Origin of the sequence: Streptomyces sp. NPDC047525, from assembly GCF_040643025.1 — a bacterium.
GTDB lineage: Bacteria > Actinomycetota > Actinomycetes > Streptomycetales > Streptomycetaceae > Streptomyces > Streptomyces durmitorensis.
Window position 1 is genome coordinate 1 of the sequence record NZ_JBEYTL010000023.1, and the last position, 105,633, is coordinate 105,633.

66 protein-coding genes and 4 pseudogenes are annotated in these 105,633 nt (G+C 67.9%); 53 read left to right on the plus strand and 17 right to left on the minus strand.

Going from position 1 to position 105,633, the window contains the following annotated elements; translation table 11 throughout:
- Window positions 1-189 (plus strand): annotated as a pseudogene (locus ABZ833_RS40340) (dTDP-glucose 4,6-dehydratase); the annotation flags it as partial.
- A 72-nt stretch (window positions 190-261) separates the two neighbouring features.
- On the opposite strand, the gene ABZ833_RS40345 reads toward ABZ833_RS40340, so the two are convergent.
- Window positions 262-381, minus strand: coding sequence for a tRNA-dependent cyclodipeptide synthase (locus ABZ833_RS40345; protein ID WP_361058045.1), 120 nt, complete (start codon window positions 379-381; stop codon window positions 262-264).
- A 78-nt stretch (window positions 382-459) separates the two neighbouring features.
- Between ABZ833_RS40345 and ABZ833_RS40350 the strand changes: the two are divergent.
- From ABZ833_RS40350 to ABZ833_RS40365, 4 genes and pseudogenes are all read left to right on the plus strand, one after another.
- Window positions 460-846 (plus strand): annotated as a pseudogene (locus tag ABZ833_RS40350) (chitinase); the annotation flags it as partial.
- Between the two features lie 263 nt (window positions 847-1,109).
- Window positions 1,110-1,292, plus strand: coding sequence for a DUF6002 family protein (locus ABZ833_RS40355; RefSeq protein WP_361058047.1), 183 nt, complete (start codon window positions 1,110-1,112; stop codon window positions 1,290-1,292).
- A 57-nt stretch (window positions 1,293-1,349) separates the two neighbouring features.
- Entirely contained in the window at window positions 1,350-2,690 is a 1,341-nt protein-coding gene (locus ABZ833_RS40360; protein WP_361058172.1) for a cation:proton antiporter, read from the plus strand.
- Between the two features lie 47 nt (window positions 2,691-2,737).
- Window positions 2,738-2,866, plus strand: a pseudogene (locus ABZ833_RS40365) (IS5/IS1182 family transposase); the annotation flags it as partial.
- On the opposite strand, the gene ABZ833_RS40370 reads toward ABZ833_RS40365, so the two are convergent.
- Complete coding sequence (locus ABZ833_RS40370; protein WP_361058049.1) at window positions 2,864-3,526, minus strand: DUF1707 domain-containing protein; 663 nt, start codon at window positions 3,524-3,526, stop codon at window positions 2,864-2,866. The pseudogene ABZ833_RS40365 and the gene ABZ833_RS40370 sit on opposite strands and share 3 nt — an antisense overlap.
- Before the next feature lie 147 nt (window positions 3,527-3,673).
- On the opposite strand from ABZ833_RS40370, the gene ABZ833_RS40375 reads away from it, so the two are divergent.
- From ABZ833_RS40375 to ABZ833_RS40420, 10 genes are all read left to right on the plus strand, one after another.
- The gene (locus ABZ833_RS40375) at window positions 3,674-3,934 is read left to right on the plus strand and encodes a transposase family protein (RefSeq protein WP_361058174.1); all 261 of its coding nucleotides are present in this window, start codon (window positions 3,674-3,676) and stop codon (window positions 3,932-3,934) included.
- Window positions 3,935-4,174: 240 nt separating this feature from the next.
- On the plus strand, window positions 4,175-4,423 hold the full coding sequence (locus ABZ833_RS40380) for a transposase (RefSeq protein WP_361058051.1): 249 nt from the start codon (window positions 4,175-4,177) through the stop codon (window positions 4,421-4,423).
- Window positions 4,424-4,728: 305 nt separating this feature from the next.
- On the plus strand, window positions 4,729-5,040 hold the full coding sequence (locus ABZ833_RS40385) for a metallophosphoesterase (protein ID WP_361058053.1): 312 nt from the start codon (window positions 4,729-4,731) through the stop codon (window positions 5,038-5,040).
- 26 nt (window positions 5,041-5,066) lie between these two features.
- Entirely contained in the window at window positions 5,067-5,984 is a 918-nt protein-coding gene (locus tag ABZ833_RS40390) for an NAD(P)-dependent oxidoreductase (RefSeq protein ID WP_361058055.1), read from the plus strand.
- 298 nt (window positions 5,985-6,282) lie between these two features.
- Window positions 6,283-7,032, plus strand: coding sequence for an LmbU family transcriptional regulator (locus tag ABZ833_RS40395; RefSeq protein ID WP_361058057.1), 750 nt, complete (start codon window positions 6,283-6,285; stop codon window positions 7,030-7,032).
- A gap of 341 nt (window positions 7,033-7,373) precedes the next feature.
- Complete coding sequence (locus ABZ833_RS40400) at window positions 7,374-8,720, plus strand: SidA/IucD/PvdA family monooxygenase (RefSeq protein ID WP_361058059.1); 1,347 nt, start codon at window positions 7,374-7,376, stop codon at window positions 8,718-8,720.
- 217 nt (window positions 8,721-8,937) lie between these two features.
- The gene (locus ABZ833_RS40405; RefSeq protein WP_361058062.1) at window positions 8,938-10,188 is read left to right on the plus strand and encodes a cytochrome P450; all 1,251 of its coding nucleotides are present in this window, start codon (window positions 8,938-8,940) and stop codon (window positions 10,186-10,188) included.
- Window positions 10,185-10,961: a thioesterase domain-containing protein gene (locus ABZ833_RS40410; protein ID WP_361058063.1), complete on the plus strand. Its 777-nt coding sequence runs from the start codon at window positions 10,185-10,187 to the stop codon at window positions 10,959-10,961. The genes ABZ833_RS40405 and ABZ833_RS40410 overlap by 4 nt, the downstream gene beginning before the upstream one ends.
- Window positions 10,962-11,614: 653 nt before the next feature.
- Window positions 11,615-12,421, plus strand: coding sequence for an LmbU family transcriptional regulator (locus tag ABZ833_RS40415; RefSeq protein WP_361058065.1), 807 nt, complete (start codon window positions 11,615-11,617; stop codon window positions 12,419-12,421).
- A gap of 88 nt (window positions 12,422-12,509) precedes the next feature.
- Window positions 12,510-13,289: an AfsR/SARP family transcriptional regulator gene (locus tag ABZ833_RS40420; RefSeq protein ID WP_361058067.1), complete on the plus strand. Its 780-nt coding sequence runs from the start codon at window positions 12,510-12,512 to the stop codon at window positions 13,287-13,289.
- 60 nt (window positions 13,290-13,349) lie between these two features.
- Here ABZ833_RS40420 and rfbB read toward each other — a convergent pair whose 3' ends face one another.
- Both rfbB and rfbA read right to left on the minus strand, forming a co-directional pair.
- On the minus strand, window positions 13,350-14,330 hold the full coding sequence (gene rfbB / locus ABZ833_RS40425; protein ID WP_361058069.1) for a dTDP-glucose 4,6-dehydratase: 981 nt from the start codon (window positions 14,328-14,330) through the stop codon (window positions 13,350-13,352).
- Window positions 14,327-15,235: a glucose-1-phosphate thymidylyltransferase RfbA gene (rfbA, locus tag ABZ833_RS40430; protein ID WP_361058071.1), complete on the minus strand. Its 909-nt coding sequence runs from the start codon at window positions 15,233-15,235 to the stop codon at window positions 14,327-14,329. Before rfbA ends, rfbB begins: the two co-directional genes overlap by 4 nt.
- Before the next feature lie 397 nt (window positions 15,236-15,632).
- On the opposite strand from rfbA, the gene rfbC reads away from it, so the two are divergent.
- A complete protein-coding gene (gene rfbC / locus ABZ833_RS40435) occupies window positions 15,633-16,196 on the plus strand; it encodes a dTDP-4-dehydrorhamnose 3,5-epimerase (protein ID WP_361058073.1) in 564 nt (187 codons plus the stop codon).
- Window positions 16,197-16,199: 3 nt separating this feature from the next.
- Here rfbC and ABZ833_RS40440 read toward each other — a convergent pair whose 3' ends face one another.
- The 4 genes from ABZ833_RS40440 to ABZ833_RS40455 form a co-directional block, all read right to left on the minus strand.
- Window positions 16,200-16,979 carry a TylF/MycF/NovP-related O-methyltransferase gene (locus ABZ833_RS40440; protein WP_361058076.1) on the minus strand — a complete coding sequence of 260 codons (780 nt, stop codon included), beginning with the start codon at window positions 16,977-16,979 and terminating at the stop codon, window positions 16,200-16,202.
- Between the two features lie 42 nt (window positions 16,980-17,021).
- Window positions 17,022-18,023 (minus strand): aldo/keto reductase, encoded by a 1,002-nt coding sequence (locus ABZ833_RS40445; RefSeq protein WP_361058176.1) that lies wholly within the window; start codon window positions 18,021-18,023, stop codon window positions 17,022-17,024.
- Window positions 18,024-18,028: 5 nt separating this feature from the next.
- Complete coding sequence (locus ABZ833_RS40450; protein ID WP_361058078.1) at window positions 18,029-19,339, minus strand: NDP-hexose 2,3-dehydratase family protein; 1,311 nt, start codon at window positions 19,337-19,339, stop codon at window positions 18,029-18,031.
- 184 nt (window positions 19,340-19,523) lie between these two features.
- Window positions 19,524-19,760: a phosphopantetheine-binding protein gene (locus tag ABZ833_RS40455; protein WP_361058080.1), complete on the minus strand. Its 237-nt coding sequence runs from the start codon at window positions 19,758-19,760 to the stop codon at window positions 19,524-19,526.
- Between the two features lie 317 nt (window positions 19,761-20,077).
- Between ABZ833_RS40455 and ABZ833_RS40460 the strand changes: the two genes are divergently transcribed.
- The 35 genes and pseudogenes from ABZ833_RS40460 to ABZ833_RS40630 form a co-directional block, all read left to right on the plus strand.
- Window positions 20,078-20,914 carry a putative nonproteinogenic amino acid hydroxylase gene (locus tag ABZ833_RS40460; RefSeq protein WP_361058082.1) on the plus strand — a complete coding sequence of 279 codons (837 nt, stop codon included), beginning with the start codon at window positions 20,078-20,080 and terminating at the stop codon, window positions 20,912-20,914.
- Between the two features lie 44 nt (window positions 20,915-20,958).
- Complete coding sequence (locus ABZ833_RS40465) at window positions 20,959-21,885, plus strand: phytanoyl-CoA dioxygenase family protein (protein ID WP_361058084.1); 927 nt, start codon at window positions 20,959-20,961, stop codon at window positions 21,883-21,885.
- A 313-nt stretch (window positions 21,886-22,198) separates the two neighbouring features.
- Window positions 22,199-23,719: an FAD-dependent monooxygenase gene (locus ABZ833_RS40470; protein ID WP_361058086.1), complete on the plus strand. Its 1,521-nt coding sequence runs from the start codon at window positions 22,199-22,201 to the stop codon at window positions 23,717-23,719.
- A 75-nt stretch (window positions 23,720-23,794) separates the two neighbouring features.
- Window positions 23,795-24,433: an FMN-binding negative transcriptional regulator gene (locus tag ABZ833_RS40475; RefSeq protein ID WP_361058088.1), complete on the plus strand. Its 639-nt coding sequence runs from the start codon at window positions 23,795-23,797 to the stop codon at window positions 24,431-24,433.
- Between the two features lie 193 nt (window positions 24,434-24,626).
- Entirely contained in the window at window positions 24,627-26,141 is a 1,515-nt protein-coding gene (locus ABZ833_RS40480; RefSeq protein ID WP_361058090.1) for a tryptophan 7-halogenase, read from the plus strand.
- A gap of 568 nt (window positions 26,142-26,709) precedes the next feature.
- Complete coding sequence (locus tag ABZ833_RS40485; RefSeq protein ID WP_361058093.1) at window positions 26,710-26,925, plus strand: MbtH family protein; 216 nt, start codon at window positions 26,710-26,712, stop codon at window positions 26,923-26,925.
- A gap of 88 nt (window positions 26,926-27,013) precedes the next feature.
- A complete protein-coding gene (locus ABZ833_RS40490; protein ID WP_361058095.1) occupies window positions 27,014-28,600 on the plus strand; it encodes an amino acid adenylation domain-containing protein in 1,587 nt (528 codons plus the stop codon).
- A gap of 20 nt (window positions 28,601-28,620) precedes the next feature.
- The gene (locus tag ABZ833_RS40495; protein ID WP_361058097.1) at window positions 28,621-28,854 is read left to right on the plus strand and encodes a phosphopantetheine-binding protein; all 234 of its coding nucleotides are present in this window, start codon (window positions 28,621-28,623) and stop codon (window positions 28,852-28,854) included.
- Window positions 28,855-28,863: 9 nt separating this feature from the next.
- Entirely contained in the window at window positions 28,864-30,051 is a 1,188-nt protein-coding gene (locus tag ABZ833_RS40500) for an NAD(P)/FAD-dependent oxidoreductase (RefSeq protein WP_361058099.1), read from the plus strand.
- A 62-nt stretch (window positions 30,052-30,113) separates the two neighbouring features.
- Window positions 30,114-37,892, plus strand: a complete 7,779-nt coding sequence (locus tag ABZ833_RS40505; RefSeq protein WP_361058101.1) for an amino acid adenylation domain-containing protein — start codon at window positions 30,114-30,116, stop codon at window positions 37,890-37,892.
- A complete protein-coding gene (locus tag ABZ833_RS40510) occupies window positions 37,889-45,670 on the plus strand; it encodes an amino acid adenylation domain-containing protein (protein ID WP_361058103.1) in 7,782 nt (2,593 codons plus the stop codon). Before ABZ833_RS40505 ends, ABZ833_RS40510 begins: the two co-directional genes overlap by 4 nt.
- A gap of 4 nt (window positions 45,671-45,674) precedes the next feature.
- Complete coding sequence (locus ABZ833_RS40515) at window positions 45,675-50,654, plus strand: amino acid adenylation domain-containing protein (protein WP_361058104.1); 4,980 nt, start codon at window positions 45,675-45,677, stop codon at window positions 50,652-50,654.
- A 61-nt stretch (window positions 50,655-50,715) separates the two neighbouring features.
- Window positions 50,716-51,534 (plus strand): alpha/beta fold hydrolase, encoded by an 819-nt coding sequence (locus ABZ833_RS40520; protein WP_361058106.1) that lies wholly within the window; start codon window positions 50,716-50,718, stop codon window positions 51,532-51,534.
- Complete coding sequence (locus tag ABZ833_RS40525; protein ID WP_361058108.1) at window positions 51,527-52,759, plus strand: cytochrome P450; 1,233 nt, start codon at window positions 51,527-51,529, stop codon at window positions 52,757-52,759. Before ABZ833_RS40520 ends, ABZ833_RS40525 begins: the two co-directional genes overlap by 8 nt.
- Window positions 52,760-53,025: 266 nt before the next feature.
- Window positions 53,026-54,288, plus strand: a complete 1,263-nt coding sequence (locus ABZ833_RS40530; RefSeq protein WP_361058110.1) for a nucleotide disphospho-sugar-binding domain-containing protein — start codon at window positions 53,026-53,028, stop codon at window positions 54,286-54,288.
- Window positions 54,289-54,376: 88 nt separating this feature from the next.
- Window positions 54,377-55,684, plus strand: coding sequence for an activator-dependent family glycosyltransferase (locus ABZ833_RS40535; protein WP_361058112.1), 1,308 nt, complete (start codon window positions 54,377-54,379; stop codon window positions 55,682-55,684).
- 58 nt (window positions 55,685-55,742) lie between these two features.
- Entirely contained in the window at window positions 55,743-57,122 is a 1,380-nt protein-coding gene (locus ABZ833_RS40540) for a PLP-dependent aminotransferase family protein (RefSeq protein WP_361058114.1), read from the plus strand.
- A 32-nt stretch (window positions 57,123-57,154) separates the two neighbouring features.
- Window positions 57,155-58,228 carry a 4-hydroxyphenylpyruvate dioxygenase gene (gene hppD / locus ABZ833_RS40545; protein ID WP_361058116.1) on the plus strand — a complete coding sequence of 358 codons (1,074 nt, stop codon included), beginning with the start codon at window positions 57,155-57,157 and terminating at the stop codon, window positions 58,226-58,228.
- Window positions 58,229-58,282: 54 nt separating this feature from the next.
- Window positions 58,283-59,359: an alpha-hydroxy acid oxidase gene (locus ABZ833_RS40550; protein ID WP_361058118.1), complete on the plus strand. Its 1,077-nt coding sequence runs from the start codon at window positions 58,283-58,285 to the stop codon at window positions 59,357-59,359.
- A 601-nt stretch (window positions 59,360-59,960) separates the two neighbouring features.
- Window positions 59,961-63,062 (plus strand): beta-ketoacyl synthase N-terminal-like domain-containing protein, encoded by a 3,102-nt coding sequence (locus ABZ833_RS40555; RefSeq protein WP_361058120.1) that lies wholly within the window; start codon window positions 59,961-59,963, stop codon window positions 63,060-63,062.
- Window positions 63,063-63,122: 60 nt separating this feature from the next.
- Entirely contained in the window at window positions 63,123-68,738 is a 5,616-nt protein-coding gene (locus ABZ833_RS40560; RefSeq protein ID WP_361058122.1) for an SDR family NAD(P)-dependent oxidoreductase, read from the plus strand.
- Window positions 68,735-75,301 (plus strand): type I polyketide synthase, encoded by a 6,567-nt coding sequence (locus tag ABZ833_RS40565; protein ID WP_361058124.1) that lies wholly within the window; start codon window positions 68,735-68,737, stop codon window positions 75,299-75,301. The genes ABZ833_RS40560 and ABZ833_RS40565 overlap by 4 nt, the downstream gene beginning before the upstream one ends.
- A gap of 1 nt (window position 75,302) precedes the next feature.
- Window positions 75,303-78,425, plus strand: a complete 3,123-nt coding sequence (locus ABZ833_RS40570) for an acyltransferase domain-containing protein (protein ID WP_361058126.1) — start codon at window positions 75,303-75,305, stop codon at window positions 78,423-78,425.
- 95 nt (window positions 78,426-78,520) lie between these two features.
- Window positions 78,521-79,873 (plus strand): crotonyl-CoA carboxylase/reductase, encoded by a 1,353-nt coding sequence (ccrA, locus tag ABZ833_RS40575; RefSeq protein WP_361058128.1) that lies wholly within the window; start codon window positions 78,521-78,523, stop codon window positions 79,871-79,873.
- A 96-nt stretch (window positions 79,874-79,969) separates the two neighbouring features.
- Window positions 79,970-83,197: an amino acid adenylation domain-containing protein gene (locus tag ABZ833_RS40580; protein WP_361058130.1), complete on the plus strand. Its 3,228-nt coding sequence runs from the start codon at window positions 79,970-79,972 to the stop codon at window positions 83,195-83,197.
- Window positions 83,198-83,535: 338 nt separating this feature from the next.
- Window positions 83,536-84,306 carry an alpha/beta fold hydrolase gene (locus ABZ833_RS40585; protein WP_361058132.1) on the plus strand — a complete coding sequence of 257 codons (771 nt, stop codon included), beginning with the start codon at window positions 83,536-83,538 and terminating at the stop codon, window positions 84,304-84,306.
- 56 nt (window positions 84,307-84,362) lie between these two features.
- Window positions 84,363-86,012: an AMP-binding protein gene (locus tag ABZ833_RS40590; RefSeq protein WP_361058134.1), complete on the plus strand. Its 1,650-nt coding sequence runs from the start codon at window positions 84,363-84,365 to the stop codon at window positions 86,010-86,012.
- A gap of 13 nt (window positions 86,013-86,025) precedes the next feature.
- A complete protein-coding gene (locus tag ABZ833_RS40595; protein WP_361058136.1) occupies window positions 86,026-86,304 on the plus strand; it encodes a phosphopantetheine-binding protein in 279 nt (92 codons plus the stop codon).
- Between the two features lie 105 nt (window positions 86,305-86,409).
- Complete coding sequence (locus tag ABZ833_RS40600) at window positions 86,410-88,410, plus strand: cobalamin-dependent protein (RefSeq protein ID WP_361058138.1); 2,001 nt, start codon at window positions 86,410-86,412, stop codon at window positions 88,408-88,410.
- A gap of 164 nt (window positions 88,411-88,574) precedes the next feature.
- Window positions 88,575-88,880, plus strand: a complete 306-nt coding sequence (locus ABZ833_RS40605; protein ID WP_361058140.1) for a hypothetical protein — start codon at window positions 88,575-88,577, stop codon at window positions 88,878-88,880.
- Window positions 88,881-88,935: 55 nt separating this feature from the next.
- Complete coding sequence (locus ABZ833_RS40610) at window positions 88,936-89,301, plus strand: DUF2089 domain-containing protein (RefSeq protein ID WP_361058142.1); 366 nt, start codon at window positions 88,936-88,938, stop codon at window positions 89,299-89,301.
- 200 nt (window positions 89,302-89,501) lie between these two features.
- The gene (locus ABZ833_RS40615; protein ID WP_361058144.1) at window positions 89,502-89,933 is read left to right on the plus strand and encodes a hypothetical protein; all 432 of its coding nucleotides are present in this window, start codon (window positions 89,502-89,504) and stop codon (window positions 89,931-89,933) included.
- A 306-nt stretch (window positions 89,934-90,239) separates the two neighbouring features.
- The gene (locus ABZ833_RS40620) at window positions 90,240-91,064 is read left to right on the plus strand and encodes an ATP-binding cassette domain-containing protein (RefSeq protein ID WP_361058146.1); all 825 of its coding nucleotides are present in this window, start codon (window positions 90,240-90,242) and stop codon (window positions 91,062-91,064) included.
- Window positions 91,061-91,828, plus strand: coding sequence for an ABC transporter permease (locus ABZ833_RS40625; protein WP_361058148.1), 768 nt, complete (start codon window positions 91,061-91,063; stop codon window positions 91,826-91,828). Before ABZ833_RS40620 ends, ABZ833_RS40625 begins: the two co-directional genes overlap by 4 nt.
- A 139-nt stretch (window positions 91,829-91,967) precedes the next feature.
- Window positions 91,968-92,656 (plus strand): annotated as a pseudogene (locus ABZ833_RS40630) (integrase); the annotation flags it as partial.
- A 268-nt stretch (window positions 92,657-92,924) separates the two neighbouring features.
- On the opposite strand, the gene ABZ833_RS40635 reads toward ABZ833_RS40630, so the two are convergent.
- From ABZ833_RS40635 to ABZ833_RS40660, 6 genes are all read right to left on the minus strand, one after another.
- Window positions 92,925-93,146, minus strand: coding sequence for a hypothetical protein (locus ABZ833_RS40635; protein WP_361058150.1), 222 nt, complete (start codon window positions 93,144-93,146; stop codon window positions 92,925-92,927).
- A complete protein-coding gene (locus tag ABZ833_RS40640; protein WP_361058152.1) occupies window positions 93,143-94,885 on the minus strand; it encodes an FHIPEP family type III secretion protein in 1,743 nt (580 codons plus the stop codon). Before ABZ833_RS40640 ends, ABZ833_RS40635 begins: the two co-directional genes overlap by 4 nt.
- On the minus strand, window positions 94,882-97,938 hold the full coding sequence (locus ABZ833_RS40645) for a tetratricopeptide repeat protein (protein WP_361058154.1): 3,057 nt from the start codon (window positions 97,936-97,938) through the stop codon (window positions 94,882-94,884). Before ABZ833_RS40645 ends, ABZ833_RS40640 begins: the two co-directional genes overlap by 4 nt.
- A 2-nt stretch (window positions 97,939-97,940) precedes the next feature.
- Window positions 97,941-99,533, minus strand: a complete 1,593-nt coding sequence (locus ABZ833_RS40650) for a CHAT domain-containing protein (RefSeq protein ID WP_361058156.1) — start codon at window positions 99,531-99,533, stop codon at window positions 97,941-97,943.
- Between the two features lie 12 nt (window positions 99,534-99,545).
- Window positions 99,546-100,460, minus strand: a complete 915-nt coding sequence (locus tag ABZ833_RS40655; RefSeq protein WP_361058158.1) for a hypothetical protein — start codon at window positions 100,458-100,460, stop codon at window positions 99,546-99,548.
- Between the two features lie 331 nt (window positions 100,461-100,791).
- Window positions 100,792-101,016, minus strand: coding sequence for a hypothetical protein (locus ABZ833_RS40660; protein WP_361058160.1), 225 nt, complete (start codon window positions 101,014-101,016; stop codon window positions 100,792-100,794).
- A 971-nt stretch (window positions 101,017-101,987) separates the two neighbouring features.
- Here ABZ833_RS40660 and ABZ833_RS40665 point away from each other — a divergent pair.
- Together ABZ833_RS40665 and ABZ833_RS40670 are read left to right on the plus strand one after the other, a co-directional pair.
- Entirely contained in the window at window positions 101,988-102,434 is a 447-nt protein-coding gene (locus ABZ833_RS40665) for a hypothetical protein (protein ID WP_361058162.1), read from the plus strand.
- A gap of 11 nt (window positions 102,435-102,445) precedes the next feature.
- Entirely contained in the window at window positions 102,446-102,583 is a 138-nt protein-coding gene (locus tag ABZ833_RS40670) for a hypothetical protein (protein ID WP_361058164.1), read from the plus strand.
- Here ABZ833_RS40670 and ABZ833_RS40675 read toward each other — a convergent pair.
- The 3 genes from ABZ833_RS40675 to ABZ833_RS40685 all read right to left on the minus strand — a co-directional run.
- Window positions 102,550-103,575 carry a VOC family protein gene (locus tag ABZ833_RS40675; protein WP_361058166.1) on the minus strand — a complete coding sequence of 342 codons (1,026 nt, stop codon included), beginning with the start codon at window positions 103,573-103,575 and terminating at the stop codon, window positions 102,550-102,552. The genes ABZ833_RS40670 and ABZ833_RS40675 overlap by 34 nt on opposite strands.
- A 135-nt stretch (window positions 103,576-103,710) precedes the next feature.
- On the minus strand, window positions 103,711-105,291 hold the full coding sequence (locus ABZ833_RS40680; protein ID WP_361058168.1) for a methylmalonyl-CoA mutase family protein: 1,581 nt from the start codon (window positions 105,289-105,291) through the stop codon (window positions 103,711-103,713).
- Between the two features lie 11 nt (window positions 105,292-105,302).
- The coding region (locus ABZ833_RS40685; RefSeq protein ID WP_361058170.1) for a hypothetical protein at window positions 105,303-105,633 on the minus strand (331 nt) is incomplete at its 5' end.

Here is a 105,633-nt window from a genome sequence, read left to right on the forward strand (position 1 = left end):
AACGGATCACCTACGTGCCCGACCGGCCGGGCCACGACCGCCGCTACTCCGTCGACGACCGCAAGATCCGGGAGCTCGGGTACGCCCCGCGCGTCCCCTTCCGGGAAGGCCTGGCCCGGACCGTCGACTGGTACCGCGACAACCCAGTGGTGGAAGCCGCTGCGCCAGGAGCTGTCGGCCGCGGCCTGAGGAGACGACGAAGCGGAAACGGCCCGGGCAACCTGCCCGGGCCGTTTCCTCGTGGGCTCGACGGACGGTGTGTCAGCGGCCGTCGAGGGTGAAGCGGTAGAGCATCACCTCCACCCGGTCGAACCGGGCACTGGCCCAGGCCACCAGCAGCCGGATGGTCTGCGGGGTGAAGAAGGAATTGAACGGGGACATCCCCAGCACCGCACAGTGGCCCTGCTCCAGCACCCGGCGGCACCGCTCCCGGTGCACCCGGACACACACAGCCGACTAATCTGGGGCGCGTACCTCCCCATCGTGAAGAAGTACGCGGACAACGGCCGTCTCTGGTGGCTGAACATGCAGTACTACAACGGCAGCATGTACGGCTGCTCCGGCGATTCCTACTCCGCCGGCACCGTCCAGGGATTCGTCGCGCAGACGGACTGCCTGAACAAGGGGCTCGTCATCCAGGGGGCCACCATCAAGGTCCCTTACGACAAACAGGTCCCGGGTCTGCCCGCACAGCCGGGCGCGGGCGGCGGCTACATGTCCCCGAACCTGGTGGCACAGGCGTGGAACCACTACAACGGCGCGCTGAAAGGCCTGATGACCTGGTCCATCAACTGGGACGGCTCAAAGGGGTGGACGTTCGGCGACAGCGCCCGCCACCTCCTCTAGGGAAGGTCAGCTGGACGCGGCCGCCGGCAGGACGTCGACTGGTGCTGGGTGAAAGCGACCGCACGAAGAATCTCCGCTGCCCGGCTGGTGTATGAGGCAAGGGGTCGCGGTGTTCGCCCCCTTGAGTCAATACTCTTGGTGCACACGTCATCCAGAGGTTGAACGCGGTAGCGAGACACGGTGCAGGTCGGCGGGCGTATCGGCTGAAGTGCGTCTGCCCACGCGAGTCCCCTTGGCGGGATGCGAGTGGTGGGAGGCCGCAGGTGTACGAGATCGTCGCACGGCATGGCGGCGGTGGCGTCGTGGTCTCCCCGCGCGAACGGCTGGACCGCTTCGGCGAGGTGCGCTCCCTGGCCGCGCCCGCCGGAATCACGATCGCCGCCGACCCCGGCGCGATCCGGGAGTGGAAGCTGCTGAAGGTCGTACTCACGGCCGCCCTGGCATGATCACCGCGGTTGGGGACTGAGCCCGCCGCACGACAAGTCCTTCAAGGGGTGACGATTGTGGAAGCGGCGGCCGGCTCGACCGAGGCAGTCACCGGAAGCGTCCTGCTCGGTCTCGCCGTCATCACGGTCGCGGCGTTCACCTTCGGCAGGCTCGCTCTGAAGCTCCGCCAACCTGCCGTCATGGGCGAGATCGTGGCGGGCATCCTGCTCGGCCCCACTCTGCTTGGCCTGTTGCCGGGCGACCTCACCGAGCGGCTGTTTCCCGAGGACGCCCGCCCGCACCTCCAGGTGCTGGCTCAACTGGGCCTGGTGCTCTTCATGTTCGGCGTGGGCTACCGGCTCGACCTGACCCACTTGCGCGGTACCGGACCACTGGTCGTGTCAGTGTCGTTGAGCTCTGTTGTCCTCCCCTTCGCCCTTGGTTCCGGCCTCGCGGTGCTGTTTTACCCGTGGATGGACCGATCGGAGCTGGCGGGCAGTGGCGCGATGGGACCCGCGCTCTTCCTGGGCACCGCGATGTCGATCACCGCGTTCCCAGTGCTTGCCCGGATCATCTACGACCGAGGTATGACACAAGAGCCCATGGGGGCCTTGTCTCTCGCCTGTGCTGCCATCCAGGACGTCCTCGCCTGGTGCGTCCTGGCGGGCGTGGTCCTCGCCGTAAATGCCGGTGGTTCGATGGCTCTCGCGCGCATGGTCATCGGCTCCGTATTGCTGGTGGTCGCGCTCCTCTACCTGGTGCGTCCGGCCCTCACCCGGCTGACCGGCCCCGGACGGCGTCAGCTGAAGGGGACGCCCGCGCTCCTGGCGGTGCTGGTGCCGGGCACGCTGATCTGTGCCTGGCTCACGAACACGCTCGGTCTGCACCCGATCTTCGGAGCGTTCGCGTTCGGAGCGGCAGTGCCTCGCAAGAGCGTGGAGGAGGCGGCTTCTGACGCTCCGCTGCGCATCGAGCAGATGAGCCTGCTCCTGCTGCCGGCCTTCTTCACCATGACCGGCCTCTCCGTCGGCTTCAGCGAGCTGGGGGCGCAGGGTGCCGTCATGGTGGTGTGCGTGTTCTTCGCCGCCTGTGCAGGCAAGTTCATCGGTGCGACCGGTGTGGCCTGGCTGCACGGCCTGTGCAGACGGGACTCCCTGCTCCTCGGCGTGCTCCTGAACACACGCGGCCTCACCGAACTGATCATTCTCAATGTCGGCCTCGAGCTCGGTCTCATTGACACCCGCATGTTCACCGTGATGGTCATCATGGCTCTGGCCACCACGTTCATGACCGGCCCGCTCCTTGAGCGACTCATGCCGCGCAGCTCCTCCAGCGATATCGTGACTGCTCAGCTCCCCCCGGGGCTGATGTCCCCCGGGCGGCGCCGCTCGAGGAGTGGCCACGGGCAGGCGGGGTGACGACGACTTCGTACGCACAGGGCGACGAGCGTCACGCCCAACCTGCCGGCCTGCTGGGAGAGTTGGTGCGAAAGCAGGAGGGGCGGACGGCGGCAGGGTCATCGGCCTGCTTGATCGACGCGCAGAGCGTCAAGACTTCCACCAGTGTCCCCTGCTCCAGCCAGGGTATGGAGTCAGTCGCCTGCGGGCCGGGAGGCGGGCCTGCGCAGCAGCCACTGTCCGAACGTCCGACGCGGGGGCCGCACCACGACGCGGCTGTGCATGGTCGTGCCGACCAGCTCCACGCGCAGCGTGATCGGCGTCCCGTGGTCTGGAGCCTGACGAATCTTGATCTTGCTGTGTACGAGGCCCAGGGCACCGGCATCGACCACAATGCCTGGCTTGGTGATCAGCGTCAGCTTCTTGCCTGCCGTGCCCATGTCGATCCGCAAGGTGTCCTGCGTGATCACTGCCTCAGTGAAGTCGAGCGTCACATCACACCACGCAGTGACCAGCTCCAGCCTCCGCGGCACCACCCAGCGCCCCTCGCGTTTGACCGCACCACTGTGAACCGCGTTGATCTGGAGTACGTCCTTGACCTCCGCCACGGCCGTGCCGTTCGAAGCGGACACGGCCGGCAGGTCAGTGGTCAGCGCGGTCAGCTCACTGACAGTCCGCGCCGACAGGGCAGCTTCCAGGCGCTCGTCCAACTCGTCCGCGGTCAGCAGGCCGTCCCCCGCCGCGATGCGCAGCACGTCCACCACCCGGTCCCGGTCCGCATGAGAGGCCCTCAGCTCGGGCGACGAGCCGGAGCTGGAGCCGGAGTGCTTCCGGGTGGGTGAAATCTCTCCCGACATGCTTCCGTCCTGGTTCTGTCGAAATCTCTCCGCCCGGCGCAGGCAGCGGCGCGAGTAGAAGACTAACGCTATATCGCGACATCCTGGCTGGGCCCCAACAACGGAGAGGCGATGGCCAGCGTCGATTCACGGCACATGGCATCCATCATGCCGAGGCCCGGCAGCGACGACAACCGCATCCCAGGGGCCAGTGCACGCCGTTCCCCTAAGCCACTTCCGGGCTCTGTCTGCGATCACGAGGGCTTCTGTCCTAGCTGCGGAACCGCGTCGGTTCGGGTGCACGATCGCTACCGGAGGCGGATGCAGATTGTTCCGCTGGCTGCCCGGCGCGTGCGCATCGAGTTGGAGGTCCACCGTTTCGTCTGCGCGAACCGGCAGTGCGCGCAGAAGACTTTCCCCGAACAGTAACCGGGCTTCGCCTGCCCTTCGCCTGCTGGACCGATTGGCTGGGGGCACTGCTGAACGTGATCGCGCTGGCCTTGGCCGGACGGGCGGGAGCCCGGATGACGACGGCACTGGGCATCGCAGCGGGGCGGACGGGGCTGCTGAACCGGGTGCGGGCGATGTCCTCCCCGTCGTACGCCACGCCACGCCGCGCGTTCTCGGCGTCGAGACTTCGCAATCAAACGCGGTCACACCTACGCCACCGTGCTGACCTGCGCGGAGACTTACCGGGTCGTCGACGTACTGCCCACCCGGGAGGCCGGGCCGTTGACCAGGTGGCTGCTCGCACATCCCGGGGTGGACGTCATCTGCCGCGACCGAGCCGGCGCCTTACGCCGAGGGCGCCACCGTCCCGCACCCAACGCCCGCCAGGTCGCGGATCGCTACCACCTCTGGGTCAAAGTCGTCGACCCGCATTCGTCCCAGGCTCCACAACTGCCGCGTCACTCGTAGTCGCACGGCGGGTCGACTCGCCTCCGTCTTGCGGCGCATCTCGCCCTGGTCCACGGCCTGTTGGAGCAAGGCGTGGGCCTCGGGGCCATGGCCCGTCACCTGCGGGGCAGCAGTCTGGACGTCCATCACGCCTACCTGAGTCGACTCATCGCCGAGACGCGAGGCCGTATCTCGCTCGTGGCCCTGCACGGTGAACTGGTGCTGACCCACCAGGGTTCCGTCTTCGAAGTCGAGCACCGGGTCAGCTTTCGGAGTTTGCCGACCACGACTGAACAATTACGGCGGAGCCGTTCTACTGTGGCCGGGTGGGGATATCCAATCCGTCCGGTGAAGTGAGTCTCTTCACGGTGAGCGACCTGCATCCCTCGGTCCGCGGCGACGGCCCTCTTCTCAACGGCATCCGGCCGCGGACCCCCGATGGCTGGCTCATCGTCGGCGGAGACGTAGCCGCGTACCCGGCCGAGGGCGAGCGCGCTCTGCGTGGCTTCGCGCATCGTCTCGCCAAGGCCGTCTGGGCGTCCGGCAACCACGAGCTGTGGGCCCACTGCGAAGATCCCGTCCGGCACGGGCCGGGCGGCCCGCCGAGCGAGCCCGTGCTGTCCGGGGGCGGCCGGTGACCGGCACTGCGGGACGTTCGGCTGTCGTGATCGGTGGCACCGGCGCTCTGGGTCGGCACATTTGCGCGGCCCTGCTGCGCGGGGGCGCGTACAGCGTGACCGCCGTGGCCCGGCACGAGGCTCCAGTGGCCTCGGGCGCCCGGCTGGTCAGAGCGGATCTCCTCGCCGACGACGACAACCGGGCCCTGTGCCGCCTCGTGGCCGGCAGCGACGTCGTCGTCAACGCGGCAGGCGCCGGCTGGCGCGGTACACCCGATCAAATGGACTCCGCGCACACGGTCCTGGTGGAGCGGTTGCTCCGGTCGCTTTCTCCGGGCATCCGGCTGGTGCACATCGGTTCCGTGCACGAGTACGGCGAGATCCGTCCGCACGACGCCGCGGACGAACGCCATCCCGAACGACCGTCGAGTATCTACGGACGGACCAAACTGACCGGCACCAGGCGCGTCATGGAAGCTGCCGCCGAGGGCCGGAGCGACGGCGTGGTCCTCCGCGTCACCAACGCGTGCGGGCCGGGTGCCCCGACCGCCAGCTTCATCGGCTTTCTGATCGAGCGGCTCCACCAGCTGCCTCCCGGGCTCCCGCTGGATCTGGAACTCGCTCCGGACACACGTGACTTCGTCGATATCCGGGATGTCGCCGATGCTGTCGTACGGGCCGCCACGGCGCCGGTCACCGGTTTCGTGATCAATATCGGCCGAGGGGCGGTGCACGATGTGCCCACCGTGGCCAGGGAGTTGATCAAAGCCGCCGGCTTTCCTCTGGAACGGGTCCGGATGCGGGCGGCGGCCGTGCCGGGAGACAAGGGAAGATGCAGTGCCTGGACCAGGGTAGATGTGCGCCGTGCCCGCGCTCTGCTCGGTTGGTCGCACACGAGGTGCCTCGAGGACTCACTCCGCGATCAGTGGGAGGCAGCTTCGGCCCTGGTGCGGAGCACGGGCTGAGGCTCCCAGGGGGCCAGAGAGAGGTGACCTCCCTCCTCCGACGAGCCCTCATCGACAACGGCGACGTCGTGGACAATTGAGTCTCACGCATGCGACGCGAGTCCCACGTGCGTTCTCGCCGCGGTAGCGGCCAACTGGGCCTCACAGCACGGTCGTACGCGGCCGCGGCACTCGGAAAACAAGGCCCTGTTTCGATTGTGGTGAGGTCTGTTGTCCTTTGGGTGTGACATGTTAGCTTCTTGTGACGTTCGATTCCGCAGGTGCCCCCCAAGTGCGTGCACTCACCGAAGGAGACGACATGAGCGGGGATTCGTCAGTCCGCACCCACACGTATGAAACGTCAAAGTCGGCGAATTGGGGAAATCATCCTCGCCCAACTTTCGACCCCTCGACCTTAGTTACCCGGCGGGGCCTGATTTTTCCAGAGCGGATGGCATTCGACAAATGGGTCGGAGTGGGTAGCTATCTGTCACATGTAATTTCCGCATCGGCGTGGTGCCTGGGGGATTGGCTGGTCTATGGCGAGGCCAGGTTCCACGGCAGGTATCGTGACGCGATCGAGTTCACTTCCCTGGATTACCAGACGTTACGCAATCACGCATGGGTCGCGCGCCACTTTCCCATGTCTCGTCGGCGGGACAGGGTCAGTTTCACCCACCATGCCGAAGTGGCGGCCCTCGTGGAGCCCGAGCAGGATGCCTGGCTGCGAAAAGCGGAAGAGCAGGGCTGGTCCGTGAAGCGGCTGCGTCGTGAGGTCAAGGCAAGTCTGCAGGAACGCTCCGCCGGCGACGAAACGCCTGGCAGGAGCCGGAACGACCGTGGGCTGGCCAAGGGCCGGGGTCAAGAGGAAGAGGCGGTTGGGCCTCAGTCCGAGGGAACCGTGTTGCTCCGCGTGTCCGTATCGGCGGATTGTCTCGAATTCTGCCAGGCAACGGCGAGGAGGTTCGGTCTCAACGTAGAGACATGGGCAGCGAGGATCCTTGTTGAGGCAACATCGGCGACAGACGAGGGTGGCTGTCCAGCTGCAGCAGCTGTCCAGCTGGAGTGACGGTGTGACAGGTCGGTCAGGTTGCTGCTGCGGCGGCTTCCGATGCGAGGGCAGGGGGCCAATGCCCTGTCAGGTCCAGCAGTGACCTCCGCCGGTTGTCTGCGCCCCCTGCAAGAACTCGCCGATTTCGCGGTCGCCGTCACGCCGTTGCCCCGGCCGAACGGTTGTCCGTCCCCTCGGCAGGACACCAACGCCGTTGAACGGTCTATTGAATCGGTTTATGTTGAGGGGGTGTGGGCAATGGAAGTTCAAGTCCGCCAGGACCTGAGCCTTTTGGAGTGGAAGATTACCGGTCGGCGACGCGAATGCCTGGCGGCTCCGAGCCAGCGGAAGAGCTCTCTATGACTGATCGTGAACACGAGACCCGTGATGTGGTAGGTGTCGGATTCGGTCCGTCAAATCTGTCGCTGGCCATCGCCTTGGAAGAGTACCGGGCGAATAGTGTAGAAGATGAAATCAGTAGCCTCTTTCTGGAGCGTCAGGCCTCCTTCGGTTGGCATCGCAACATGTTGCTGCCGTCGACGACCATGCAGATATCCTTCCTCAAGGATCTGGTCACCTTCCGCAATCCGACGTCGAGCTACAGTTTCATCGCGTATCTGCACGCGGCGGGCCGGCTCTCGCAGTTCGTGAACACCCAGGACTTCTTCCCCACGCGCCAGGAGTTCCACCAGTACCTTGAATGGGCGCAGGCACGACTGGCCAACCGCATCGCATACGGATCGGAGGTGCTGTCGATCGGGCTGCCGCCAAGCGCCGCTCCGGAGCGGTCGGACCACCTGCGGCTCGAGGTGGCGGATGCTGCCCGAGGGAGCCGCTGGATGGTCGGGGCGCGCAATGTGGTGATCTCGACGGGCCTGGTCCCGAGCATGCCCGCGGGCGCCGAGAGCGATGAACGGGTATGGCACAGCTCCGAGTTCCTGGAGAAGTTCCGTCGGATGAACCCCCGGGAGCTGCGGCGGGTGATGGTGGCCGGAGCCGGACAGAGCGCCGCCGAGATCGCCAGGTTCTTGTATGACGAGCTTCCGCACGCCGAGGTCTGCGCGGTCGTCCCGTCCTACGGATACTCGATTGCGGACGACTCCCCCTTCGCCAACCAGGTCTTCGACCTGGGGGCCGTGGACGACTACTTCTTCGGTACCGACCAGACGCGTGATGCCTTCTGGCGGTACCACCGCAACACGAACTACGCGGTCGTCGACGACGAGGTGATCAGGGACCTGTACCGCAGGTCGTACGACGACGAAGTGCGGGGCGTCAGGCGCCTGGAGTTCCTCAACCTGACCCGGGTCACCGGTGTGAAGCGAGTCGGCGCCGAGACCCGCGTCTCGCTGCAGAGGGGCCCCGACGCCGAAGTGCGCGAACTCAGCGTCGACGCACTCGTCTGTGCAAGCGGCTACGACGCGATGGAGCCCACGGACCTGCTCGGTGATCTCGACGCATTCTGCTTGCGCGACGAGGCGGGCCGACTGCGGGTGGAACGGGACTATCGCATCGTCACCACCCCCGAAATCCGGTGCGGCATCTATCTGCAGGGCGGCACCGAGCACACCCATGGTCTGACCTCTTCGTTGCTGTCGAACATCGCGCTGCGCAGCGGCGAGATCGTCGACTCGATCAGCGCCCGCCGTGCGGCGCCGTGCACCAGGGAGACAGTCCTCGACACTGGCCCGAGCCATCCGTCGTGACGGTCACCGACACCACGAACTACGGCAAGGCCCGTCCGTGGGAGAAACTCACCCCGCGCGCCCGCCCGACCAACTCAACCCGGCCCGGTTGAGGCGGGGTTCAGGAACTTCCGTGCCCGCATCCTGCAGTGGCGTGGATGAGCAATCCGCTTCGGCGAAGTGATGACTTCTTCGCGTTCGGCGGCAATTCGCTGATTGAGCAGGGGAGGGCAAGGACGTGAGGCTGACGCCAGGGGCCGGTCGCGATATCGATCTGGGCCGCGTCGACCTGTTCGACCTGGACCTCTACACCTCAGGCGATCCCCATCCGATCTGGGATGTGATGCGGGCGAAGGCGCCCCTGCACCACCAGGCCCTGCCGGACGGCCGGGAGTTCTGGTCGGTGACCCGCTACGACGACGTCTGCCGCGTGCTCGGCGACTACCAGACGTTCACCTCGGAGCGCGGCACGGTGGTCACCCACCTCGGGGTGGACGATGTCGCGGCGGGCAAGCTGATGACATCCACCGACCCGCCGCGCCATACGCAGGTCCGCAGGGCGATCGGCGCCAAGCTCACCGCTCGGGTGGTGGCGTCCTGGCAGGACCGGATCCGGCAGGCGATCGTGCACTTCCTGGAACCGGCGCTCGGCGGTGGCACCTTCGACCTGGCTGAGCAGGCACTGCGCCTCCCGGCCATGGTCACGGGCCCGCTGCTCGGGATACCGGAGCAGGACTGGGACGAACTCGTGCGCCTGACCGCGATGGTGACGGCCCCCTCGGACCCGCACTTCCAGCACGGCAGCGAAGCAGCGACGCTGGCCATCGCCCACCACGAACTCGTCACCTACGTCACCGAGTGGGTCAAACGGCGGCGGTCCGCCGGAGGCGAGGACGGGAGCCTGCTCGACCACCTCATGAGTGTCCGCGCGGGGGGCGAGCCGCTGACCGACGAGGAGATCGCCCTCGACGGGTACAGCCTGCTCCTGGGCGCCAACGTGACGACGCCGCACACCGTCTCCGGCACGGTGCTCGCGCTCATCGAGCGGCCCGAGCAATTCGCGAAGGCTCGGGCCGATCCGTCTCTGGTCCCGAACCTGGTCGAGGAAGGGCTGCGCTGGACGTCGCCCGCCTGCAACTTCATGCGTTACGCCGTGAGCGACACCCGGATCAGCGGGGGCACGGTCCCGGCCGGTGGAGCGGTCGTCGCGTGGATCGCGTCGGCCAACCGGGACGAGTCCCAGTTCACCGATCCGCACGAGTTCGACATCGCGCGGAGCGGCGCGAACCGCCATGTCGCGTTCGGGTTCGGGCCGCACTACTGCATCGGGAGACCGCTGGCCTGGATGACCCTGCGCATCTTCTTCGAGGAGCTGCTGCTGCGGTTCCCTTCGATCGAACTGGACGGCGAACCACAGCACCTGCGGTCGTACTTCATCGCGGGAATGACCCACCTGCCCATCGTCATCCATAAACGAGGGACGCCATGACATCCGGCTCAGGCACCGTCACCTCGCCGTGGTTCGTCCGGCCACAGTCGGCTGACCAGGCAGCCCGGATATTCTGCTTCCCCTACTCCGGGTCCGGGGCTTCGGCCTTCAGCGCATGGCCGGCCACGATCGACGATGTCGAGGTGTGCCCGGTGCAGTTCCCCGGCCGTGAGAACCGGTTGGCCGACCCCCACTACGGCACCTACGAGCGTCTCGTCGCCGGTCTGGTCGAGCACCTGCGCCCGCTGCTCGCCTCGCCGTTCGCGTTCTTCGGGCACTGCGCGGGTGCCCTGCCCGCGTACGAGACCACGATCAGACTCGCCGAACTGGGACTGCCCGGGCCGGAATGTCTCTTCGTGTCAGGTCAGCCCGCACCGCAGGACGCCGCGCGCGACCGGATGCTCACCATGACCGAGTCCGAGCTGCGCGCCGAGTTGGAGTCGGTCATCCGCGGCCGGGGGATCGAGCCGCGGCCGGACATGATCGATATGGGCATGGCCGTGCTGCTCCGCGATCTCGCCGCCGCGGGTGAGTACCGGCGGACGGAGCCGGTCGCGGTGCGCTGCCCCATCGTCGTGCTGCATTGGCGGGACGACCCCGATGTGAGCCTCGACCAGCTCGATGGGTGGCGTCAGTACGCGAATTCCGTCGACATCCAGGTTGTCGACGGCGGCCACCACGACTTCATGAGCGCGCGGGACGGGCTGCTGAAGCGCTTGACGTCTTGGCGGCGAGCGGGGCGTAGCCCGTACGAGCCGACCGGGGAGCCATAACCGTCCTGTCCGACATGTGTAATTACCTCGTGCGGTCCAGCCCCGGCTGTCAGGTGGCGCACTCCAATGTGCCCACGCGGAATGCTGTTGGGGTTGTCGTTGAGAACTCCCGCACCGGGCAAGCGCCCTATTGTCGAAATCTTAACGGTCCCTGGTCTTGATCTGGTCCCGCCTTCGATAAATCCTGCAGTCCTGCGACGTGTATACGATTGCCGGGCTGCTCGCATTCGACGCGATTTCGACGGGTAATGGCTTCGGTCTCGACTGGTCTCGTGCGTGTGTGGACGGCTTTCACATGCGCGCGAAGGGGGGCGCCGCGACCGACCCGTCGCCGATCGCCGGACGTCCGGGCCACCGCGACGGCGTCCCGAACTCCACGAAGCCTTCGCCTCATTGGCCTGCGGACTGATCTGCCGGCGACGCCTCATGAGCATCGACCATGATCCTTTTATGGGCTCTGAGTAGCCCATTGCTTTGCGGATCCCTGCCGGGCGGTTCCCGTATCCATGGTCGTCCGGGTGAATGGATCCAGGAAATCAGGAGTCTGTCCCCCCACTGAAGGAGATGTTATTTTCAACTTGTTTGGGTCTCCAGGGATACGTGAGCGTTCGTCAGGGGACACGTGGCGCTCCCAATATGCTTGAGGGGTTGGCATGGACGGGGATTTACCAGTGCGGAATCGGAAAGCTGAGGCGGCGGGCTTGGCGCAGCATGAAGATCTTTCGCGCGCCAACTTCAACACCTCTGCCTTTGTCACAGGGAGAGGCCTTCTACTCCCGAGAGAGCTCCCATTCGATACATGGGTGGGCGTCGGTAGCTACCTGTCCAGCATTTTTTCTTCCTCGGCGTGGTGCCTGGGGGACTGGCTGGTGTACGGCGAGGCCAGCTTCAACGGCCGGTACCACGACGCGATCCAGATGACGTCGCTGGACTACCAGACGCTGAGGAACCACGCGTGGGTCGCGCGGCGCTTTCAGCTGTCCCGTCGGCGGGACAGGCTCAGTTTCACCCATCACGCTGAGGTGGCAGCTCTCGCCGAACCCGAGCAGGACTTCTGGCTGGGCAAGGCGGAGGACCAAGGATGGTCGGCGAAGCGCCTGCGCCGCGAGGTGAAGGCGAGCTTGCACGAGCGTTCCACTGACACCGACGGAGAGCCGCGCGAGAATCAATCCGGTGGAGGTACGTTCGTGCTTCCGGCCGAGGACACCGTCCAGCTCAGGCTGCCGGTCCCGTCGGATGTTCTCGAATCCTGCCACGAGGCGGCGAGCAAACTGGGGCTCGACGTGGGGGCATGGGTGAGTCAGGTTCTGCTGGCGGCAGCTCAGACGCCCGGCAGCGAACAGCTTGAGCGTGACCCCGCCCGCCCGGGCGGTGAGGGCGAGGAGTCTCAGACGTGGCAAGGAGACGAAGCCGTCCGCAGACCAGGTCGAGCCGGACACGTCTCGACGTCGCGGCCTTGACCGTGTCCGGGTGACTCCGAGGGCTGAGCCTGCAGACAGCGGATCGACGTCGGATGAGCTGTGGAGCCAAGTGACCGGGGGTTCTTCCATGCGATACGAGATCATGGGGCCACTTCGCGTCATGGACGGAGAAGACGAGTCGACCATCAAGGCGCAGAAGGTCGAGACCCTGCTCGCCGTTCTTCTCGTGCGATCGAACGAGGTCGTCAGCGTGGACCAATTGATCCGAGAGGTCTGGGGGGAAGCACCCCCGCGTAGCGCGACTGCCGCTCTGTACGTCTATATCTCCCATGTGCGCAAGTTCCTCAGGCGCCCCGGCAGGGAAAACGGCCCGGTGCTCACGAAACCGCCCGGATACATGGTGTGCCTCGGATCGGACGGCCTCGATCTCCGCAGTTTCGACCAGCTCGTGTCGGAGGGCCGGGAGTGCTTCCGTGCGCAGAATTTCGAGGCGGCCACCCGGAGCTTCGAGGGCGCGCTGACGCTCTGCCGCGGACCGGTATTCGACGGCGTGTGCCAAGGGCCGATTCTGGAGGGGTTCCGGACCTGGGTCAACGAGGCCAGGCTGGAATGCATTGAGATGCTGATGGATGCGCGGCTGGCTCTGGGGAGGCATCGCGAACTCATCAGTGACCTGTACCGACTTGGCGCGGAACACCCGCTGCGAGAGAGGTTTCATCACCAGCTGATGGTGGCGCTGCACCGCAGCGACCGTCAGGCGGATGCGTTACAGGTGTACCAGCGGGCCCGCCGCATGCTTAACGACGAGCTGGGGCTGGAGCCCGGCCGCGCGCTCCAGGAAATGCAGCACGCCGTCCTGGCCGCAGGCAACCGCCTGACGTTACCGGGCCATGCGGCTCAGCCATGACCTGCAGCGTACGTACTGACAGGAAATGAACCGCTCGCGTGACGTGGGGCAGCCCAGGCCTCACGCGGTCAGCCGGCGCTTGAGCGGCTCCCACCAGTCGCGGTTGTCGTGATACCAGGCGAAGGTCGCGGCGAGCCCGGAGGCGAAGTCGTGCCGGGGACGATGGCCCAGCTCGGTCCGTGCCCTGGTGTCGTCGAGCGAGTAGCGCCTGTCATGACCCTTGCGGTCCGGAACGTAGCGCACCCGGCTCCAGTCGGCGCCGCAGGCCGCGAGCAGATGACCGGTCAGTTCACGGTTGCTCAGTTCGGTGCCCCCGCCGATGTTGTAGACACGGCCCGGAGAACCGCTTGTGCGGACCAACTCCACGGCTCTGCAGTGGTCGTCGACGTACAGCCAGTCGCGCCTGTTCAGGCCGTCGCCGTAGAGCGGGACGTCACCGCCGTCGAGCAGGCTGGTGAGGAACAGCGGGATGATCTTCTCGGGGAACTGTCGCGGCCCGTAGTTGTTGGTGCACCGGGTCACCCGTACGTCCAAGTCGTGGGTGCGGTGGTACGACAGGGCGAGGAGGTCCGAGGCCGCCTTGGACGCGGCGTAGGGCGAGTTGGGGTCGAGCGCGTCCTGTTCGGTACTGGAGCCGCTCTCCACCGAGCCGTAGACCTCGTCCGTGGACACGTGCACGAAGCGCTTGGTCCCGTGCCGTAGCGCCGAGTCCAGCAGGGTTTGAGTGCCCGTCACGTTCGTACGGACGAACACGTCGGCGGAGGCGATCGAGCGGTCCACGTGGGACTCGGCGGCGAAGTGCACCACCTGGTCGGTCTTTTCCATGAGCCTGTCGACAAGGCGGGCGTCGCAGATGTCGCCCCGGACGAACGTCAGTCGGGGGTCGCTGAGATCGAGGTTGTCCAGGTTGCTGGCGTAGGTGAGGTTGTCGAGCACCGTGACCCCGCACACCCCGGAGGCCTGCGCCGCACCGGTCGTGAGCAGCATCCGCACATACGCGGAGCCGATGAACCCGGCGGCGCCGGTGACCAGGAGATTCACAGCTCCTCCGAGAGGACCGTGGGCGGCAGGCCCATTCCGAAGGAGCGGGCGCGTTCCATGACGTACTGGCCGTACGGCGATCTGTCCATCTCCGAGCCCAGCGCGTGGCAGTCGTCCGGGTCGATGTATCCCATGTACATGGCGACCTCTTCGACGCAGCCCAACCGGATGCCCTGTCGGCGTTGCGTATCCCTCACGAACGTTCCTGCTTCGAGCAGCGACTCGTGGGTGCCGGTGTCCAGCCAGGTGACGCCCCTGCCCAGCCACACCAACTCGGCGGTGCCCTGCTCCAGATAGGCCCGCAGCACGTCGGTGATCTCCAGCTCGCCCCGCGCGGACGGCTTCAGGACTCCTGAGATGTCCGAGACCTGGGTGTCGAAGAAGTACATCCCGGGGATGGCGAGGTTTGACCGGGGGTTCCGGGGCTTCTCCTCGATGGAGACGAGCCTGCCCCGGCGATCGATCTCGGCGACGCCGAACCGCTGCGGGTCGGCGACCTCGTGGCCGAACAGCACGCAGCCGCTCAGCTTGAGCGCGCTTCGGCGCAGCAGAGTGGGCAGGTTGGCACCGTGGAAGAGGTTGTCGCCGAGGATCAGCGCGCATTGCTCGCCGCGGATGTGGTCCGCCCCCACGCGGAAGGCGTCGGCTATGCCACGCGGCTCGTCCTGCACGGCGTAGCCGATGTTCAGCCCCAACTGCCGTCCGTCGTTCAACAGGGCACGGAAGACGGGGAGGTCGGTCGAACGTGTGATGACGAGGATGTCCTGGATGCCCGCGAGCATGAGCACGGAGAGCGGGTAGTAGATCATGGGCTTGTCGTAGACCGGAGCGAGTTGTTTGGAACCCGCGAAGGTGAGGGGCTGCAGCCGTGTGCCGTTGCCGCCCGCGAGAATGATGCCTTTCATCCGCTCCATTCACCCTCTCCGAATCGGTATTCTCGAATCCTCGGGGACTCGTCCAAAGCCGGTCTTACGCATGTCTTAAGCAGCAGAGCGGAAATCGACCGCTCGACGTTCGGCCGCGGCGACGATTGCCAGATCGACGTCATTCTGATGCAGTGGGACTCTGCGGTAAGTTCCGTGGCCATCGACCGTGAACCGCTGGCCTCACTGATGAGCCACACGATGGCGACAGCGCGGAATACCGCGCCTCTGCCCGGAGAGAGGCGGGGCTCGACCGCTACTCCGTTCGCAATTGGCAGGCCTGGTACCGGCACCTCAATCGCTCGCCGTTTCCGCGCACACCGAACCGTGCGTCACCGCAGGCCGCCCGACCATTCCGCTGCCGAGTTGAGGGGCTCTTGTGTACACACGCCAGCAGAACGTGGAAGGCGTCGTCGAGTTCTCCCCGCAGATCCACCGGGATCAGCGCGGAACGTTTGCCTCCCCTTTCACCGGAGAGGCGTTCGCCGAGCACGCGGGAAGGAGCGTCTTCTCCGCCGCGCAGCTCAGCTACAGCACCTCGCAGCGCGGCACAGTGCGTGGCATCCACTTCACCCGGAGTCCGCCCGGCATGGCCAAGTACGTGTGCTGTCTGGCGGGCGAGGTACAGGACTTCGTCGTGGACCTGCGCAAGGGATCACCGACCTTCGGCCGCTGGAGCAGCATCCGGCTGAGTGGCGCGACCATGCGGGGGCTGTACATCCCGGCCGGCGTGGGGCATTGTTTCGCCGTGCTCCGCGACAGCACCCTCATGTCGTACATGATGTCCGGCGAGTACGTGCCGGCCAACGAGCTCGCACTCTCACCGTTCGACCCTGAGCTCGCGTTGCCCCTCCCGGACGGGCTGGAACCGGTGCTGTCTGAACGGGACCGCACGGCACCCACCCTGAAGGAGCTCGACGAGCAGGGTCTGCTTCCCGCGTAGCGCTCAGCCCTCCCAGCGCAGAAAGCCGATAGGCGCCTCGCGCCCCGGGATGTCCAGCCAGCGCAGGTCCCCGCGGTCCAGACCCAGCGTTTCCCGCAGGGCGACCGTCTCACCCGGCCACTTGGGGTGCGCCAGCTCGTCGAACGCGAGGATGCTGCCGCGCACCAGCTGAGGCCGCAGCAGCTCCAGGACATCGCGTGTCGGCTCGTAGAGGTCCAGGTCGAAGTAGGCCAGCGCCACGACTGTGTGCGGGTTCTCCGCCAGGTACTCCGGCAGCGTCTCCCGCACATCGCCCGGAACGACGAAGGTGCGCTGGAAGTGACCGAGCGGTTCGACGGCCTCGTGGCAGGCGAGCACCTCGCGCAGATGCTCCACGAAGCCTTCCTCGGTGGCGAACCTGCCCTGCACCGCGCTCGGACTGACCCGGTCCACCTCCGCGATGTCGGGAAATCCCGTGAACGTGTCGAAGCCGACGATCTGCCGCGTCGCGTTGTACGGCTCGTGGATGCCGCGCAGCGCGGTCAGCGCGGCCAGATGGCGGCCGTGCAGCACGCCGAACTCCATCATCGTCCCCGGCACGTCACGGCTCAGCCGGTAGAGCGCGTCCATGGACAGCAGGTCCGCCACTTGGTGCCGGCGCATGTAGATGCCGAGGTGGTCGATCAGGTAAACGGGCGGGATGGGCGTGTCGGACATCAGCTTGGCCAGACGCTCCCGCGCGGACCGTTCCTGTTGCGACTCGTGTGGCAGGACGTTGGGGTCCTTGTGCCGGGGGTCTGACATGGGTGTTCTCCTCCAGCTCTGCGGTGTGCCGGTTCAGCAGGGTCAGGTGAGCCACGCGTCCGGGGCCGCCTCGCCGTTGCCGACTGGCGGGAACAACTCCTCCAGGCGGGCCGTCTCCTCGTCGGACAGGGGCGATTCCAGCGCGTGCAGCGCGCTCTTGATGTGGTCGGCCGTGCGCGGACCGATGACCGTCGACGTCACTCCGGGTCGGGACATCACCCAGGCGAGGCCGACCTCCGCCGGGTCACGTCCGAAGTCCCCGCACAGCCGCTCGTACCGCTCGATCGTGCCGCGCATCTGCTCCAGCGCCGCCGCGGACCGCCCCTGCCCCGACTTGACCGCACGGCCTTCGACAGTCTTGCGCAGCACACCGCTCAACAGGCCGCCGTGCAGGGGGGACCAGGGCAGCACTGCCACTCCGTACGCGCGTGCCGCGGGGAGCAGATCCAGCTCCGGATAGCGCACGGCGAGGTTGTACAGGCACTGCTCCGACACCACGCCCAGGAAGTGCCGCGCCTTTGCCGCCTCCTGCGCCGCAGCGAGGTCCCAGCCGGCGAAGTTGGACGAGCCGACGTAGCGCACCTTGCCCTGCTGAACCAGCAGCTCCATTGCCTGCCAGACCTCGTCCCAGCCGGCGTCCCTGTCTACGGTGTGCATCTGGTACAGGTCGATCCACTCGGTGCCGAGACGGCGCAGCGACGCCTCGCAGGCGGCGACGATGTGTCGCGCGGACAGCCCCTGCTCGTTGGGGCCTTCGCTCATGGGGTTGCCCACCTTGGTGGCCAGCACCACTTGGTCGCGGAGCGGGGGGCGGGAGGCGAACCATCTGCCGATGACCTCCTCCGTGTAACCCTTGTACTCGCGCCAGCCGTACATGTTCGCGGTGTCGATGAAGTTGATCCCGCTGTCGACCGCGTGGTTCATCAGCTCCTGTGCCTCGGGCTCATCGACCCGTCCCCCGAAGTTCACCGTGCCCAGACAGACACGGCTGACCTGCAGCGCGGTACGGCCCAACCGTGAATACAGCTGGGCGTCACCCTTCAAGGTGCTCACAAGTCGCCTCCGTGGATCAGCGAACGCAGACAGGCCAGCGCGCTCCGGGCCTGCATGTTCAGGTAGTGGCTGTGCCGGGTCAGCTCTTCAAGCTGCCCAAGAGTCAGCCAGCGGAACTCCGGCGGCTCCGGCAGCCACCCGGTCTCGACCACGAGGTGCCGGCTTCCGCTGTGGTAGAAGCGCCCGCCCTCGTCGGACAGCGTGGTGTCGAACCAGATGCGGTCGGCCCGGGCGTTCTGCACCAGGTCGAGGAAGAGCGGCCGCTCCCCGGGCGGCAGCGGATCGAAGTCGTCGGGCGTGCACTGCACCGTGGGCGCCAGCTCCGCCGCGTCCACCAGCCCCGGCTCCGTCCGCACCTGCATGAGTACGTGCAGGAGGCCGTGCACGCGCGTGACGAGGAGCGCCAGCAGCCCGGGGGCGCGGTTTTGGATCATGGGCTGGCACCACAGACCCACCTCCCGGCCAACCGCTTCCACCCGCACGCCGATCACGTCGAAGTGCCGCCCGGTCCGGTGGCCGATGCTGCCGCCGGTGAACTCCCAGTCCTCGAGCGCGTCCAGCCGCACGGAGCGTACGCGCATATCGGAGCGCGTCCTGGCCTCGGTGATCCAGCTAAGGACGTCCTCCAGCGGGTGCAGCTCGTTCCCGGGGGAAGGAGCACGGTCTTCGAAGGGAAGGCAGGCGAGCACGGACCGGGTATCCATGTTCACCAGGTCATCGATGGCCAGCAGCTCGTGCAGCTGCCCGAGTGTGAGCCATACGAAACCGTCCCGCGCCTCGACGGATTCCTGGGTTTCCACGATCATGTTCCGGTTCCGCTTGCGTAGGAACCTCGACCCTTGCTCGGACTGTCGTACATCGGCGATGACCCGTCGCCGCGCGGGGTCCTGGAAGTACTCCAGATACGGCACGTGCCGCCCGCCGTGGACGCCCGTGTAGTTGCTCTTGGTCGCCTGAACGGTGGGGGAGAGCTGGAGGCCATTGCGATTTCCCGGCTCCGCCTTGAGTTGCGTGAGGAAGCGCAGGATCCCGTCGGACTTCTTGACGAGGAATCCCAGGATGCCGGTCTCGGGCTGGTTGATGATGGGCTGTCCCCACCCCGCCGGTGGGCTCTGCGTATCCACCTGGAGGCCTTCGACGGAGAAGTAGCGGCCGCTCTCGTGGGCGATGAAGCCGGTGTTCTCGTCGAAGCGCCAGCCGGTCAGCCGGTCCAGCGGCACTGTCTCGGTGACGGTGTAGACGCGTTCGCGCGTCTCCCTCAGGACGTGCTCGAATGCCGCGAGTCCCGGCGCCGTGCGTGCCGACAAGGCGAGCCTGGACGCCACCTCCGCACGGCTTGACTCTGGGGGTACGGAGGATGTCTGCGCAGCGGGCAGAGTGCTCATCGGTCCTCCTGACGCCGCCTGTTCCCTCAAATCCCGCCTTCTTCCGCACTTACCCGGGCGCCGGAGCCCGGGTGACGGTGGGAGAGGGGCGTCCTTGGCGTCGAACTCACGCCCGCGTCCTCCCCTGCTCGGTCAGTTCGTGCTCGATCAGCTCGGCAACCCGAGCCGGGGTCTGTGCCAAGTAGAAGGCGCGAACGGACAGTTCGACGCCGTACTCCTGGGACACTCGTTCGATGATCTTTATCCCGATCAGTGAATTGCCGCCGAGTGCGAAGAAGTCGTCATCAGACCCGACCGTGTCGCAGCTGAGGTATTCGCCCCACAGCCCCGAGATCTCATGCACGAGTGACACCGGAAGTCTCAACTCCATTGCCAGGTTTGCCCTTACCTCAGTCCCGACGGTGAGACGGCTCGAACGCGTTGCCACGCACCGGTTGTCTCGCCGACGGGACAGGAGTGACTGCTCCGATCCTGCCCCGGCCGCACGGCCGATGTCACCGTTCACCGTGCTGTCGGCATAGTGGGGCCGGGGCCGGGGCCGGGGGCCCGCCGGCCACGTGGCCATTGCCACGGGATCCCGGGGGAATTACGGTGACGGCTTGAAGTAACGGCCATATGCGTTATAGCGGTTCCGGCCATCATGCGTTGAAGGGGATTTCCTTGCTGAAATCGCAACGGCTCACCGTGCTGCCCATCGACTCGTACGACCTGGATTCCGAGTTGTCCGTCGTGGACAACCATGAGTACAAAGGCGAGTTCGACGCCCTCACCTTCGGGGCGTGGTCGTGCCATGTGCTGGCGAACGGCACTGGCGCCGAATCCGACGTCGCCTTCCGCCCCCACGGTGACCGTCTCACCCTCACCGAACTGGGTCGGGAACTGCCGAACATCATGTCCCTGGTGACCGATCATTTCTCCCTTGACCGGTTGCAGTGGGTCCGCATCTTCAGCCTCCGCGACGGCGTCATGGCCCCGCATGTGGATTTTCTCGAATTCGATGAACCAGGAACCAGGCTGCAGATCCCGCTGCGCACCAGCGAAGAATCTCTCCATTCTGAGAATGACATCGTCTATCACCTCCGCCGTGGCGAGGTGTGGAAGATACACACGACCGATCCTCATTCGGTAGGAAGCACGTCCGGAACTGCCAGGCTCTCCCTCTGTCTCGACTTTTCTGGAGCCGATGAGCCGGTCGCGATCCGCAGCGACATTCCGGCGACCGAGCCGGTCCGCATAATGGAGCGGCTCAAGCCTACCGAGGCGGAACTCGAAGAAATCCTGGACTCCTGCCGGCAGCTGACCCCCGCGACCATGCGGTCGGGCTTCCGCCGATTCGCCGAACTCCACTTCAAGCGGAACGCACATGCCACGGAGGTGTTCGACTGGTACGTGGAGGCCGTGCGGCGTACCGGGAACGATGAGATGGTCGCGAAGGCGCGTGCCTACCGTACGTACTGCATCGAGAAGCGGATCCAGGGAGAGACGTTCGATTGGTGAGGGGCAACCGGCCAAGCACCTGGCACATAAGAAGGAGCTGACGCATGAACACGCTTGGCGATGGCGTTCTGAGGAAAGCTGCGGCGGAATACGCCGAGCATGGCTTCTCCATCATCCCCGGCGTCCTGCCATCGGAAGTACTGGACGAAGTTCGCCGCCACGTCGACTGGCTCACCGAGAAGTATCCGGATCTGCGTCCCGAACACTTCCACCACCCGCTGATCCGCAATGACGCCTTCTGGGTACGTCTGGTCTCGGACCCGCGGCTGGTGGACATCGCGGAGTTCTTCCTCGGCTCGGACCTGGCATGCTTCACCGCCCACTACATCTGCAAGCCTCCGTACGACGGACAGCCCGTGCTGTGGCACCAGGACGGCACATACTGGGCGCTTGAGCCGATGGAGGCGCTGACGGTGTGGCTGGCCGTCGATGAAAGCAGCTCGGAGAACGGCTGCCTGCGGATGATCCCGGGCAGTCACCGATTGCCGCTGCACAAGCCGTCGGCCCGCACGGACGAGCCCAATATGCTGTTCTCAACCTCCGACGAGGACCTGGTTCGAGAGTGGGCGGAGAAGTCCGGAATCGTGAACATCGAACTCAAGCCGGGCGACGTCTCGATTCACCACCCCCACCTGCTGCACTACTCGGAGGCGAATACCTCCGCCAAGCGACGGTGCGGCCTCGACATCGGCTATATCTCGACGACCACGCGGATCCGGAGTGAAGGGGTCTACCTCGACCCACTGCTGGTACGCGGATCCGACACCAACGGTCTGAACACATACCGCCGGTTCCCCGACTACCAGGAGAACGAGACGATCCCCTTCGCCGGGCAGGACGAGTGGAACGACAAGGTGGCCGCGCTCAACGCGGCGCTGCCGCGAGGGTCCCGCGACCTTCCGGAGGAGAGCCCGATCGAGTCGACGCGGCACATGATCGACCGGCTGCGCGAAGGCACCGTGAAGAGCTGATCGCGGCCGCGCGGGCGACGACGTGCCGGTGGAAAACTCGCCCTGTCCCGTGGACCACACCGAGGCGGCCGCAGGCCCGCCGGAACTTCGTCGCTCGTCGCTGTCTTGTCGCCGGGACATCCGGCAGGCGGAGGCACTTGGGGCGGTGATGGCCGTGCAGGGCAGCCGTAGGATTCGACCGCCAGTGCCGAAAGGCCTGCAGAATCGCTGAATTCCCATTGCCCGCCGGGCCTGTATGCGACTGAAGTGAATGGCGAGCCATGATCTTGAAATCAACCCGTGCATGAAATGAGAGGCACAGTGGGAGGGGCACGTGGTGGGAGACACCGTCATGGATGCGGACGTCGTGATCGCGGGCGCCGGGCCGACGGGCCTGATGCTCGCCTGTGAGCTGCGGCTGGCAGGCGTCGACGTAGTGATCCTCGACCGGCTCGCACAGCGGACTCGTGAGTCGCGGGCCGGCGGGATGCACGCCCGCACCCTGGAGGTGCTGGACCAACGCGGAGTCCTTGACCGCTTCCTGGCGCTCGGTGAGCTGCAGTCGGTGGGCCACTTCTCCGGACTCTGGCTGGACTTCGACGAGTCCGAGTCCAGGCATCCTTATCCGCTGACGATCCTGCAGTCCACCATCGAGAGGCTGTTGGAGGAGTGGGCCGCCGAGCTCGGCGTGTTGGTGCGCTGGTCGTCCGAGGTCAGCGGGATCCACCAGGACGAAACAGGCGTGACGGTCGAGCTGGGTACGGCGGAGGCGGCACCCGCGAAACTGCGCGCCCGCTACCTCGTGGGCTGCGACGGCGGACGCAGCACGGTGCGCAAGCTGTCGGGCACCGACTTCCCCGGCACTCCGGCGTCGATGACCGCGTTGCTGGGTGACGTAGAACTCCCTGATCTGCCCGAGGACTACATCTTCCTGCGGCGCTGCCCGGAGGGTCACTTCTCGGTGTATGCCCTGGAACCGGGCTGGTTCCGGTTGATCACGTCCGAATACGACCACGTCGCGGACCGTGACGAACCCGCGACGTTCGAGCAGCTCCGGGAGTCACTGATCAGACTCGCGGGCACGGACTATGGCATGCACAGCCCGCGGTGGGTCTCCCGGTTCGGTGACGCCGCACGGCAGGCCGCCAAGTACCGGGAGGGGCGGGTGCTGCTCGCGGGCGACGCCGCGCACATCCACTACCCGGCCGGCGGGCAAGGGCTGAATGTGGGCGTGCAGGATGCGGTCAACCTCGGCTGGAAGCTGGCCGCGGTCGTGCGCGGCCATGCGCCGGAGAGTCTGCTGGACAGCTATCACGCCGAGCGCCACCCGGTCGCGGAGCGCGTGCTGCACAACACCCGTGCACAGTCGGCCTTGGCCCGCCCTGGTGCACAGGCCGACGCGCTGCGCGACGTGTTCGGCTCACTCATCCTGTTCGACGACGTCAACCGGTATCTGCGCAGTATGCTCACCGCCCTGGACATCCGGTACCCGGTCGACGGCGACCACCCGCTGACGGGACGGCGCGTCCCCGACGCCGACCTCAAGACACCCCACGACACCACCCGCGTCTACGAGTTGCTGCATGCCGCCCGCCCCGTACTGCTCGACCTGCGCGGCAGTGCCGAGGTGGCGGCGGCCGCCGAGGGCTGGGGAGATCGCGTCGATCTCGTCGAGGCGCGCAGTGAGCACGACTACTGGACCGTCCCGGGCATCGGCGAGATCCCCGCTCCCGCCGCCCTCCTCATCCGCCCCGACGGCCACCTCGCCTGGGCGACCGCCACTGGCAGCGCGCCCGACGCGTCCGCGCTCCAGACCGCCCTCACCACCTGGTTCGGCCGGGCCCGGCGAGGGTGAGACACCGCCGCGCGGTTCTGTTCGCGCTCCGGCCTTGACGACGAACCCTGCCCCGACCAGCCCAGGGAGACTCCGATGTTCGTGCCCAGTTTCTACCGTCCGCCCGACAACACCTGGATGACCGAGATCGTCGTGAACAACCCGCTGGCGCTGCTGTCCAGTAATGGCCCCCTGGGAGAGGTCCCGTTCGCCACCCACCTCGCAGCGATCCCGGAAGCGTTCGCCACCGAGTCGGCCGACCTGTCCGGCAGCGTCCTGCTGTGCCATCTGAACCGGATGAACCCGCACTGGGCGGCGCTGGAGGACGGCAACGCCGCGCTGCTGACGTTCAACGGGCCGCACGGCTATGTCACACCGACCGTCTACGCATACACACCGGCCGCACCGACATGGAACTTCACCTCGATTCACATGCGCGGCACCATCGAGAAGATCGATTCCGGCGAGGAAACACTCGATGTGCTCATGGCCACGGTGCGCGCCTACGAGGCCCGGTTCGGCAGTGACTGGGACATGACCGAGTCGATCGGCTACTTCCGTCAGATCCTGCCGGGGGTCGGCGCCTTCCGTCTCCACGTGACCGGCGCCGAGGGAATGTTCAAACTCAGCCAGGAACAGAGCAGCGAGGTCCGCGATCGAGTGCAATGCTCGTTCAGCAGCCGACCGAGCACCCAACACCGCGCATTGGCCGACCTCATGAAACGCCTGGCCTGACGGAATCGCTCTCGTGGTCCTCGGCCCTTAAGGTCTCGCGGCAGCTGACTTGCAATCGCGCCACAAGCCCCCGTCTCCCAAACTCCGGGTGGTGGCACGGACATTCCGCAAGTGGTCGCGTCTGTACAGCGCGGACGTCATCGGTAAGGTCGGATACCTCTCGGCCATCCGCTCGTAGCACCATCGTGAGTTCATGCTTGAGGAGGCGACAGTGAATGCAGCTGAGGAGTTCGATGTCATCGTGGTCGGTGGTGGTCCCGGGGGATCGACCGCAGCCTCTTTCGTCGCGATGCAGGGGCACCGAGTTCTGCTGCTGGAGAAGGAATTCTTCCCGCGCTATCAGATCGGCGAGTCACTGCTGCCCGCGACGGCGCACGGAATCTGTCGGATGCTGGGTGTGGACGAAGAGGTAGAACGGGCCGGATTCACCCGCAAGTTGGGTGGCACATTCCGCTGGGGAGCCGATCCGGAGCCCTGGACCTTCTTCTTCTCCGTCTCGCCCCACTTGGCCGGGCCCACCTCATACGCCTTCCAGGTCGAGCGGATGAAGTTCGACCACATCCTCCTCAAGAACGCCGCCAAGGTCGGGGTCGACGTGCGGGAGGGGTGTGCGGTCCTCGACGTGGTCAAAGAGGACGGACGGGTCGCAGGCGTCCAGTACATGGATCCGCAGGACGGACGGCAGAGAGAAGTGCGGGCCAAGTACGTCGTGGACGCGTCCGGCAACAAGAGCCGAATTTATTCCGGCTCCGGTGCGAAGCGAGTTTATTCCGACTTCTTCCGCAATGTCGCCGTGTTCGGGTACTTCAACGGCGGTAAACGTCTGCCCAGTTCGCCGGGAAACATCTTCTCCGAGGCATTCGAGGACGGATGGTTCTGGTACATTCCGCTGTCCGACACGCTCACCAGCGTCGGTGTGGTGATCAACCACGAATCCGCGCACCAGATACAGGGTGACCATGAGCAGGCCCTGTTGCGGCTGATCGACAAGGCGCCAGGAATCCGCGACCTGCTCGCGGAAGCGGCCCGAGTCACCGAGGGTGTGTACGGTCAGGTGCGGGTCCGCAAGGACTATTCGTACCTCAACACGCGATTCTGGGGCGACGGTATGGTCCTGGTCGGGGATGCCGCGTGCTTTGTCGATCCGGTGTTCTCCTCAGGGGTCCACCTGGCCACCTACAGCGGCCTCTTGGCCGCCCGTTCGATCAACACGGTACTGGCGGGTGGGATCGACGAGAAGTCCTGTTTCGCGGAGTTCGAGTCACGGTACCGCCGTGAGTACGGCTTGTTCTACGAGTTCCTGATGTCGTTCTACAACCTGCACGCCGATGAGCAGTCCTACTACTGGCAGGCGAAGCAGGTCACCAAAGCCGCCGACTCCGAGCTGGAAGCCTTCGTGGAACTGGTCGGTGGAGTCGCCTCCTTGGACACGGCGTTCGCCAACCGGCAGTCCGCCCGGGCACGGATCGGCGGGACGGCCCGTGAACTGCGGAATGTGGTCGAGGCCAACCAGAGCCAGTCCGCCCAGGACGAGAACCTCTCGCTGTTCCAGTCGCCGTTCATGGGCGAAATGATGGAACAACAGACGCAGGTGCAGGCCACGGCGCTCATGGGTGGCGACGAGCACGAGCAGCCGATGTTCCCGAACGGACTGGTCTCCTCCATGGACGGCCTCCACTGGATGGTTCCTCCCGCACAGTCACGGTGACGGAGGGCCCACGGCGAGGAGCTTCCCCGCGTGCGCTTGACCACCTTGGCGGGAGAAGTTTGTTGAGACCGAAATTGAGCAGGCCCATTCGGTCTGGACCCACCGAGCAGCTATCGGTGGAGCGAATCGATGACATTTCGTCAGGCGCTATTCGTCAGGCGCTATTCGTCGGGCGATTCTGCTGGCGTACGGGGCGGATTCCGGTGGCGAGGTCTCCTATGTCTGCCTGGTCGTGGGTGATCGGGTGGGGCTTTCCGGTCAGGTCAAGACTGGATCCAGGTTCAGGGGTGACTTCGCGGCCGTCATGGTGGCACAGGCCTGAACAGACGCGGGTGCGGGAAGACGGCCCGGAGTTAAGGGATTCCGCCCGCCCTTGCGGCAATGCCGGTCGAGTCCTAGCGTCTTTGGCAGTGACGTTGGCATTCCCAGGATAGGCGCGGATGCCGGGTGTCCCGTCGGCAGGACAATGCCGACCGTGCACCTGCCCGGCCCTGGCGTCAGTCTCTCTCGACCGAGTCCTCTCCGTATTCCATCCCGAGTCACTCCGTGAATGTTAAGGACGGTGGCAGTGAGCACGAACCCCTTCGACGACGAGAACGGCAGCTTCTACGTCGTGGTCAACGACGAGGAGCAGCACTCCCTGTGGCCGGTGTTCACCGAAGTGCCCGCCGGCTGGCGGGTGGTCTTCGGCGAGGCGTCCAGGGCCGAGTGCCTGGAGTACGTCGAGCAGAACTGGACCGACCTGCGGCCGAAGAGCCTGCGTGAGGCCATGGCGGCGGACTGAAAAACGCTGAGCGCGCACAATTCTTCGCCCATCGCACCGGGGCGGCCCGCTTGTCGTCCACCGGAGCAGTACTTATCGGAGTTAGTTGATGATTCTCCGGGGAAAGCGGGTCGCTCTGCCGCCGACGCCTGTCGTCCACGCGCGGTTCGAGGCATGCGCCCGGGCCGCCCCGGACGCCGTTGCCGTCAGCTGCGCCGGAGAGCAGTTGACCTACGCGGAACTGGACGCCGCGGCCAATCGGTTCGCGCACTTCCTCATCGCGCGCGGACACGGCCGAGGCGCCAAGGTCGGTCTCTGTCTTGACTATTCGGTCGACCTGGTCGTCGTCATCCTCGGCACGCTGAAAGCAGGCGCGGCCTACGTGCCGTTCGACCCGGCTTATCCGGCGGCGAGACTCCGCCTGCTGCAGCAGCAGACCCCCGGTCTGGCCCTGGTCGTGGCCTCCCCGGCAACGGCCGGGCTGATCGAGTCGGCGGCGGTCGAAGTGGTCGCCCCTGAACGGCTTTCCGACCACCTTGAAGGCCTCCCGGCGACTGCTCCCGACGTCCCGGTCACCGGGGACGACGTGTGCTACGCGGTCTTCACCTCCGGGTCGACCGGTACGCCGAAACTCGCCGGGGTGCGGCACGAGGGCTGGTTCAACTTGCTGAACTGGCTGCAGATCGAGTACCGCCTGCACCCTGGGTCCAGCAACCTGGTCGTCAGCGCGTTCGGGTTCGATCTCTCCCAGCGCAGCCTGATGCTGCCGTTGTTCTGTGGTGCTACCCAGTACCTGATGGCGAGCCGCAACTTCGATGCCGCGATGGCGTATCGCTTGCTGAATGAGCACGAGATACACACCGTGCACTGCGCGTCGAGCACGCTGTACGTGCTGGTGGACTGGGAGACCGCCCGTGGTGGCGACGCCCTCAGCCGGCTGGACTACGTGCTCTTCGGCGGGGAACCACTGCACATCGAAAGGATCGCGGAGTGGGGTGGGCGTGAGGAGAACACGTGCACTCTCCTGCACCAGTACGGCGTCGCCGAGTGCACGGATGTCGCGTCGTCGTACGACCTCGCCGACACCCGGCCCGGCGAGCACGACATCGCCCCGGTCGGCAGGCCGGTCTACAACACCGAAATTCACATCCTGGACGAGCTGACGCGCGACGTCGGGGTGGGGGAGTACGGCGAGATCTGCATCTCCGGGACGGGCGTCGGCGCGGGCTACCTCGGCGGCACCGGACTCGAGCTCGAGCGGTTCACGACGATCCTGGTCGATGGCGAGTTGCGCAGGCTGTACCGCACGGGTGACCTCGGTTACGTCACCGAGTCCGGGCAACTCGTCGTCGTCGGCCGCATGGACGGGCAGGTGAAGGTGCGGGGGATGCGTATCGATCCCACCGACATCGAGCGCGCGCTCTGCAGACTGACCGGTGTCCGGCAGGCCGCCGTGGTGCCCGGGGAAAGCGATTCTGGCGAGGCCGAGCTGATCGCATTCATCGTCCCGGCGGGCAGTGGCCTCGACGAGAGCGACGTGCGCGCCGGACTTCTTGAGGCGCTGCCGCGGAACATGGTGCCGGCCAGGTTTCTCAGAATCCCGCGGATTCCGCTGAGTCCGCACGGAAAAGTGGACCGCGCCGCACTGGTCACGGAGCTCGGGAACCGGCATGTCGGCAGAGCCGACCATCCTTGATGGCCAACGGGAGGACTGCGATGCTTGTCGACGGAGTGCACGCCATTTGGTGTCGGGAACTCCAGCGAAATGACATAGCAATGGACGACAACTTCTTCGCTCTTGGCGGCCAGTCCTTGATCATGACAAGAATTCAAGGGGCTTTCATCGAGGAACTGGACGTCGAAGTCCCGATGGACCAGATGTTCCTCAATCCGACGGTGGCGTCGATTTCTGCGTACATCGAATCCCAGGGTGCGGTATCTCAAGAGTGAGCGAGGGCCATGTACGACGTAATTGTCATAGGCGCCCGCTGTGCGGGTTCGCCTGCGGCCATGCTGTTCGCCCGGCAGGGGTATCGGGTGCTGCTCCTGGAGAAGGCACGGTTCCCGCAGGATGCGCTGTCCTCGCATTACATCCATCAGCCGGGCGTGGCGCTGCTCGACCGGTGGGGGCTGCTGGACAGGCTCCGCGACGCGGGCTGCCAGCCGATCAACCATCAGAGTTATGAGGCGCCCGGAGTTCGGCTGGACGGCTTTTCCCTGCCGGTCGACGGTCACCGGACCACGTACGCGCCGAGGCGGTTCGTGCTCGACCCGGTTCTCGCGAACGGTGCTGTGGCGGCCGGCGTGGAGTTCCGGGAGTCCTGCGCGGTCACCGACCTGGTCTACGAGGACGACCGGGTCGTCGGGGTGCGGTACACCACGCCCGGGGGTGCCGAGGCGACGGAGTGGGCAGGCCTGGTCGTCGGCGCGGACGGCATGCGCTCGCTGGTGGCCCGGAAGGCCGGTGCCCGGACCGTCGTCGAGCACCCGCGGATGACCTGCACCTATTACAGCTACTGGGCCGGGGTTCCCGCGCACTTCGAGCTGTACGAACGGCAGGGGCGCTGGATCGGCCTGGCTCCGACGAACGACGACCTCACGCTGATCATGGCCTACTTTCCGCAGAGCGAGTTCCGCGAGGTCCGTACCGCGGTGGAATCCGCCTACCTCGCGGCCGTCCGTACGACGGCGCCCGAGGTGTACGAGCGGATGTCGGCAGGCAGGCGCGTGGAGCAGATGTACGGCACGGGCCATCAGGAGAACTTCTTCCGCAAGGCCTTCGGGCCCGGGTGGGTGCTGCTGGGTGACGCGGTGCACCACAAGGACTCCATCACCGCCCGTGGTATCACCGATGCCTTCATCCAGGCCCAGTCGCTCACCGGGCACATCGGGGAGCGACTGCACGACGGCGCCGCGCTCGACGTGGCGCTGCGGCGCTACGAGGAAGACCTGGGTGAGAAGTTCTTCAATCTCTATCAGGGCGCGCTCAACGTGGCCGAGCTCCAGCCCGAGGAGCAGGCGGGGATGCTGCGGAAGCTCGCCGGTCACCAGGAGTTGATCGACCGTTATTTCTCGACGGTGTCAGGCGCGTGCTCTCTGGATGACTTCTATAACGACGATCTCTTGACGGTGCTTGGTCAGAGCTGACCGACGGATCGCTCCCGCCTGCCCCGATTGCTCGCTGGTAGTTCCGCTGATTTGGAGATGCGATGATCCCGTTGTCGTTCGCGCAGCGTCGGCTGTGGTTCGTGGACCGGTTCGAAGGCCAGTCGGCGACCTACAACGCTGCCTTCGCTCTGCGGCTGACCGGTGAGTTGAGGGTGGACGCGCTCCAGTCGGCACTCCGCGATGTCATCGAACGGCACGAGGTGCTCCGCACGGTGATCGTCGAGGACGACGACGGCGTCCCGTACCAGCGGGTGCTGTCATCCGGGCAGCGGCCGTTCGACCTGCCGGTCGTCGAGGTCGCGCAGGAGGAGCGGGCCGCGACGGTCGCCGAGGTGGCGACCGGGCCCTTCGACCTGGCCACTGACGTGCCGATCCGCGCCCGCTTGGTGCGCTGTGGGCGACTGCGTGAGCACACCCTGGTGCTGGTGGTACATCACATCGCCATGGACGGGGAGTCCTTCGGGCCGCTGTTCCGCGATCTTGCCACGGCCTACGGGGCCCGTGCGCAGGGAAGGGCGCCGGGGTGGGAGCCGCTCCCGGTGCAGTACGCGGACTACACGCTGTGGCAGCGGGACGTGCTCGGTGACGAGTCCGCCCCGGACAGCCTGGCAGCCAGTCAGTTGGCGTACTGGCGGCAGACCCTGGCCGATCTCGCCCAGCCGCTGGCGATCCCCACCGACCGCCCGCGCCCGAGCGAGCTGAGCCGCCGCGGCGATCTGGTCAGCTTCTCGATCGACTCCGGCCTGCTCCGATCCGCGGAGAAGCTGGCCGCGCAAGCGGACGTCACGGTCTCGATGGTCATGCATTCCGCGCTGGCTGTTCTGATGCATCACCTCGGTTGCGGTGATGACGTGCCCATCGGCGCACCGATCGCCAGCCGTACCGATGAGGGGCTGCGGGACCTCGTCGGGTTCTTCGTCAATACCTGGGTGCTGCGCGTCGACCTGTCGCGGAATCCGACCTTCCGGAAGCTGCTCCAGCGGGTGCGGGACCGGTCCATTGCTGCGTACGACAACAAGGACGTGCCGTTCGAGCGGCTTGTGGAGCTGCTCAACCCAGGTCGGTCCACCGCGTATCACCCGTTCTTCCAGGTGATGCTTTCGTGGCAGCCGCCCGTACCGGCTCTGACACTGCCTGGCCTTGACGTCCAGCTCGAGAGGGTTGAGACCGGAACGGCGAAGTTCGATCTGTTCTTTGACCTGGTCCCGAACGCCTCCGGCGGGGCGGAGTGCCGGGTGGAGTACGCCACTGATCTGTTCGACAAGGGCACGGTCGAAGGGCTGGCGCGGCGCTTCGTGCGTGTGCTGGGCCGGCTTGTGGCGGATTCGGAGTGCAGGGTCGGCGGGGTCGATGTGCTCGATGCGGCCGAGCGGGACCGGTTGCTCGTCCGGTTCAACGATACGGCTGTGGCGGTGCGCGAGCAGACGGTGCCGGAGCTGTTCGAGGACCAGGTGGCCCGGACACCTGATGCGGTGGCGGTGGTGTGCGAGGAGCGGACGCTGACGTACCGGGAGTTGGATGACCGGGCGAATGGTGTCGCGTGGGAGCTGATCCGGCGGGGCGCGGGTCCTGAGGACGTGGTGGTGCTTGCGCTGCCGCGGACGGAGGAGCTGGTGGTCGGTCTGCTGGGGATCCTCAAGTCGGGTGCCGGGTACCTGCCGATGGATCCGCGGTACCTCGGCGGACGAGCGAAGGATGTGCTGTCCGAGGCGGCGCCGCGATTCGCGGTGACGGACACCGCAGTGTGGCAAGGCCTGCCCCGCAACGGCATCCAGACCGTCGACCTCGACCGCCGCGGGGAATGGGAGCCGTCCGACGGAGCTCCGGACGACGCTGCCCGGAGCGCACCGTTGAGTCCGGACAATTTGGCGTACGTGATGTACACCTCGGGTTCGACTGGGATGCCGAAAGGCGCGGCGATCACCCACCGCAATGTCGTCAACGGGGTGCGGGAGCTGGCGCGTGTGCTGGACGCGTCCGCGGGGTGGAAGATGCTGGCCGGTACCTCGGTGAACTTCGATGTGTCGGTCTTCGAGCTGCTGACCGCCCTGTCGAGTGGTGGTGCGGCCGAGATGGTGCCGGACGCGCTGGTGTTGGGTGAGCGGGGTGGCTGGGGCGGCCATGTGATCAGTGCGGTGCCCTCGGTGCTCGGGGAAGTGGTGGGTCAGCTGGGGGATGCGGCCGGTGTGCGTGCGGTGGTCCTCGCGGGTGAGGTGCTTCCGGCCCGGCTGGTGCGGCAGGTACGCGAGGCTCTGCCCGGGGCGCAGGTCGTGAACTGCTACGGACAGAGTGAAAGCTTCTACGTCAGCGCGTTCTCCCTGGCGGCGTCCGAGGAGTGGGCGGATGGCGAGGTCGCGCCGATCGGCAGCCCGTTGGGGAACATGCGCGCCTACGTGCTGGGCCCGGGGCTCGCTCCGGTGCCGCAGGGCGTGATCGGTGAGCTGTATGTGGCCGGGACATGCCTGGGCCGGGGTTACCACGGCCGGCCGGGCTTGACCGCGGAGCGGTATGTGGCTGACCCGTTCGGCCCCGCGGGTGAGCGGATGTATCGCACCGGTGACCTGGCCCGCTGGACCGCGCAGGGCCGGCTGGAGTGTGTCGGCCGGGCTGATGGCCAGGTGAAGGTGCGCGGCTTCCGTATCGAGACCGCTGAGGTCGAAGCGGCGATCACGCAGCACCCCGGAATCATTGAGGCGGCTGTCGTCAGCCGGGAGGTACCCGCGGGCGGCAGCCGACTCGTCGCCTACGTGGTGCATATCCACGGGGAAACCGGCCCGGCCGACGGCGCGGGCGGGATCCCTGATGTGGACCTTCAGGCCGGTGTTTCGGCTGCTGAGTTGCGCACGTTCGTCGGGGCGCGGCTGCCCGACTACATGGTGCCGTCGGCCTTTGTGGCTCTCGGCCGACTGCCGCTGGGGCCGACGGGCAAGCTGGACCGTTCGGCGCTGCCCGAACCGGAGTTCGTGGGGGAGACCTACCGGGAGCCGCGTACTGAGGCCGAGGCGGTCATCACCGCGGCATACGCGGACGTGCTCGGTGTGGAGCGGGTCGGCGTGGACGACGATTTCTTCACGGCGGGCGGGGACAGCCTTCGCTCGATCCAGGTAGTGGCACGAGCCAGGGCCCGGGGCCTGCACCTCACGACGCGGGAGATCTTCGAGTGCCGCACAGCGGCCCGGCTGGCCGAGGTGGCCCACGCCCGCGAGAACGCGGTGCCCGCGCTCACGGAGGACGAGAGCAGAGGCATCGGCCCGATGATGCTGCCCCCGGTGGCCCGGCAGGTGTTCGAGCACGGCGGCGGCATCGACCGGTTCGCCATGGCGATGGCGCTGGAGCTGCCCGCGGGTATGGACGCGGACGGTCTTGCCTCGACGCTGGACGCCGTCCTCGGGCGGCACGACCTGCTGCGCGCGCAGTTGATGCGCGGCCAGGAGACTCATCTGCTCGTCCACCCGGTGGGTTCTGTGCGGGCATCCGACCTGATCCGCCGGGTCGAATGCGACGGCCGGTGGGACGAGCCGTCCTCCCTGGCGGCGGCGAAGGCGGCGCTGGACGACGCGGTCGGGCGGCTGGACCCGGAAGCCGGGAAGATGGCGGATTTCGTCTGGTTCGCCGCGCCCTCGGGCGCGGGCCGGCTGCTGGTGGTGCTGCACCACCTGGTGGTGGACGGCGTCTCCTGGCGCATTCTGATGTCCGACTGCGCCGAGGCGTGGCGGCAGGTCTGCTCAGGCCGCACGCCCGAGCTGCCGGCGGTCGGGACGTCGGCCCGCCGCTGGACCGCCGCGCTGCAGGCCGAGGCAGTCCGCCCCGGGCGGGAGGAGGAGCTGGCGTACTGGCGGAATGTGCTGGCCGCGTCGAACCCCCCGCTGGGCACCAGGGCGTTCGACCCGGCGGTGGACATGATGTCCACGCTCGACACCGTGCACGTGACCCTGCCGACCGAGGTCACCGAGGCGGTGCTCACCCGCCTTCCCGCGGCCTTCAACGGCACCGGCACCGACGTCCTGCTCGCCGCGCTTGCCCTGGCCGTGAACCGGTGGCGCGGTGCGGACGGCTCGACCCTGGTCCGGCTGGAGGGGCACGGCCGCGAGGAGGACATCGCCCCTGGTGCCGATCTCTCCCGCACCCTCGGGTGGTTCACCAGCATGTACCCGGCCCGGATCGACGTGCGCGGGGTGGACCTGGCCGACGTGCTGGACGGCGGCCCCACGGTCGGCAAAGCGATCAAGCTGGTCAAGGAACAGCTCCGCAGCATCCCGGACGACGGCGTGGGCTACGGACTGCTGCGCTACCTCAACGCGCAGACCGCCCCGCAGCTCACCGGCCACCCGGCACCGCAGATCGGCTTCAACTACCTCGGCCGCATCTCCGACACGGACATCCCCCAAGAGCTGCGCGGGGACGGGTGGGGCCCGGCATCCTGGTCCAGAGAGCTGGTGCCGGCGCCCGACCCGGACATGCCCGCTCTGTCCTCGCTTGAGGTCGGCTCGGTCGCCACGGACACCGCCGACGGCACCCAGCTCCAAGCGGCCTTCATGTTCCCCACCGGGGTGCTGTCCCGCGAGCGGACCGCCGAACTCGCCGAACTGTGGGTCGAGGTGCTGCACGGCATGGCCGCCCACGCCGCCTGCCCGGACGCCGGAGGGCTCACACCCTCGGACGCCCCACTGGTTCCGGTACGGCAGGACGAGATCGAGGGATGGGAGACACGCTACGGCCGGCTGACCGGGATATGGCCGCAGGCCCCGGGACAGTCCGGCATCCAGTTCCAGGCCGCGCTCGCCGAGGGCTCGTTCGACGTCTACCACATGCAATTCGTGCTGCACCTGTCCGGCTCCGTAGACCCCGAACGTATGCGGGCGGCAGGGCAGGCACTCCTCGACCGCTACCCCAACCTACGCGCCGCCTTCCTCACCACAACCGCGGGCGACCCCGTACAGGTCATACCCGAACACGTCACCCTCCCCTGGCAGCACATCGACCTGACTCGACGCAGCCAAACCGAACGGGACGCGGCACTCGACGCATATCTCGCCGACGACCGGGCCGATCCAATCGACCCCGCCCGGCCACCGCTGATCCGCCTCGGTCTGTGCACCTACGGTCCGCAGCAGGCGAAACTCGTCATCACGGCGCATCACACCGTGTTCGACGGCTGGTCATCGCCGTTGGTGTTCAGGGATCTGATCCGGCTGTACTCCGGGACAGGCGAACTCGCTCCCGTCCGCAGCTACGGCGACTACCTCGCCTGGCTCTCCACCCGGGACCGTGAGGCGACGGCCGCCCGGTGGCGGGCCGAGCTCACCGGCTTCGACCAGCCGACCCTCGTGGCCCCGAACGTCACCTTCCAGGACACGGCGTCCGCCCTCGGGAAGGTCGAGGTGCCGTTGTCGATCCACCAGGGGCGTGAACTCGCCCAGCGCGCCGCGGAACTCGGAGTCACGCTGAACACGCTCCTGCAGGGCGCGTGGGCGATTCTGCTCTCCAAGCTGACCGGACAGCAGGACGTGGTGTTCGGCGCCTTTGTCAACGGCCGCCCGGCGGATCTCCCAGGCTCGGAGGAGATGGTCGGCCTGTTCATCAACACCCTGCCGATCAGAGTGTTCTGCGAGCCGGAGCGCAGCGTGGGCGTTGTCCTCACCGAGCTGCAGGACCGGCAGACGGCGCTGCTCGACCACCACTACTACGGGCTGGCCGACATCCAGCGCGGCACCGGACTGCCTGCCCTGTTCGACACCTTCGTCGGGTTCGAGAACTACCCGATCGACCGTGAGGGCATCATCGACGCGAACGCCTCGGCGGGGCTCACGATCGACAGCATTCGGCCGATCGCGGGCTCGCACTACGCGCTCGGCCTCGCCGCCGCCGCCCCCTACATGCGGCTGGCCCTCGACTATCAGAAGAGCCTCTACGGCCACGACGAGGCCGAGAGGATCGCCGCACGGCTGGTCCGGGTGCTGGATCAAGTGGTCGCGGATCCGCAGGTGTTGGTCGGTGCGATCGACGTGTTGTCGGAGCCGGAGCGGGAGCAGCTGCTGCGGCGGGTCAATGACACGGTGCATCCGGTGGCTGAGGTGACCTTGCCGGCCGCGTTCGAGGCGCAGGTGGAGCGTGATCCTGAGCGGACCGCTGTGCTCGGTGAGCAGGAGACGCTGAGCTATGGGGAGTTGAACCGGCGTGCCAACCGGCTGGCGCACTGGCTGGTCGAGCAGGGCGCGGGGCCGGAACACATCGTCGCGGTACGGATCCCCCGCTCGGTCGAGCTGATAGTGGCGGCTTACGCGGTGGTCAAGGCGGGTGCCGTCTACGCGCCGGTGGACACCGAGCTGCCCGAGGACCGGGTGCGGCAACTGCTGGAAAGCGCCGAGCCACTGCTGGTACTCGATGCGCTTCCGGAGGTGTCCGGATACGCGGAGACGAACCCGGAGCGGGAGTTGTCGCCGGACAACGCCGCGTACGTGATCCACACCTCTGGTTCCACCGGCGGCCCCAAGGGCGTGCAGGTGTCGCATCGGTCGATCATGAACCGTCTGGAGTGGGGTCGGTCGCATTTCGGCATCGGTGCCGAGGACCGGATGCTGTTCGGCACATCGGCGAGTTTCGACGCGTCGGTGCCGGACATTTTCGCCCCCTTGCAGGTCGGCGCCTCCGTCGTCGTCGCACGCCCGGACGGGCAGCGGGATCCGGCGTATCTCGCCGAGCTGATCCAGCGGGAGCGGGTGACCGGTGCGGGCCTTGTGTCCTCGCTGCTGGCTGCGTTCCTCCCCGAGCCCGCGGCGAAGAAGTGCACCAGCCTGCGCTGGATCGAGGTAGGGGCCGAGCCGTTCCCGGCCGCGCTGGCCCGGAAGGCCGCCGACCTGCTCCCCGGCCTCCGTGTGTACAACCTCTACGGGCCGACCGAGGCGACCGTCCAGGTCACCGCACACCAGTACGTGCCGGGTGCGGACCGGGTGCCGATCGGAACGCCGATCTGGAACAACCAGGTGTATGTGCTTGACGATGCGCTGTGTCCGGTCCCGGCCGGGGTCACCGGTGAGCTGTATCTGGCCGGTGCCGGGCTCGCCAGGGGCTATCTGGGGCAGACCGGCTTGACGGCGGAGCGGTTCGTCGCCTGCCCCTACGGTGAGCCCGGTGCGCGGATGTACCGCACCGGAGACCTCGTGCGCTGGGACACCGACGGCCGGCTCGAATACATCGGCCGGACTGACTTCCAGGTCAAGCTGCGCGGATTCCGCATCGAGCTGGGCGAGATCGAGAACGTGCTGACAGGGCACCCCGGTGTGGCACAGGTGGCGGTCGTGCTGCGGGAGGACCGCGCAGATGACCAGCGACTGGTCGCGTATGTGGTGCCGAGCGGTGAGGCGGACCCGGCCGGGCTGGATGTCGTGGCCTTGGTGGACCTGCTCCGGGAGCGGTTGCCGGAGTACATGGTCCCCTCGGTGATCGTGCCGATGGCCACGCTCCCCACGACATCGAGCGGGAAGCTCCACAGAGGTGCGCTCCCCGCTCCCGACTACACCGAGGTCGCGGCCGGACGAGGGCCGCGCAATGGCAAGGAGAAGGTTCTCTGCCGGCTCTTCGCCGGGCTGCTCGGTGTCGAAGAGGTCGGCATCGATGCCAACTTCTTCGAGCTCGGGGGCCATTCGCTGCTGGCCACGCGGCTGATCGGCCGCATACGCAACGAGCTCCACGTCGACGTGAAAGTCACGACGGTCTTTGCCAATCCGACCGTCGCCAAGTTGGCGGTTCAGCTTGAGGAACTGGCTACGTCGAACCGCCCCCAGCTGCGCCGGATGACCCTTGAGGAGAAGCGTCGATGATCCCGTTGTCCTTTGCCCAGAGCCGGCTGTGGTTCCTCCACCGGCTGGAAGGCCCGACCGCCACTTACAATGGCCCGTTCGTGCTGCGCCTGGAGGGGGCTCTGGACACCGAGGCCCTGGGTGCAGCGGTGCGGGACGTCACCACCCGGCACGAGAGTCTGCGCACCTTGATCGTGGAGGACGCGGAGGGCACGTCAGAGCAGCTGGTCCTGTCGCCGGAGGAGGCCGACTTCAGGTTCCGGGTGGTCGACACGGCGGCGGACGTGGTGGACGCCGCGATAGACGAGGCAGCGAGCGAGCCGTTCGACCTGGAAGCCGAACTTCCTTTGCGGACGACCGTATTCCGGGTCGCTCCGCAAGAGCACGTGCTGGTGTTCGTGTTCCATCACATCGCCGCGGACGGGGCATCGCTGGCGCCGTTCCTCCGCGACCTGGTGTCGGCGTACTCGGCCCGCCGTCAGGGGAACGCGCCGGACTGGACACCGCTTCCGGTGCAGTACAGGGACTACACGCTGTGGCAACGGCAGCTGCTGGGCGACGAAGCGGATTCCGACAGCGTCGCGGCCGGGCAACTGGATTACTGGCGGAAGGAACTGGCCGGGGTGCCGCAACCGGTGCAGCTGCCCCTGGACCGGCCGCGGCCGACGACCGCCGACCACCGCGGCGGCCATGTCTCATTCGAGCTGGAACCCAAACTGCTCGCCGGGCTGGGAAAACTCGCCGCGGAACGCGGTGCCACCGCGCCGATGGTCGCGCAGGCCGCGCTCGCGGTGCTGTTGCATCACCTCGGAGCCGGCGACGACCTGACCATCGGCAGCCCGATCGAGGGGCGCGCCGACGAGCAACTCGACGACTTGGTCGGGTTCTTCGTCAACACCTGGGTGCTGCGCGTCGACGTGTCGAAGAACCCGTCGTTCGGCGATCTCGTCGATCAGGTGCGGGACAGGGCCCTCGGTGCGTACGACAACCAGGACCTGCCGTTCGAGCGCCTGGCAGGACTGCTCAACCCGGACCACTCCATCTCGTACTCACCCCTGTTCCAGGTGATGCTGGCCTGGCAGTTCATGTGGCAGGAGATCGAGATGCCCGGGCTGCTGGTCACGCCCGTCCCCGTGGGCACCGATACCGCGAAGTTCGACCTGTTCTTCAACATCATCCCGCACGCGTCCGGGCGTGCGTACGGACGGCTGGAGTATGCGACGGAGCTGTTCGACCACTCCACGGCGGAGAGTTTCGTCGACCGCTACGTGCGCGTGCTGCGGCAGGTGATCGCCGACCACAGGGTCCGGGTCGGTGAGGTGGACCTGCTCGCCGAAGACGAACGGGACCTGCTGACGAGCGTGAACGAGACAGCGGAGCCGGTGCGGGGAGCGACGGTACCGGAACTCGTCACCGCCCAGGCGATGCGGACACCGAACGCGACAGCGGTGGTGGCCGGGCAGACGGAGTTGTCGTATGGGGAGTTGAACGTCCGCGCCGCCCGGCTGGCCACGCTGTTGCGTGAACGCGGGGTGGGGCCGGATGTGGTGGTGGCCGTGGCGTTGCAGCGCACGGCGGACCTGGTGGTCGCGCTGCTGGGTGTGCTCAAGGCCGGCGGTGCCTACCTGCCGATCGATCCAGAGTATCCAGCCGCGCGCATGGACCTCCTGCTCAATACCGCCGAGCCCGCCCTGGTGCTGACCGACGGGGAGACGTCGGCGGTGCTGCCCGAGTGTCAAGTGCCGGTGCTCCACTTGGCTGACCTGAACGTCGACGACCCCGACGGTCCCGTGGTCGCAGGCTCGAACGTGCGGATCAGGCCGGACAATCTGGCGTATGTGATGTACACCTCCGGCTCCACGGGCAAGCCCAAGGGCGTCTGCCTCACCCATGCCACCGTGAGCAACGCTGTGCGGCAGGTCCGGAGCACAGCGCGGATGGAGCCGGGATCCCGCATGCTCGGCGCGACCTCGGTGAGCTTCGACGTCTCCGTGTTCGAGATCTTCGCCGCCCTCGCCGCCGGAGCGAGCGTCGAGGTCGTCCGTGACGTACTCGAACTCGCCGAACGCGACAGCTGGTCGGGCACCACCGTCAACGTGGTGCCGAGGGTGTTCGCAGCGCTGCTCGACACCGTGACCAAGGACCCAGGCTCCGTCGAGCTCGACTTCCACACCGTGATCTTCGGTGGTGAACCGCTCACGGCCGAGCTGGTCCACAGGGTTCATCAGGCCTTCCCAGAGGTCCGAGTCGTGCACGGCTACGGACAGACAGAAAGCTTCTACTTCTCCACCTTCGAGATCCCGCCGCAGTCGACGGAAACAGGCGTGATACCGGTCGGAAGACCAGTCGCCAATATGGGCGCCTACATCCTGGGACCAGAACTCACTCCGGTACCGCCCGGCGTGACCGGGGAGCTGTATGCGGCCGGCCTGATCGCCCGGGGCTACCAGCACAGTGGCGGGGCGACGGCCGAACGGTTCGTCGCCTGCCCCTTCGGGCCTGCCGGGGAACGGATGTACCGGACCGGTGACCTGGCTCTGTGGGACAAGAACGGTCAGCTGAAGATCGTGGGGAGAGCCGACTCCCAGGTCAAGGTGAACGGCATCCGCGTCGAGCCGACCGAGATCGAAATGGTCCTCGCCCAGCATCCCGCGGTCAGGCAGGCGGTGGTCACGGCACGCAAGGACCACACCGGCACCACGCGCCTCGTCGGCTATGTGGTGCTTGCGGGCGCTGCCGGAGGCGGCGATGTCGACATCCTGCAGGCCCATGCTTCCACGGCGGATCTGCGGCGGTTCCTGGCCGGGCGGCTGCCGGACTACATGGTGCCCGCCGTGCTCATCATGCTGGACCGACTGCCGTGGACCACGACAGGAAAACTGGACCAGGACGCTCTGCCCGAACCGGAGTTCGCCGGTGCCGAGTACCGGGCGCCGCGCAGCGACGATGAGCGGGTTCTGGCCGAGGTGTACGCCGGCGTTCTCGACGCCCCGCAGGTCGGTGTCGACGATGACTTCTTCGCGGTCGGCGGGGACAGCATTCGCTCCCTTCAGGTCGTCGCACGTGCCAAGGCACGCGGTGTCGCCATCAGCACGCGTGAGATCTTCGAGCACCGTACGGTCGCCCGGCTGGCGCAGCTGGTCGGGGGACGGGAGAACGAGAAACGCCTGACCCTGGCCGAGCTGCCCGGTGGCGGCGTTGGGTGGGCTCCGCTGCTGCCGACGGCGGCGCACGTGCTCGCGCTGGGCGGTGGCATCGGCCGGTTGTGCATGTCCGCGATGCTGACCCTGCCCGCGGACATCGACAGTGCCGAGCTGGCCGCCACGTTGCAGGCGGTGCTGGATCGGCACGACGTGCTGCGCTCCCGGCTCGACCGGGAGCTGCCCGGGCTGCGGATGGGGCCGGCCGGCAGTGTGGACGCCGGTGCGCTGATGCGGGAAGTCGACTACCGCGGCGCCGATGTGAACGCGGAGCTGGACGCGGCCGCGGACCGCCTTGACCCGGACGCGGGCGTCATGGCGCAGTTCGTCCGGTTCACCTCCGACACGGGCGCGGACCGGTTGTTGGTCGTGCTGCACCATCTGGTCGTCGACGGAGTGTCGTGGCGGATCCTGGTTCCGGACCTGGTCTCGGCCTGGCAGCGGGCCCGCGACGGCCGGACTCCGGCGCTGGAAGGGACGGGTACCTCGGTGCGGCGGTGGGCGCATGCCCTGGCCGACGAGGCGGCCACCCCGGGGCGGGTGGCGGAACTGCCGGTGTGGCAGCGGATCCTGGCCGGAGACGAGCCGGTGCTGGGCGCGCGGGAGCTGGACCGCACGCGGGATGTCACGGCGACCGTGGACACCGTCCGCATCCAGTTGTCGTCCGACGTAACCGAAGTGTTGCTGAACACGGTGCCCGCAGTCTTCCGCGGCAATGTCGACCACGCTCTGCTGGCCGGGCTTGCCCTGGCCATGGCGCGCTGGCGCCGGAGTCGGGGCGTGGCCGGATCCTCGGCGTTGGTCCGGCTGGAAGGACACGGCCGGGAAGAGCAGGTGGTGCCCGGCGCGGATCTGTCGGGCACGGTCGGATGGTTCACAGCGATGTACCCGGTATGCCTGGACATGGCCGGCGTCGATGTGGCGGAGGCGTTCGCCGGCGGTCCGGCGGCCGGGAGGGCGGTCAAGACGGTCAAGGAGCAGCTGTGGGCGGTGCCGGACAACGGCATGGGCTATGGCCTGCTGCGCCACTTCAACCGCGAGACAGCCGCCGTTCTGGGGAAGGAGCGGGAGCCGCAGATCGGATTCAACTACCTCGGCAGGTCATCCGGCGGGATTGTTCCCGAGGACCTGCGCGGCCTGGGCTGGGCCCCGGACACCGCATACCAGGACCTGATCGCCGCGCCCGACGAGGACATGCCGGTGCTGTCGGCGCTGGAGATCAACGCCGCGGCCCTGGCCACTCCCGGCGGAGACGAGCTGACCGCCTACTTCAGCTTCCCCACCGGAGTGCTGTCCCGGGACGAGGTGAGCGAGCTGGCCGGGCTGTGGGTCCAGGCACTGACCGCCCTGGCCCGGCACGCCGCCACCTCCGACGCGGGAGGTCTGACCCCCAGCGACGCACCACTGGTCCCGGTACGTCAGGAGGAGATCGACACCTGGGAGGACCGCTTCGGCAAGCTGGCCGAGGTGTGGCCGACGACCCCGGCACAGTCCGGGTTCCTCTTCCACACGATGCTGGCTGACGCATCGTTCGACCCGTACCAAGGGCAGTTGGTGTTCCGCCTGTCCAGCGAGGTCGACCCGGAGCGGATGCGCCGGGCCGGGCAGGCGCTGCTGGGGCGCTACGCCGCACTCCGCACGGCGTTCGTCGACCGGGCTGACGGCGACATCGTGCAGGTGGTGCCGGAGGAGGCGTCATTGCCGTGGCAGTACCTCGACCTGACCGCCGTCGACGAGGCGGAGCGCGGCGCGACGTTCGAGCGGTTCCTCGCACAGGACCGGGCCACCCGCTTCGACGTGGGCGATCCGCCGCTGTTCCGGCTGGCACTCGCTGTCCTTGAGCCTGACCGGCCCGAACTGGTTCTCACCGCCCACCACGTACTGTTCGACGGCTGGTCCGCGCCCTTGTTGTTGCGGGACCTGTTGCTGCTCTATGCCTTCGACGGTGATCCGGCCGGTTTGCCCGGGACCAGTGACTACGGCGACTTCCTGGCCTGGCTGGTCCGGCAGGACCAGGACGAGGCGGCACGGGAGTGGGCGGCCGAACTCGAAGGGCTCGACGGGCCGACCCTGCTCGCCCCCGGTTCCGCGGTCGCGGACGGCGACGGTCGCGGCCAGGTCGACATCCCGCTCACGCTCGATGAGGCGCGCGAACTGAGCCGCCGGGCATCTGAATCGGGCATCACCGTCAACAGCCTGATCCAGGGCGCCTGGGCGCTGCTGCTCGGTCAGCTCACCGGCCGTCAGGACGTGGTGTTCGGTGCCACCGTGTCCGGGCGCCCGGCCGCGGTAGAGGGCGTCGAGTCCATGGTCGGGATGTTCATCAACACCGTTCCTGTACGCGTCAGGCACACACCGGCCGACACGCTCGCCGAGGTCGTCACCCGGCTGCAGAGCCGGCAGGCGGCCCTCTCGGAGCACCACTATTACGGGCTCGCAGAGATCCAGCAGGCCGCCGGCATGCAGTCCCTCTTCGACACGCTGGTCGTCTTCGAGTCTTTCCCCACCGACCGGGAGGGCCTCAGTGCCGCCAGTGAAGCCGCGGACGGGCTCACCTTCACGGGCTTCGACCCGTCCGCGGGCAACCACTACCCACTGTGCTTGATAGGGGCGCCCGACCCGCACCTTCAGCTGATCATGCAGTACGACACGGGTGTCTTCGACTGTGACACGGCGCAGAAGTACGCGGCCCGCCTCGTCCGCATCCTGAGGCAGATGGCGGCCGGCCTCGAACTGAAGGTCGCGCAGCTCGATGTCCTGGAGCCGGCCGAACGCGACTGGCTGCTGGCGGAGTTCGACCACCCGGCCGCCCCGGCCCCGGACGCCACCCTCATCGCGCGCGTCGAGGCACAGGCGGCGCGAACCCCGGACGCGGTCGCCGTGGTCGCCGGGGACGAGTCGCTCACGTACGCCGAGGTGGACGCCCGCGCCGAGCGGCTCGCGGCCGAGCTGGCCGGGCGCGGAGTGGGCCCGGAGACCGTGGTGGGCTTGGTCCTGCCGCGTACTGCGGCCATGGTCGTGGCTCTCCTGGGCGTGCTCAAGGCGGGCGGAGCCTATCTGCCCGTGGACCCCGCCTACGCCCGCAGCCGCCTCCCGCACATCCTCCCCGGCGCCCGTCCGCACTTGGTCCTGGCCGACGCCGGTACCCGCGAACTCGTCCCCGCCACCGACACCCCCGTCCTCGTCCTTGACGAGGATCTCCTGACCACGGATCAGGACATCCCCGCCGCCGCGGAAGCCGCGGCGCGGCCGGCGGCCGGTCCGGGGAACATCGCCTTCGTCGTCTACACCTCCGGCTCGACCGGAGTGCCCAAGGGCGTGGGTATCAGCCATGCCACCGTCGTCAACGCCGTGGACACCATGGTCGCGCACGCCGGGATGGCGTCCGGCCGGCGGGTGCTCCTCGCCGCCTCGTTCGGCTTCGACGTCGCCACCTTCGAGTTGTTCTCCGCGCTCACCACGGGGGGCAGCGTCGAGATCGTGCGCGATGTGCTGGAGCTGACCGAACGCGACACCTGGGACGTCGATGTCATCTGCTCGGTGCCGTCTGCCTTCGCCGAACTCGTCGGCCAGCTCGGCGACCGCATCCGACCCACCGCGCTGAACATCTCCGGAGAAGTGCTGACCCCAGCCCTGGCGGAGCAGGTGCGCACGCTCTGGCCGGACGCCCGCGTCATCAACAGCTATGGCCCCAGCGAGACCTTCTACGCCACCGCCCACCTGCTGCGCCCCGACGAGCCGTACGACACCGATGTGCCCATCGGCAGGCCCTTCCCGGGGGTACGCGCCTACATCCTCGGCCCCAGCCTCACCCTGCTGCCCCCGGACACCCCGGGCGAGCTCTATCTGGCCGGGGCCGGACGCGGCTACCAAGGCCAGCCCGCCCTGACCGCCGACCGCTTCGTCCCCGACCCCTACGGGCCACCCGGCACCCGCATGTACCGCACCGGCGACCTCGCCCGCCTCTCCCCGGACGGTGAACTGCACCACCTGGGCCGCATCGACACCCAGGTCAAGATCCGTGGTTACCGCGTCGAACCCGGCGAGGTCGAGACCGCTCTGACTGCACATCCCCACGTAGCTCAGGCCGCAGTCGTGCCCCGGGCGCTCGACGGCAACCGCTACCTGACCGCCTATCTCACGCCCACACCGGGCGAGACCGGCCCGGACCCGGCCGTACTCCAAGACTTCCTGGCCGATCGGTTGCCCGATTACATGGTCCCTGCCGCCTTCGTGCTGCTCGACCGACTGCCCCTGTCCCCCAACGGCAAGCTCGACCACAAGGCCCTGCCCGCCCCCGCCCTCACCTCCGCCACGCCCTTCCGGGCGCCCCGCACCGCCCGCGAGGAGGGCCTGGCCACGCTGTTCGGCGAGGTGCTCGGCGTGGACCGGGTCGGTGCCGACGACAGTTTCTTCGCGCTCGGCGGGCACTCCCTGCTCGCCACGCGGCTGATCGGCCGCGTCCGCGTCGAGATGGGGTTGGAGATACCGATTCGCAAGATCTTCGACCTGCCGACAGTGTCCGCGCTCGCCGCGTGGTCCGAGGAATCGGCAGTTCCCCTTCGCCCTGGCCTCCGCAAGATGACCGTAGAGGAGTGAACCCGTGTATCCCCTGTCGTTCGCACAACGCCGTATGTGGCTTACGCGCCAACTGGAGGGAGGGGCGGAGAGCTACAACATGTCTCCGGCGTTCCGGCTGACCGGACCGCTGGACCAGGCTGCCCTCGTGGCGGCGATCCGCGACGTGGTCGACCGGCACGAGATCCTGCGCACCACATATGTGACGGACGACAACGATGAGCCTCACCAGTGGATCCTGCCGACGGCGGAGGCGTTGGTAGAGGTGCCGGTGGTCGAAGTCGCGTCGGCGGACCTGTCCGGCGCGGTTGATGAGGTCATCTCGCACCACTTCGACCTGTCGACCGAGATCCCGTTGCGGGCGACCTTGTTCCGCTGCTCGCCCGAGGAACACCTTCTGGTCCTGGTCATCCACCACATCGCCTCGGACGGCGCCTCGGCCGCACCGCTGGTGAGGGATCTGACGGCCGCCTACACCGCCCGCAGGGACGGCCGTGCGCCGGACTGGGAGCCGTTGGCGGTGCAGTACAAGGACTACACGCTGTGGCAGCGCGAGCTGCTCGGCGACGTGGCGGACCCGGCCAGCCTGGCGGCCAAGCAGGCCGACTACTGGCGTGCCGAGCTGGACGGGGTGCCGGAGCCGCTGAGTCTGCCGTTGGACCGTCCACGGCCCGCGGAGAGGAAACGTCCGCACGGCGACAAGGTCGGCGTCGTGGTGCAACCGGAGGTGGCGGCCGGGCTGCAGAGGCTGGCCGACGAGCGCGGGATGACCATGCCGATGGTTCTGCAGACCGCGCTGGCGGTGCTGCTGCGCAAGCTCGGCGGTGGGGAGGACGTGCCGATCGGCGGTCCGATCGCCGGGCGGACCGACGAAGCGATGGCGGATCTCGTCGGCTTCTTCGTGAACACTCAGGTGCTGCGGGTGGACCTCTCCGGTGCCCCTTCGTTCGCCGACCTGCTCACCCAGGTGCGTGACAAGGCCCTGGCAGCCTATGAGCACCAGGATGTGCCGTTCGAGATGCTGGTCGAGTTGATCAATCCCGACCGCTCCGCGGCGTATCAGCCGCTGTTTCAGGTGATGTTCGCCTGGCAGAACTGGGCAAGGCAGGACTTTGAACTCCCCGACCTGAAGGTGGAGTTCGAGCAGTACCACGTGTCGACCGCCATGTTCGACCTGTTCCTCAGCATGGCCGTGGACGACTCGGGGGCTCTGTGGGGCGACCTGATGTACGCCACCCAACTGTTCGATCACGGCACGGTCGAGGCGATCGTCGCACGGTTCGTGCGTGTGCTGGAGCAGGTGGTCGCGGATCCGCAGGTGTTGGTCGGTGCGATCGACGTGTTGTCGGAGCCGGAGCGGGAGCAGCTGCTGCGGCGGGTCAATGACACGGTGCATCCGGTGGCTGAGGTGACCTTGCCGGCCGCGTTCGAGGCGCAGGTGGAGCGTGATCCTGAGCGGGCCGCTGTGCTCGGTGAGCAGGAGACGCTGAGCTATGGGGAGTTGAACCGGCGTGCCAACCGGCTGGCGCACTGGCTGGTCGAGCAGGGCGCGGGGCCGGAACACATCGTCGCGGTACGGATCCCCCGCTCGGTCGACCTGTTGGTGGCGGTCCACGCGGTGGTCAAGGCGGGTGCCGTCTACGCGCCGGTGGACACCGAGCTGCCCGAGGACCGGGTGCGGCAACTGCTGGAAAGCACCGGGCCGCTGCTGGTGCTCGAAGAGACACTTCCAGAGGTGTCGGGGTACCCGGAGACGAACCCCGAACGCGTGCTCTCCCCGGACAACGCCGCGTACGTGATCCACACCTCTGGTTCCACCGGCGGCCCCAAGGGCGTGCAGGTGTCGCATCGGTCGATCATGAACCGTCTGGAGTGGGGGCTGTCGCACTTCGATGTGACGCCCGAGGACCGGATACTGCTGAGCACGACGGCGAGCTTTGACGTGTCCGTGCCGGAGCTCTTCGCGTCGCTGCAAGTGGGGGCCGCGGTCGTGGTCGCACGTTCGGACGGGCGCCGGGATCCGGCGTATCTCGCCGAGCTGATCCAGCGGGAGCGGGTGACCGGTGCCGACTTCGTGCCCTCGCAGCTGGAGACGTTCGTCGACGAACCCGCGGCGAAGAAGTGCACCAGTCTGCGCTGGATCGAGGTCGCGGGCGAGGCGTTCCCGGCCGCGCTGGCCAACACGTTCGCCAACCTGCTGCCCGACTGCGGCGTGCACAACCTCTACGGCCCCACCGAGGCGGCGGTTGAGGTCACGGCGTGGCGGCATGCGCCGGGTGCGGACCGGGTGCCGATCGGAACGCCGATCTGGAACACCCAGGTGTATGTGCTTGACGATGCGCTGTGTCCGGTCCCGGCCGGGGTCACCGGTGAGCTGTATCTGGCCGGTGCCGGGCTCGCCAGGGGCTACCTGGGCCAGACCGGCTTGACGGCGGAGCGGTTCGTCGCCTGCCCCTACGGTGAGCCCGGTGCGCGGATGTACCGCACCGGAGACCTCGTGCGCTGGGACACCGACGGCCGGCTCGAATACATCGGCCGCACCGACCTCCAGATCAAGCTGCGCGGATTCCGCATCGAGCTGGGCGAGATCGAGAACGTACTGACAGGGCACCCCGGTGTGGCAGAGGCGGCTCTCGCGGTCCGTGAGGATGAACGGGGTGACAAGCGTCTGGTCGCGTACGTGGTACCCGATCCGGATGCCGCGGTGACCGATACCGCGGGCCAGGTCGATGAGTGGCGTGACGTCTACGAGGACAACTACGCCGATTCCGGCGATGAGGCGTGGGGGGAGGACTTCCGGGGCTGGAACTCCAGCTACACCGGTGAGCCCATTCCGCTGGAGCAGATGCACCAGTGGCGGGACGAGGCGGTGGCGCAGGTGCTGCGCTTCACGCCGCGGCGGGTGCTGGAGATCGGCGTGGGCTCCGGCCTGTTGCTCGCGAAGATCGTCGGCGCGGTTGAGGAGTACTGGGCCACCGACATCTCCGCCACAGTCATCGACCGGGTCCGGGCGCAGGCCGCCCAGGCCGGCCACGGCGACCGGGTCCGGCTGAGCGTCCAGGCGGCCGACGACGCCTCCGGACTGCCCCGCGGCGGGTTCGACACCGTGGTACTCAACTCGGTGGTGCAGTACTTCCCGAGCATCGACTACCTCGAGGGGGTCCTGAGCCAGGCCCTGGACCTCCTCGCACCCGGCGGCCGGCTGATCGTCAGTGACGTGCGCAACGCGACGACACTTCGGCTTCTGCAGACCGCGGTGCAGCGGACGGCACAGCCCCACGCCTCCGACGAGGAGCTGAAGGCTCTGGTGGAGCAAGCTCTCCTCGCCGAGCGGGAACTGGTGGTCGCCCCCGAATGGTTCGCCGAGTGGGCTCAGGACCGTCCCGTCGGGCTCGACATCAGGCTGAAGCCAGGGCAGGCCAACGAGCTGACCCGGCACCGCTACGAAGTCGTCCTGCACAAAGAACCGGCCGACGTACTCGATCTGGCCGATGTGCCGGCGGTGCCGTGGGGTCGGGAGGTGTCAGAGCTGGCAGGCCTGGACAGCTGTGTGGACCGGGCGGGCGGCCGACCCGTGCGGGTGACCGGTATACCCAACGCACGCCTGGTGGGGGAGGCCGAAGCGGCAACCGCCGCGGGTTCGCCGCACGCCACCGCGCCCTCCGGAGAGCCACTCGACCCACACGACCTGGCCGAATGGGCCCGGCAGCGGGGCCAAGACACGGTTCTCACCTGGTCGGGCGACGCCGCCCACACCTTCGACGCGGTGCTGCTGTCCGATCAGCACACCACCCAGCACACCGTCATCGGCGGGTTCGTTCCAGGCCGGACAGCCGGGCGCACGATCCGGGCGAACGCCCCCGCACTCGCCACCTCGATCGGTCCGCTGCTTGCCGGGCTGCCCGACCACCTGCGTGAGCGCCTCCCGGACTACATGATTCCGAGCGCGCTCGTGCCGCTCACCGAACTCCCCCTGACCCCGGCCGGCAAACTCGACCGACAGGCACTCCCGGCGGAACACACCACCACCGTGAGCAGCAGAGAGCCGCGCAACGCCCAAGAAGAGAAGCTCTGCTCCATGTTCTGCGAACTCCTCGGCCTGGAGAAAGTCGGCATCGACGACGACTTCTTTGCGCTCGGCGGGCACTCCCTCCTCGCCACTCGACTCAGCGCCCGCATCCGCAAACAATTCAGCGTCGACATGCCCGTGCGAACACTGGTCCGTTTCCCCACGGTGGTCGAGCTGGCGGCACTGGTGCTCGCTCGCGGCATCCCTGACGACCACGTCGACTCGTTCGCGGTCGTGCTGCCGCTGAACACGGATCCCGGAACGGGAAAGCCACCGGTGTGGTTCGTCCACGGGGGCGGCGGTCTCGGCTGGGCGTACTTCGCCTTCGTGCCGTTCGTGCGGGACCGGGCGGCCTACGCCCTGCAGGCCCGCGGCTCCGGGGGCACGGGCCCGCTGGCGTCGTCGGTGCAAGAGATGGTCGACGACTACCTCACCCAGATACTGGAGATCCAGCCGGAGGGACCGTACAACCTGATCGGCTGGTCCCTCGGCGCTCCGATCGCGCACGCCCTCGCGGATGCCCTGGACCGGCGGGGGCACCAGGTGGACCTCGTGGCGCTTCTGGACTCCATGCCGGCGAGCGGGTTCAAGTACGGCGTCGACAAGTCGCCGTCGGTCTACCGGGAGGAGATAGAGGACTACTTCGGTCAGTTCATGAACACCGAACGAATGGCCAGCTTCCTGGACGACATGTCGAGGGTGGGAGCCAACAACCTGAGCAGGATGGGGGAGTTCGAAGCGCCCGTCTACCGCGGCGATGTGCTGTATTTCGACGCGAAGCTGGGCAAGGACTGGGGGTCGTACGCGGTTCATTGGAAGCCGCACGTCCTCGGCTCCATCGAGGAGTACGGGGTGGATGCCACGCACTACGACTTGCACATGCCCAAACCCGCGGGCCAGATCATGAAGGTCATCGCACGCAAACTGTCGCAATGACGGGGGAAGTGCGGGCACGGCCAGGGGATGACGGGGGTTGGTCGGGGTGACAGAACCCGGCATGTCCACAGAAGACCGGGGCCGGGTCACGCTGCTGTGCGTGCCGTTCGCGGGAGCGGGACCTTCGTTCTTCCATCCGTGGCGGGCACTGTCCGCCGGCCGGTGGAGAGTGGTCCCGGTCGAGCTGCCCGGCAGGGAGAGGCGGCTTCTGGAGACGCCGCACCGGAATGTCGTCGAAGCGGCGAAGAGCTCGGTCGACGACGTGGTTGCGGATCTCGGCGAAGGTGCACGGACTGTGCTGTTCGGGCACAGCCTGGGCGCCGTGCTCGCGTATGAGCTGGTGCATCTGCTGACGAAGCGCGAGGTGCGCGTCGAGCGACTGGTCGTCAGCGGTTCGCCGGGGCCGTGGACACAGCGGGAGAGGCGGGCGACGGGGCTTCCGGAAGAGGAGTTCCTCGCCCGGGTCGAAGAGTTCGCGGGGTTCAGGCACGAGGCTCTGGATCACCCGGAGATGCGTGAGCTGATTCTCCCTGTGCTGCAGGCCGACTGCGAAATGCACGAGAACTACGTTCCGAGCACCGACGACCCGGTTCCGGTGCCGATCTGCTCGATTCGGGGCAACTCCGATGGCCTGGTCGGAGCGGAACAGGCCCAGGAGTGGCGGGAAGCGACTACGGGTGATTTCAGTTATGCGGAGCTGCCGGGCGATCACATGTATCTGGTTGATCACGCCCGGGAGGTACTGGATCTGATCGAGGCGGAATCCGCCCTTGGCTGCCAGTCCACCGCATATCTGTCACCTGCCGAATGCGAGGCTAAAATCAGCGAGGTTTCCATGAGGGTTCGACAAGAACGCAAAGGAGATGGCGATCATGGCTGAGCCGATCATTAGCCTGCTGGATCCTGAATTTGAGGACGACCCCGTCGGCGCCCTTGCGCGCCTGCGGGGAATGTCCCCACTAGTCCGCATTGGTTTTCCCGGCGGGCCACCGGTCTGGCTGATCACGCGAGGCGAAGAGATCAAGGCAGCGCTGAATGACTCGCGGTTCGTGGCGGATGTCAGCAAAGTGCCGGGCCATCAAGGGCCCAGCATTGCGGAGGAAGCGCTCGCGTCTCTCGATCTGCCGGTGGAGATGCTGAGTTACTTCAGGTCCAACCTCCAGGTTCAGGACGGTGAGAGTCACGCTCGGCTGCGCCGGCTCGCGGCACCCGCCTTCAGCGGCCGGCGTATCAAGGCACTGAGGCCGCGCATTGAAGAGACGTCCGCGCGGCTTGTCGACGAGCTTGCTCAGAAGGGATCCGGTGACCTTCTCCGGGATTACTCCACACCTTTGACCGGTGCCGTCATCTGCGAACTCATCGGCATCGACGAGGCTGATCAGCCGCAATTACGGAAGTGGATGGACGAGTACGCCAGCGCCGACGTCGACTTCAGCACGAGCATCCGGGAGCTGTCCGACTACCTCAAGAAGCTCATTCAGCGACGCCGGGCCGAGCCCGCAGACGACTTGGTCTCCGCCCTGGTGCAGACGATGGACGAGGACGGTGACCGGCTCGACGAAGCAGAGGTAATCTCGACGGTGGCGGTGTTGGTGAACGCCGGATACCACTCCACGGCCCACTTCATCCCGAACGCGGTTCTCACACTCCTCGACAATCCGGATCAGCTGGCTCTGCTGCGTGCCAGGCCGGAGGCTTTGCCGCACGCTGTCGAGGAGTTGATGCGGATCGCGACCCCCCTTCCGGCCACTGGTCCGCGGTACGCAACCGAGGACTTCGAGTTCGCGGGGGTCTCGATCTGCAGGGGCGATGCCGTGACGGGCTCCCTGCTGTCCGCCAACAACGACCCGCGCCTTTTCTCCGAGCCCGAACGGTGCGATGTGGAACGCGTGTTGAAGCCCGGGGAAGGCCATCTCGCTTTCGGCGCAGGCCCGCACCGCTGCTTCGGCGCATCGCTCGCCAATCTCGAAGGCGAGATAGCACTCAATCACCTGATGGTCCAGCGTGACAGCTTGGAAATCACTGTGAGCCGCAGCAGGTTGAAGTACCGCGAGCTCATCCCCGGTGGCGCCCGGATGCTCTCCGCATGCCCTGTGCGCTTGTGAGGGCCGGACCAGCGACACACACGGCTGCCTCCCCGTGCACCTCGCGTCCGGAGGCCGCCTGACATGGGTTTCCAGGGGTTCACAACCGCTCTGTCCCGCCGCCGGGACACCGCGCAGCCAGGGGCAACCGGGGCGGATCGTTGCTGGAACGTCCCACGGCCCGGCAGAGAAGGCGGCCCGGTTCCGGGGAATCTTCTGACCGAGAAGGGACGAATCGCTTGCGAGTTCTGTTTGTGACAGCGCCGTTCACCTCACATATCCAACCGATGGTGCCGCTTGCCTGGGCGCTGCGGTCGGCGGGCCACGAGGTGCGGATGGCCGGCGAGCCGGCGGTCCTCGACACCATCACGGGCGCCGGGCTGACCGCGGTCTCCGTCGGCCCGGAGGAGACTCTGGAATCACGCCTCCGCACTCTCCGGGGAGGGGGCGGGGGCGGGGGCGACGTCCAGGAGGCGTCCGCCCCGCCCGTCCCGCCCTTCTCACCCGTGTCGTTGTACGAGCTCGGGAACCGGGAGGGTCTTCCCTGGGAAGCGATCAACTGGCTCCTCGACAACCACCTGGTTCCGCATACGTGGGTGGTGAACGATGAGATTGTCGAGGACCTCGTGGCGTGCTGCCGCTCCTGGCAGCCCGACCTCGTGCTGTGCGATGTGCTGGCCCACGCCGGCGCGGTGGCCGCGGATGCCGTCGGGGCAGCGCACGGACGGCTGTTGTTCTGGTTCGATGTGAGCCTGCGGCTGCGACACGACTTCCTGGACGCGCTGGAGCGGCAGCCGCCGGGCCGGCGTCCGGACATGCTGCGCGAGTGGTATGCGGAGTGGGCGGGGAAGTACGGGCGTGAGTTCACGGAGGAGCTGATAAGCGGCCAGTTCGCGATCAACGTCCTGCCGGAGCGCTGTCGTCTGGAGCCCCACGAGCGGACGCTGTCCATGCGCTATGTGCCCTACAACGACCGTTCCATCGCGTCGGCCTGGCTCCATGAGGCGCCCCGCGCGCCTCGCGTACTGATGACGTTCGGCATCTCGGCGCGGCAATTCGACGACCTGCCGGACATCAAGCTCGAGGAGGTGCAGCAGAGCCTGGACTCGCTGGCCGATCTCGACATCGAGGTGGTCCTCACGATGCCGGGCGAAGTAAGGGAACAGCTCGAGCGTGTTCCGGAGAACACCCGGATCGTGGACTTCGTCCCGCTGGACCTCATCCTGCCCACCTGCACCGCCATGATCCACCACGGTGGGTCGGGAAGCTTCAACGGCGCACTGCTGCACGGCATCCCGCAGTTGGTCATCGGCTACTCCGCCGACTCGATCGGCAAGTGCCTCGCGCTGATGCGGACCGGGGCGGGGCTGTGGATCGCACCGAACGACGTCACCGGAGCGCGGATCAGGGAGTGTCTGACGCAGCTGCTGGAGGACGATGCGTTCCGTGTGGCTGCCGAGCAGCTTCAGCAGGAGACGCTGGCCCACCCCACCCCCGGCGCGCTGGTGCCGGAACTGGAACGGATCACGGGCGAGCTTCGCTCGGGATGATGTGACCGATGAGGCACCGGGACGGCTGGAGCCGTTGGACGGCGTCCTCTTGAAGCCTTGAACGCAGCCTGTACAGGGGGCGAATCGCTTGCGAGTTCTGTTCGTGACCATGCCATTCACCTCGCATCTCCAGCCGATGGTGCCGCTTGCCTGGGCGCTGCGGTCGGCGGGTCACGAGGTGCGGGTGGCCGGCGAGCCGGCATTCCTCGACACCATCAACGAAGCCGGGCTGACCGCGGTCTCCGTCGGCCCGGAGGAGACTCTGGAATCACGCCTCCGCACTCTCCGGCAAGACATTGATCCGGGGGAGGGGATCACCCCGGACTTCGGAACCGACACCTTGTACAAGGTCGGGAACGAGGACCGGGACACGCTCTCCTGGGAGAACGTCACCTTCATCCTCGACAAAATCGTGGTCCCGATGAGCTGGGTCCTGAACGATGAGATGGTCGAGGACCTCGTGGCGTGCTGCCGCTCCTGGCAGCCCGACCTCGTGCTGTGCGATGTGCTGGCCTACGCCGGTGCGGTGGCCGCGGATGCCGTCGGGGCAGCGCACGGACGGCTGCTGTTCTGGCTCGATGTGAGCCTGCGGCTGCGACACGACTTCCTGGACGCGCTGGAGCGGCAGCCGCCGGGCCAGTATCCGGACATGCTGCGCGAGTGGTATGCGGAGTGGGCGGGGAAGTACGGGCGTGAGTTCACGGAGGAGCTGACAGGCGGCCAGTTCGCGATCAACGTCCTGCCGGAGCGCTGTCGTCTGGAGCCCCACGAGCGGACGCTGTCCATGCGCCATGTGCCCTACAACGACCGGTCCGTCGTACAGCCCTGGCTCCATGAAGCCCCCCGGGTGCCTCGCGTCCTGATGACGTTCGGCCGCTTGGCGCTGCGCTGGGCCGGGCCACCGGGCATGACGCCCGAGCAGCTACAGGAGAGCCTGGACTCGCTGGCCGATCTCGACATCGAGCTGGTCCTCACGATGCCGGGCGAAATAAGGGAACAGCTCGAGCGTGTTCCGGAGAACACCCGGATCGTGGACTTCGTCCCGCTGGACCTCATCCTGCCCACCTGCACCGCCATGATCCACCACGGTGGGTCGGGAAGCTTCAACGGCGCACTGCTGCACGGCATTCCACAGGTCCTCCTTGAGTACTCCGTCGACGCACCTGCCAAGCGGAACGTCCTGCGGCAGACCGGGGTGGGGTTGTCGATCGCGCCGGGCGACGTCACCGGAGCGCGGATCAGGGAGTGTCTGACGCAGCTGCTGGAGGACGATGCGTTCCGTGTGGCTGCCGAGCAGCTTCAGCAGGAGACGCTCGCCCAGCCCGCTCCCAGCGCGCTCGTGCCGGAACTGGAACGGATCACGGCCGAGCATCGCACGCGCCGTGCACGAAGTTGAGGGCTCGGAGGAGGCTGCCCGTGCCCGCCGAGGCCGGATGCTTGGGAAGGCGATCGTGATGAGCGAGACGCACGGCATGACGGAAGACATCGGATGCGCTTGCGACCGGGAGCCCGAGGTGGGCGGCGGAATGGTGCTGCGTATGGAGGATCTGCACGCCGGCGTCGCGGATCCGGTGATGGACACGATGAACTTCCTCAACGAAGTCACCCTGAACTATCCCGAGGCCATCTCCTTCGCCCCGGGAAGACCGTACGAGGGATTCTTCGACACCGAGCAGATCTTCGCCTATCTGCGGCGTTATCTGGACCACCTGACTGCTCAGGGGCGCTCACCGGCCGAGGTGCGCAGTTCGGTGTTCCAGTACGGGCCGTCCAGCGGGCTGATACGTGAGCTGATCGCCGACTCGCTCCGCGTGGACGAGGGGATCGATGTTCCGGCGGAGTCGATCGTGGTCACGGTGGGATGCCAGGAGGCGATGTTCCTGGTGCTGCGCGCCCTTATGTCCGGTCCCGACGACGTGCTGCTGGTCTCCAGCCCCTGCTACGTGGGGATCACCGGCGCCGCGCGGCTCGTCGACGCCGAGGTGGTCGCCATCGAGGAACGGGAGACCGGGCTGTCGTGCGCCGACCTGGAAGCCGCGATTCTGGCCGAACGCATGCGGGGGCGCAGGCCCCGTGCTGTGTACGTGGTCCCCGACCATTCCAACCCGTCCGGCGTCACCATGCCGCTGAAGAGCCGGCATGAACTACTGGAACTGGCCGAGCGGCTCGACGTACTCATCCTTGAGGACAGCCCTTACCGGTTGGTCAGCCCCGGCGCACAGGTGCCTACGCTGAAGTCGCTCGACCGGGGCCGACGGGTGATTCATCTGGGCTCGTACGCCAAGTCCCTCTTCCCCGGCGCACGGGTGGGCTACGTTCTGGCGGACCAGTCGGTGTTGCGGGCGGACGGCGCCGTCGAGCTGCTGGCCGACGAGTTGGCCAAGATCAAAAGCATGCTCACCGTGAATACCTCCGCACTGAGCCAGGCAGTCGTGGCCGGTGCCCTGCTCGCGTCCCGTGGCCGTGTCTCTGAGCTGAACGTGGAGGCGGCCGCACACTACGGGGACACCATGCGGTCCGTCCTGCGGGGCCTGGAACGCGAGTTCCCCGCCGAGCGGCGGGAGCGGCTCGGGGTGAGCTGGAACATGCCCAGTGGGGGCTTCTTCCTGACCCTGCAGGTGGCCTTCCGCGCCGACAATGACGCGCTGGTCCGCTCCGCAGAGGACTTCGGGGTCATCTGGACGCCGATGTCCTACTTCCACCCGCAGGGCGGAGGTGATCACGCCATCCGGCTGTCGACCAGCTATGTGACGCACGCCGAGGTGGAAGAGGGGCTTGGCCGACTGGCCGATTTCATCGAGTCCGAGGCCGTTGCGGCACACCACCGCCGCTGAGTTCGGTCAATTGCGCACGTTGGAGGTGACAGGTGGAGATCCAGTCGATCGATCACATCGAGTTCTTCGTCGAGGACGCCGAGGAGGCGGCCAACGGTCTACGCGACCTTTTCGGCTTCGCCGTCGCGGGGCGCGGTGGAGTTCACACGGGTATGCGCGGATGCGAGTCGGTGTTGTTGCGTCAGCGCGATATCACCCTGCTGGTGACCTCCCCCACCAGCCCCGAGCACCGTGCTGCCGAGTACGTCGGTCGGCACGGCCAAGGCGTCGGTGTGATCGCCTTGCGCGTCCACGATGCGCAGGCCGCGTTTGCCGAGGCCCTCGAGCGCGGGGCCACCCCCGTCGCCCCGCCTGAAACCTTCGGCCCCGAAGGAGCCCGAGTCGCCTTTGCCTCGGTGATCGGGTTCGGCGACGTGGAGCACCGCTTCGTCTCCCGCGCCCGGTCCGGCGGCCCATTCGCCCCGCTGATCGAGGAGACCGGCTGCGACCACTCCGCCGAGGGACTGTTCACGCGGATCGATCACCTCGCGGTGTGCGTGCCCGCAGGGACACTGGATGAGACCGTGCAGCGCTACGAGGAGATCTTCGGCCTGCATCAGACTTTCGAGGAGCGGATCGTCGTCGGACCCCAGGCCATGGACTCGAAGGTCGTCCAGAGCAAGTCCGGACGGCTGACCCTTACCATCATCGAGCCGGACGTCACCTGTTCCCCGGGGCAGATAGACAGGTTCATCGCCGCTCACGAAGGCGCCGGGATCCAGCACATCGCGTTTCTGACCGAGGACATTCTGACCGCCGTCCCCAAGAGCACCGAGCGGGGCGTGCGTTTCCTCACCACACCGCAGAGCTATTACGAGATGCTGACGCCCCGGCTCGGCCCGATCGGTGTCCCGGCGGAGGCGCTGCGCGAGCTCAATGTCCTTGCCGATCGCGACCACGAAGGCGTCATGCTTCAGATCTTCACCGAGTCGCGGCACCAGAGGGGCACCCTCTTCTACGAACTGATCGACCGCCGGGGCGCCCGCACGTTCGGCAGCAACAATATCCACGCGCTCTATGAGGCCGTGGAGCGCCAGCAGGCGAGCAACGTGACCGGCCTGGACTGAGATGTTCGATCTGGTGCGACTCCCGCCCGCGATGAGCGCCATGGAGGACAGGCGATGAGACTGACGCTCGGCGATTTCGCGCGGGCGGCCAGGTCCCGACTCGACCCCGAGGTCTGGGACTTCCTGGAGGGTGGCGCCGGCGAAGAGCGGACGCTTGCGGCCAATGTCGAGGCGTTCGACCGTCTGTGGCTGCGGCCGCTGGTCCTGCGCGGCGCCGACCGTCCCGAGACGGCGACCACGATTCTCGGCCGCCGCTGGGACGCGCCGGTGGCAGTCGCGCCGATGGCCTACCAGACACTGGCCCACTCGATGGGCGAGCTCGCCACCGTCCGCGGGACAGCGGCGGCGGCTCGCGTGCCGGTAGTGATCAGCACCTTCGCTGGGCGCGAATTCGAGGAGCTCGCTGCCGCCGGCGGCAGCGAGCTCTGGCTCCAGGTCTACTGTCTGCGTGATCGTTCGATGACGCGGCGCCTCATCGAGCGTGCAGAGGCCGCGGGCTTCGAGGCGCTCGTTCTCACCGTCGACGCACCCCATCTCGGCCGGAGGCTGCGGGACCTTCGCAACGGCTTCCGGCTCCCGGCGGGAATCGTCCCGGCCAACCTCGACGGGCACGACTTCACGGAGCCGGCCATGCACGCCAGGGCCCAGTTCGCTCAGGGCCTCGACTGGTCGGTAGTGGACTGGCTGCGCTCGGTCAGCGGATTGCCGATCCTGCTCAAGGGGATCCTCACCGGAACCGACGCGGTGCGCGCGGTCGGGGCCGGGGCGGACGGCCTCATCGTGTCCAACCATGGCGGGCGGCAACTCGACGGTACTCCCGCGACCCTCGATGTCCTGCCGGAGATCGTGGCGGCCGTGGCCGGGGACGTTCCTGTCCTGCTCGATGGGGGCGTGCGCCGTGGCCGGGACGTGCTCGCCGCGCTCGCGCTCGGCGCTGACGCGGTGCTTCTGGGCCGTCCGATCCTGCACGGCCTCGCCGTCGATGCGGGTCAGGGGGTGACGGACGTGCTGAACATCCTGCTCGGTGAACTGACCGACGCCATGGCGCTCGCCGGCCTCCGCGGGCTCGCCGACATCGGTCCCGAACTCGTCCGGCCCACCGTTGTCCGACCAGGAGGAGAGAGGGTGTGAGCCGATCCGCGTCACCTGGGCCCGCCGCCCGCCGCGTGTCATTGTGACCCTTGGACGGTCCAGCCCGACGGGATGTCAGCGAACAGCGTCGAGCGAATTATGCGTTGCGGCTTCGATCGCGGAGTCGCGATCGAAATCCACGGCCGCGACGAAGCGTCCGGAGAACAGCCAAAGAATGCAGGCGCCTGTATCAATGTCCTGTCGGCGGGACAGCCGGTGCCCGAAAGGTCGCCTTTTTTGTTCCTGCCCGGGTACCTCAAGCGGAGAGTTGTATGCCCACTCGCAGGTCTGCTTTCAATCCCCTTTCGACCCCCGCCCGGCCGGCGAGTACTGGAGTCCACCAGTGCGGTGCGGGTAGAAGTGGATCGGGAGACGCTTTCCGGTCCGGGAGAGGATGCGCCCGCCGGCCCGGACGGCAATGACAGACGCCATGACATCCGGCCCCAGCACCGTCACTTGGCCGTGGTTCGTCCGGCCACCGCCCACCGACCACCCCGCCCGGTGTTCCGCTTCCCCTATGTGCGGGGGTTGTTGACCTGGCGGCGGTGACAGCAGTGCGAACCGCAGGAGCCGCATGCCGAGAAAATGGGAAGAGGTTCGCATGAGTGGCGCAGCCACCGACATCGCCGTCATCGGGATGTCGTGCCGATTCCCCGGGGTGGACGGCCTGGGCGAGTTCTGGCGCCTGCTGGTCGACGGGAAGCCGACTGTCGGCAGGTTTCCCGGGCATCGGGCGGATATCTCGAAACTGGCTTCTCACCCGGACGCCGCTGCGGTGACCTCGGGCTCGTTCTTCGACTCCATCGACGGATTCGACGCGCATTTCTTCGGAACGGATCACGCCGAGGCGTCGGCCATGGACCCTGTGCAGCGACTGGGGTTGGAACTCGCTTGGGAAGCCGTCGAAGACGCCCGCGTTCCGGCGGTCGCGCTCGCCGGCCGCGAGATCGATGTTCTGGTCGGCGCCGCGTCTTCCGGGTACGACGTGCTGCGCAGGTTGTCCGGTAGCGACCGGGACGACCAGTACGCCGCTCTGGGTTCGAGCGATGCGTTGATCGCGAACCGGATCTCCAGCATGTTCGACGTCCGGGGCATGAGTTTCTGCACGGATTCGGGTCAGTCCTCCTCACTCGTGTCGTTGGCTCTGGCGTGCGAACGGATACGGAGCGGCGCGGTCGACATGGCGCTCGTGGGCGGCGTGCACCTCATCGTCGATCCGGCAGCGGGACTCGGCCTGGCGAATCTGGGCGTCTTGTCGCCCGACGGACGCTGCTTCTCCTTCGACGAGCGCGCCAGCGGTTTCGTCCGGGGAGAGGGCGGTGCGTTCGTCGTGCTGAAACGGCGCGACTCCGCCGTCGTCGACGGTGATCACATCTACGCGGTGGTGCGCGGCTGGGGTGTCGGCAGCGGTGGCGCGTCCTCCCGGATCCCGGATCCAAGCCCCGGTGCGCAGGCGGCAACTGTGCTGTCCGCTCTCGAACGCGCGGCCTTTCTGTTCGACAGCATCGACTACGTAGAGGCGCACGGCACCGGTACGCGGCTCGGCGACCCGGCTGAGATATCCGGCTTGCGCGAGGTGTTCCGTGAAACCGGCCGGAGCCGCCCCCTGGCGATCGGTTCCGTGAAGACGAATGTCGGGCACCTGGAGCCGGCCGCGGGAATTGTCGGCTTCGTGAAGACAGCGCTCTGCGTGGACCGCGCTCGTCTGGTTCCGAGTCTGAATTTCCGGTCTCCGAACCCCGCCATCCCACACTTCCAGGAGAACTTCGAAGTTCTCGCAGCCACGCGGTCCTGGCCGAGCGCACCGGGCCGGCCGCGGCGGGCGGGGGTGTCGGCATTCGGGATGGGCGGCACGAACGCGCACATCATTCTTGAACAGGAAGTTGAGGAGCGGACGGGACCGCGTGGTGCAGGTGCGGGCACCACGTCCGCGTGCGTTTCCGGAGCGCTGCCGTGGGTGTTGTCGGCGCGCTCGGAGTCGGCGTTGCGGGGACAAGCGGCGCGGTTGCGGGATCTCGTGGGGGCGGACGCGTCGCTGTCGGTGGTCGATGTGGGGTACTCGCTGGTGTCGACGCGGTCGTTGTTCGAGCACCGGGCGGTGGTGCTGGGTGCGGAGCAGGAGGAGTTGGCGGCGGGTCTGGCGGGTCTGGTGGCGGGTGAGCCGGGCCCGAACGTGGTGACGGGGACGGTGCCTGTCGGGGGCCCGGGAAGGGTCGGGTTCGTGTTCGCAGGGCAGGGGGCCCAGCGTCCGGGGATGGGACGGGATCTGCACGCGGTGAGCCCCGCGTTCGCGGCGGCGTTCGACCAGGCGTGCGACCTGCTCGAGGCGGATCTCGGGCTGCCGGTCGCCGAGGTGGTGCTCGGCGAAGGTGAGGACCGGCGGGCCGATCAGACGGTGTTCGCGCAGGCGGGCCTGTTCGCGGTGGAGGTGGGCTTGGTGGCGCTGCTCGCCGAGGCGGGGATCACGCCCGACGCGGTGGCCGGGCACTCGGTGGGGGAGATCGCCGCCGCACATGCCGCCGGGGTGCTGTCGCTGGAGGACGCGTGCGCGCTGGTGGCGGCGCGGGGCCGGCTGATGCAGGCGCTGCCCACAGGCGGGGCGATGATCGCGGTGCAGGCCACCGAGACGGAGATTACCGCCGCCTCGGAGGGCGTGGCGGGGGTGTCGGTGGCGGCGGTGAACGGCCCGTCCTCGGTAGTCATCTCCGGCGACGCGGAGCCGGTGGCGCGGTTGGCAGCCCGGTTCAAGGACCAGGGTCGGCGGACCCGCGAGCTGCGGGTCTCCCACGGGTTCCACTCCCACCGGATGGAACCGGTGCTGGACGAGCTCGGGCAGGTGGCGGCGAAGCTGCGGCATGCCGCTCCGCAGGCGGTCTGGGCGGAGGCGCTGACCGGGCAGTTGGTGTCCGTGCCGGGCCCCGAGTACTGGGTGCGGCAGGCGCGCGGCGCGGTGCGGTATGCGGATGCCGTGGCCACGCTGGCCGCTCAGGGGGTGTCGGTGTTCGTTGAGATCGGCCCGGACGAGACGCTGTCGGGGATGGGCGCCGCCGCGCTGGACGACCCGGACGGCACGGTGTTCGCCCCGATGCTGCGCCCGGGCCGCCCGGCATCCGAGGCAGTGCTGGCCGGGCTGGCCGAAGCGTTCGTGCACGGCGTGCCGGTGGACTGGGCCGAGGCGCTGACCGGGGGGCGGCGCCTGGACCTGCCCACTTACGCGTTCCAGCGGCAGCGCTACTGGCTGACGGCACCCGACGAGACCGACACCATGAACACGGGCTCCACCACGCAGCCTGCCGGACCAGGGGTACACCGGCCCGCCGTCGTCGGCGCCAGGTCGGCGGCATTGGATTCGGAACTCTCGGTCCTCAAGCTTGTGTGCTCCGAAACCGCGGCGGTGCTGGGCAAGCAGCACACGGAGCTGACGGGCCCCGATTTCGCGAGAAGGTCGACCGAGACCTTCAAGGACCTGGGTGTCGACTCATCAATGGCTCTGCGACTCCGCACCCGGCTCGCCCAGGCGGTCGGCGTGCGGCTCCCGGCCACCGTCGTGTTCACCTACCCCACTCCGCAGTCGCTCGGTCACCGCATCTTCGCCCTCCTCGCGCCGGAGGCGCCCGATGCCCCGGAAGCAGCGGAGGAGACGAGTCCGGACAGCCGCAGCGACGACGAACTGTACGAACTGATCGACCGCGGATACGTGTAGCACCACCTGTTCGTCTAGCACCACCTGTTCGTCCCAAGCGACCGTTCGGGGAGGCCCCTGGTGGAGGACATCGACAAGCTCCGGTCCTACCTGCGGCGCGCCGTCAGCGATGCGCAAGCCCTGCGCGAGCGGGTGCGCGAGCTGGAGGAGTCCGCTCGCGAGCCCGTCGCCATCGTGGGCATGGGGTGTCGCTTCCCTGGCGCGGTGACGTCCCCCGAGGGGCTGTGGGGTGTCGTGTCGGACGGGATTGACGCGATGAGTGACCTTCCGCACGACCGCGGGTGGGATGTGGGGGCGTTGTACGACCCGGACCCCGCGGCGCACGGGAAGACATACACACGCTCGGGCGGCTTCCTGCCCGATCTCGCCGAGTTCGACGCGGAGTTCTTCGGGATCAGCCCGCGTGAGGCCTTGGCGATGGATCCGCAGCAGCGGTTGCTGCTGGAGACGTCGTGGGAAGCGCTGGAGCGGGCGGGTATCCCCCCGGCGGGGTTGCGCGGGTCGGCGACCGGGGTGTTCACCGGGATCTACGCCGTCGACTACGGCCCGCGGATGGGCAGCGGGGCGGTCGGCGAACTGGAGGGTCTCGCGGTCACAGGAACGTATACCAGCGTGGCTTCGGGCCGGGTGGCGTATGCGCTGGGGCTGGAGGGGCCGGCGGTGTCGGTCGATACCGCCTGCTCGTCGTCGCTTGTCGCTGTCCACCAGGCGGTGCGGTCCCTCCGTGCCGGCGAGTGCGGGCTGGCCCTGGCCGGCGGGGCCTCGACGCTGTCGACACCGGGCCTGCTGGTGGAGATCGCCCGTCAGCGGGGGTTGTCGGGTGATGGCCGGTGCAAGGCGTTTGCGGAGGCGGCTGATGGGACGGGTTTTTCTGAGGGTGCGGGTGTGCTGGTGCTGGAGCGGTTGTCGGAGGCGCGGCGTCGTGGTCGTCGGGTCTGGGCGGTGATCCGGGGTTCGGCGATCAATCAGGACGGGGCGTCCAATGGGCTGACGGCGCCGAGCGGTCCGGCGCAGCAGCGGGTGATCCGGTCGGCTCTGGCTGATGCCGGGGTGTCGGCCGGTGAGGTGGATGTGGTGGAGGCGCATGGGACGGGTACGCGGCTGGGTGATCCGGTTGAGGCGCAGGCGGTGTTGGCCGCCTATGGGCAGGACCGGGATCCTGGCAGCCCGTTGTGGCTGGGGTCGCTGAAGTCGAACATCGGTCACACCCAGGCTGCGGCGGGCGTGGGCGGCATCATCAAGATGGTCATGGCGATGCGCCACGGCCTGCTCCCCAGAACGCTGCATGTGGATCGCCCCTCGCCGCACGTGGACTGGTCGTCCGGCGCGGTCGAGCTGCTGACGGAGGCGCAGACCTGGCCGGAGGCCGGACGCCCGCGCCGCGCCGGGATCTCCTCCTTCGGCATCAGCGGCACCAACGCGCACCTGATCCTGGAGCAGGCACCTGAGGAGAACCCCCGGGAGGACGCCCCGGCTTGTGTGGCCGCGGGTTCCGCGGCCAGTCAGTTGTCCACCAGTGGCTCCCGGGCGGTGCCGTGGGTGCTGTCGGCGCGGTCGGCGGAGGCCGTGCGGGATCAGGCGCTGCGGCTGCGCGACTTGGTGGCCGCGGAAGCGGATCTGCCGATCGCGGGTGTGGGGTATTCGCTGGTGACGACGCGGTCGCTGTTCGAGCACCGTCAGGTGGTGATCGGTGCGGGCCGGGACGAGCTGCTCGCCGGCCTGGACACCGCGGTCGGGAGCGACGGGAGCGACGGGGGCAGTCCCGCCGCCGTGGTGTCCGGAGTCGCGCAGCCGGTGGCCAGGACGGTGTTCGTGTTCCCGGGCCAGGGGGGACAGTGGGACGGAATGGGGCGGGAGCTGTGGGAGTCTTCGCCGGTGTTCGCCACGCGGATGCGCGCGTGCGCGGAGGCACTGGAGCCGTGGGTGTCCTGGTCGTTGATCGACACCGTGCGCGGCGGGCCGGAGGCCGCGGATCTGGAACGGATCGACGTCGTCCAGCCGGTGCTGTTCGCGGTGATGGTGTCGCTGGCGGAGGTGTGGCGCTCGCTCGGGGTCGTACCGGATGCGGTGATCGGCCACTCCCAGGGTGAGATCGCCGCGGCCTGCACAGCGGGCGCCCTGACGCTGGAGGACGCGGCCAAGATCGTGGCCCTGCGCTCCCAGCTGCTGGCCACGGTCGCCGGGCAAGGAAGCATGGCCGGGATTCTGCTGCCCGAACACCGGGTGCGGGAGCTGCTCGGGCCGTGGGAGCCCCGGGTCGTGATCGCCGCGGTCAACGGACCGAACTCGACGACGGTCTCGGGGGAGACCTCGGCAGTCGAGGAGCTCGTCGCGGCCTGCGAATCCGAGGGCGCTCGCGCGCAGGTGATCAAGTCGAGCGTTCCCGGGCACTCGCCGTTGATGGACCAGTTCGAAGACCGGCTCCAGGACGACCTGGGCCCGATCACACCCCTCCCCTCGGCAGTGGAGATCTGCTCGACCGTGACTGGTGGACCGATCGACTCCGCGGAGCTGGACGCCGCCTACTGGTTCCGCAACCTGCGACGACCGGTTCGGTTCGAAGCCGCCATGAGGAACCTCGTTGAACAGGAGCGCAACAGCGCGGTCGTCGAGATCAGCCCGCACCCCCTGCTCACGCCGACCATCCAGGAGATGTTCGACGCCGCCCCCGGTGGCGCCGGATTCGCGGTGAGCTCGCTGCGCCGTGGCGAAGGCGGCCTCGCGCGCCTGTACCGGTCGGCGGCCGAGGCCTTTGTGGCGGGCGCCGCGGTGTCCTGGGAGGCCGCGTTCCCGGGCCGGGAAGGCCGGTGGGTCGACTTGCCCACATATGCCTTCCAGCGGCAGCGCTACTGGCTGAACCCGATCGACGAAACCACCGGCGCGGCGAGCGCGTCGGACCACCCGCTGCTCGATGCCGTCATCGATCTGCCGGACGAGGAGGAGCGCGGTGGAGTGGTGGGCTGCGGTCGCCTGTCGCTGGAGCGCCACCCGTGGCTCGCCGACCACGTGGTCCACGGCGCCGTCCTGGTACCGGCAACGGTGCTGGCGGAGATGGCGATGTGGGCGGCGGACCGTGCGGGGCACGACATCGTCGACGAACTCACCTTGGAAACCCCACTGGTGCTCTCCCGGACGGCCCATCGCGAGCTGCGTGTCAGGGTTGATGGCAAGGGTGCGATCAGCGTGCACTCACGGGGCGAGGACGAAACCGAGTGGGCGCGGCACGCCGTCGGGATCGCCGGGTCCGGCACCGGAGGATCCCCGACGGAGGAGAGCCTCGTCGCGTGGCCTCCCGCAGGCGCGGTCGCCGTGCCCTTCGAAGACGAGCAATCCAGGCTGGCTGCCCTCGGGTTCAGTCATGGGCCTCTGTTCCGCGGTCTGAAAGAGGTGTGGCGCCGCGACGACACCCTGTTCGCCGAGGTGGAGCTGCCCGCACCCGACGGCGTGAACCGGGGGCGGTTCCGGGTCCATCCGGCGCTGCTCCAGGCTGCGTTGCTCCCGGTGGGCCTGGGGCAGTTCGTCGACAACTCCCGGCCCGATGTCTGGCTGCCGTTCCGCTGCAGAGGAATCCGCCTCAGCTCCGCGAGGGGGACCGCGCTGCGTATCCGGCTCGCGCCCGCGGGGGAGAACGCGCTGTCCGTCGCCATCGCGGATCAGCACGGAGCACCGGTCGGCGGCGTCGACGCGCTGGTCCTGCGGCCCGCGGACGCAGGGAAGCTGACCGAGCTCGGCTTCGACCGTCAGGACTCGCTGTTCCGGGTGGAGTGGGCCCCGCACCCGGTCCCGTCCGGGGCAGGCGCAGGCCGGTACGCGGTGGTGGGAGAACCCACGGAGGTCACCGCATCCCTCGGCCGAGGCGGAGCGGTCTTCGCCGACCTGAGGGAGCTCGCTGCTTCCCGTCGGGCGATACCTCCCGTCGTCATCGCCTGTATGGACCAGGCGGGCGGGGGCGACGACACCCCCGCCGTTGTCGAGCGGAACCTCCACCGGGTGCTGCGGTGGACGCAGGACTGGCTCGCCGAGGACCGGTTCTCCGACTCACGGCTGGTCATCGTGACGCGGGAAGCGGTACCCGACGGGCAGGTTCTCCGCACCGACCCCGCAGCGGCCGCGATCTGGGGATTCGTGCGCACCGCGCAGACCGAGAACCCGGACCGGTTCGTGCTCGTGGACACGGACGACCACGTGGCTTCGTGGGCCTGCGTCCCGGCGGCGGCCGCAACGGGAGAACCCCAGCTCAGAATCCGCACCGGCGCCATGACCACCCCGCAACTGGCGCCCGCCCCCGGACCTGTCGGCCGGGCGGAGCACGTTCCCGGCCTCGGCTCCGGGACCGTGCTGATCACGGGAGGCACCAGCGGCCTGGGGGCGATGCTGGCCCGGCACCTCGTGGACCGGCACGGGACGGACCGGCTGGTGCTGGCCAGCAGGCGAGGACCGGCGGCACCCGCGGCGGCAGCGCTGCGGGAGGAACTGACCGAGGCGGGGGCGCACGTTGAGATCGTCGCCTGCGACGTCACGAGCCGTGAGTCCGTCGCCGGCCTGATCGCCGCCGTGCGGAACGATCACCCTTTGACGGCGGTGATCCACTGCGCGGCCGCACTGGACGACGGGAGCGTCGAGGCACAGACCGAGGAGCGCCTGGACGCTGTGCTGGCGCCGAAGGTGCGTGGCGCCTGGCACCTGCACGAGCTGACCAGACACCTGGACCTGTCCGCGTTCGTGCTGTTCTCCTCGATCGCGAGCGTGCTCGGGACAGCGGGGCAGGCCAGTTACGCGGCCGCCAACGCGTTCCTCAACGGGCTCGCGGAGGCCCGCCGCGCCGAGGGGCTGGCCGCCGCCTCGTTGTGCTGGGGTTTCTGGGCGCAACGCAGTGAGCTGAGCGCCGACCTCGATGAGGTGGACATCGTGCGCCTGCGGCGACAGGGTGTGCGGCCGATGGCCTCGCACGAAGGGCTCGCGCTCTGGGATGCGGCGATCTCGCGGGACGAGCCGGTGCTGGTCCCGGCTCGGCTGGACCTCGCCGCGCTCGGTGAGCCGTACGCCGGTGGTGCGGGTTCACCGCTGCTGCGCAGACTGATCCCGACGTCTCCCGGTCCTGGTGGCCCGGGGAGCCGAGAGGTCACCGAAGCCGGATTCGTGCAGCGGATCAGGTCCCTGCCGCAGGCCGACGCGGAGGCCGTGCTGCTCGATGTCGTGCGGACGCAGACCGCGATCGTCCTCGGGCAGGCCGACACCGGGCGGATCGGTCCCGCCGGGGCGTTCAAGGAACTCGGGGTCGATTCGCTCATGGCGCTGGAGCTGCGGAACAAGCTGGCGGCGGCGACCGGCCTGAAACTGCCCTCCACGCTCGTGTACGACCATCCGAATCCGAGCGCCCTCGCACAGTTCCTGAACGCGGATATCCGTCCCGGCCCCGGTGGCGGCCCAGGCTCTCCGGCTGAACTCCTGGCCAAGGAGATCGAAGAACTGGGCGCTCGACTGGAGGACGCGTTCTGCGACCTCGCGGACGAGGACAAGGCCAACCTGTCCACTCTGCTCGGTGAGCTGCGGGTGCGGGTCGGTTCGATGGCGGGTGAGGAATCGTCGGCCGACATCGCCGACCGGATCAGTTCGGCATCAGCTGGAGAGCTTCTCTCGCTGCTGGACAAGGAGCTCGGCCAGGGAGAGCGATGACGAACGACGACAATGCCGATGTTCTCGACTACCTCAGGCGGACGTCGATCGAGCTGATCGAAACACGTCAGCGCCTGCAGCAGCTCAAGGAGGCCGCCGCCGAGCCCATCGCGGTCGTGGGTGTCGCCTGCCGTTTCCCCGGCAGGGCGGCGTCCCCGGAGGCGCTGTGGGAGCTGGTGGCCGAGGGCCGGGACGTGGTGTCGGACTTCCCGGAGGACCGCCACTGGGACCTGGAGGGGTTGTACGACCCGGATCCGGACCGGCCGGGAACCTGCTATACGCGCTCGGGAGGGTTCCTGTACGACGCGGGTGACTTCGACGCCCAGTTCTTCGGGATCAGCCCACGCGAGGCGTTGGCCGCCGACCCGCAGCAGAGGTTGCTGCTGGAGACCTCGTGGGAGTCCGTGGAACGTGCCGGCATCGACCCGCACACCCTGCGAGGCAGCGACACCGGCGTATTCGCCGGCCTGACGTACTTCGGGTACGGGAACTACTTCAACACCCCCGAGGCCATCTCGGGCTACGGGCAGATCGGTTCCCTGCTGAGCGTGGCCTCGGGCCGGGTGGCGTATGCGCTGGGGCTGGAGGGGCCGGCGGTGTCGGTCGATACCGCCTGCTCGTCGTCGCTTGTCGCTGTCCACCAGGCGGTGCGGTCCCTCCGTGCCGGCGAGTGCGGGCTGGCCCTGGCCGGCGGGGTCACCGTCATGGGGACGACGCAGGTGTTCCGGGAGATGTCGCGTCAGCGGGGGTTGTCGGGTGATGGCCGGTGCAAGGCGTTTGCGGAGGCGGCTGATGGGACGGGTTTTTCTGAGGGTGCGGGTGTGCTGGTGCTGGAGCGGTTGTCGGAGGCGCGGCGTCGTGGTCGTCGGGTCTGGGCGGTGATCCGGGGTTCGGCGATCAATCAGGACGGGGCGTCCAACGGGCTGACGGCGCCGAGCGGTCCGGCGCAGCAGCGGGTGATCCGGTCGGCTCTGGCTGATGCCGGGGTGTCGGCCGGTGAGGTGGATGTGGTGGAGGCGCATGGGACGGGTACGCGGCTGGGTGATCCGGTTGAGGCGCAGGCGGTGTTGGCCGCCTATGGGCAGGACCGGGATCCTGGCAGCACGTTGTGGCTGGGGTCGCTGAAGTCGAACATCGGTCACACCCAGGCTGCGGCGGGCGTGGGCGGCATCATCAAGATGGTCATGGCGATGCGCCACGGCCTGCTCCCCAGAACGCTGCATGTGGATCGCCCGTCGGGGCTTGTGGACTGGTCGTCCGGGGCGGTGGAGCTGCTGACCGGGGCCAGGAAGTGGACCCGTGCAACGGGACGGCCCCGGCGCGCCGGCGTGTCCGCCTTCGGCATCAGCGGCACCAACGCGCACCTGATCCTGGAGGAGGCGCCGGTGGAGGAGCCGGTGCCCGACGAAGCCGATCAGGTGCCCGGCGGCGGGCTGCTGCCCTGGATCGTGTCGGCGCGGTCGGAGGAGGCGCTGCGGGCGCAGGCGGATAAGCTGCGCGACTTCGCCGCCACTGACGCGGATCTGGACCTCGCCGATGTGGGTTGGTCGTTGGCGTCGAGCCGGGCGCGGTTCGAGCATCGCGCGGTGGTGCTGGGACGCGATCGGGACGATCTGCTGAGCGGCTTGGCGTCGTTGCGCGACGGCGCGGAGTCCGCCGGTGTGGTGCGCGGTGTCGCGGGGGAGCTCGGCGGTTCGGTCTTCCTGTTCCCGGGGCAGGGAGCGCGGTGGGGCGGCGTGGCGCGGCAGTTGTACGACTGCTTCCCCGTCTTCGCGCAGACCCTGGACGAGGTCTGCGAACGCTTCGACGCGTATCTCCCCTTTGCCCTGAAGCCCCTGCTCCTGGCCGATGACCCCGTGGAACGTGGGCGAACCGACATCGCGCAGCCGGCGTTGTTCGCGCTGCAGGTCGGCATGTACCGGCTCGTGACGGGGTACTGCGGGCAGCCGGACCGGCTGATCGGTCACTCGGTCGGTGAGATCGCCGCCGCCCACGTGTCCGGCGTGCTCGACCTGGACGGCGCGACCAGGCTCGTGTCCGCTCGCGGGCGGCTGATGCAGGCGGTCGGCGAGCGGGGCGCCATGCTGGCCGTGCGCGCCTCAGAGGGTGAGGTGAGCGCTCTGCTCGGCTCGTACGAGCGCGTCGGTCTCGCCGCGGTCAACGGCCCGGAGTCGGTGGTGGTTTCGGGCCTTCGTGACGACGTTGTCGAGCTCAGGGAACGGCTTGTCGCCGGGGGTACGTCGGCGAAGCTGCTTGAGGTCGACCACGCGTTCCACTCTCCGCTCATGGACCCGATCCTGGACGAGTTCGCGGAATCGATCGGCGAGCTGTGCACGGGTGAGATGGCGATCCCGGTCGTCTCGAGCAGGCTGGGCCGTGAGGCCACGCCCGAAGAGCTGACGTCCGTCGCGCACTGGGTGAATCACGTCCGCCAACCTGTGCGCTTCTTCACCGCGGTGGAGTGCGCCCGTGCAGCCGGTGCGCACGTCTTCCTCGAAGTAGGGCCGGGATCGACGCTCGCGAGCATCACCCAGGAGGCATTCGCCGGGGTGGGCGTGGACGACGCGGTGGTCCTGTCGTCGTCGCGGGGGGACCGCGGGGCGATAGAGGCGTTGGTCGGCTCGTTGGCCCAGCTGTACGTCAGGGGCGGGGCCGTGGACTGGGACGCCCTGTTCGGGGCGCGCCGGCGGGTGGATCTCCCGACGTACGCGTTCCAACGTCAGCGTTACTGGATGGACTTCCTTGCCGGGTCCGGTACCGCGGAGGTGTCCTCCGCCGGGCTTTCGACTCCGGGGCACCCGTTGCTAGGGGCCGTGGTGGACCGCCCCGGCACCGATGAACTGGTGTTCACAGGGCTGTGGTCCCTGCGGACCCACAGCTGGCTGGCCGATCACACGGTGTTCGGCACGGTCGCCGTGCCGACGGCGGTCTACCTCGATCTGGCGCTGTCGGTAGGTGACTTCGTCGGGTGCGCAGCCGTCGAGGAGCTCTCCTTGGACGCTCCACTGATCCTTCGCGGCTCGGGCGACGTGCGGGTGCGGGTCGTCGTCGGTGCGGCGGACGAGACGGGACGCCGCTGCCTGGACGTGTACGCACGTCCCGGCGGAGACGAGCGGGCGGCCGATGGCTGGTCCCGTCACGCGACAGGGAGTCTGGCACCGGGCACTGGGCCGACGGCCGCGGGGGCGGAGGACGCGCGAACTCTCGCCGTGTGGCCACCGGCCGGGGCGAAGCAGCTCGACATCGGAGGCCTGTACCACTCCTTCGCGGACGCGGGCTTCGACTACGGACCGGCCTTCCGCGGGCTGCGGGAGGTATGGCGGCGCGATGACGAACTCTTCGCGACGGCCACGCTGCCGACAACCGCCGACGTCCTGGCCGAAGGCGGGTTCGCCCTGCATCCGGCACTGATCGACTCCGTGCTGCACGCGGTGGTGGTCGGCGGTGTCATCGAGATCGGGGACAGCCAGGGGGCGCTGCCCTTCTCGTCGTGGTCCGGGGTGCAGCGGGTCGGGGAATGCGGTTCGACCGTGCGGGTCCGCATCACCCCGGCCGGTGACGCTGTCGTATCGGTGGCAGCCGCCGATGAGCGCGGCCGCATGGTCGCTCACATCGGAGCACTGACGTTCGGGCCGGCGAATGTGGAGCATCTGCGATCGGTGCACGGCGGGCACCAGCAGTCGCTGTTCGAAGTGGAGTGGCGACCGGTCCAGCAGAGTGCGCCGGAGCCCCATCGCGCTCCCTGGGGTGCTCTCGGCACGAAGGACGGCCTGGCCTCCCGACTCTCCGGGACGGGTGGCGAGAGCGCCCCGTGCTACGCGTCCATGGACGATGTCCTGGAGGGGGAGGCACCCCGGCACCTCGTCCTCTGCCTCGACGACTTCGTCGCCACCGACGCTGGTCTGTACGCCGCGGTCGGCGGCACGGACGCGCACGTGCTCAGCACGGTCCAGCGGTTCCTCGCCGCGGAACCGCTCGCCGGATCCACGCTGGTCGTGCTCACCCGCCTGGCCCTCGACACCGGTGGACGGGAGAGCGTCGAAAGCCTTCCCGGCGCGTCCGTGTGGGGCCTGATCCGGTCGGCCCAGACGGAGCACCCCGGCAGGTTCCGACTGGTGGACATCGACGACGAGGAGGCATCCTGGGCACGCCTCCGCGACGCGCTCGCCCTCGATGAGGACCAACTGGCCCTGCGCGATGGCACGTTCCTCGTCCCCCGCATGACGCAGGTCCCACGCGCGAACAACCGCATCGAACCGTCGACGGGGGGCCCTCACCGGCTGGGCCTCCCGAGCCCGGGGACGCTGGAGAACCTGACCTGGGTCCCCTGCCCCGAGACGGAGGCACCGCTGACGAGTGGTCAGGTCCGCATCGCCGTGCTAGCCGCGGGCATCAATTTCCGGGACGTCACGATCGCCCTGGGGCTGGTGGACGGAACGGCCTTCGACGCCGGGATCGGCAGCGAAGGCGCCGGAACCGTGCTGGCGGTCGCGGACGACGTCACCGGCTTCGCACCGGGCGACCGGGTGACCGGCATCTTCCCCGGAGCCTTCGGCAGCGTGGCCCTTGCGGATCACCGCATGCTCCTGCCCGTCCCCGACGGGTGGAACTACGCAGAGGCCGCGTCCGTGCCGTGCGCTTTCCTCACCGCCCACTACGCGCTCTGCCAGGTGATGAGGCTCGAGAAGGGCCAGCGGATTCTCATCCATGCCGCCGCGAGCGGGGTGGGGATGGCCGCCGTTCAGCTGGCGAAGCAGGTCGGTGCCGAGGTCTACGCGACCGCGAGCCCGGCCAAGTGGCCTGTCCTGCGCGGTCTGGGACTGGATGACGCGCACATGGCATCGTCGCGGGATCTGGAGTTCGCGGACAAGTTCCTGGACTCCTCGGGCGGTCGCGGTGTGGATGTCGTCCTCAACTCCCTCGCGCACGAGTACGTCGACGCCTCGCTGAGGCTGCTCCCCGAGGGCGGGCGCTTCATCGAGATGGGGAAGACGGACATCCGCGATCCCCGTCAGGTCGCGGTCGATCACCCCGGTGTCGACTACCAGGCCTTCGACCTCTACGAGGCGGGCCCGGACGCGCTCCACGAGATGTTCCGCGCCGTCATGGAGCTGTTCGCCGACGGACGGGTGCGGCTGAACCCGGTCTCGGTCCGGAACATCCGCGACGCACGTCAGGCGTTCCGCGAGATGAGCCAGGGCCGCCACGTCGGAAAGCTGGTCCTCGAGGTGGGCGGGGGCATGGGCGGTGGGACCGTGCTGCTCACGGGCGGGACCGGGGGAGTGGGCGCGCTGGTGGCGCGGCACCTCGTCGCCGAACACGGTGTGCGGAGTCTGGTGCTGGCGAGCCGCAGGGGAATGGCCGCCGACGGAGCTTCCGAGCTGGTCTCGGACCTGGAGGCGGAAGGCGCGGTCGTCAAGGTCGTGGCCTGCGACGTCGCGGACCGTGCCGCCGTGGCGGACATGCTCGCGGACATGCCGCGGGAGAACCCGCTGACAGCGATCGTGCATGCGGCGGGCGGACTGGCGGACGGCACGGTCGAGTCGCTGACCGCGGACAGTCTCGACAGCGTGCTGCGCACCAAGGTCGGCGGTGCGGTCAACCTGCACGAGCTGACCAGGGAGCACAACCTGTCGGCGTTCATCCTGTTCTCCGCGCTGGCCGGCACGCTCGGCACCGGAGGCCAGGCGAACTACGCCGCGGCGAACGGGTTCCTGGACGGCCTGGCGGCACAGCGCAGAGCCTCCGGCCTGGTCGGCACATCGCTCTGCTGGGGCTGGTGGGAGCAGCGCAGCGGCATGACCGAGGACTTGGACGAGGTGCACCTCGCTCGCATCCGCAGGCTGGGCATCGCCGCGATGCCCACACCCGAAGGGCTGGCCTCGTTCGACTCGGCGTACGCGCTCGACAAGCCCGTGCTCATCCCGGCCCGGCTGGACCTCTCCGCGCTGCGGCGCACGGGTGACATGCCGCCGCTCCTCCTGCGCGACCTCGTCGACAGCGGTCGTCCACATCGGAACGGGGCGGGCCCGACCAGCGGCGGCGGCTCCTTGGGCCTGCCCGCCGGACTGGCCTCCCTGCCGGAGGAGGAGGCGGAGGCAGCGGTGCTGGACTGGATCCGCGACCAGACCGCCCTTGTGCTCGGACACCGCTCCAGCGCGGCCGTCGACTCCGACCGGGCGTTCTCCCGTATCGGGTTCGACTCGCTGACCGCCGTCGAACTGAGCAACCGACTGTCCTTCCAGACCGGACTGCGCCTGCCGCCCACCCTCGCCTTCAGCTATCCGACACCTCGCGAGCTAGGGGCACACCTCCTTGTCCGGCTCCGTTCGACACCGGACCCGAGTCCGGCCGAGGACGCGGAGATCCGGGAAGTGCTGCGGACCATCCCGATCGACAGGCTGCGCACCGCGGGCGTCTTGGAGCTGGTCCTGGCGTGCGCCGGCTCACCCCAGGCGGACGCCCCCGCGCAGGAGGCGGACGCGGACCCCGCCGGGGACGAACTGGCGGACATGAACCTGGAAGAACTCGTCGACCTGGCCCTGGGCGAGAGGGGTAAGTGACATGAACAACTCCGCAGATCGCGTGTCGGACGGCGCTGACCGGGTCGAGCGGGCGCTCCGCGCAGTGCTGGAGGAGCGTGACCGCCTCCGACGGGAGGTCGACGTCTTGAGGGCCGGCCGCGTCGAGCCGGTCGCCGTGGTGGCCATGGCGTGCCGCTTTCCGGGAGGCGTGTCCTCGCCCGAAGACCTGTGGGACATGGTTCGCGAAGGCCGGGACGTCGTGGACGAATTCCCCCAGGACCGCGGCTGGCCGGACCTGTACAACCCGGACCCCGATGCCCTAGGCGGCTCGTACGTGCGCCATGGAGGGTTCCTGACGGACATGGCGGATTTCGACGCAGACTTCTTCGGCATCAGTCCACGCGAGGCGCTTGCGGTCGATCCGCAGCACCGCTTGCTGCTGGAGACGTCGTGGGAGCTCTTCGAGCGGGCGGGCATTGTTCCCGCCGACATGCGGGGGGCTGACGTCGGCGTCTACTCCGGGGTGAGCTCGCCCGAGTACGGGTGGCGTTTCCTGGAGGCGCGCCAGAACGAGCTGGAAGGCTACCTGCTGCACGGCAGCGCGCTGAGCGTCGCCTCCGGCCGTGTGGCGTACGAACTGGGGCTGACCGGGCCGGCGGTGACCGTGGACACGGCGTGTTCGTCGTCGCTGGTGGCCGTCCACCTGGCGGTGCAGTCACTTCGTTCGGGGGAGTGCTCGCTCGCACTGGCAGGCGGCGCTTCGGTGATGTCGACACCCGCGATCTTCGTGGAGTTCTCCCGGCAGCGCGGTCTGTCGCCCGACGGCCGGTGCAAGTCCTTCGCGGATGGAGCCGATGGCACCGGCTGGGCCGAGGGGGTGGGCGTGCTGCTCCTTGAGCGGCTGTCCGATGCCCGGCGCAACGGCCACCCGGTGCTGGCTGTCCTTCGTGGTTCCGCGGTGAATCAGGACGGGGCCAGCTATGGGCTGACCGCTCCCAACGGCCGCGCTCAGGAGAGCGTGATCCGCACGGCACTGGCGAACGCGGGAATCGCGGCCTCCGAGGTCGACCTGGTCGAGGCCCACGGCACCGGAACCGTGCTGGGGGACCCCATCGAGGCAGGTGCCCTGCTGGCGACCTACGGGCAGGACCGGGCCGACGGCAGGCCGCTGTGGCTTGGGTCCCTGAAGTCGAACATGGGCCACGCCCAGGGCGCCGCCGGGGTCGCCGGGGTCATCAAGGCCGTGATGGCCATGCGCCACGGGTACCTGCCGAAGTCCCTGCATGTGGACGCGCCGTCACAGCACGTGGACTGGTCGTCCGGGGCGGTCGAACTGCTGATGGAGGGGCGTGAGTGGACCCGGGCGGACGGTCCGCGGCGGGCCGGGGTGTCGTCGTTCGGTGTCAGCGGCACCAACGCGCACGTGATCCTCGAAGAGGAGCTGCCGCAGGAGCAGCCGGACGAGCGCGACCCGGGCCCGGCCGTGGCCGGCGGTCTAGTCCCGTGGTTGGTGTCGGGCAAGAACGCGGCAGACCTGCGGCGGCAGGCGGGCAAGCTGTGCGACTTTGCCGCCGCTGATGCGGGCCTGGACGTCGCTGCTGTGGGCTGGTCACTGGTGTCGGGCCGGTCGCGATTCGAGCACCGTGCGGTGGTGCTGGGCCGGGACCGGGAGGAACTGTTGAGCGGCCTCGCGTCGTTGAGCGGCGGCGCGGAGTCCGCAGCGGTGGTGCGTGGCGTCGCGGGGGACCTCGGCGGTGCCGTGTTCGTGTTCCCCGGGCAGGGGTCGCAATGGGTGGGAATGGGGCGGCAGTTGTACGACACCTTCCCGGCCTTCGCGCGGAAACTCGACGCGTGCGCGGCCGCATTGGCCGAGTGGGTCGACTGGTCACTGCTCGATGTGGTGCGCAGCGTGGAGGGGGCGCCCTCACTGGACCGGGTGGACGTGGTTCAGCCGGCGCTGTTCTCCGTGATGGTGTCCCTGGCCGGCCTGTGGCGGTCCTGGGGTGTGGAACCGGTCGCGGTGGTGGGACACAGCCAAGGCGAGATAGCCGCCGCCCATGTATGCGGGGCGCTGTCGTTGCGGGACGCCGTCAAGATCGTGGCGCTCCGCAGCCAGGCCCTGAGGGACCTCGTCGGTCTCGGAGGGCTGGCATCGGTCGCGGCGTCCGCGGAGACCGTAGCGGGCCATCTCGCCCCGTGGAACGAGCGGCTGAGCGTTGCTGTGGTCAACGGCCCTCGCTCCGTGGTGGTGTCAGGGGAACCAGACGCACTCGACGAATTCGTCGCGAAGATGAATGCCGAAGGCACGCAGGCCCGGCGCATCGCAGTCGATTACGCCTCCCACTCACACCAGGTGGCTCGGGTACGCGACCAGGTCACCAGGCCGCTGTCGGACGTGGACCCGAAGACGTCGACGCTGCCCTTCTACTCGACCCTGTACGGCGAATCCATCGATACCGCAGAGCTGACCGGTGACTACTGGTACAGGAACCTGCGCGAGAAAGTCCTCTTCGAATCCGCCGTCAGGCGGCTGGTCGACGACGGTTCGCGGGTGTTCATCGAGATGAGCCCGCACCCCGTGCTCACCGTCCCGATCGAGGAGATGGTCGAGGACGTGGACAACGCAGTGGTCCTCTCATCGATGCGGCGAGACGGTGAAGAGGTGGCGGCCGTAGTCGGCTCGCTGGCCCAATGGCACGTCCGGGGCGGATCCGTGGACTGGAGCGCCCTGTTCGGGGCACGCCGACGGGTGGATCTTCCGACGTACGCATTCCAGCGGCAGCGGTACTGGCTGAACTCCTCGCAGACAGCGGTAACGGTGGAGACATCCTCGACGGACCTGCCGGCGGACGGTGCGGACCTCATCTCCCTGACCGACATGCTCTCCACCCTCCCCGACGACGGTGACGCGGAGGAACTCGTGCTCAGCCACGTCCTTCAGAAGATCGCCGTCGTGCTCGGACATCCCTCCAGCGAGACCATCGATCCCGACCAGGAGCTGATGGCCATCGGGTTCGACTCACTGCTGTCGATGAGGCTGAGCAAGAACCTCGCCGCGTCGACCGAACTCAAGTTGAGGGCGAATCTGGTGCTGCGGCACAAGTCACCGAGACGGATCGCCGCGTACATCACCTCTTCGTTGGTCAAGCGCGACCCGGGGTGATCTGCGATGTTCCGCCCCCCTGTGCGCCAGACGCCCACCCCGGCCGCACCGCGGGCCGCACGCTCCTCGACGCCCACCACATTCAGGGAATTCACGTGGACGAGATCATCAATGCCCTTTGCTCCGAGGACGCGATGCCTCAGGACTTCGAGGGACTGCGCCTCCCGGACAGCTACCGCGGTGTCGTGGTCCGCAAGGAGGAAACCGGACTGTTCGAGGGACTGGCCTCGACGGACAAGGACCCACGCAAGTCGCTGCATGTCCAGGACGTCGAGGTGCCGTTGCCTTCCGTGGGCGAGGCACTGGTCGCCGTGATGTCCAGCTCGGTGAACCACAACACCGTCTGGTCGTCGATCTTCGAGCCACTGCCGACCTTCGGTTTCCTGGAGCGGTACGCGCGGCTCTCATCGTCCACCGCCCGCCATGACCAGCCGTTCCACGTCCTCGGCTCGGACCTGGCGGGTGTCGTGCTGCGCACCGGCCCGGGCGTGAACGCCTGGAAGCCCGGCGACCGGGTGGTCGCCCACTGTCTCTCCGTGGAGCTGGAGTCGGCCCATGGGCACGGCGACACGATGCTCGACCCCGAGCAGCGCATCTGGGGATTCGAGACGAACTTCGGCGGGCTGGCCGAGCTCGCGCTCGTCAAGTCCAACCAGCTCATGCCGAAGCCGGAGCATCTGAGCTGGGAGGAGGCGGCGGCTTCCGGGCTGGTCAACTCGACCGCGTACCGCCAGCTGGTCTCGCGCAACGGCGCCGGCATGAAGCAGGGCGACAACGTCCTGATCTGGGGCGCCAGCGGCGGCCTCGGCTCCTACGCCACCCAGCTGGCCCTGGCAGGCGGAGCCGATCCCGTCTGTGTGGTGTCCAGCGCGCGCAAGGCGGAGCTCTGTCGCTCGATGGGTGCCAAGGCGATCGTCGACCGGGACGCCGAGGGCTACAAGTTCTGGAAGGACGAGCACACCCAGGACCCCAAGGAGTGGAAGCGCTTCGGCAAGCGCATCCGCGAGCTGACCGGCGGCGAGGACGTGGACATCGTCTTCGAGCACCCGGGCCGCGAGACCTTCGGCGCCTCGGTCTACGTCACCCGCAAGGGCGGCACCATCGTCACCTGCGCCTCGACCTCCGGCTACAACCACGAATACGACAACCGCTACCTGTGGATGTCCCTGAAGCGCATCATCGGCTCGCACTTCGCCAACTACCGCGAGGCCTGGGAGGCCAACCGCCTGATCGCCAAGGGCAGGATCCACCCGACGCTGTCGAAGGTGCACGCCCTGGAAAACTGCGGCCAAGCCGTGCACGACGTGCACCACAATCTGCACCAGGGCAAGGTCGGTGTGCTTGCGCTGGCGCCCCGCGAGGGCCTGGGCGTGCGCGACGAGGAGATGCGCGCCCGGCACCTCGATGCCATCAACCGATTCCGCGCGGTGCGGGAACCGGTCTCATGACGTTGTCTTGACCGGCTGAATCACCTTCCAGGAAGGTGAGGATGACCGTGCATTCCCCCACATTTCCGGGCCTATCTCCCTAAGGGGTTGATCCGTGTGCGTTCGTTCGGCGCGTCGTCCGCGCAGCAAGGACTGTGGCTGGCTGAGGACGTATACCCAGACACGCTGAACCATGCGCTGACCATGTGGGATGTGGACGGTGAACTGGACGCGGCGGCCATGGAATCCGCGCTTCTGTACGTGATGGGCGAGGCGGAGGTGTTGCGCGTCACCTTCACCGACGACGGCGGTGGGCTGCGGCTCGTGCCACGGGAGCTGGGCCACTGGCGGCCGTTCCGCTGGGATCTCAGCGCCGAGACCGATCCCGAGCAGGCGGCGCGCGAGCAGCTGGCCGACATGCTGCGAGAGCCGTTCGACCTGGGGCAGGATCTGCTGTTCCGATTGGGCGTGGTGAAACTCGCACCAGCCCGCTCCCTCGTGGTGATCGCCTACCACCACCTCATATCGGACGGGTTTGGCACGGGGGGCCTGCTGTCGCGGCGCCTCGCCGAGGTGTACACGGCGCTGGTGCGCGGGGAGCAGGTGCCGGAGTTGCCGCACCCGTGGGACGCCGAGTCATTCGCGGCCGAGGCAGCTCAGTACCGCGACTCCGGGAAGTTCTCCGATGACAGGCAGTTCTGGCGCGAGTATCTGGCAGCTGCGCCCGCGCCCGCGCAGGTTCCGCGCGTCGAGCTGAGCGATGCGACGCGCTCCGCGCTCCACGCACCGATGAGCAGCGTCGACCGCTGGGGGGAGTTGACCGAGCCCCTAGGCATGGTGAGCCGAACGTTCACCGTTACACGCGCCGAGGCGGACGTGTGGACCGAGACCGCGAAGTCCATGGGCGTATGGATGTCCACGATGCTGACCTCGGCCGCGGCGGTGTACTTCCGCCACCGCTGCGAGCGTGCGGAGTTCCTCCTCTCGCTGGCGGCGGGCAATCGGGGCGGGGCGTCGAGCGGGACGCCCGGTCTGGCGGTGAACGTGGTGCCGATGCGGGTGGAGGTGCCGCTGAGTGCGACCTTCACCGAGATCGCCGATGCCATGGTCGATGAGACGTATGAGATCTTCGATCACACTGCCTGCCACTACTCAGACATCCAGCGTGCGAGCGAAACCGTGCTGGGCGACCGCGCCAGCTTCGGCGCCGTCATGAACATCGCCGAGTACGTCGAGCAACTCCACTTCGCCGACAGCCCGGCACGCTATCTCGGCGGGACGACCGGGGCCTTCGACGAGCTGTCGATCGGCGTCTACACCGACGGGACCGCCGACAGCGACCTGTTCCTCCGACTGGATGCGCCGACGCGCCTGTACTCACGCGCGGAGCTGCGCTTCATCGGCGCGGAGCTGATCGCGTACATCCGTGCCTTGGTGGCCGATGGTGAGCAGCCGGTCGGTGCGCTCGACGTGGTCAGCGGCGCCGAGCGGGACCGGGTGCTGAGGGCACCGAACGACACAGATGTACCGGTGCGTGGGCTGACGGTGCCGGAGTTGTTCGCCCGCCAGGTGGAGCGGAATCCCGATGCCGTGGCGATGACATCCGGCCGGACGGCGGTCTCCTACCGGGAGCTGGACGAACGCTCCAGCCGCCTGGCCGCCGCACTGCGAAAGCGGCACGTCGGACCCGAGGCCCTCGTGGTGGTGGCGATGCCCCGGTCGGTGGACCTGGTCGTAGCCCTGTTGGGGGTGGCCAAGACAAGCGGGGCCTACCTGCCGATGGATCCCGCGTTCGCGGCGGAGCGGATCAGGCCGGTCATCGGTGACACGTCGGCGCACGTCCTGCTGCTCACCGATGCGTCGACAGCCGGCGTCCTCTCTGCCGATCTGGATGTTCCGGCGCTGGTGTTCGACGACATCTGCTCGGATACCGACGGCGAGGGGGCCGGCGGGGCATCGGAGCTTCCCGTCCCGCCCCATCAGGACAGCCTGCTGGCCGTGATGTACGGCTCCGGGCCGGACGGTGCGGCGACAGGCGTGGCTGTGACGCACCGGAACATGCGGCACTGCGTCACGGACCGACACTGGCAGGAGGCGGGCAGCGGCGCCGTGTTGTGGCATGCGGCGCACACCTGCAACGCGCTTACCTTCGAGGTATGGGTGCCTTTGCTGAACGGCGGCCGGGTGGTCGTGGCTCCTGTGGGGGAGATGGACATCGACGCACTGGCCGAGGTGCGAGCGGCGCACGAGATCTCCGCCATGTGGCTGCCCTCGGGCCTGTTCTCGGCGATAGCGGCGGAGCGTCCGGCGGCACTCGCCGGGTTGCGCGAGGTGTGGACCGGCGGGGAGCGCGTGTCCCAGGCCGCGGTGCGACGGCTACGCCGGGCCTGCCCCGACTTGACGATCGTGGGCGGTCACGGTCCGACGGAGACGACCGGGTTCGCCGCATGCCACCGCCTGGCTGCCGGCGAACCTGCAGATCACGCGGGCACGGTCGGCAGCCCGATGGACAACACTGCCCTGTACGTGTTGGGGCCGGGACTGGCGCCGGTCCCCGTCGGCGTAGCCGGAGAGCTGTATGTCGCCGGACCCGGTGTGGCACGTGGGTATGCCGGGCACCCCGGGTATACCGCACAGTGTTTCGTGCCGTGTCCTTTCGGTCCGGCCGGTGGTCTCATGTACCGGACCGGAGACCGAGTGCGATGGGGCACTGACGGCCGACTCGACTATGTGGGCCGGGCCGACGCTCAGGTGGATGTGCGTGGTGTCCGTATCGAGCTGTCCGAGGTCGAAGAGGCACTGTCGGAGCACACAGGGCTGGTGCGGTCGGTCGTGGCCGTCAGGCGGAACGGCTCCGGGCAGCAACGGCTGGTGGCCTATGTGGTCCCGGTGGACGGTCAGACCGTGTCGGGCGAAGAGCTTCGCAAGTTCGCCACGGGACGGATACCGGAGGTCATGGTGCCGTCGGTGTGCATGGTGCTGGAACGCCTGCCATTGACGGCCGACGGGAGGGTGGACCGAGCGTCACTCCCGGAGCCCGAGTTCGACGACGGGCAGTACCGGGCTCCGCGGAACGACACCGAGCGGGTTCTGGCCACGGCGTTCGCCGACGTGCTCGAGATGGACCGGGTGGGCATCGACGAAGACTTCTTCGACTTGGGTGGCAACTCGCTGCGGGCGATCAGGCTGGTCGGTCTGATCCGGACGGAGCTGAGCCTGGAGGTGTCCATCCGCACGTTGTTCGTCGCACGGACCGTCACCGGTCTGGCCGACATGCTGAAGGACGTCGCCCGGTCGAGCAGCCCGGCTCTGCGCAGGAGAACGAGGAACGGTCAAGTCCTTTGAACACCGCCGGTCGCGTGGCGGTCAGGCGGCACGGGGGCTCGGCCCCGCGTATGTGTGTCCTGTCGGCGGGACACTGGTACGACAGCCTCCACGGATGCCCTGATATATCGGAGCGGCGTTCGGCTGAGTCCGGTGCTCTTGAACGGGTCCATCGCGTCGGTCTACGTTGGCGAGTGCCAACGGAAATGCGAATTCACCGAGCGTCGGAACTTTCGGAAGCGGAAGATTCCCGACTGCTGAGCCCGGCGTGGTCGGCACGTAAAGCCGGAGCGGGGGATGTCCTCATCGCGGTGATGAGGGGACTGATGATTCCTCCCATTGCGGAAAGGGAACCTTCGATGAGCAGTCCGGTGGATGAGCGGTGGATACGCCGCTTCCGTGACGACGAAAGGTGTGAGACGAAACTCGTCTGCTTCCCTCCCGCCGGCGCAGGCGCGAGCACATTTCGTACCTGGCCCATGGGAATGCCTTCGGATATCGGCGTGCTCGCCGTCCGGTACCCGGGGAGGGAAGACCGTTTTGGGGACCGGTTCCCCTCTCGGCTGGAAGCCCTCGCGGATGACATAGCCGACGCGCTCGACGGCCTGACGCGGCATCGGCTGGTGCTGTTCGGTCACAGCATGGGGGCTTCGGTGGCGCACGAGGTGGCGCTACGGTTCCAAGAACGGGGGTGTCCACCGGCCGCCTTGTGCGTGTCCGGCAGGCGTCCCACGCATGCGCTGGCCGGTCGTCAGATGATCTCCGGTACGGACGAGGAGATCATCGCGCATGTCGTGAGCTTCGACGCGAGCCGTGCCGCGGTCTTCGCGGACCCCGACCTTCGCGAGATCGTGCTCCCTGCGATCCGCGCGGATTACCACCTGGTGGACGACTATTCCGGTGGCCGCCGACCTCCGCTCGACTGCCCGGTGTACGGCTACACCGGTGACGATGATCCTGAAGTGACCCCAGAGCAGATGCGCGGCTGGGCGGAACTGACGCTCGACGCGTTTCGGCTCCGGGTGCTGCCCGGTGGGCATTTCTATCTCAGAGCCGAAGAGGCCGCGCTGCTTGCGGACTTGAGTGACGTACTGGGCGACATCAAGGTCGGTACGAAGACCGCCTCATGACGCGCGCGATGCCATGGACCGGCATTTCATGACGACCCTGGCCCTAGGGATGGCAGATGGCAGGTAAATCGACAGCGTTGACAGTGCCCCGTCCGTTCTCTTCGCTCTGGGGCGGCCCGGCAGATCCGCCGTGCCTGCTCGACGCACTGGCCACGACTGCGGCCACACGGCCGGACGACGTGGCGATCCTCGATGAGGGCCAGGAGCTGACGTACCGCGAGCTGATCGCGTGGACCAGGCACATCGCCGCGCTTCTGGTGGATCACGAAATTCGACCGGGTGACCGGGTGGCGATCACCGGTTCGCGAAGTGCCGCGATCGTGGCCGCGATGCTCGCCACGGTGTACATCGGTGCCACGTACGTGCCGCTGGACGCCGAGTATCCGGTGAAGCGCCTTGAGCACATGAAGACCGACAGCGGTGCCAAGATGCTGCTGTTCGCCGACCAGGAGCCCGCGTTCGCGGCCGGCGTGCGGTCCTTGCCCATACCGCCGGCACGCGGTCGGCGTAGTGCGAGCACGGCCGGCGAGGCGGCCATGCCATGGCAGGCATGCCAGGCGGACTTGCCCGTATACATCATCTATACCTCCGGATCCACTGGCCTCCCCAAGGGGGCAGTGCTGCCCCACCGCTGCATCGACAACATGGCGGCATGGCAGCGGAGTCACTCGGTGCGGCCGGATCTGCGTACCGCACAGTTCACGTCACTCAACTTCGATGTGTGGTTCCAGGAAGTCCTCGGCACGCTGTGCGGCGGGGGAACGCTGGTGATCATGCCCGAGCAACTGCGCAGTGACGCGATCGCCCTGCTCGGCTGGCTGGCAGACAACCGGATCGAGCGCCTGTTCCTGCCGTACGTGGCGCTGAACATGCTCACCGCGGCCGCGGCCGCAGCCGATTCACTCGACGATCTCTCACTCCGAGAGGTCAACCTCGGCGGCGAGCAGCTCGTTTGCACCCCGGTTGTAAGAGACTTCTTCCGGCGCCTGCCGGACTGCCGTCTGAACGTGCACTACGGCCAGAGCGAGTCCGCGATGGTCACCGCACACACGCTGGCCGGACCGCCGGGAGACTGGCCGACGTTGTCGCCGATCGGGCGCCCGCTGCCGGGCTGCGAGGCGATCATCGATCCGGTCGACCCGGACGAGCCAGCCGTGGGGGAGCTACTGGTAGCCGGCCTGCCCCTCTCGACCTGCTACCTCAACCAGCCCGGCCTGAACGCGGCACGGTACATCCCCGTGGCCCCCACCCGTCACGGCCACAGCCGGGCGTTCCGTACCGGAGACCTGGTGCGTGTCGAGGATGACGTCATCCATTACGTCGGCCGAGCCGACAACGAAGTGAAGATCCGCGGAATCCGGGTGAACCCGCTGGAGGTGGACGCCTGCCTGCTCGCACAGCCAGGCGTCACCGAAGCGGTATGCGTTCCGATCGAGATCACGGAGGGGTCCCGTCAGCTGCGGGCTGCCGTCATCGTCACCGGGGGAGAAACGGCCTTCGACGTCGACCGGGCGATGGCCGCAATGACTGAGCTGCTGCCCAGGCAAGCGGTGCCTGTTTCCGTCACGGTCCTGGCGGAACTGCCACGTACACCGAGCGGCAAGGCGGACCGCAGGGCGGTCGCGCAGGCCCTTGCGGACATCCACCTGAAAGGCCACGGGCGGCTCGGACTTTCTCCGAAGACCGCGGACAAGACGTCATCGTAGACAGGGAGATTAAATGGAAGGCGATTTCGAGACGGAGACGGAACATCAGCTCGCGATAATATGGGCCGATGTTCTCAAGCTTGATAAGGTGAGGCCCGAAGACGATTTCTTTGGGCTCGGCGGAGACTCGCTGCTGGCCACCAGTGTGATGCTGGAGGCCCGTCGCATCTGGAACCTCAGTGTCACGGTGCGAGTTCTGATCGACACGCCGGTCCTTGGCGATCTGGCCGCACGCATAGACCTTTTGGTGAGCCAGCAAGCCGCGAAACCCACGCCCTCCGACCGGGCATGAACAGCGTACTTTCGTGCCAGCGCTACTGTACGGCGACCGTTGCATCTTTCATATCCATGCGAATCGACGAGAAAGCGGTACAGGATTCGGGGCGGGAGGCCTGAAATGCTTTTCAGCAGCGGCGTGAAAGAGGTCGACAGGAGAGACCGAGGGCGCAAGAAGGTAGTACTCGTCGAGATTCCCACCTACGAGAATATTCTGCCGCTTGCGTCCGGCTACATCCAGGCGTGCGCGCAGGCGGACGATGCGGTGAGAGCGACGCACACCTTCGAAATAGCCTCCTACCCGGTGACCGATGACAGGTACAAGCTCCTTGAGGATCTGGCCGGGAAGCACGCGGATATCTACACCTTCAGCTGTTACATCTGGAACATGAAGCTGGTCAGGTTTCTGTTGAAGGAACTGCGGGAGCGGCAGCCGCATGCCCACTATCTGCTCGGCGGCCCGCAGGTGATGAATCACGCCTCGACCTACCTGGCGGATGCGCCGGAGAACGTGTACGTGTGCAACGGGGAGGGCGAGGTAACGTCCTTGGAGCTGTTCAGGCAGCTCAACAGCCAAGCGCCCGACCTGCGTCAGGTCCCTGGACTGAGCTTCTGGTCAGGCGGCGAACCCGTCACCACGGAACCTGCACCGCGGATCAACAACCTGATGGACATTCCTTCTCCCTTCCTCACGGGTGTCTTCGACGGCTACGAGTACAGCCTCGGGATCATCGAGACAAACCGTGGTTGCCCCTTCCGCTGCACCTTCTGCTACTGGGGCGCGGCCACCAACTCAAAGGTGGTCAAGTACGAGGAGGAGCGGATCAGGGACGAGCTGACCTGGATCAGCAACAACAGGTTCTCCGGGCTCTTCATCGCCGACGCGAACTGGGGGCAGTCGCCCCGGGACGTACAGATGACCGAGCACCTCGTGGAACGCAGCCAGGAAACCGGCTCCCCGCTGGTCGTATACATGGCAGCCGCCAAGAACAGGCCAGAGCGCATGGCGCAGATCACCGAGATCTTCGTGCGCGGCGGCCTCATGGTGACTCAGCCGATCTCGCTTCAGACACTGAATTCTGGGGCGCTCGACCTCATCGAGCGGGCAAACATCCGCGAAGAGACCTACACCGAACTCCAGCGCACACTCAGGGAAAAAGCAATCAGTTCCTATGTGGAACTGATCTGGCCCCTTCCTGGGGAGACCTTCGAGACTTTCAAGGACGGGCTCACGAAGCTCTGCCAGTCCTACGCCGACACTGTCATCGTGTATCCGCAGCTTCTCCTGCATAACACCCCCATGTTCCAGCAGCGGGAAATCAACGGCCTGGTGACGGAGGACGTTCCGAGCGACGTGTCCGAGGCGGAGGTCGTGGTCGCCACGAAATGGGTGTCGAAGGAGGAGTGCCGCGAGGGGTACTGGCTGTACAACGCGATGCACGTCGTCTACAACATGCGCGGCCTGTTCCTGCTGTCCGGCTATCTCGATTCGGCCGGTATCCTCTCCTACGGAGATCTGTTCGCCGGCGTTGCACGGTACTTCCAGCGTCGCAAAGATTCCGAGGTGCTCCAGCTATTCACCAAGTCGCTGGCTAATCTGACCAACTATGACGTCCTCCTCAGCGGCAAGATCGGGCACATGATTCTCAGCACCCATCGTGAGGAATTCGACCAGATACTGGTCGACTACGTCACGGCCCAGGACTGGTGGTCGGACCCGATGGCCCGGCAGGCGTTCGAGATGGATCTGCTCGCACGTCCGTATATCTACCGTGAATCGGTGCGCGTGCCCGATTACGAGTTCGCGGAGATCACCGTGCATGGTCTTGGCGATGCCGAGACTTTTATCGTCGAGGTCTCCGCGGAACTGGCCGCCCTTCTGACGGAGCGCGAGATGCTCGATGCCGACGTGCTCGATGCCGACGCGCAGGGCGATCCCGTATCAGGGCGGGTCACGCTCCGAGTCAACCATCATGCCCGGCAGAAGATGCGCTACATGCCGCAGCGGAGCCTTGAGCACAACGCCAACTACTGCCACGGCACCGTCCTGCGTTTCCGTGAGATTCTGCCCTTTGTCGAGGTCCACTCACCCCAGCCCGTGGAGACTTCCGCCGCTGATTGAGACCTTCCCGAGAGGGGGGATCTGCGCACTCTGAGGTGCCGGCTCCTGGCGAACCCGAGCAGGAATTCTTGCTGCGTAGAGCGAAACTCACGCAGAGCCGAGCCCAAGCCGACCTGTCCAAGAGGGGGCAGCGCTTCCGGTTGAGGATGCCCTCATGCCCAGGGGTGGCGATCCCGGCGCACAACATCACCACCGCGGAGCGCCCCACGAGCTTCGTCGCGATGGATGTGGTCGTGGTCGGCAGGGTCGTGTCGCGCTACCGGCCGCCCGGTCGGCCGCACTCTCGGCGGGATCATCGAGCGGCTGACCGGCAGGTGACGCACGAACTGCCGCTGGCCGACTTCCTGCCCGTAGTCCCCCACGGCCCTGTCGCGGCGGCCGATGGCTCGATGGTGACCCGCGCGGCCCCTTCCTTACAGATAATTAAGGTCGAGGTCAGGAAAGTTAATATCCATGGCTTGACGCATTGAGAAAGTCTAACTACAACTAGATGCATGCACCTCGCTGAGGGAACGGGGACCGAGGGTGGACTGGCAGGAACTGACGGACCTGACGCGCGGAGGCCCATTCGTGGTCGAGCGGGTCCGCCTCGCGGGCAGCGGCATCACGGTCGAGGGGCAGTTCGAGCCGCCGCAGTTGGCTCAGCTCAGCGTCGACGACCAGGTGTTCGTGGCCGCGTTCGTGCGGTCGCACGGATCGATCAAGGAGATGGAGCGGGTCTTCGGGGTCAGCTACCCCACGATTAAGTCCTGGCTGAAACGGATTGCCGAGAGCCTCGACTTCGTCGACACCGACCCGGAGCCCACCAGCGCCGCCGACGTCGTCGACCGCCTGCGTCGGGGGGATATCAGCGTCCAGGAGGCGCTGGCCGAGCTGGAGGGGCTCCGGTGATCCCGTCCTTGGTGACGCTGTGCTGGCGCCTTCCAGCGGCCCCCTGGTCGCGTGCCTCGTCTTCCAGGTGAGCGCGCGGTGGGAGCGCTACGCGGCACCGGGCGACTGCTGTGGGCACTGCCCGGTAGCCGCTTCGAGTTCGAGGACGGGCCCACAGCCTTCCTGGTGAGCTTCAAGTGAGCCGGAGGAGAAGGAACTACATGAACGAACAGCGCCGCCAGATCCTGGAGATGCTGGCCGAGGGGAAGATAACCTCGGACGAGGCCGAGCGGCTGATCAGCGCACTCGAACCAGAGCGGCTCTCCCCGCCGCCCGGAGCGACGCCTCGCCGGAAAGCCCGGCCCAAGTATCTGCGCGTGACGGTGACTTGGCCGGAGAGCTCCGTCGGCGACGGGGCGGGCCGGATCAACATCCGCATCCCGCTGCAACTGCTGCGCGCCGGGGTCCGGCTCACGAGCGTCATCCCTCCGCAGGCGCTTACCAGAATCAACACGGAGCTGGATAAGGCAGGGGTGCCGATCGACCTCACCGCGCTCAAGCCGCAGGACCTTGAGGAGCTCATTGAGCAGCTCGACGACGTCGGGATCGACGTCGGCGACCCCGGTTCTCAGGTGCAGGTGTACTGCGAGTGACGATGACTTGGCGCGACAGGACCTCATGTGGATGCCTGGCGGCTCTGCCGCCCAGAGACTCGAATCCTGAACTCCGGATTGAGAGCCCGCTCCTGGACGTGACTCTCCGTTCCGGGCCTGGCAGGGCTTCTCCGCTATTCGCAGAGGGAACCTTCTGCACGCTGCTCATTGACGTCGAGCGGCGAGGCATCGGACGACTTAAGAAAAGTTCTGGAGGACCTGGAGCTTCCTCGTGGAACGGCTCGAACAGCTCCGCCAAGGAGGTGGCCACGGTATGGCCGAAGAGTGGACAGAGAGGGCCGTCTGATGACAACACATACGCAGCAAGCCCATCCGATCCGTGTGCAGGGACTGGAGAAGTCGTACAAGGACCTGTCGGTGCTGCGAGGCGTGGACTTAGCGGTATCGCGGGGTAGCATCTTCGCCCTGCTGGGCTCGAACGGGGCCGGCAAGACCACACTCGTGAAAATCCTGTCCACGTTGCTCGGGGCCGACGCGGGGACCGCCACCGTCAACGGCTTCGATGTCGCCACGCAGCCTGCGGATGTGCGGGAGTCCATCAGCCTCACCGGACAGTTCACGGCCGTCGACAATATCCTCACAGGGCGGGAAAATCTCGTATTGGCCGCCAAGTTGCGGCACCTTGAGGAGGATCCGGGGCGGATCGCAGACGAGATGCTCGAACGATTCTCGTTGACCGAAGCGGGTTCGCGGCGAGCGATGACGTATTCGGGTGGCATGCGCCGCCGCCTCGACATCGCGATGAGCCTCATCGGGAACCCGCCGGTCATTTTCCTCGATGAGCCTACGGCCGGGCTCGATCCCCAGGGGCGCGCCGACGTGTGGGAGGTCGTCAAGGAACTCGCCGGGCGCGGCACGACGGTGCTGCTCACGACGCAGTACCTGAACGAGGCCGAACAACTCGCAGACCAGATCGCGATCCTCCACCAGGGCCGGATCCTCGTGAACGGGACCCTCGCCGAGCTCCAGCAACTGCTCCCGCCCCCGGAGGTCGAATACGTCGAGAAACAGCCGACCCTCGAAGACGTCTTCCTCGCCCTCGTCAGTGAGAACGGCAAGGACGACACTGGCAGTGGCCGCAGCATCGGTGCGACGAGCAAGGAGCAATGATGGCAAGGCATTTTCTCGGTGACAGCTTCGTCCTGCTGGGCCGTTCCATGCGCCACATCATGCGCAGTCCGGACACCATCATCACGACCGCGATCATGCCGATCGCCATGATGCTGCTGTTCGTCTACGTGTTCGGCGGCGCGATCCACTCCGGCGGGACGGCTTCATATGTGAACTATCTGCTTCCCGGTATTCTGCTCATCACCATCGCTTCAGGCATCTCCTACACCACGATCCGGCTCTTCATGGATCAGATGACCGGCATCTTCGAGCGACTCCACTCCTTGCCGATTGCACGTTCCAGCGTGCTGTGGGCACACGTGCTGACTTCGCTGGTCGCGAATGCGATCTCGCTGGTGATCGTTGTGATCGTCGCCTTGATCATAGGATTCCGCTCAGGCGCCGGAGTGCTGGAGTGGCTGGCGATCGTCGGCCTTCTGGGCCTGTTCACCCTGACGTTGACGTGGATCGCTGTCCTGGCCGCCCTGACCGCGAAATCCGCGGAAGGAGCGGGTGCCTTCGCCTACCCGCTCATCTTCCTGCCGTTCCTCAGCTCGGCGTTCGCGCCCACCGAGACCATGCCCGGCCCGGTGGAGGCCTTCGCCAATAATCAGCCGGTGACGTCCATCGTCAACACGATCCGGGACCTGTTCGCCCAACAGCCGGTCGGTAACGATGCCTGGACAGCCGTCGCGTGGTGCATCGGCATCCTCGTCCTGGTGTATGCCTTGGCCATAGGCTCCTACCGGCGCAAGATCGCCTGAGAGGGCGATGCTGATCGCTGATGCGACGGAAGCCCCCGCTGGCCTGTCCCGCTCGAAAATACGCTTCGCGGCTGTGGCCTGCACGTTTGCTGATCCTGGCGAAGCGGGCTCGACTGCTCTGGGACGATCTGCGGGTGGGTTGGCCCGAGAGAACAGCAGTTGGGGCCACCGCCGGATCCAGGGCGAGCTCGCGCGCCTGGGCCACCCGATCGCCCCGTCCACGGTCTGGCAGATCCTGCAGGACGCCGGCATTGACCCGGCCCCGCAGCGCTCCGGCCCGACCTGGCGCCAGTTCCTGAAGACCCAGGCCCACGGCATCCTCGCCGCTGACTTCCTGCACCTCGACACCATCTCGCTCCAGCGCCTGTACGCCTTGGTCTTCATCGAGCACGGCACCCGCCGCGTCCACCTCGCCGGCGTCACCGCCCACCCCACCGCCCAGTGGACCGCCCAACAGGCCAGGAACCTCACCATGACGCTGGGGTGCCGCATGGACTCGCTGCGCCTCCTGCTTCGGGATCGGGATACGAAGTACACCCGCACCTTCGACGCCGTCTTCAAGGCCGACGACGTGGAGATCCTGCTCAGTCCGCCCCGGGCACCGAGGGCCAACGCGATCTGCGAGAGAGTCGTGGGTACCCTCCGCCGCGAGGTACTCGACCGGATCCTGCACTACAACCGGCACCGCCCCCACCGATCCCGGCAGCAACTGCCCCCGGACAGGCCCGAATCACCCGTCCCGGCCACCGTGACCGACCTCCAGACCCACGGGATCCGGCGACGGTCCGTCCTGGGGGCTTGATCAACGAGTACCACCACGCCGCCTGATGGAACGGCATCGCCGCAGCGTGCACCACTGAATCGCATTTTCGAGCGGCACAGGGTGAAGGAGGGACGGCGTCGGGGTTGTCGGCGGCGGCGACGCGGACCTCGGCGCCGTGGTCGTTGCCGGCGGTCCAATCACGTTCGCCATTGCGTACCGTCTCGATGCGGTAGTCGGCCATGGCGGAACGGTAACCACGGGCGGGCCCCGCGCCATGCAGGCCGGTCCGGGGTGTGTCCGTCCCACGGCTCCTGACGGTCCGTGCCGATGCCCTCAGCGACGGAGCTTGAGTGACTCCTCGGTCGTGCTGGCCTCGACCATCAAGAGCGTCGAGGCCTTGTAGACGCGGCTGTCGCACAACAGGCAGCTGCCCTGGCCAACGTCTGTGATGACCAGGGGGAACGTAGTCGACCGGATGGGTACGTCGATGGAGCGGTCGCGATATGCGCCGCCGCAGGGGCAACGTCCGTACCAGACGGAGGTGGTCTCGGTCATCGGGGGGCTGCCCCTGTGTGGGCGAGGGAGATCCGGGCGACCGGCTGGACATTGACCGTGGCGGGCAGGTCCCCGTACCCGGCCACGGGCAGGCGCGGAAGGACCGCGCGCAGCAGTTGCCGCAGCGGACGCCTGGTGCGGTCCCCCACGAGTACGACCGGCCAAGCAGCAGTGCGCGGCAAACTGGACAGTTCTTGCATGAACGCTTCGAGGAGAGCATCCTCCCAACCCGTGGAGCGGGCAGGCAGAGCCCTTTCGGCAAGGGCTTGTTCGATCTCCGGGTCCAGCAGATAGGCGACAACGGTACGGGGGATGTGTCTGCTCAGCGCGTCCGCCGACGAACGCCGCAGTCCCGACCGGGCGAAATCCTCGAGTCCGTCGAGGTCGGTCGCGGTGTCCGGGGTGGCGGAGGTGATCCATGCGGTCGGGGCGTGCTCGCCGAACACCACCTGCCGGTCTCCGGGCGCTTCGGCGAAGTCGACGTTGATCAACCGGTCCAGGAGGGTCGGCAGGTCGGTCACCGGCACCGCGTCCCTGGCCAGCCGCCGCCGCAGCGCGCTCAGTACCGCGGGCCGGTGGCGTGTCCGGACGTTCGCGACGATGTCGGGGAAGGACTCCGCCACCGCGTCAAGCTGCGCCTGCAAACGGTCGGAGCGAACGAGCGCGCCGGCACGCTCGCGTATCTCCTGTGCGAGGCAGAGGATCACATGGCCCTCGCGATTCCAGGTGGTCACTCCAGCGGCGATCAATGCGTCCTCGCTCGCCGAAGGAACGCACGCCGCAGGAGAGGAGGACGCGGGGTTCGCCATCGGCTCCGCGGCAGTGTCCCGGGCACGGACGTGCTCGGCCGCCTCGTTCACCATGCACTCCTGAGGGGAGAGGGTCCGCACCGGAAGGGTCGGGACATGGTTGAAGCGCATCGAGAAGCTTTCCGGCGGCAGGCCGTCGGCAGGGAGCAGACGGACGGGTGGAAAGACGAGGCCGGTCTCCTCGAACATCCCTCGCGCGAGAGAGTCCAACAGGTCCTCGGTTTCGCGCGCGCTGCCCGTCAGGCGCTCGTGCAGGTCACTCGGGGCGAACAGCTCGATGTAGTCGGGCGCCAGCGCCGCTGAGAGCTGCTCGGCGAGTAACTCGGGGACCGTCTCCGTGGAACTGCGCAGTACCTTCGCGACGGCGGCCAGGTCGCCGATGCCGATGCCCTGGGACAGGACTTGGCAGATCGCCGGACGGAGCACGTCCGGCGCGAGCAGCGGATCCGGCAGGCCATCGCCATGTCCGCGCAGCTCGATGGCGAGCGCGGCGTCCTGTGGAGGACCGAACAGCAACTGGGGGGCGCACTTGGCGGCTTCGGTACAGAGCAGGCCCAGCAGTCCCGCGGTCCATGAGGTGCTGTCGCCCTCCTGGGGAATCACCGGCGGATCCGACCAGGAACGGACGTGCTCACCCGCCAGATGAGCGGCGATCCGGGCGGGAAGCTGCGCCGGGTAACGGCAGAGCACACCATGAAGGTGTACGTCAGCCCAGAAGGCGTGCCGCAGCTCAGGCCTGTGCTCGTCCACGACTTGCACGTCGACCACTGCGAGGCCGGGGATCCGCAGGGCGGTCAGCAGTTCGTCGATCCCGTCGGCGATGCGTCGCCGGACCGCCTGCCGCGACGCGTCATCGCCAAGGTGCGCGGACAGCGGAGGTCGCACTTGGACCAGCACCGGCACTGGAGGGGTGAGAATGGCCGCGGTCATGATCGCTCCTCGCCGGGGTCGTCGTGCCCGGAGTGGGCTTGGAGGTCACGGGCGCCGTCACCGGTCAGGACTTCATCGTGCGCGAAGACCCCCGCGAGCAGGTGTGCCTGCGGTAGTTGAGTTCGGGTCAGCAGCGCAAGCTCCAGGCGCAGTTCCGGGGCGACCACGAGCGCCACCGGAGCGGCGGCCGGGTCATGCTCCTCCAGCGGTTCGGCCAGCATGGAGCGCAACTTCACCACGGTGGCGTGTTCCGCGCGCAGTTGGCCGGCGGCTGTTCCTGCGGCGAGGGCGTCGGTCAACGCTGAAGTGATATGCCCGTCGACCGGCAGGTGCACTGTCTCTGGTGCGTTGACGCGCAATGCGGGGCGCAGGGCCAGGCGGGCCGTGCGCAGGGTGTCCCTCATGCGGCCGGGTCGCGGAAGGCACTGCCGCACCGCGCCGTACAGTTCGGCGGGCCCGGGAAGTCTCACCTGCTCGCGCACCAGGGCGCGGGCGAGCCTCACCATGCCGAGGCGCTGTTGCGACGTCAGTTCGTCTGGGGCGTTCCGTTCGTCCGGGGCATTCAGACCGCCCACATAGTCCGCGGCGAGCTGCCCGTCGAAGAGGCCCTCCGCCTCCCAGCAGATGAGGTGTTCGAGATGCCGCAGGATGAAGCCTCGGTCACTGAGACTTTCGGTGGATTCCGCCGCGAGCCAGACGCAATCACGATCGTGTACGGGGTCCCAGCCACGTCGTCCCGCCGTCTGTCCATCCGGTCCGAGTCGGCAGAACTCGGCCGCCCTGGCCACGCCGTCGACGCCGCTGCCGTTGAGCAGGCGGACACGGTACACATCGGGATCCAGATCGTCGTTGACGGCGAAGCGGATGCCTGGGATGTCGAAGCCGAGGCGGTCCCGGACCCGGGCGCGGAGAGCGGGGATCTCCACGTCGAAGAGAGGAGCGCCCTCGTATGCCGGATTGATGCGAGGGCCCAGGGAGCCGGCGATCTCGACTCGGATGGGAGGGCTCAGGGCGGGCTCGAGGATGAGCTCACCGTGCCTGCGTACCGCCATTGACCGGTGGCGCAGTTGGTTGATCCGGACGTGGTAGACCGCCGCCTCGTCAGGTGAGGCGAGCTGTGCGGCCTTCGTGAGTGCGGCGGCGGCGTCTTGCATGGCCTGTGCCTTGTGCCCCGGGCGCATGCCCTGCTCGAGCGCGTCGGCGAGGTTCACGTGCAGCGCCGAGTCCCAGGGGGAGAGATCGATGGCCTGGCGATAGCACGATGCGGCCATGTCGTAGTCCGCCTCCTCGTAGTGGCTGTGCCCCTCCTCGTTCCGGTTGCGGGTCATGGCCTCGCGCCACGCGTAGTCGTTTCCGTCCAGGTCGAGGGCGCGGTCGAGTGATTCCGCCGCCGCGCCCCACAGTTTGAGTTCCCGTCGACAGCCGGCCAGGGAGCGGTGGTAAGAGGCGACTGTCGGGTCAAGGGCGATCCCCTGCTCCTGGAGTTCCGCGGCCTCTTCATAGGAGCCCTGTTGCTCGGCGATGCGGCCGAGCAGGTGGAGATGGCCCGCCCTGCCGCGGTCCTGCTGGACCGCCTGGATCCGGGCCAGGAAGTCGTCGCGCCCGCCTGCCGCCGGGGGCAGCGCCGTGGCCACGTCCGCGATCTGATCGACGAGAGTGGGTGCGTCCGGGGTGTGGTTCAGGGCGGTCAGCAGTGTCTCGGCCGCGGCACGCGGATTGCCGTCCTTCAGATGGCAATCGACTATCCAGCTCCAACAGATCAGACGGTCCGCCTTTCTCCGTATGGCGCTCCGCTCGAACCAGCCGACGGCCGCGGTGAAGTCGTCCTGTCGCTTGAGTAGGAGGGCCTGCCAATGGCAGCTCATGGTGTCCTGTGCGTCACAGCGCAGGGCGCGGTCCAGCTTCTCCTGTGCCTCGCCGAGCTGGTCGGTCTCCATCAGGACGGCACCCCAGGCGGCGAAGGCATCGGCACGATCCGGCTCCCGGGCGGTGGCGGCGTGGAGGTAGGCGATCGCCTGCTCCTGCTCCCCGTTCGTGCCGAGGGTGCGGGCCACGGCCACCTCGACGTCGTACAGAACCTCGGGACTGATGGCTGCCACGGTCCGTACCCAGGACTGCAGGTCCTGCCCGCTCCTGCGGCGATAGACGCGCTCGTGTTCGTGCAGCCTGATGAGGGCGATGAGGTAGCCCTCGTTGTGAGGGCTCTCCCGGAAACCGCGCAGGTACTCCTGCTCGGCGGCCTCCAGGTCGCCCAGTTCCTGATACATGTCACCCAGCCGCCAGTAGCCGTTCGATGTGGTGGGAGCGCAGGCGATCGACCGCTCGTAGTTCTCGCGCGCGTCGCGGATGCGGAACCCCTGCCAGGCGAGGTCACCACGTGCCTCCCAGACCACCGGGTCCTGGTCATGCAACTGTTCGGCCTGGGCCAGGAGACGCCGGGCCAGCGGGCGATCGTCGGTGTAGTACAGAGCGATCTGAGCGGCCATGGCGAGCAGCCGGGGGCGGAGGGCGGCTGTGACATGCCGACTGCGCAGGAAGTAGTCGACCACCGGCGCGAGCAGGTCCCAACGGCCGCGCAACAGAGCCGAGGGGACGCCCTCCAGCGGCACCGGGGCATCGTCGTCGGGTGGCGCCCCCAGCGGGACGGGTGAGGCGAGCAAGGCCTCGCAGACCTGGTGTCGATACTCCGTCAACGCCTCGGCGAACGTGGACAACCACTGACGCGCGGCCGCTTCGGCCCCCTGTAGGCAGGCCATGCGCACCTCGGCTGTCGCGGCTTCCTGGACCGCGTCGATGAACGAGACCCGCAGTTCGTCGACGGTGGGGCACAAGGGAGTGTCCGCGGCCCTCCCTGCCGTGGCGGCGATAGCCCGCCACCAGGCGTAGGGGCCCGGGCCCTCCACCGCCACGGCACGGATCGGTTCCAACAGATCCGCCGCGTGGTGCATGTCGCAGTCCGCGAGTGACGCCCCGCGATAGGCCTCGGCAAGCAACAGGGAGGGCACGTCCGCCGAGAGCCTGAGAAGCCCGCTCACCTCCGCCCGGTTCGCCATGCTCACTCCCAGGTGTCCGCGGGAGGTGCCTCGCCGGTGTCCTCGGGCCGGGTGCCGCGGAGCGGCGGCGGCGCGTGCCTGCCGTGACCCGAACCGCCGTCCGGTCGAGTTGCCTGAGCCCTTCGTCCGGTGGGCGGGCTGCTCGGTCGTGCCAGTCGGTAGCCACAGTTATTGCAGTGGGCTCCCAGTTCGGCCACGACCAGACCCGGGCATCCTCCTGGCTTGCGACACGACATGAAGACCTTCAGGCAACTCGGGCAGACGCCCTTTTCCAGGTCCAGAGGGGCTTGGCAGACCTCATTGGGGCAGATTGCCGACGGGTTCGACAGACGCTGCGGCAGCGCCTGGCACAGCGGGTCGTCGTCACTGAGGTAGACGACCGGGGTGGCGAATCCGCGATCCGCCCAGGCCGCCCTGCGACGCTGGTCGGCGTGGCCGAGCAGGCGCCTCGCGGAACCGACCGCCTGGTCGATGAACTGCCCGTTGCGCAGCTCCTGATAGAAGTGGCGCGCGAACATCTGCGCGTCACAGTTGGAGATCGGGTACTGCATGGCGATGACCCCCGCGATCCCCGGGGATCCGGCCAGCAGCGTGGCCACGCTCTCGTACTCCTTGAGTGAGATCTCCGACTCCTCGGCTGTCGCACCCGTGCAGGCATGCAGGAACACCAGGCGGCCCAACTTCCTTCGCCCTCCGCCCTCTCCTCCCCGGAGAATGCCGCTGATGGTCTCCCGGTCGACCCAGTCCGTCGGGTCCACCCTCGCCACGCGCTCCCCCCTTGACCGCAGCGCTTCAGCCTCGGCCTGCAGTTCGTCGTCCCTGATCTGCGCCGCGTCCTTGCGCAGGGCGATTCCCTTCTCGCTGTCACCGTGGCCGACGAAATGGATGATGTGCGGGTGCTGCGCACTCACCGCCTCCCGCAACTCTCCGCGGGTGGGCGACCGCAACGGCTCCACCTCGATGGAGTCCGAACGCAACGCGATGATGTCCTTGACGAGGGAATCGGCGGACACCGTGCCGAGCTCGGGTGACTGAGCGAGCGAGAGTACGACGAGGATGCGCAACTTGTCGTCGTCCTCGCGCGACTGATCGGCATCGGATACGACCACCGGCGGCACATAGCGGGTGAGTACCAGTTCCGTACGCTCGCCCGCGACGAAGAAGCCCCGCGTGCCCTCGGGCTTGTAGAGGAACTCCCACGGGTACCTGCCGAGTTCACAGCGTCCGGCCTCCGGGGTGATGACCAGGCGCAGCCGGAGCGGCTGGTCTCGGTAGCGGGTCCGGTGGTCCGCGTAGGTTTCCTCGAACGCGTCCAGGAGGGGTGCGGACTTGTCCTCTTGACCGCCCTCTTGAGCCGCTGATCGTTCACCGAAAGCCAAGGCGTATAGGCAGCGCCCCAGGAGGACCAGTTCGTCGCGACTGCAGTTCTCGTCGTACCGAGCCACCCAGCGGTGCAGCACGCTCACCGTGTGGCGCAGGAGCGGATGGCTCCCCAACGGCCCGCGCACATGGCGCCCGCGGGAGCGTAGGAAGTGCATGTCGTCCTCGTACTCGCCCTCATGCTCATTGAGCAGGGTCAGCGTGGCCTTGGTCATGGTGACGCCGTCTCAGAGGTCGAGGACGGACATCGCGTGCTCGCGGATCCGGTCCATGTCACCGGCCTCGCCGGACAGTTCGCTGCGTGCGATCGCGCTCGCGCGCAGGTCCTTCATCCGCTGGGTCCACTCGCGTTGGAGCGTGTCGGCATGACTCCACGTCAGGTCGGGGCTGCTGTAGAGCATCGCCACGAGTGCGGACATGCGGACCTTGGCGCTCTCCCAGACTCCGTCCGAGTGCGCACGTGCCGCTTCCTGGACCACCAACCCCCACGCCCGGTACAGGGCAAGCGCGGTCACATCCACTTCTGTCTGGTCCACTTGGCCGATCCGGTACAGGACGTAGTCTGCGTTCAGCAGCGGTGTGAACGAGCCGTCGACCTCCTTGAGGACGAGGGCGCCTTGGCGTACCCACAGCCTCGCGGGGTCGCACCCGGCATCCGGGTCAAGCAGAGCGAAGTATCCCGGTTGAGTATGGCCGAACTGATCCCGGCGCCCCAGCAGCGGGCTGTCGCCACCGGTCAGGGCGGTGACTCCGTTCAGCAGTACGCGGGCCACAGCGGTGAAGGGCGCGACGCCGGCGGCGAGGCTCAGCGCCGCCGAGACGCCTTCAACGGCCTCGAGTACGGGCGTCAAGAGCTGTTTCTGCTCGATCCGGTGCATCACGACCGCGACCGCGACACCGCCGGGCCGCACCGGATAGGGGCCGGCGACCCGCGTCCCCGCGACCACCGCGTCCGGCGGCGCCCCCATGCCGAGATGCTCCAACAGCTTCGGGCCCACCACGGCGGGCACAAGCGTCCGCATGCCGTCGTAGGAGAACTCCGTGGTGGCCACCACCATCGGGGCGAAGGTGCTGAGCCATTCCTTGCCGTGTGCGAGGTGCACCCGCTCGATGCACACCTCGAAGTAGTCCTGGTCCGGCACCAACGGGTTTGTGGCGAAGGGACGGTCGATCTGTTCAGGCGGGATGCTGGCGAACACCGGTGGGCGCGATGGGCTGCGTACCACTCCCTGCGCGAGTTGAGCCAGGCTGCTCATCAGTCCTGTCATGGCCGCCCCAAGGTCTTTCCGCTGACGGGTTGGTGCATGGCTTGTGCGCACACCAGGCGTGCAGAGCACCGAGTTGGCGGCATCGTCAACTCCCCCGGATTCGCCCGCCCACCCCGACCAGTGTTACCCCGCCGTCCCGGACCTGGCCATGGGGCGACCAGCTCGAACACGGCCCGAACAGTCGCCCCGGACCGCGGCAACCGTGTCAGAAGAGACGTTCCGGGTGCGCTTCGGTCGTAGGGAGCGGGGCAGGGTTCGTCATGCCCACCGACCAGAATCCCGCGGTGCCGGGAGTGGGGGGCACGTCGTTGAGGTAGGGGGGAGCCGTCGCCGCGCCCGCCGCGCCCGCCGCGCCCCTGCCGTCCCAATGGGCCAGGGCGGGGTTGCCGGGGCGTCCGGGCAAGCCGCCGACACCGGCTTCGGTGCCCACCGCCCATACGTCGTCCGTCGCGTCCGCGTGCAGGTCTCCGCGCGCCCGCGATCGGGGGCAGAACCGTCCAGGCCGCGTTCCAGCGGGCTACGAGTCCCGACCAGCCACCGCCCGATGCCTGGTCGCCGCTCACTCATACCCCGCAGATCCAGGCCCGCCGGACCAGGACTGCGCACTGAATAGGCCGCCGCGCGCCGGGTGCGTCCCCGCCCGCGCGCCCGCCGATGTCGGCCCACGGGGGCCGTGGTTCTCGGGGTGGACACGCACGGGGACGCTCATGTGGCTGCCGTGCTCTCCATGTTGGGAACAGTGACCGGCGCCGCCGAGCGCTCCCGCGCATTGCGGCCGCTGTGAACTGGATATTTCCCGGATATGGCCGAGCGTTGAGGGCTGGTCGTGTGGGTGGCCACGCTCACCACGCTACGGGTGACGCAGTTTGCGTGGATGCTGAGAGGGGTGTCGTACTTCCGCCTACGGCGCCGCACGGCTGTCAACGGCGCTTCAGAACTCTGAACCGGATCCGACCGCATTGCTGGGGGCAAGGGGGCGCAGGCTCAAATCCTGTCGTCCCGACGGAAACGTCGCAGGTAGGGATCACCTTCGGGTGGTGCCTACTTCGTGTTTGGGGGCAATCCGGGGAGCGGGGAGCGGCTTCCAGCGCTCCCGGGAACGGGAGTCGGGGAGCGACGCCAACCGGGGGCCGACGGATGGTCACCCGATCCGGTCGCTCCCACGGAACATCTCCGCTGTCCGGTCCGGTGTACGAGGTAAGGGGTCGTGCTCCCAGTTGACCCTTTGACGCCTTTCCCCGTCCCTTTGGCGGGATGCAAGTGGATGTTGGCGTCTGTAGCGCGCGGTGTGGAGATGCCCGGGCGTCGACCTCCCTGTCGAGTCGGCAGCGCCGGTCGCACTGTCCCCTCCGGGCCCGGCCATCATTGGTCCCCGCCTCGGAGCCCCAACATCGCCGCCGGATGCCGGGCCTGCTGAAGGATCATCTGCTGCCAGCCTGGGGCGAGATGCCGCTCGGCGAGATCACTCCCACCGCCGTCGCCACCTGGCTCAAGCAGCTGCGAGCAAGCTACAAGCCGACCACCGTCGCCGCGATCGGGGAACTTCTCAGCCTCATCCTGTCCTCGGTCGCCCTGGAACGTCTCATCCCGGTCAACTCCGTACGCCTCGCGCGGCAACGCGGCCGTACCCGTCTTGAAGAAGCCGCCCGGTTCGACATCATCACCGCCGCCTACACGGGCATGCGCCGGGGCGAGCTCACCGGTCTGCGCCGTGCGGCCGCCGACCTCGACGCCCAGGACCTCGCCACCCTTCCGCCGGCCCTGCGCATCGCGGGCGCGCCTGCCTCGCCGATCCGCGACCCCACCGGCTCGCCCTGCCCCTACTGGCAGCGGAGCAAGGCGGGTTGACCGTGGCGGAGGTGGCAGCTGCGACGGGTGGGGTGCCCTCGGCGGCCGAGGCCATCCTGGGGCAGCTGGTCGACGTCCAGTTCCTGGAGTCCCGGGCGCCGGGCCGCTACCAGTGTCACCCGCTGACGAGGCTGTTCGGCCTGCGCTGACCGGCGCGGGGGCGTGCCTGGCGGAAGGTGACAGCGGCGCCGAGAGCCGCCGCGGACGGCACGAAGGCGTCGCCGGACGGCGTCCCGCGCAGGGGGAGTCCGTTGCGGTGCAGCAGGTCGCGGGTGAGGGAGAGGTCGTGCACCGCGACGGTGTAGCCGACGAACGCCGGCAGTGCGGCAGGCCGCTCGCCCGGCAACAGCGCGTCGAGACCGGAGGCGGGTACGAGCCTCAGGGCGGCATCGTCCAGGTCGATGACCCTGCCTGGTCCGTCGTGCCGCGCCGCCCGGCCGAGGTAGGTCTCGTACCGCTCCTGAACCGCGTCCATCTCCTGATCGGCGACGCAGAGCACGACCTCGACGAGATCGACGGCGCCGTTGGGATGGTCGAGGTGCCGGGCGCTCTGGATGTCCGGGTCCAGATCGGCGGCGACACCGACCCGGCCCTCCGCGACCGTGCCCGACCGGGCATCCGGGTCGTCGCCGCTGATCTCCAGGTAACGAACGGTCTCCACCGGCTTCAAGGCGCCGGGCGGCGTCGGGCGGCGGACGGTGTTCACCCCGCCGTGGTGCACATCGGCGTCGGACAGCTGCGTGGCGGCGGTGTCGATGTCGGGGGAGGAGAGCATGAGGATGTGCAGCCCCTCGAAGCGGTTCAGGCTCGCCGCGACGTTTGCGCTCGTCTCCCTGATCTGCTCCACCAGCCGGGGGAGGACGTCGGCCGGCGCCTCCAGCGGTACGAGGTGCGCGTCGGCCGGCAGGCGATCGGTGGTGCCGTCCTGTATCCAGGCCACGAGTTCGAGGAACGAGTTCGGGAAATCGGCGTGGGTGTTGCCGGTCCCGAACGGTTCGGGCGCGCCACCCTCGTGGAGCGGCATTGCTGGACATCTCGGCGGCGGCAGGCGAAAACCCAGCCGCTCATAGACGGTGATCGCCTGTGCCATGTCCTCGACGACGTGGCCCACATGGTGGAGGTGGGTGATGGTGTACCCCATGCCCGCCACCGTAAGGAGGCCTCCATCAGGCGGGCAAATCTGTCATAGAAGTGCGATAAAGCGACAATGGCCTGTTTGTGGCCCATTTGCGGGCCGTTTGTGGCCTGTTCATGGCCGCTTGTGGCTGGTCGGTCGTCAGTGGACGGTAGGTGTGTGGACGCCCCAGGCGGTACGCAGGACGTCACAGACCTCACCGACCGTGCAGCCCACGCGCAGCGCCTCCTTCATGGGGTACAGGACGTTGTCCTCGCCTTCGGCGGCCTTGCGCAGGTCGTTCAGTGTCGCGTCCACGTACTCGCCCACCCGCCACGCACGCAACTTGGCGAGGCGCTCCGTCTGCTGGGCCTCGATCGCGGGGTCGACGCGCAGCGGCTCGTACGGCTCCTCCTTGTCGAGCCGGAACCGATTGACGCCGACCACCACCCGCTCCCCGGCGTCCGTCTCCTCGGCGATGCGGTACGCGTTCTCCTCGATCTCGTTCTTCTGCAGGCCGCGCTCAATGGCGGCCACGGCCCCGCCCGCCTCCTGGACCCTGGTCATGAGCTCAATGATCGCGCTCTCCAGGTCGTCGGTCAGCCGCTCGACCGCATAGGACCCGGCGAAGGGATCGACGGTCGAGGTCACATCCGTCTCGTACGCCAGGACCTGCTGGGTGCGTAACGCCAGCCGGGCGGACTTGTCGGTGGGCAGCGCGATCGCCTCGTCGAAGGAGTTGGTGTGCAGCGACTGAGTGCCGCCCAGAACGGCCGCGAGGCCCTGGACCGCCACCCGCACCAGGTTCACCTCGGGCTGCTGTGCGGTCAGCTGGACGCCCGCGGTCTGGGTGTGGAAGCGCAACATCATCGACTTGGGGCTCCGTGCACCGAACTCCTCCCGCATGATCATGGCCCAGATCCTGCGCGCGGCACGGAACTTGGCGATCTCCTCCAGGAACGTCGTTCGCGCCACGAAGAAGAAGGAGAGCCGCGGCGCGAAGTCGTCCACGTCCATGCCCGCGGCGATCGCGGTACGCACGTACTCGATCGCGTTGGCCAGCGTGAAGGCGATCTCCTGAGCGGGTGAGGCTCCCGCTTCGGCCATGTGGTAGCCGGAGATCGAGATGGTGTTCCACTTGGGCATCTCGGCCCTGCAGTAACGGAACACGTCGGCAATCAGCCGCAGCGAGGGCTCGGGCGGGAAGATGTATGTCCCGCGCGCGATGTACTCCTTCAGTACGTCGTTCTGGACGGTGCCCGTCAACTGGTCGGCACCGACGCCCTGTTCCTCCGCCACCAGCTGGTACAGGAGCAGCAGGACGGCGGAGGGGGCGTTGATCGTCATCGAGGTGGAGACCCGGTCCAGCGGAATGCCGCCGAACAGGATCCGCATGTCGTCGATGGAATCGATCGCGACCCCGACTTTGCCGACCTCGCCGTGCGCGAGCGGCGCGTCCGAGTCGTAGCCCATCTGTGTGGGCAGGTCGAAGGCCACGGAGAGCCCTGAAGTGCCGCTCGCGATCAGCTGCTTGTACCGCGCGTTGGACTCCACCGCTGTACCGAAACCCGCGTACTGCCTCATCGTCCACGGCCGCCTGGTGTACATCGACGGATAGACGCCCCGCGTGAACGGGTACGCGCCGGGCCGGCCGAGCTTCTCGGCTGCGTCCCAGCCCGCCAGTGCGTCCGACTCGTACACCGGCTCGACGTGCAGTCCCGATTCTGACTCGTGCGCTGTCATGGCCTGTCCGCTCAGAGTTCGCTGTCGATGAACTTGAAGAGCTCGTCCGCCGACGCCGACTCCAGCTGATCGGCGACATCCGCTTCCTTGCCGGCCGCCTCAGGTCCGTCCAACTCAGCGAGCAGGGCGTGCAGATGCGTCGAAATCCGGGTCGCTGCGACATCGGCCGCAGGGATGGACGCCAGCATGCCCTTCACCCCGTCGAGCGCCGAGAGGATCCGCTTGACCGTCCGGGCCGTCGCGTCCTGTGCCATGTCGGCTGTGTTGGGGGTGAGTTGTTGGTGGAGGTGTTCGGTGAGGGTGGTGGGGGTGGGGTGGTCGAAGATTGTGGTGGCGGGGAGG

Bases quoted from the DNA above. Each gene is read 5' to 3' on its own strand.
- ABZ833_RS40475 (WP_361058088.1), top strand. From the start codon at position 23,795: ATGTTCGTGCCCAGTTTCTACCGTCCGCCCGACAACACCTGGATGACC.
- ABZ833_RS40585 (WP_361058132.1), top strand. From the start codon at position 83,536: ATGAGCAGTCCGGTGGATGAGCGGTGGATACGCCGCTTCCGTGACGAC.
- ABZ833_RS40530 (WP_361058110.1), top strand. From the start codon at position 53,026: ATGGTGCCGCTTGCCTGGGCGCTGCGGTCGGCGGGCCACGAGGTGCGG.
- ABZ833_RS40490 (WP_361058095.1), top strand. From the start codon at position 27,014: ATGATTCTCCGGGGAAAGCGGGTCGCTCTGCCGCCGACGCCTGTCGTC.
- ABZ833_RS40415 (WP_361058065.1), top strand. From the start codon at position 11,615: ATGGACGGGGATTTACCAGTGCGGAATCGGAAAGCTGAGGCGGCGGGC.
- ABZ833_RS40505 (WP_361058101.1), top strand. From the start codon at position 30,114: ATGATCCCGTTGTCGTTCGCGCAGCGTCGGCTGTGGTTCGTGGACCGG.
- ABZ833_RS40375 (WP_361058174.1), top strand. From the start codon at position 3,674: ATGCCGAGGCCCGGCAGCGACGACAACCGCATCCCAGGGGCCAGTGCA.
- ABZ833_RS40540 (WP_361058114.1), top strand. From the start codon at position 55,743: ATGAGCGAGACGCACGGCATGACGGAAGACATCGGATGCGCTTGCGAC.
- ABZ833_RS40600 (WP_361058138.1), top strand. From the start codon at position 86,410: ATGCTTTTCAGCAGCGGCGTGAAAGAGGTCGACAGGAGAGACCGAGGG.
- ABZ833_RS40550 (WP_361058118.1), top strand. From the start codon at position 58,283: ATGAGACTGACGCTCGGCGATTTCGCGCGGGCGGCCAGGTCCCGACTC.
- ABZ833_RS40500 (WP_361058099.1), top strand. From the start codon at position 28,864: ATGTACGACGTAATTGTCATAGGCGCCCGCTGTGCGGGTTCGCCTGCG.
- ABZ833_RS40675 (WP_361058166.1), bottom strand. From the start codon at position 103,575: ATGGGGTACACCATCACCCACCTCCACCATGTGGGCCACGTCGTCGAG.
- ABZ833_RS40420 (WP_361058067.1), top strand. From the start codon at position 12,510: ATGCGATACGAGATCATGGGGCCACTTCGCGTCATGGACGGAGAAGAC.
- ABZ833_RS40640 (WP_361058152.1), bottom strand. From the start codon at position 94,885: ATGACCGCGGCCATTCTCACCCCTCCAGTGCCGGTGCTGGTCCAAGTG.
- ABZ833_RS40635 (WP_361058150.1), bottom strand. From the start codon at position 93,146: ATGACCGAGACCACCTCCGTCTGGTACGGACGTTGCCCCTGCGGCGGC.
- ABZ833_RS40400 (WP_361058059.1), top strand. From the start codon at position 7,374: ATGACTGATCGTGAACACGAGACCCGTGATGTGGTAGGTGTCGGATTC.
- ABZ833_RS40495 (WP_361058097.1), top strand. From the start codon at position 28,621: ATGCTTGTCGACGGAGTGCACGCCATTTGGTGTCGGGAACTCCAGCGA.
- ABZ833_RS40625 (WP_361058148.1), top strand. From the start codon at position 91,061: ATGATGGCAAGGCATTTTCTCGGTGACAGCTTCGTCCTGCTGGGCCGT.
- ABZ833_RS40345 (WP_361058045.1), bottom strand. From the start codon at position 381: ATGTCCCCGTTCAATTCCTTCTTCACCCCGCAGACCATCCGGCTGCTG.
- ABZ833_RS40645 (WP_361058154.1), bottom strand. From the start codon at position 97,938: ATGGCGAACCGGGCGGAGGTGAGCGGGCTTCTCAGGCTCTCGGCGGAC.
- ABZ833_RS40620 (WP_361058146.1), top strand. From the start codon at position 90,240: ATGACAACACATACGCAGCAAGCCCATCCGATCCGTGTGCAGGGACTG.
- ABZ833_RS40595 (WP_361058136.1), top strand. From the start codon at position 86,026: ATGGAAGGCGATTTCGAGACGGAGACGGAACATCAGCTCGCGATAATA.
- ABZ833_RS40410 (WP_361058063.1), top strand. From the start codon at position 10,185: ATGACATCCGGCTCAGGCACCGTCACCTCGCCGTGGTTCGTCCGGCCA.
- ABZ833_RS40520 (WP_361058106.1), top strand. From the start codon at position 50,716: ATGTCCACAGAAGACCGGGGCCGGGTCACGCTGCTGTGCGTGCCGTTC.
- ABZ833_RS40465 (WP_361058084.1), top strand. From the start codon at position 20,959: ATGAACACGCTTGGCGATGGCGTTCTGAGGAAAGCTGCGGCGGAATAC.
- ABZ833_RS40525 (WP_361058108.1), top strand. From the start codon at position 51,527: ATGGCTGAGCCGATCATTAGCCTGCTGGATCCTGAATTTGAGGACGAC.
- ABZ833_RS40570 (WP_361058126.1), top strand. From the start codon at position 75,303: ATGAACAACTCCGCAGATCGCGTGTCGGACGGCGCTGACCGGGTCGAG.
- rfbA (WP_361058071.1), bottom strand. From the start codon at position 15,235: ATGAAAGGCATCATTCTCGCGGGCGGCAACGGCACACGGCTGCAGCCC.
- ABZ833_RS40510 (WP_361058103.1), top strand. From the start codon at position 37,889: ATGATCCCGTTGTCCTTTGCCCAGAGCCGGCTGTGGTTCCTCCACCGG.
- ABZ833_RS40650 (WP_361058156.1), bottom strand. From the start codon at position 99,533: ATGACCAAGGCCACGCTGACCCTGCTCAATGAGCATGAGGGCGAGTAC.
- ABZ833_RS40615 (WP_361058144.1), top strand. From the start codon at position 89,502: ATGAACGAACAGCGCCGCCAGATCCTGGAGATGCTGGCCGAGGGGAAG.
- ABZ833_RS40665 (WP_361058162.1), top strand. From the start codon at position 101,988: ATGCCGGGCCTGCTGAAGGATCATCTGCTGCCAGCCTGGGGCGAGATG.
- ABZ833_RS40395 (WP_361058057.1), top strand. From the start codon at position 6,283: ATGAGCGGGGATTCGTCAGTCCGCACCCACACGTATGAAACGTCAAAG.
- ABZ833_RS40370 (WP_361058049.1), bottom strand. From the start codon at position 3,526: ATGTCGGGAGAGATTTCACCCACCCGGAAGCACTCCGGCTCCAGCTCC.
- ABZ833_RS40480 (WP_361058090.1), top strand. From the start codon at position 24,627: ATGCTTGAGGAGGCGACAGTGAATGCAGCTGAGGAGTTCGATGTCATC.
- ABZ833_RS40555 (WP_361058120.1), top strand. From the start codon at position 59,961: ATGAGTGGCGCAGCCACCGACATCGCCGTCATCGGGATGTCGTGCCGA.
- ABZ833_RS40440 (WP_361058076.1), bottom strand. From the start codon at position 16,979: ATGTCAGACCCCCGGCACAAGGACCCCAACGTCCTGCCACACGAGTCG.
- ABZ833_RS40565 (WP_361058124.1), top strand. From the start codon at position 68,735: ATGACGAACGACGACAATGCCGATGTTCTCGACTACCTCAGGCGGACG.
- ABZ833_RS40590 (WP_361058134.1), top strand. From the start codon at position 84,363: ATGGCAGGTAAATCGACAGCGTTGACAGTGCCCCGTCCGTTCTCTTCG.
- ABZ833_RS40680 (WP_361058168.1), bottom strand. From the start codon at position 105,291: ATGACAGCGCACGAGTCAGAATCGGGACTGCACGTCGAGCCGGTGTAC.